Annotated in this window: 100 protein-coding genes and 1 riboswitch (2 of these 101 running past the window's edge); of the genes, 70 read left to right on the top strand and 30 right to left on the bottom strand. The window is 74.4% G+C overall.

All coding sequences use genetic code 11. The features are described from left to right. On the top strand, positions 1 to 836 hold the 3' portion of the coding sequence (locus ACSNOA_RS08955; RefSeq protein ID WP_436657483.1) for a M50 family metallopeptidase. The gene continues 415 nt to the left of window position 1, outside the view; 836 of the gene's 1,251 nt are visible here — the last part of the coding sequence; the start codon falls outside the window, past its left edge; it ends in the stop codon at positions 834 to 836. Positions 837 to 845: 9 nt separating this feature from the next. After that, positions 846 to 2,018 carry a flavodoxin-dependent (E)-4-hydroxy-3-methylbut-2-enyl-diphosphate synthase gene (gene ispG / locus ACSNOA_RS08960; RefSeq protein WP_436657484.1) on the top strand — a complete coding sequence of 391 codons (1,173 nt, stop codon included), beginning with the start codon at positions 846 to 848 and terminating at the stop codon, positions 2,016 to 2,018. A 72-nt stretch (positions 2,019 to 2,090) separates the two neighbouring features. On the opposite strand, the gene ACSNOA_RS08965 is transcribed toward ispG, so the two are convergent. Further along, positions 2,091 to 2,672: a PadR family transcriptional regulator gene (locus tag ACSNOA_RS08965; RefSeq protein WP_436657485.1), complete on the bottom strand. Its 582-nt coding sequence runs from the start codon at positions 2,670 to 2,672 to the stop codon at positions 2,091 to 2,093. Positions 2,673 to 2,793: 121 nt separating this feature from the next. Here ACSNOA_RS08965 and ACSNOA_RS08970 point away from each other — a divergent pair, with 121 nt between their 5' ends. The 3 genes from ACSNOA_RS08970 (at position 2,794) to ACSNOA_RS08980 (ending at position 8,607) form a co-directional block, all read left to right on the top strand. Continuing rightward, positions 2,794 to 4,014, top strand: coding sequence for an MFS transporter (locus tag ACSNOA_RS08970; RefSeq protein ID WP_436657486.1), 1,221 nt, complete (start codon positions 2,794 to 2,796; stop codon positions 4,012 to 4,014). Between the two features lie 57 nt (positions 4,015 to 4,071). Continuing rightward, the gene (locus ACSNOA_RS08975) at positions 4,072 to 4,911 is read left to right on the top strand and encodes a GNAT family N-acetyltransferase (RefSeq protein WP_436657488.1); all 840 of its coding nucleotides are present in this window, start codon (positions 4,072 to 4,074) and stop codon (positions 4,909 to 4,911) included. Between the two features lie 198 nt (positions 4,912 to 5,109). Further along, complete coding sequence (locus ACSNOA_RS08980; protein ID WP_436657489.1) at positions 5,110 to 8,607, top strand: ATP-binding cassette domain-containing protein; 3,498 nt, start codon at positions 5,110 to 5,112, stop codon at positions 8,605 to 8,607. A gap of 107 nt (positions 8,608 to 8,714) precedes the next feature. On the opposite strand, the gene ACSNOA_RS08985 is transcribed toward ACSNOA_RS08980, so the two are convergent. From ACSNOA_RS08985 to ACSNOA_RS09000, 4 genes are all read right to left on the bottom strand, one after another. Beyond that, positions 8,715 to 9,782, bottom strand: a complete 1,068-nt coding sequence (locus tag ACSNOA_RS08985; protein WP_436657490.1) for an NADH:flavin oxidoreductase/NADH oxidase — start codon at positions 9,780 to 9,782, stop codon at positions 8,715 to 8,717. A 90-nt stretch (positions 9,783 to 9,872) separates the two neighbouring features. After that, entirely contained in the window at positions 9,873 to 11,177 is a 1,305-nt protein-coding gene (locus ACSNOA_RS08990; RefSeq protein WP_436658351.1) for a dicarboxylate/amino acid:cation symporter, read from the bottom strand. A gap of 227 nt (positions 11,178 to 11,404) precedes the next feature. Beyond that, a complete protein-coding gene (locus ACSNOA_RS08995; protein WP_436657491.1) occupies positions 11,405 to 12,112 on the bottom strand; it encodes a DUF998 domain-containing protein in 708 nt (235 codons plus the stop codon). Next, entirely contained in the window at positions 12,105 to 13,070 is a 966-nt protein-coding gene (locus ACSNOA_RS09000; RefSeq protein WP_436657492.1) for a glutathione S-transferase family protein, read from the bottom strand. Before ACSNOA_RS09000 ends, ACSNOA_RS08995 begins: the two co-directional genes overlap by 8 nt. A 106-nt stretch (positions 13,071 to 13,176) precedes the next feature. Here ACSNOA_RS09000 and pcaF point away from each other — a divergent pair, with 106 nt between their 5' ends. The 9 genes from pcaF to ACSNOA_RS09045 all read left to right on the top strand — a co-directional run bounded on the left by pcaF (position 13,177) and on the right by ACSNOA_RS09045 (position 27,419). Further along, the gene (pcaF, locus tag ACSNOA_RS09005) at positions 13,177 to 14,382 is read left to right on the top strand and encodes a 3-oxoadipyl-CoA thiolase (protein WP_436657493.1); all 1,206 of its coding nucleotides are present in this window, start codon (positions 13,177 to 13,179) and stop codon (positions 14,380 to 14,382) included. Positions 14,383 to 14,487: 105 nt separating this feature from the next. Further along, positions 14,488 to 15,303: an SAM-dependent methyltransferase gene (locus tag ACSNOA_RS09010; RefSeq protein WP_436657494.1), complete on the top strand. Its 816-nt coding sequence runs from the start codon at positions 14,488 to 14,490 to the stop codon at positions 15,301 to 15,303. Positions 15,304 to 15,308: 5 nt separating this feature from the next. Further along, complete coding sequence (locus ACSNOA_RS09015; RefSeq protein WP_436657495.1) at positions 15,309 to 17,474, top strand: putative bifunctional diguanylate cyclase/phosphodiesterase; 2,166 nt, start codon at positions 15,309 to 15,311, stop codon at positions 17,472 to 17,474. Continuing rightward, on the top strand, positions 17,471 to 17,971 hold the full coding sequence (locus ACSNOA_RS09020) for a DUF456 domain-containing protein (RefSeq protein ID WP_436657497.1): 501 nt from the start codon (positions 17,471 to 17,473) through the stop codon (positions 17,969 to 17,971). The genes ACSNOA_RS09015 and ACSNOA_RS09020 overlap by 4 nt, the downstream gene beginning before the upstream one ends. 318 nt (positions 17,972 to 18,289) lie before the next feature. Beyond that, complete coding sequence (locus ACSNOA_RS09025) at positions 18,290 to 19,882, top strand: amino acid permease (RefSeq protein WP_436657498.1); 1,593 nt, start codon at positions 18,290 to 18,292, stop codon at positions 19,880 to 19,882. Between the two features lie 90 nt (positions 19,883 to 19,972). Further along, positions 19,973 to 21,337: a glutamine synthetase family protein gene (locus tag ACSNOA_RS09030; protein WP_436657499.1), complete on the top strand. Its 1,365-nt coding sequence runs from the start codon at positions 19,973 to 19,975 to the stop codon at positions 21,335 to 21,337. Between the two features lie 102 nt (positions 21,338 to 21,439). After that, on the top strand, positions 21,440 to 22,795 hold the full coding sequence (locus ACSNOA_RS09035; protein WP_436657500.1) for an aldehyde dehydrogenase family protein: 1,356 nt from the start codon (positions 21,440 to 21,442) through the stop codon (positions 22,793 to 22,795). A 4-nt stretch (positions 22,796 to 22,799) separates the two neighbouring features. After that, entirely contained in the window at positions 22,800 to 23,567 is a 768-nt protein-coding gene (locus tag ACSNOA_RS09040; RefSeq protein WP_436657501.1) for a 3-oxoacyl-ACP reductase, read from the top strand. 207 nt (positions 23,568 to 23,774) lie between these two features. Continuing rightward, entirely contained in the window at positions 23,775 to 27,419 is a 3,645-nt protein-coding gene (locus ACSNOA_RS09045; protein WP_436657502.1) for a SpoIIE family protein phosphatase, read from the top strand. An 18-nt stretch (positions 27,420 to 27,437) separates the two neighbouring features. Here ACSNOA_RS09045 and ACSNOA_RS09050 read toward each other — a convergent pair whose 3' ends face one another. Further along, positions 27,438 to 27,752 (bottom strand): STAS domain-containing protein, encoded by a 315-nt coding sequence (locus ACSNOA_RS09050; RefSeq protein WP_436657503.1) that lies wholly within the window; start codon positions 27,750 to 27,752, stop codon positions 27,438 to 27,440. A 91-nt stretch (positions 27,753 to 27,843) separates the two neighbouring features. Here ACSNOA_RS09050 and map point away from each other — a divergent pair, with 91 nt between their 5' ends. Beyond that, positions 27,844 to 28,701, top strand: coding sequence for a type I methionyl aminopeptidase (gene map, locus ACSNOA_RS09055; protein WP_436657504.1), 858 nt, complete (start codon positions 27,844 to 27,846; stop codon positions 28,699 to 28,701). Further along, positions 28,698 to 29,414: a VIT1/CCC1 transporter family protein gene (locus tag ACSNOA_RS09060; protein WP_436657505.1), complete on the top strand. Its 717-nt coding sequence runs from the start codon at positions 28,698 to 28,700 to the stop codon at positions 29,412 to 29,414. Before map ends, ACSNOA_RS09060 begins: the two co-directional genes overlap by 4 nt. 18 nt (positions 29,415 to 29,432) lie before the next feature. Here the strand turns inward: ACSNOA_RS09060 and ACSNOA_RS09065 are convergent, their stop codons facing one another. The 7 genes from ACSNOA_RS09065 to ACSNOA_RS09095 form a co-directional block, all read right to left on the bottom strand. Next, positions 29,433 to 30,170, bottom strand: a complete 738-nt coding sequence (locus tag ACSNOA_RS09065; RefSeq protein ID WP_436657506.1) for a nucleotidyltransferase domain-containing protein — start codon at positions 30,168 to 30,170, stop codon at positions 29,433 to 29,435. Between the two features lie 111 nt (positions 30,171 to 30,281). Continuing rightward, positions 30,282 to 30,782, bottom strand: coding sequence for a nitroreductase/quinone reductase family protein (locus ACSNOA_RS09070; protein WP_436657507.1), 501 nt, complete (start codon positions 30,780 to 30,782; stop codon positions 30,282 to 30,284). A gap of 49 nt (positions 30,783 to 30,831) precedes the next feature. After that, on the bottom strand, positions 30,832 to 33,642 hold the full coding sequence (locus ACSNOA_RS09075; RefSeq protein WP_436657508.1) for an FtsX-like permease family protein: 2,811 nt from the start codon (positions 33,640 to 33,642) through the stop codon (positions 30,832 to 30,834). Continuing rightward, positions 33,639 to 34,373 carry an ABC transporter ATP-binding protein gene (locus ACSNOA_RS09080; protein WP_436657509.1) on the bottom strand — a complete coding sequence of 245 codons (735 nt, stop codon included), beginning with the start codon at positions 34,371 to 34,373 and terminating at the stop codon, positions 33,639 to 33,641. Before ACSNOA_RS09080 ends, ACSNOA_RS09075 begins: the two co-directional genes overlap by 4 nt. After that, entirely contained in the window at positions 34,370 to 34,960 is a 591-nt protein-coding gene (locus ACSNOA_RS09085) for a PadR family transcriptional regulator (RefSeq protein WP_436657510.1), read from the bottom strand. The genes ACSNOA_RS09080 and ACSNOA_RS09085 overlap by 4 nt, the downstream gene beginning before the upstream one ends. 79 nt (positions 34,961 to 35,039) lie before the next feature. After that, complete coding sequence (locus tag ACSNOA_RS09090) at positions 35,040 to 35,489, bottom strand: ferritin-like domain-containing protein (protein WP_436657511.1); 450 nt, start codon at positions 35,487 to 35,489, stop codon at positions 35,040 to 35,042. Beyond that, the gene (locus ACSNOA_RS09095; protein ID WP_436658352.1) at positions 35,486 to 36,010 is read right to left on the bottom strand and encodes a hypothetical protein; all 525 of its coding nucleotides are present in this window, start codon (positions 36,008 to 36,010) and stop codon (positions 35,486 to 35,488) included. Before ACSNOA_RS09095 ends, ACSNOA_RS09090 begins: the two co-directional genes overlap by 4 nt. 160 nt (positions 36,011 to 36,170) lie before the next feature. On the opposite strand from ACSNOA_RS09095, the gene rimP reads away from it, so the two are divergent. From rimP to ACSNOA_RS09185, 18 genes are all read left to right on the top strand, one after another. Next, positions 36,171 to 36,869, top strand: a complete 699-nt coding sequence (gene rimP / locus ACSNOA_RS09100) for a ribosome maturation factor RimP (RefSeq protein WP_436657512.1) — start codon at positions 36,171 to 36,173, stop codon at positions 36,867 to 36,869. Further along, positions 36,866 to 37,909, top strand: a complete 1,044-nt coding sequence (gene nusA / locus ACSNOA_RS09105; protein ID WP_436657513.1) for a transcription termination factor NusA — start codon at positions 36,866 to 36,868, stop codon at positions 37,907 to 37,909. Before rimP ends, nusA begins: the two co-directional genes overlap by 4 nt. A gap of 15 nt (positions 37,910 to 37,924) precedes the next feature. Continuing rightward, positions 37,925 to 38,257 (top strand): YlxR family protein, encoded by a 333-nt coding sequence (locus ACSNOA_RS09110; RefSeq protein WP_436657514.1) that lies wholly within the window; start codon positions 37,925 to 37,927, stop codon positions 38,255 to 38,257. 93 nt (positions 38,258 to 38,350) lie between these two features. Then, positions 38,351 to 41,371 carry a translation initiation factor IF-2 gene (gene infB, locus ACSNOA_RS09115; RefSeq protein ID WP_436657515.1) on the top strand — a complete coding sequence of 1,007 codons (3,021 nt, stop codon included), beginning with the start codon at positions 38,351 to 38,353 and terminating at the stop codon, positions 41,369 to 41,371. Positions 41,372 to 41,462: 91 nt separating this feature from the next. Then, entirely contained in the window at positions 41,463 to 41,756 is a 294-nt protein-coding gene (locus tag ACSNOA_RS09120) for a DUF503 domain-containing protein (protein WP_436657516.1), read from the top strand. Positions 41,757 to 41,918: 162 nt separating this feature from the next. Continuing rightward, the gene (gene rbfA, locus ACSNOA_RS09125) at positions 41,919 to 42,401 is read left to right on the top strand and encodes a 30S ribosome-binding factor RbfA (protein ID WP_436657517.1); all 483 of its coding nucleotides are present in this window, start codon (positions 41,919 to 41,921) and stop codon (positions 42,399 to 42,401) included. Beyond that, on the top strand, positions 42,398 to 43,471 hold the full coding sequence (locus ACSNOA_RS09130) for a DHH family phosphoesterase (protein WP_436657518.1): 1,074 nt from the start codon (positions 42,398 to 42,400) through the stop codon (positions 43,469 to 43,471). Before rbfA ends, ACSNOA_RS09130 begins: the two co-directional genes overlap by 4 nt. Positions 43,472 to 43,579: 108 nt before the next feature. Continuing rightward, positions 43,580 to 43,987, top strand: a complete 408-nt coding sequence (locus tag ACSNOA_RS09135) for a hypothetical protein (protein WP_436657519.1) — start codon at positions 43,580 to 43,582, stop codon at positions 43,985 to 43,987. Beyond that, positions 43,987 to 44,196, top strand: a complete 210-nt coding sequence (locus tag ACSNOA_RS09140; RefSeq protein WP_436658353.1) for a DUF6186 family protein — start codon at positions 43,987 to 43,989, stop codon at positions 44,194 to 44,196. The genes ACSNOA_RS09135 and ACSNOA_RS09140 overlap by 1 nt, the downstream gene beginning before the upstream one ends. A gap of 486 nt (positions 44,197 to 44,682) precedes the next feature. Beyond that, the gene (locus tag ACSNOA_RS09145) at positions 44,683 to 45,210 is read left to right on the top strand and encodes an adenylate kinase (protein ID WP_436657520.1); all 528 of its coding nucleotides are present in this window, start codon (positions 44,683 to 44,685) and stop codon (positions 45,208 to 45,210) included. Positions 45,211 to 45,740: 530 nt separating this feature from the next. Next, entirely contained in the window at positions 45,741 to 47,078 is a 1,338-nt protein-coding gene (locus tag ACSNOA_RS09150) for an MATE family efflux transporter (protein WP_436657521.1), read from the top strand. Positions 47,079 to 47,171: 93 nt separating this feature from the next. Beyond that, positions 47,172 to 48,074: a tRNA pseudouridine(55) synthase TruB gene (gene truB, locus ACSNOA_RS09155; RefSeq protein ID WP_436658354.1), complete on the top strand. Its 903-nt coding sequence runs from the start codon at positions 47,172 to 47,174 to the stop codon at positions 48,072 to 48,074. Positions 48,075 to 48,148: 74 nt separating this feature from the next. Next, positions 48,149 to 49,078 (top strand): bifunctional riboflavin kinase/FAD synthetase, encoded by a 930-nt coding sequence (locus ACSNOA_RS09160; protein WP_436657522.1) that lies wholly within the window; start codon positions 48,149 to 48,151, stop codon positions 49,076 to 49,078. Between the two features lie 237 nt (positions 49,079 to 49,315). Beyond that, entirely contained in the window at positions 49,316 to 49,585 is a 270-nt protein-coding gene (gene rpsO, locus ACSNOA_RS09165; protein ID WP_043962418.1) for a 30S ribosomal protein S15, read from the top strand. A 226-nt stretch (positions 49,586 to 49,811) separates the two neighbouring features. Then, complete coding sequence (locus ACSNOA_RS09170) at positions 49,812 to 52,187, top strand: polyribonucleotide nucleotidyltransferase (protein WP_436657523.1); 2,376 nt, start codon at positions 49,812 to 49,814, stop codon at positions 52,185 to 52,187. A gap of 48 nt (positions 52,188 to 52,235) precedes the next feature. After that, positions 52,236 to 53,699, top strand: coding sequence for a M16 family metallopeptidase (locus ACSNOA_RS09175; protein ID WP_436657524.1), 1,464 nt, complete (start codon positions 52,236 to 52,238; stop codon positions 53,697 to 53,699). A gap of 186 nt (positions 53,700 to 53,885) precedes the next feature. Further along, positions 53,886 to 54,653 carry a 4-hydroxy-tetrahydrodipicolinate reductase gene (dapB, locus tag ACSNOA_RS09180; protein ID WP_436657525.1) on the top strand — a complete coding sequence of 256 codons (768 nt, stop codon included), beginning with the start codon at positions 53,886 to 53,888 and terminating at the stop codon, positions 54,651 to 54,653. A 49-nt stretch (positions 54,654 to 54,702) separates the two neighbouring features. Continuing rightward, positions 54,703 to 55,182 (top strand): GNAT family N-acetyltransferase, encoded by a 480-nt coding sequence (locus tag ACSNOA_RS09185; protein ID WP_436657526.1) that lies wholly within the window; start codon positions 54,703 to 54,705, stop codon positions 55,180 to 55,182. Between the two features lie 143 nt (positions 55,183 to 55,325). Here the strand turns inward: ACSNOA_RS09185 and ACSNOA_RS09190 are convergent, their stop codons facing one another. Beyond that, complete coding sequence (locus ACSNOA_RS09190; RefSeq protein ID WP_436657527.1) at positions 55,326 to 55,931, bottom strand: N-acetyltransferase family protein; 606 nt, start codon at positions 55,929 to 55,931, stop codon at positions 55,326 to 55,328. Positions 55,932 to 55,966: 35 nt separating this feature from the next. Between ACSNOA_RS09190 and ACSNOA_RS09195 the strand changes: the two genes are divergently transcribed. Next, positions 55,967 to 57,241, top strand: a complete 1,275-nt coding sequence (locus tag ACSNOA_RS09195) for a glycosyltransferase 87 family protein (protein WP_436658355.1) — start codon at positions 55,967 to 55,969, stop codon at positions 57,239 to 57,241. Here ACSNOA_RS09195 and ACSNOA_RS09200 read toward each other — a convergent pair. Then, a complete protein-coding gene (locus tag ACSNOA_RS09200; protein WP_436657528.1) occupies positions 57,140 to 57,694 on the bottom strand; it encodes an N-acetyltransferase family protein in 555 nt (184 codons plus the stop codon). The genes ACSNOA_RS09195 and ACSNOA_RS09200 overlap by 102 nt on opposite strands. Before the next feature lie 80 nt (positions 57,695 to 57,774). Here ACSNOA_RS09200 and ACSNOA_RS09205 point away from each other — a divergent pair, with 80 nt between their 5' ends. From ACSNOA_RS09205 to ACSNOA_RS09225, 5 genes are all read left to right on the top strand, one after another. Continuing rightward, positions 57,775 to 59,004: a winged helix-turn-helix domain-containing protein gene (locus ACSNOA_RS09205; RefSeq protein WP_436657529.1), complete on the top strand. Its 1,230-nt coding sequence runs from the start codon at positions 57,775 to 57,777 to the stop codon at positions 59,002 to 59,004. A 4-nt stretch (positions 59,005 to 59,008) separates the two neighbouring features. Beyond that, complete coding sequence (locus ACSNOA_RS09210; RefSeq protein ID WP_436657530.1) at positions 59,009 to 59,623, top strand: DUF2752 domain-containing protein; 615 nt, start codon at positions 59,009 to 59,011, stop codon at positions 59,621 to 59,623. 397 nt (positions 59,624 to 60,020) lie between these two features. Further along, entirely contained in the window at positions 60,021 to 60,764 is a 744-nt protein-coding gene (gene thyX / locus ACSNOA_RS09215) for an FAD-dependent thymidylate synthase (protein WP_436658356.1), read from the top strand. A 46-nt stretch (positions 60,765 to 60,810) separates the two neighbouring features. Then, positions 60,811 to 61,737, top strand: a complete 927-nt coding sequence (gene dapA, locus ACSNOA_RS09220) for a 4-hydroxy-tetrahydrodipicolinate synthase (RefSeq protein WP_436657531.1) — start codon at positions 60,811 to 60,813, stop codon at positions 61,735 to 61,737. Between the two features lie 52 nt (positions 61,738 to 61,789). Continuing rightward, a complete protein-coding gene (locus ACSNOA_RS09225; RefSeq protein WP_436657532.1) occupies positions 61,790 to 63,478 on the top strand; it encodes a ribonuclease J in 1,689 nt (562 codons plus the stop codon). Positions 63,479 to 63,595: 117 nt separating this feature from the next. On the opposite strand, the gene ACSNOA_RS09230 is transcribed toward ACSNOA_RS09225, so the two are convergent. The 3 genes from ACSNOA_RS09230 to ACSNOA_RS09240 all read right to left on the bottom strand — a co-directional run bounded on the left by ACSNOA_RS09230 (position 63,596) and on the right by ACSNOA_RS09240 (position 66,881). Next, entirely contained in the window at positions 63,596 to 64,621 is a 1,026-nt protein-coding gene (locus tag ACSNOA_RS09230) for an LPXTG cell wall anchor domain-containing protein (RefSeq protein ID WP_436657533.1), read from the bottom strand. Between the two features lie 119 nt (positions 64,622 to 64,740). After that, on the bottom strand, positions 64,741 to 66,405 hold the full coding sequence (locus tag ACSNOA_RS09235) for a YbjN domain-containing protein (protein ID WP_436657534.1): 1,665 nt from the start codon (positions 66,403 to 66,405) through the stop codon (positions 64,741 to 64,743). After that, positions 66,402 to 66,881 carry a YbjN domain-containing protein gene (locus tag ACSNOA_RS09240; protein ID WP_436657535.1) on the bottom strand — a complete coding sequence of 160 codons (480 nt, stop codon included), beginning with the start codon at positions 66,879 to 66,881 and terminating at the stop codon, positions 66,402 to 66,404. Before ACSNOA_RS09240 ends, ACSNOA_RS09235 begins: the two co-directional genes overlap by 4 nt. 113 nt (positions 66,882 to 66,994) lie before the next feature. Here ACSNOA_RS09240 and ACSNOA_RS09245 point away from each other — a divergent pair, with 113 nt between their 5' ends. After that, positions 66,995 to 69,445: a DNA translocase FtsK gene (locus ACSNOA_RS09245; protein WP_436657536.1), complete on the top strand. Its 2,451-nt coding sequence runs from the start codon at positions 66,995 to 66,997 to the stop codon at positions 69,443 to 69,445. Between the two features lie 43 nt (positions 69,446 to 69,488). On the opposite strand, the gene ACSNOA_RS09250 is transcribed toward ACSNOA_RS09245, so the two are convergent. Beyond that, complete coding sequence (locus tag ACSNOA_RS09250) at positions 69,489 to 69,803, bottom strand: DMT family transporter (RefSeq protein ID WP_436657537.1); 315 nt, start codon at positions 69,801 to 69,803, stop codon at positions 69,489 to 69,491. A gap of 58 nt (positions 69,804 to 69,861) precedes the next feature. Continuing rightward, positions 69,862 to 69,928, bottom strand: a riboswitch (guanidine-III (ykkC-III) riboswitch). Positions 69,929 to 70,021: 93 nt separating this feature from the next. Between ACSNOA_RS09250 and ACSNOA_RS09255 the strand changes: the two genes are divergently transcribed. The 7 genes from ACSNOA_RS09255 (at position 70,022) to pspM (ending at position 76,486) form a co-directional block, all read left to right on the top strand. Beyond that, the gene (locus ACSNOA_RS09255; protein WP_436658357.1) at positions 70,022 to 70,945 is read left to right on the top strand and encodes an ornithine cyclodeaminase family protein; all 924 of its coding nucleotides are present in this window, start codon (positions 70,022 to 70,024) and stop codon (positions 70,943 to 70,945) included. A gap of 66 nt (positions 70,946 to 71,011) precedes the next feature. After that, positions 71,012 to 72,511: a 30S ribosomal protein S12 methylthiotransferase RimO gene (rimO, locus tag ACSNOA_RS09260; RefSeq protein WP_436657538.1), complete on the top strand. Its 1,500-nt coding sequence runs from the start codon at positions 71,012 to 71,014 to the stop codon at positions 72,509 to 72,511. 77 nt (positions 72,512 to 72,588) lie between these two features. Beyond that, positions 72,589 to 73,182: a CDP-diacylglycerol--glycerol-3-phosphate 3-phosphatidyltransferase gene (gene pgsA / locus ACSNOA_RS09265; RefSeq protein WP_436657539.1), complete on the top strand. Its 594-nt coding sequence runs from the start codon at positions 72,589 to 72,591 to the stop codon at positions 73,180 to 73,182. Between the two features lie 169 nt (positions 73,183 to 73,351). Then, positions 73,352 to 73,936, top strand: coding sequence for a CinA family protein (locus ACSNOA_RS09270; protein WP_436657540.1), 585 nt, complete (start codon positions 73,352 to 73,354; stop codon positions 73,934 to 73,936). Positions 73,937 to 74,158: 222 nt separating this feature from the next. After that, positions 74,159 to 74,605 carry a helix-turn-helix domain-containing protein gene (locus tag ACSNOA_RS09275; RefSeq protein WP_436657541.1) on the top strand — a complete coding sequence of 149 codons (447 nt, stop codon included), beginning with the start codon at positions 74,159 to 74,161 and terminating at the stop codon, positions 74,603 to 74,605. 200 nt (positions 74,606 to 74,805) lie between these two features. Continuing rightward, positions 74,806 to 75,675, top strand: coding sequence for a PspA/IM30 family protein (locus ACSNOA_RS09280; RefSeq protein WP_436657542.1), 870 nt, complete (start codon positions 74,806 to 74,808; stop codon positions 75,673 to 75,675). 25 nt (positions 75,676 to 75,700) lie between these two features. After that, the gene (gene pspM / locus ACSNOA_RS09285; RefSeq protein WP_436657543.1) at positions 75,701 to 76,486 is read left to right on the top strand and encodes a phage shock envelope stress response protein PspM; all 786 of its coding nucleotides are present in this window, start codon (positions 75,701 to 75,703) and stop codon (positions 76,484 to 76,486) included. A gap of 4 nt (positions 76,487 to 76,490) precedes the next feature. On the opposite strand, the gene ACSNOA_RS09290 is transcribed toward pspM, so the two are convergent. After that, positions 76,491 to 80,168: a hypothetical protein gene (locus ACSNOA_RS09290; protein ID WP_436657544.1), complete on the bottom strand. Its 3,678-nt coding sequence runs from the start codon at positions 80,166 to 80,168 to the stop codon at positions 76,491 to 76,493. 214 nt (positions 80,169 to 80,382) lie between these two features. Beyond that, positions 80,383 to 81,189, bottom strand: a complete 807-nt coding sequence (locus tag ACSNOA_RS09295) for a DNA-formamidopyrimidine glycosylase family protein (RefSeq protein WP_436657545.1) — start codon at positions 81,187 to 81,189, stop codon at positions 80,383 to 80,385. A 110-nt stretch (positions 81,190 to 81,299) separates the two neighbouring features. On the opposite strand from ACSNOA_RS09295, the gene ACSNOA_RS09300 reads away from it, so the two are divergent. Beyond that, on the top strand, positions 81,300 to 82,580 hold the full coding sequence (locus ACSNOA_RS09300) for a hypothetical protein (protein ID WP_436657546.1): 1,281 nt from the start codon (positions 81,300 to 81,302) through the stop codon (positions 82,578 to 82,580). A 74-nt stretch (positions 82,581 to 82,654) separates the two neighbouring features. On the opposite strand, the gene ACSNOA_RS09305 is transcribed toward ACSNOA_RS09300, so the two are convergent. From ACSNOA_RS09305 to ACSNOA_RS09315, 3 genes are all read right to left on the bottom strand, one after another. Next, complete coding sequence (locus ACSNOA_RS09305; protein ID WP_436657547.1) at positions 82,655 to 82,897, bottom strand: CPCC family cysteine-rich protein; 243 nt, start codon at positions 82,895 to 82,897, stop codon at positions 82,655 to 82,657. A 70-nt stretch (positions 82,898 to 82,967) separates the two neighbouring features. Next, positions 82,968 to 83,777: an SAM hydrolase/SAM-dependent halogenase family protein gene (locus tag ACSNOA_RS09310; protein ID WP_436657548.1), complete on the bottom strand. Its 810-nt coding sequence runs from the start codon at positions 83,775 to 83,777 to the stop codon at positions 82,968 to 82,970. A gap of 81 nt (positions 83,778 to 83,858) precedes the next feature. Further along, the gene (locus ACSNOA_RS09315; protein ID WP_436657549.1) at positions 83,859 to 84,353 is read right to left on the bottom strand and encodes a GNAT family N-acetyltransferase; all 495 of its coding nucleotides are present in this window, start codon (positions 84,351 to 84,353) and stop codon (positions 83,859 to 83,861) included. Between the two features lie 147 nt (positions 84,354 to 84,500). On the opposite strand from ACSNOA_RS09315, the gene ACSNOA_RS09320 reads away from it, so the two are divergent. Further along, positions 84,501 to 85,139 carry a hypothetical protein gene (locus ACSNOA_RS09320; RefSeq protein ID WP_436657550.1) on the top strand — a complete coding sequence of 213 codons (639 nt, stop codon included), beginning with the start codon at positions 84,501 to 84,503 and terminating at the stop codon, positions 85,137 to 85,139. Between the two features lie 173 nt (positions 85,140 to 85,312). Here the strand turns inward: ACSNOA_RS09320 and ACSNOA_RS09325 are convergent, their stop codons facing one another. Further along, a complete protein-coding gene (locus ACSNOA_RS09325; RefSeq protein WP_436657551.1) occupies positions 85,313 to 89,938 on the bottom strand; it encodes an ATP-dependent helicase in 4,626 nt (1,541 codons plus the stop codon). Positions 89,939 to 90,120: 182 nt separating this feature from the next. Between ACSNOA_RS09325 and ACSNOA_RS09330 the strand changes: the two genes are divergently transcribed. The 10 genes from ACSNOA_RS09330 to ACSNOA_RS09375 all read left to right on the top strand — a co-directional run bounded on the left by ACSNOA_RS09330 (position 90,121) and on the right by ACSNOA_RS09375 (position 101,170). After that, positions 90,121 to 90,519 carry a hypothetical protein gene (locus ACSNOA_RS09330; protein ID WP_436657552.1) on the top strand — a complete coding sequence of 133 codons (399 nt, stop codon included), beginning with the start codon at positions 90,121 to 90,123 and terminating at the stop codon, positions 90,517 to 90,519. A gap of 793 nt (positions 90,520 to 91,312) precedes the next feature. Beyond that, a complete protein-coding gene (locus tag ACSNOA_RS09335; RefSeq protein WP_436657553.1) occupies positions 91,313 to 94,147 on the top strand; it encodes a Na+/H+ antiporter subunit A in 2,835 nt (944 codons plus the stop codon). Positions 94,148 to 94,199: 52 nt separating this feature from the next. Then, positions 94,200 to 94,682, top strand: coding sequence for a Na(+)/H(+) antiporter subunit C (locus tag ACSNOA_RS09340; protein WP_436657554.1), 483 nt, complete (start codon positions 94,200 to 94,202; stop codon positions 94,680 to 94,682). Between the two features lie 28 nt (positions 94,683 to 94,710). Further along, positions 94,711 to 96,216 (top strand): Na+/H+ antiporter subunit D, encoded by a 1,506-nt coding sequence (locus tag ACSNOA_RS09345; RefSeq protein ID WP_436657555.1) that lies wholly within the window; start codon positions 94,711 to 94,713, stop codon positions 96,214 to 96,216. A 32-nt stretch (positions 96,217 to 96,248) separates the two neighbouring features. Further along, a complete protein-coding gene (locus tag ACSNOA_RS09350) occupies positions 96,249 to 96,872 on the top strand; it encodes a Na+/H+ antiporter subunit E (protein WP_436657556.1) in 624 nt (207 codons plus the stop codon). Next, entirely contained in the window at positions 96,869 to 97,132 is a 264-nt protein-coding gene (locus tag ACSNOA_RS09355) for a monovalent cation/H+ antiporter complex subunit F (protein ID WP_436657557.1), read from the top strand. Before ACSNOA_RS09350 ends, ACSNOA_RS09355 begins: the two co-directional genes overlap by 4 nt. Next, entirely contained in the window at positions 97,132 to 97,461 is a 330-nt protein-coding gene (gene mnhG / locus ACSNOA_RS09360) for a monovalent cation/H(+) antiporter subunit G (protein WP_436658358.1), read from the top strand. Before ACSNOA_RS09355 ends, mnhG begins: the two co-directional genes overlap by 1 nt. Before the next feature lie 209 nt (positions 97,462 to 97,670). After that, on the top strand, positions 97,671 to 99,029 hold the full coding sequence (locus ACSNOA_RS09365; RefSeq protein WP_436657558.1) for a hemolysin family protein: 1,359 nt from the start codon (positions 97,671 to 97,673) through the stop codon (positions 99,027 to 99,029). Positions 99,030 to 99,081: 52 nt separating this feature from the next. Then, complete coding sequence (locus ACSNOA_RS09370; protein WP_436657559.1) at positions 99,082 to 100,146, top strand: hemolysin family protein; 1,065 nt, start codon at positions 99,082 to 99,084, stop codon at positions 100,144 to 100,146. A 97-nt stretch (positions 100,147 to 100,243) separates the two neighbouring features. Continuing rightward, the gene (locus ACSNOA_RS09375) at positions 100,244 to 101,170 is read left to right on the top strand and encodes a sporulation protein (protein WP_436657560.1); all 927 of its coding nucleotides are present in this window, start codon (positions 100,244 to 100,246) and stop codon (positions 101,168 to 101,170) included. A gap of 22 nt (positions 101,171 to 101,192) precedes the next feature. Here the strand turns inward: ACSNOA_RS09375 and leuE are convergent, their stop codons facing one another. Continuing rightward, positions 101,193 to 101,861 carry a leucine efflux protein LeuE gene (leuE, locus tag ACSNOA_RS09380; RefSeq protein WP_436657561.1) on the bottom strand — a complete coding sequence of 223 codons (669 nt, stop codon included), beginning with the start codon at positions 101,859 to 101,861 and terminating at the stop codon, positions 101,193 to 101,195. Continuing rightward, entirely contained in the window at positions 101,861 to 103,126 is a 1,266-nt protein-coding gene (locus ACSNOA_RS09385; protein WP_436657562.1) for a bifunctional pyridoxamine 5'-phosphate oxidase family protein/GNAT family N-acetyltransferase, read from the bottom strand. The genes leuE and ACSNOA_RS09385 overlap by 1 nt, the downstream gene beginning before the upstream one ends. Before the next feature lie 35 nt (positions 103,127 to 103,161). Between ACSNOA_RS09385 and ACSNOA_RS09390 the strand changes: the two genes are divergently transcribed. From ACSNOA_RS09390 to rny, 10 genes are all read left to right on the top strand, one after another. Beyond that, the gene (locus tag ACSNOA_RS09390) at positions 103,162 to 104,502 is read left to right on the top strand and encodes an aminotransferase class I/II-fold pyridoxal phosphate-dependent enzyme (RefSeq protein WP_436657563.1); all 1,341 of its coding nucleotides are present in this window, start codon (positions 103,162 to 103,164) and stop codon (positions 104,500 to 104,502) included. A gap of 150 nt (positions 104,503 to 104,652) precedes the next feature. Then, positions 104,653 to 105,357 carry a UdgX family uracil-DNA binding protein gene (locus tag ACSNOA_RS09395; RefSeq protein WP_436657564.1) on the top strand — a complete coding sequence of 235 codons (705 nt, stop codon included), beginning with the start codon at positions 104,653 to 104,655 and terminating at the stop codon, positions 105,355 to 105,357. A 166-nt stretch (positions 105,358 to 105,523) separates the two neighbouring features. Beyond that, a complete protein-coding gene (locus ACSNOA_RS09400) occupies positions 105,524 to 106,867 on the top strand; it encodes an MFS transporter (protein WP_436657565.1) in 1,344 nt (447 codons plus the stop codon). 4 nt (positions 106,868 to 106,871) lie between these two features. Continuing rightward, positions 106,872 to 107,072 carry a DUF3046 domain-containing protein gene (locus tag ACSNOA_RS09405; RefSeq protein ID WP_436657566.1) on the top strand — a complete coding sequence of 67 codons (201 nt, stop codon included), beginning with the start codon at positions 106,872 to 106,874 and terminating at the stop codon, positions 107,070 to 107,072. 184 nt (positions 107,073 to 107,256) lie between these two features. Beyond that, entirely contained in the window at positions 107,257 to 108,303 is a 1,047-nt protein-coding gene (recA, locus tag ACSNOA_RS09410) for a recombinase RecA (RefSeq protein WP_436657567.1), read from the top strand. A gap of 8 nt (positions 108,304 to 108,311) precedes the next feature. Further along, positions 108,312 to 109,007 (top strand): regulatory protein RecX, encoded by a 696-nt coding sequence (locus ACSNOA_RS09415; RefSeq protein ID WP_436657568.1) that lies wholly within the window; start codon positions 108,312 to 108,314, stop codon positions 109,005 to 109,007. A gap of 100 nt (positions 109,008 to 109,107) precedes the next feature. After that, positions 109,108 to 109,863, top strand: coding sequence for a 3-keto-5-aminohexanoate cleavage protein (locus ACSNOA_RS09420; RefSeq protein WP_436657569.1), 756 nt, complete (start codon positions 109,108 to 109,110; stop codon positions 109,861 to 109,863). A gap of 361 nt (positions 109,864 to 110,224) precedes the next feature. After that, positions 110,225 to 110,737, top strand: a complete 513-nt coding sequence (locus ACSNOA_RS09425; protein ID WP_436657570.1) for a hypothetical protein — start codon at positions 110,225 to 110,227, stop codon at positions 110,735 to 110,737. A gap of 1,002 nt (positions 110,738 to 111,739) precedes the next feature. Continuing rightward, positions 111,740 to 111,910 carry a hypothetical protein gene (locus ACSNOA_RS09430; protein ID WP_436657571.1) on the top strand — a complete coding sequence of 57 codons (171 nt, stop codon included), beginning with the start codon at positions 111,740 to 111,742 and terminating at the stop codon, positions 111,908 to 111,910. Continuing rightward, positions 111,907 to 113,673, top strand: coding sequence for a ribonuclease Y (gene rny, locus ACSNOA_RS09435; RefSeq protein WP_436657572.1), 1,767 nt, complete (start codon positions 111,907 to 111,909; stop codon positions 113,671 to 113,673). The genes ACSNOA_RS09430 and rny overlap by 4 nt, the downstream gene beginning before the upstream one ends. A gap of 65 nt (positions 113,674 to 113,738) precedes the next feature. On the opposite strand, the gene ACSNOA_RS09440 is transcribed toward rny, so the two are convergent. The 3 genes from ACSNOA_RS09440 to ACSNOA_RS09450 form a co-directional block, all read right to left on the bottom strand. Beyond that, on the bottom strand, positions 113,739 to 114,611 hold the full coding sequence (locus ACSNOA_RS09440) for an amino acid ABC transporter permease (RefSeq protein WP_436657573.1): 873 nt from the start codon (positions 114,609 to 114,611) through the stop codon (positions 113,739 to 113,741). After that, positions 114,608 to 115,264 (bottom strand): amino acid ABC transporter permease, encoded by a 657-nt coding sequence (locus ACSNOA_RS09445; protein WP_436657574.1) that lies wholly within the window; start codon positions 115,262 to 115,264, stop codon positions 114,608 to 114,610. The genes ACSNOA_RS09440 and ACSNOA_RS09445 overlap by 4 nt, the downstream gene beginning before the upstream one ends. 76 nt (positions 115,265 to 115,340) lie before the next feature. Next, positions 115,341 to 115,343, bottom strand: the final stretch of a protein-coding gene (locus tag ACSNOA_RS09450; RefSeq protein ID WP_436657575.1) for a glutamate ABC transporter substrate-binding protein. It continues 933 nt past the right edge of the window; only the last 3 of its 936 coding nucleotides appear in the window; its start codon lies beyond the right edge, outside the window — the gene reads right to left on this strand; it ends in the stop codon at positions 115,341 to 115,343.

The following is a 115,343-nucleotide window of genomic DNA, read 5'->3' on the forward strand; positions in this document are numbered from 1 at the left end:
AGGAGCCGGCGGTCGTGGCGCTGAGCGACTGCGTGGTGCCGGACAACACCAACCGCGCGTGCCAGCCGGGCGACCCGGCCAGCCCGGCCGCGCAGGCCAACCTGCGCAACGGCGACCGGATCACGTCGCTCAACGGCCAGCCGATCAACAACTACGGCGAGCTGCTCACCGGGCTGCGCAACCTCCCGCCGGGCAGCACCGCGACCATCGGCTACGTCCGCGACGGGCAGCCGGCGCAGACGCGTACGGTGCTCGCGAAGACCGAACGGCCGCCGCTGGACGATCCGGAGGGCGCCGTCACCCCGGTGGCCGCGCTCGGCGTCGGGCTCATCCCGAGCACCCCCACCCGTGTGACGTACGGGCCGATCGGGGCGTTCGGCGGGACCGCCGACTTCACGGGCGAGATGGCGGTGGGCACCTACCACGCGCTGCTGCGGATCCCGTCGAAGGTGCCCGCGCTCTGGACGGCCCTCACGGGCGGCGAGCGGGACGTGGACACCCCGATCAGCGTGGTCGGCGCCAGCCGGCTCGGCGGCGAGTTCGTGGCCAACGACGCCTGGTACGGCTTCTTCCTTCTCTTCGTCTCGCTGAACTTCTTCATCGGCGTGTTCAACCTGCTGCCGCTGCTGCCGGTCGACGGTGGGCACATCGCCATCGCCTGGTTCGAACGCGCCCGGTCCTGGGTCTACGCGCGGCTGCGCCGCCCGGACCCGGGCCGTGTCGACTACTTCAAGCTCATGCCGTTCACGTACGCGGTGATCCTGATCGGTGGCGCGTTCACGCTGCTGACCATCGCCGCGGACGTCGTCAACCCGATCACGCTCTTCTCAAGGTGAGTGTCTGAAGTGACCGCTGTCAGCCTGGGCATGCCGCCCGTACCGCCTCCGCCGCTCGCCCCGCGCCGGGCCAGTCGCCAGATCATGGTCGGCTCCGTCCCGGTCGGTGGCGGCGCGCCGGTGTCGGTGCAGTCGATGACCACCACCCTCACCGCCGACGTCAACGCCACCCTGCAGCAGATCGCCGAGCTCACCGCGAGCGGCTGCCAGATCGTCCGGGTGGCGGTGCCGTCCCAGGACGACGTCGAGGCGCTTCCCGCCATCGCCAAGAAGTCGAAGATCCCGGTGATCGCCGACATCCACTTCCAGCCGAAGTACGTCTTCGCGGCGATCGACGCCGGCTGCGCGGCCGTACGCGTCAACCCGGGCAACATCCGGCAGTTCGACGACAAGGTCAAGGAGATCGCGCGGGCCGCGAGCGACGCGGGGGTGCCGATCCGGATCGGCGTCAACGCCGGCTCGCTCGACAAGCGGCTGCTCAGCAAGTACGGCAAGGCCACCGCCGAGGCGCTGGTCGAGTCGGCGCTCTGGGAGTGCTCGCTGTTCGAGGAGCACGGCTTCCGCGACATCAAGATCTCGGTGAAGCACAACGACCCCGTCGTGATGATCCGGGCGTACCGGCAGCTCGCCGAGCAGTGCGACTACCCGCTGCACCTGGGTGTCACCGAGGCCGGCCCGGCCTTCCAGGGCACCATCAAGTCGGCCGTGGCGTTCGGCGCGCTGCTCGCCGAGGGGATCGGCGACACCATCCGCGTCTCGCTCTCCGCGCCGCCCGTCGAGGAGATCAAGGTCGGCACGGCGATCCTGGAGTCGCTGGGGCTTCGCGAGCGCGGTCTGGAGATCGTCTCCTGCCCGTCCTGCGGTCGTGCCCAGGTCGACGTCTACAAGCTCGCCGAGGAGGTCACGGCCGGCCTGGAGGGGCTGCCCGTGCCGCTGCGGGTCGCCGTCATGGGCTGCGTCGTCAACGGGCCGGGCGAGGCCCGGGAGGCCGACCTGGGTGTCGCCTCCGGCAACGGCAAGGGCCAGATCTTCGTGAAGGGGCAGGTCATCAAGACCGTCCCCGAGGGGCAGATCGTCGAGACGCTGATCGAGGAGGCGCTGCGGCTGGCCGAGGAGATGGGCGCCGAGCTCCCCGAGGAGCTGCGCGGCCTCGTCACCGGGCCCACCGTCACGGTCCACTGAGCGGCCCGACCGACAACGGAAAGGGTGGCCATCCCCGCGGGGATGACCACCCTTTCCGCGTACGGCAGCGCATCACTCGGTCTCGGCGAGGATCGCGTACAGCTTGCGCCGGGTCTCGTCGAGCACCTGGGCGGCGCGTTCGCGCTGGTCGTCGGTGCCCGTCGTCATCACCTGGCGCAGCGCGTGCATGGCCTGCGCGCCGGCGTCGCGGATGTCGTGCCAACTGTTCACGGTCGTCTCGGCGAACTCCGCCCACGGCGGGGTCTGCGCCGCGGCGGCCGCCTCCTCCCGCCCCTGCTCGGTCAGGGTGAACCGCTTGCGCCCGCCGTCGGAGTCGGCGGCGGCGGTGATGACACCCTCGTCCTCGAGCAGTTGCAGGGTCGGGTAGATCGAGCCGGGGCTGGGCCGCCAGGCCCCGCCGGTGCGGGAGTCGATCTCCTGGATCATCTCGTAGCCGTGCATCGGCCGCTCGGTGAGCAGGGCCAGCACGGCGCCGCGCACGTTGGGCCGGCGGCCGCGTCCCCGGCCGCGCCCGCCGCGGCCGTGCCCGGGGCCGTGGCCGGGCGGGAACGGCGGACCGGGGGGTACGGGCGGGAAGCCGAAGCCCCGCATCCGCATCTCGTGCATGGCGTGCATACGCCTGTGGAAACCCATCGGGCTCTCCTATCGTCGGGCTATCGCTGATGCATCAACGATATATCGGAAATGCATCGCCGACAAGACGGTTGGGATCCGATGATGCAAACCGTACGTACGTCTTGCTATGCTGCCCGGCGTGCGCCTGCTTCCCGAACCGGGTCCGGCCCGGACGCTCGCCCTCTCCAGCCTGATCAACACCGTCGGCCGCGGCACCTGGCTGACCGCCAGCGCCCTGTTCCTCACCCGCTCGGTCGGGCTGACCGTGGCCCAGGTGGGCGTCGGCCTCACCGTCACGGCGCTCGTCGGCCTCGTGGCCAGCGCGCCCATGGGCTACCTCGCCGACCGGTACGGGCCGCGCGGCGTGCAGATGGCCGCGTTGCTCGCTTCCGCAGCGTGCACCGCGGCGCTCGTGGCCGTCCGGTCCTTTGCCGCGTTCCTCCTGGTCGGCATGCTGATGGCCGTCGCCGACGCGGCCAGCCGCGGTTCCCGAGGCGCGTTGATCGCCGGTGCCGTCCCGGCCGACCAGCGAGTACGCACGCGGGCGTACCTGCGTGCCGTCACCAACGTCGGGATCTCCGTGGGCGCCGTGGTCGCCGGCGTGGGCCTCGCCGCCGACACCCGGGCCGCGTACGTGGCGCTGATCCTGCTGGACGCGGTCACGTACCTGGTCGCGGCGGCGGTCCTGCTCCGGCTCCCGCCCGTACCGCCGGTCCCCGCGCCGACGCAGGGGCCGCGGCTGATCGCGCTGCGGGACCGGCCTTTCCTGGCCTTCACCGTGCTGGACGGGCTGATGTCGATGCACTTCGGGCTGCTCAACATCGCCCTGCCGCTGTGGATCGCCGGACACACCAGCGCGCCCCACTGGCTGATCTCGGCCTGCATGCTCGTCAACACCGTGATGGTGGTGCTCTTCCAGGTCCGCGCCTCCCGGGGCACGGAGGATCTGGCCGGGGCCGGGCGGGCGGCCCGCCGGGCCGGCGCCGTGATCGCGGTCGCCTGCGCGCTCTTCGCGGCGAGCGGCGGCGTACCCGCCCTGGTCGCCGTTCCGCTGCTGCTCGCCGGCGCGCTGGTGCACGTGGTGGGCGAACTCTGGCACGCCGCCGCCGGCTGGGGCATCTCGTTCGGCCTCGCCCCGGCGCACGCCCAGGGCCAGTACCAGGGCGCGTACGGGATGGGCATGCAGCTCGGGTCGATGGTGGCGCCGGTCGTCGTGACCACGCTGGCGGTCGGTTGGGGCGTACCGGGCTGGTTGCTGCTCGGTGGGCTCTTCCTGCTCCTCGGTGTGCTGGTGCCGCCGGTTGTGCGGTGGGCGGCCGGCACCCGGGCGGAGCGGGCCGCGGAGCCGGTGGCCGCCTGAGGGCCCGGCTCGTCACTCGGCCGGCGGGCCGGGGTCGGGATCTGGCAGGCTGGAAGCGTGCTGACGGTGCCGGTACGGCAACTGGGGGAATCCGAGCGACGAGCGGTCGAGCGGCTGCTCGACCTCGACCCGTACGCGGGCGCGCAGGTGGCCGAGCGGGTCGCCGCGCGGGGGCTCGCCTGGTGGCGGGCCGAGGGCCGGATCCTGGGCTACGGCACCCGGCGCAACCTCGAGTCGATCTGCTGGCTCGGCGGCAACGTCACCCCCGTCCTCGCCACCGAGCCGGCCGTCGCCGCCTTCGCCGACCTGCTCGCCGGCGAGGAGCGGCTCTGCTCGTCGATCGTGGGCCGCGCCGACGCCGTGCTCGGGCTCTGGGACCAGCTCTCCGACGTGTGGGGGCCGGCCCGCGACGTCCGCCCCAACCAGCCGCTGCTCGCCACCGAGGCGCTGCCCGCGGTGCCCGCCGACCCCGAGGTCCGCCGGGTGCGCGGCGGCGAGGTCGACCGGCTGTTTCCGGCGGCGGTGGCCATGTACACCGAGGAGGTCGGCGTCTCGCCGCTGGCCGAGGACGGCGGGCGCAGCTACCGGCGGCGGGTCAGCGAGCTGGTGCGGGCGGGTCGGGCGTACGCGCGGTTCGTCGACGGCCGGGTGGTCTTCAAGGCCGAGCTGGCGGTGGTGACCCGGCGGACCGCGCAGATCCAGGGGGTCTGGGTGGCTCCCGAGTGGCGGGGCCGCGGCATCGCCACGGCGGCCATGGCGGCCGTCGTCCGCGACGCGCTGCTGCGGGTCGCCCCGACGGTCAGTCTCTACGTGAACGACTTCAACCTGCCGGCCCGGCGGGTCTACGAGCGGTGCGGGTTCCGCCCGGTCGGCACGCTCGCCACCGTGCTGTTCTGACCCGCGCCTCCGTCAGATCGACACGACACCGCCGATTCCGGCGGTGTCCGGTCCGGAGGCACCGCCACATCGGGATGACGGTGTCGGTCGGGAGCCGTGCACGCGGCTCCGGTGGGCGGTAAATACGTTGAGCGCGCGCGGCCGGGCGACCAGGCTGGGAAGACCGCCTCCACCGCCCGAGTCCTGGAAGGACCGCCCATGCGCCTGCTCCGAGACCTCTGGGCCACCGCACCCCGCCGGATGATGGCCGTCGTCCTGCTCGTCGTGCTGGGCGCCGGCGGCCAGGCCGCCGCCTCCGCGCTCGCCGGCCCGGTGCTGGTGCAGCGGTCGAGCGGCTGGTTCGTCGCCCTGGCCGTGGCACTGGTCGTGGCGGTCGTGACCGACCTCGTGGTGGGGCTGCTCATGGCGCGCCTCACGGCCGACTGGTCGGCCGACGTGCGCCGGCGCCTCTGCCGGGTCGCTCTCGGGCAGGATCTGCCCACCCTCGAGACCACCCCGGTCGGCGAGCTGCTCGACCGCATCGACAACGACGTCTACCAGGTCGCCGCCGAGCTGCGGCAGACCGGCGTCCGGATCGTGCAGGGCGTCGCCGTCTGCCTGCTCGCGACGGCCAGCGCCCTGGTCGTCTGGTGGCCGGCGGGCGTGGGGATGCTCCTGCTGACCGGGCTGCTCGGCGTCGTCCTGCGCCGGCCCACCGGGCGGATCGCACCGGCACGCATGGCCGAGGAGGAGGCGTGGTCCGACCTCGCGGCGGTCATGGAGGAGGCGGTCCACGGCCAGGACGACGTCCGGACCAGCCTGGCCCGGCCGTACGTGCTGCGCCTCTATGCGCGGCGGGCGGCCGAGGTGATCGCCCGGGCCGGCCGGGTGTTCCGGATGTCGGCCCGGGTCACCGCCATCGCCGCGGGCGGCATCCGCGCCGGGATCGCCGCCGTCGTGCTCGCCGGCGCGTGGGCGCTCGCCACGGGCCGGGTGGACGGCGCCCGGCTGACCGCGATCTGGCTGCTGGCCATCGCGTTCGGCGCCACCGTCGAGCACATGGCCCGCTGGGTGCCGCACCTCCAGTACGCGCTCGGCGCCTGGGCCCGGGTCCAACTGCTCTCCGCCTCCCCGCAGGAGCCGGCCGGCGGGGCGGCGCCGACCGACGGCGACCTCACCGTGCGCGGCCTCACCTTCCGCTACCCGGTCGACGACGACCGCGGCCCGGCGCTGCGGGACGTCCGCCTGACGTTCGCGCGCGGCCGCTCGTACGCGCTGGTCGGCCGTACCGGCTCCGGCAAGTCGACGCTCGCCAAGGTGCTCACCCGGGCCGTCGACGTGCCCCGCGGCACCGTCTTCCTCGGTGACACCGACCTCGTCGACCTGGACGTCGAGGAACTGCGCCGGTGGATCGCCGTGGTGCCGCAGCGCACCGAGATCCTGGCCGGCACGCTCGCCGAGAACGTCGCGCTGTTCGACCCGGGCCTGCTCGGCGACGCCACCCGGGCGCTCGAGGAGCTGGGGCTCGCCGGGTGGATCGCCGAGCTGCCCGACGGCGTGCGCACCCGGCTGGGCGAGGGCGGCCACGTCCTCTCCGCCGGGCAGGAGCAGCTCGTCGCGTTCGCCCGGATCCTCGTCCGCGACCCGCGCGTGGTGATCCTCGACGAGGCCACGGCCCGGCTCGACCCGGTCACCGAGGCCCGCGTACGGCAGGCCACCGAGCGGCTGCTCGCCGACCGCATCGGCATCCTCATCGCGCACCGGCTCTCCTCGGTGCGGCGCTGCGACGAGGTGGTGGTGCTCGCCGACGGGGCGGTGGTCGAGGCCGGACCGCTGCGCGAGTCGGCGCGCTTCGCCGAGCTGCTGGCGACCAGCCACGCGACCGCGTACGCCGGGGCGGGCGGCGCGCGCGGCGGTGTGGACCTGCTGCCCGCGCCGGCCGCCGAGTGGGACCTCGGCGAGCCGGCCGAGCCGGACGCCACGGCGGAGGTGGTGGCGTCGGCGGCCGTGCCGAGGACCGACCCGCCGCCGCTGCCACCGGAGCCACCCGCCCGCACCATGCGGGAGATCCTGCGGCTGGCCGTCAACGACCCGCGTTTCGGGATGGTCTCCGTCGGCCTGTTCGTCGTCATGACGCTGCTCGGCCTGGACGGCTCGGTGCTGCCGTGGCTCTGGGCGGACGTGGTCGACGGCGGCGACCCGTGGCTGCCCGCGCTCGGCATCGCCGCCGCTCTGCTCGTGGTGCTGCCGCTGCCGTACCTCACGAACCTCTGGTTCCCGCAGTGGTGGATCCGCCAGATGCTGCGCATCGACCTGCGCCTCGTTCACGGGCAGACCGGCGCCCGCCGGGTCAGCGGGCACACGCCGGCCGAGGTGGTGGCGCAGGGCGGCGACACCGAGCGGGTGGTGCAGCTCGCCGACAACCTCGTCGACCAGTTCATCTCCATCGCGATCATCGTGGCCATGACGGCGGTGACCGGCAGCGTCGTACCGGCGCTGTTCTTCCTCGGGACGATGGTGGTCTCCGGGCTGGCGGCGACGCTGTTCGGGCCGCGGCTGGAACGCACGGCCGGCGGCACGGTGAAGGCCCGCGCCGCGTTCGCCACGGCGCTGGTCTCCGCGCTCTCCTCCGCGCGTACGGTGAAGCTCGCGGGCGCCACCCGACCGGTGCTGGACCATCTCGCGGCGCTCGACACGGTCCGCAGCGACCGGCAACGCCGGGAGATCTCCATGCAGGTGTGGGCGCGGTCCACGCCGTCGGTGGTCAGCGGGCTGCTGCCGATCGGCGCGTGGGCGCTCTACCTCAACGGAGGGCTCACGGCCGGCGCGGTCCTGGTGGCGGTCTCCACCCTCGGCGCGGCCCGCTGGTTCGCGTGGACCACGGCCTCGCTGGTGTCCCACTACCCGTCCGCCCGAGTGTGGACGCGACGGACGGTGGCCATGAGCGGCGTCGCCAGCTACTCGGCGTCGGTGCCCGGGGTGGACCTCGCGGCCGGGACCGCGCCCGCGCCCGAGCCGCCGCCGCGACACCCGCTGCGCCGGCTGGAGCTGACCGGCTTCGGGGCGCTGCACTCCGACGGGACGCTCGCCGTCCGGGACGTGGACCTGACCGTCGAGCGGGGGCAGCTCGTGCTCGTCGTGGGGCCGGTCGGCTCGGGCAAGTCGTCGCTGCTGCGCGCGCTGGCCGGGATCGTCCACCACACCGGGCGGCTGAGCTGGAACGGGGAGCCGGTCACCGAGCCGGAGCTGTTCCTACGCCCCAACCAGGTGGGCTACGTGGGACAGCTGCCCCGGGTGCTCTCCGGGACGGTGGCGGAGAACATCGCCCTGGGCCACGAGGTCGACGCGGGATCGGCGGTCTCCACGGCGCAGCTCGACCACGACCTGGCGGCCGCCGGTGGTGGGCTGGGGCTGCTCATCGGCCACAAGGGCACGCGCCTCTCCGGCGGGCAGTTGCAGCGCCTGGCGCTGGCCCGGGCGCTCGCTCCGCGTACCGAGCTGCTGGTCGCCGACGACGTGTCGTCCGCGCTGGACGTCACGACCGAGCTGGCGCTCTGGGCGGCGCTGCGGGAGCACGGGGTCACCGTGGTCGGCTCGACGTCCAAGCGGGCGGCGCTCGTGCGCGCCGACCACGTGGTGGTGCTGCTCAACGGGACGGTCGCCGCCCAGGGCCCCTGGCGCGACCTGGAGGACCGCTGGAACCACCTGGCCGGCTGACCGCGCCCCCGGCCGGCCGGCCTTCCGTTGGTTGATCAAGAGGTTTGCGTCGGATCGGGGCGCTCCACTGACGCAAACCTCTTGATCACCGGAAGGGGCGGGCGGGGTCAGGCGGCGCGGAGGTACTGGCTGGGCCAGGTGGGGGTGGCGCCGAGCTTCGCGGCCGCGCGGTGCGGCCAGTACGGGTCGCGCAGCAGCTCCCGGCCCAGCAGCACGAGGTCGGCCTCGCCGTCGGCCACGATCTGCTCGGCGTGCTCCGGCTCCACGATCAACCCGACGGCCCCGGTGGGGACGCCCGCCTCGCGGCGGATCCGCGCGGCCGCCGGCACCTGGTAGCCCGGGCCCAGCGGGATCCGCGCGGAGGGGCTGATGCCGCCCGACGAGCAGTCGACGAGGTCCACGCCGGCGCCGGCCAGCTCCGCGGCGAGCACGACGCTGTCGTCCACCGACCAGCCGCCGTCGACCCAGTCGGTCGTGGAGAGGCGGGCCAGGACCGGAACCTCCTCGCCGACGGCGGCCCGCACGGCGCGGGCGACCTCCAGCGGAAGACGCATGCGCCCGGCCCGGTCACCGCCGTACCCGTCGGTGCGGTGGTTGGTCAGCGGCGACAGGAACTCGTGCAGCAGGTAGCCGTGTGCCGCGTGGATCTCCACGGCCGCGAAGCCGGCGTCCAGCGCCCGGGTGGCGCCGGCCGCGAACGCGTCGACCACGGCCGCGATGCCCGCCGCGTCCAGCTCGGTCGGCGTGCGGTAGGTGGGCGCGAAGGGCTCGCTGCCGGGTCCGACCGGTGTCCACCCGCCCTCGGCGTCCGGCACCCCGCCGTGGCTGTCCGCCCAGGGCCGGTAGGTCGAGGCCTTGAACCCGGCGTGTGCGAGCTGCATGGCCGGCACCGCGCCGTGGGCCGCGAGGAAGGCGGTCACGGGGCGCCACGCGTCCACGTGCGCACCGGACCAGATGCCGGTGTCCTGCGGGCTGATCCGCCCCTCGGGCAGCACGGCGGTCGCCTCGGAGAGCACGAGGCCGACCCCGCCGACCGCGCGGGCGCCCAGGTGCACGAGGTGCCAGTCGGTGGGTAGGCCGTCCGGGCCCGCGGTGTACTGGCACATGGGCGCCATCGCGATCCGGTTCGGCAGGGTCACCGCGCGCAGGGCGAGCGGCGAGAAGAGCGTGCTCATGGCGTCATCCTCTCTGACGTGCGAAGGAGGGCCCGGGGTGCGGGCCCTCCTTCGACTACGTTCCCCGTCCGGTGCCCGACGGCACCCGGATCAGGCCGGCACCGGCGCCAGATCGTCCTTCCGGGCGGGCGCCGGCTCGGCGCCCGGCTCCGGGTCGACGAGGTCCCGCCGGCCGGCCGCGTCGTACGCCGCCCGGTCGAGGGTGCCCTCGCGTGCCGCGACGATCGTCGGCACCAGCGCCTGGCCGGCCACGTTGGTGGCGGTGCGCATCATGTCCAGGATCGGGTCGATGGCCAGCAGCAGGCCGGCGCCGGCCAGCGGCAGGCCCAGCGTGCTGAGGGTCAGCGTGAGCATCACGATCGCGCCGGTCAGGCCGGCGGTGGCGGCCGAGCCGACCACCGAGACGAACGCGATCAGCAGGTAGTCGGTGACACCGAGATGGACGCCGAACACCTGCGCCACGAAGATCGCGGCGAGCGCCGGGTAGATGGCGGCGCAGCCGTCCATCTTCGTGGTGGCGCCGAACGGCACGGCGAACGAGGCGTACTCGCGGGGCACGCCGAGCCGCTCGACGGCGCGCTGGGTCACCGGCATGGTGCCCACCGAGGAGCGGGAGACGAACGCCAGCTCGATGGCGGGCCAGGCGCCGGCGTAGAAGCGCAGCGGGTTGAGCCGGCCCGCGCCCACCAGCAGCAGCGGGTAGACCACCACGAGCACGATGGCGCAGCCGACGTAGACCGCGGTGGTGAACTTGGCGAGCGGGGCGAGCAGGTCCCAGCCGTACGAGGCGATGGCATTGCCGATGAGGCCGAGCGTGCCGATCGGGGCGAGCCGGATCACCCACCAGAGCGCCTTCTGGACGATCTCCAGCACGGAGCGGTTGAGCGCCACGAACGGCTCGGCCTTCTCGCCGACGAGCAGCGCGGCGGCGCCCACGACGAGCGCCAGGAAGACGATCTGGAGGACGTTCCCCTCGACGAAGGCGCCGACCGGGTTGGTCGGCACGATGCCGGTGAGGAAGTCCGTCCAGGAGCCGGTCTTCTTCGGCGCCGCGGCGCCGGTGATGTCGAGGGTGACGCCGCGGCCCGGGTTGGTGAGCAGGCCCAGGCCGATGCCGACACCCACCGCGATCAACGCGGTGATGCCGAACCAGAGCAGGGTCTTGAGCGCCAGCCGGGCGGCGTTGGCCACGCCGCGGAGGCTGACCACGCTGACCACGATGGCGGTGAAGACGAGCGGGGGCACGGCCAGCTTCAGCAACTGGACGAAGAGCCCGCCGACGGTGTCGAGGGTGCTGGTCAGCCAGCTCAGGTCGTTGGCGCGGGCCAGGAAGCCGAGCGCCACGCCGAGGACGAGGCCGAGCAGGATCTGGACGGAGAAGGGAATTCTGCGCAGGGCGACAGGCATGGGGATGAGTCCAAGGGTCTGGTGGGGTCGGGACAGCGTCAGGAGAGAGGCTGCGCCGGACAGATGCCGCTGGCCTGCCGTCGGAGATCGACGTACAGGCGCACGGTCAGGCACCAGATGTTGGTCATCGCCGGACGACGATACGCCCGTGGCATCCGGGGCGGAAGGGGTGCCCACGGTGACGATCCTTACAAACATGGCCGTCGATGCCGCGCCTACCGCCGGCCGGGGCCCGGGTCCTCGCGGCGGGCGAGCTCCCGGTGCGGACGGCGGGCGAGGCTCGCGTCCGGCCGGCAGGCCAGGCCGACCGCCGTCGACGCGGCCAGCCCCCAGAGCACGGCGACGGCGAGCACCACCCGCTCCAGCACCCCGACCAGCGTCCCCCGTCCCACCACCAGCATGGCGAGCCCGACCGCGGCGCAGAGAGGCAGCGCCACGGCCGCGGCGACGGCGGAGAGCCGGCGGAGCCGCACCTCGGCCTCCCGGCTGAGCGCGATGGCCACCATCGCGAAGATCACCGCCGCGGTCGCCGCGATGCTCGCCCCGCCGTGCACCAGGTCGGCAACGGTGGCCCGCTCGAACGGCGGCAGCGGGCACCCGGAGCTGCACGTGACCGCGCCGGAGAGCGCCGTGCCCAGGCCGCCGGCCGCGAGCAGCCCGGCGGCCGCCCGGAGCGCCGGCGGCAGCGCCGCGGCGAGCAGCAGCAGCGCGGCGGCCAGCGCGTACACGCCGAACCGGTACGTCGGGGCGTGCGCGCTGCCGGCGATGCCGGCCTCGCTCACGTACCCCGTGAAGCCCGGGCCCGGACCGGCGAGCACGGCGACGGTCACCGCGACCGCGCCGGCCAGCGTGCAGCCGGCCGCCACCGCGGCCGCGGCGGCGCGGAGCGTGCGGGATGGCGCCGGCCGGTCCCGGTCAGCCACGCCCGTGCGGCGTCGTCCAGCCGGCCGTGTCCGGGCCGAGCGGCACGATCCCGGTCGGGTTGATCTCCCGGTGCGTGGCGTAGTAGTGCCGCTTGATGTGGTCGAAGTCGACCGTCTCGCCGAAGCCGGGCGTCTGGAACAGGTCGCGGGCATACGCCCAGAGCACCGGCATCTCGGTGAGCTTCTGCCGGTTGCACTTGAAGTGCCCGTGGTAGGCGACGTCGAAGCGGACCAGCGTGGTGAACAGCCGTACGTCCGCCTCGGTGATCGCGTCGCCCATCAGGTAGCGGCGCCCGGCGAGCCGCTCGGACAGCGCGTCCAGCCGGGCGAACAGCGCACGGTACGCCTCGTCGTACGCCTCCTGCGAGGTGGCGAAGCCGCAGCGGTAGACGCCGTTGTTGACGTCCCGGTGGATCTCGGCCATCAGCGCGTCCATCTCGGGGCGCAGCTCCACCGGGTAGAGGTCGGGCGCGTCGGGGGCGTGGAACCGTCGCCACTCGGTGGAGAAGTCGAGGGTGAGCTGCGGGTAGTCGTTCGTCACCACGCGGCCGGTCACCGTGTCGACGAGCGCGGGCACCGTCACCCGGCCGGTGTAGTCCGGGTCGGTGGCCAGGTACGCCTCGGAGAGGAACCCGATCCCGAGCACCGGGTCGAACCCGTCCGGGTCGAGGGCGAAGCGCCAGCCCCGCTCGTCGCGGATCGGGTCGACGGTGCCCAGCGAGATGACGTCGTCGAGACCGAGGAGGCTCCGCACGATCCGCGCCCGGTGCGCCCACGGGCAGGCCCGGCACCAGATCAGCCGGTAGCGGCCGGCCTCCAGCGGCCAGCGGCCCTGCTCGTCCGGCCCGCCCCCGGGCGGGGAGGTCGAGTGCGGGGTGACCCGGTCGGTGAACCGGTTGGGTTGGCGGACGAACGCGCCGCCGCCGCTGGTCTCTGCGCTGAACTGGGCCCGGGCCATGCCGTCAACCTATCCGCTCGCGCCGGCCGATATCCTGGCTGCCGGGCGTCCCTCGCGACCCGGCGGGCGCTCCCGCCCCGCCCTTCCCACCCCCGAAGGACTCGCGATGACCGTGGCATACCTGGTGGCCGGTGTCCGCACCCCGATCGGCCGTTACGGCGGCGCGCTGGCCGGCGTCCGTCCCGACGACCTGGCCGCGCACGTGATCCGCGAGCTGGTCGCCCGCCACCCCTCGGTGGACTGGGCCCGGGTGGACGACGTGGTGCTCGGCTGCGCCAACCAGGCCGGTGAGGACAACCGCAACGTGGCCCGGATGGCGGCGCTCCTCGGCGGGCTGCCGGAGGAGGTCCCGGGCAGCACGATCAACCGGCTCTGCGGGTCGGGGCTGGACGCGGTGGCCACGGCGGCCCGCGCGATCGTGGCCGGCGAGGCCGACCTGGTCGTCGCCGGTGGCGTGGAGAGCATGAGCCGGGCGCCGTTCGTTCTGCCGAAGGCGACCTCGGCCTACTCGCGGGCTGCGGAGGTCTACGACACCACCATTGGCTGGCGGCTCGTCAACCCGCTCATGAAGCGGCAGTGGGGCATCGACTCGATGCCGGAGACGGCCGAGAACGTCGCCGCCGAGTTCGGCGTCGACCGGGCCGCGCAGGACGAGTTCGCCCTCCGCTCGCAGCAGCGCGCCGCGAAGGCGCAGGCGGACGGCCGGTTCGCCGAGGAGATCACGCCGGTGACCGTGCCGGCCGGCAAGCGCGAGACCCGGCAGGTGGAGGTGGACGAGCACCCCCGGGAGACCTCGCTGGAGAAGCTCGCGGCGCTGCCCACCCCGTTCCGGGAGGGCGGGACGGTGACGGCCGGAAACTCCTCGGGCGTCAACGACGGCGCGGTCGCCCTGCTGGTCGCGTCCGAGGCCGCGGTCGCCCGGCACGGCCTCACCCCGCTGGCCCGGATCACCGGGGCCGCGGCGGCCGGGGTGCCGCCAAGGATCATGGGCATCGGGCCGGTGCCGGCGACCCGCAAGCTTCTCGACCGGCTCGGCGTCGGCCTCGACGCGGTGGATGTGATCGAGCTGAACGAGGCGTTCGCCGCCCAGTCGGTCGCCGTGCTGCGGGAGCTGGGGCTGCCGGAGGACGCCGAGCACGTCAACCCCAACGGCGGCGCCATCGCGCTCGGCCACCCGCTCGGCGCGAGCGGCGCCCGGCTGGCGCTGACCGCCGCGCTGGAGCTGCGCCGCCGGGGCGGGCGGCGGGCGCTCGCCACCATGTGCATCGGAGTGGGACAGGGGATCTCCCTTCTCATGGAGTCCGCGGCCTAGAGTGTTCTTCACCACACGACCCGCGGGTCGACCGGTGCGCCACCGCGTGCCCGCACGCGCCCCCGCACCGGCTCCGCCCCGCCGCGCGGCGACGAACTGGGGAGCTTGCAGATGCCGGACGGCCTTCCGACCGAGATCGACCTGACCCGGCCGAGCGCGGCCCGGGTGTACGACTACTTCCTGGGCGGGGCGCACAACTTCGAGATCGACCGGCAGCTCGCCGAGCAGATCGCGAGCATGACGCCGAACCTCCCGGCCACCATGCGCTCGGGCCGGGAGTTCCTGCGCCGGGCCGTCCGGGTGCTGCTGGCCGCCGGGATCGACCAGTTCCTCGACATCGGCTCCGGCATCCCCACCGTGGGCAATGTGCACGAGGTGGCGCAGGGCGCCGACCCGCGGTCCCGCGTGGTCTACGTCGACATCGACCCGGTGGCGGTGGCCCACAGCCGCGAGTTGCTCGCCGGCAACGACCGGACCGCCGTCGTCCACGCCGACCTGCGCGAGCCGGAGCGGATCCTCGCCGAGGCGCGGCACCTGCTCGACTTCGACCGGCCCGTGGGCATCCTGCTCGCCGGCGTCGTCCACTTCGTCCCGGACGCCGACAAGCCCGCCGACATCCTGGCCACCCTCCGGGCCGCCGCCGCGCCGGGCAGCCACCTGGTCATCTCCCACTCCACGTTCGAGGACCAGCCGCAGGAGATGCTGGACGCGCAGCGGCTCTCGGCGCGTACCGACACGGCGATCACCCTGCGGTCCCGGGCCGAGATCACCGGGTTCTTCGGCGACTGGACGATCCTGGAGCCGGGCGTCGTGCACATGCCGCTGTGGCGGCCCGACTCGCCGTCCGACGTGGACGAGCACCCGGAGCGGTTCGGCGCCTTCGGTGGCGTGGCCCGCAACGACCGGCCCGCCGCCGGCTGACCGACGTGGCCGCCGTCCGGGAGCCCCCCGGCGACGAGGTGAGCCGGGCGGGCGCGCGCGGGTACGCCGCCGAGTGGGCCCGCGCGGTGCGCCGCCTCGGTTTCGTGCCGCACGACGCCGCTGAGACGCAGCGGCTGCTGCTCGCGCACACCCTGCGGCTCGGCCGGGCGCTGCGCGCCGAGCCGTTCTCCGCCGAGCCGGCCCGTGAGGTGGGGCGGGCGCTGGTGGAGGCGCACCTGACCGATCCCGGGATGCTCGAGTGGGCGGTGCGCGGCCTCGGCGAGGGCTTCCTCGACCGGGTGCTGCCCGACGGGGCGTACCCGAAGGACGCGGCGGAGCGGATCGCCGGGTTGCAGGGCGCGCTGGCCGCCGGTTTCGCCCGTGCGCTGCGGGACCGCACCTTCGCCCAGCAGGAGCGGATCGCCCGGTCGGCGTGGCAGGCCCGGGACGAGGCGGAGCAGGCGCTGCGTGACAGCGAGGCGCGGTTCCGGGCCGTCTTCACGGGCGCCGCCATCGGCATCGGCATCGCCGACACCGACGGGCGGATCATCGACGTGAACCAGTCGTTCGCCGACATGCTCGGGTACTCGGTCGAGGAGTTGCGCCAGGTCAACGTGGGGTCGCTGTTCCACACCGACGACGCCGCCGGCATGTGGGAGCTCTACCAGGGGCTGATCGAGGGCACGCACGACTCGGTCCGGGTCGAGAAGCGCTACCAGCGCAAGGACGGCAGCAGCCTTTGGACCGACCTGGCCGTCTCGCTGATCCGGCACCACGACGGCCGGCCGCGGTTCACCGTCGCGATGATCGAGGACATCACGGACCGGTACGCGTTGCAGCAGCGGCTGCGCTTCCAGGCACTGCACGACCCGCTCACCGGGCTGCCCAACCGGACGCTGTTCTTCGAGACCCTGGGCCGGGTGCTCGGCACCGCCGGGGCCGGCCGGCGGGTGGGCGTCTGCTTCCTCGACCTGGACGGGTTCAAGGCGGTCAACGACAGCCTCGGCCACGACCTCGGCGACCGCCTGCTCGTGGTGATCGCCCGGCGGCTCGCCGACTGCGTCGCCGACCACGGCCACCTCGTGGCCCGGATGGGCGGCGACGAGTTCGTCATCCTCGTCGACGGCGGCGAGGGGCTGGACGAGGCGGTGGCGGTGGCGGAGGCGGCGCTGGCCGCGGTGGCCACCCCCGTGCACGTCGGCGGCCAGCAGCTCACCGTGTCGGCGAGCGTGGGGATCGTGGACTGCCCGGCGGACGAGACCAGCGCCTCCGAGCTCATGAAGGCCGCGGACACCACCCTCTACTGGGCCAAGCGGGAGGGGCGCGGCCGCTGGGCGGTCTACGACCCGGAGCGCAGCGCCCGCGACATCGCCCGCTCGTCGCTGGCCGCCAAGCTGCCGGCGGCACTCGACCGGGGCGAGTTCGTGGTGCACTATCAGCCGATCGTGTCGCTGCTGGAGGGGCGGATGCTCGCCGTCGAGGCGCTGGTCCGCTGGCAGCACCCGGACCTCGGGCTGCTCGGGCCGGACCGGTTCATCGCGCTGGCCGAGGAGACCGGGCTGATCGTCCAGCTCGGTGAGTGGGTGCTCCGGCAGGCGTGCCGCGACGCCGAGCGGTGGCGGCAGCGGTTCCCGGACGCGCAGCTCGTGGTGAGCGTCAACCTGGCCGCCCGGCAGGCCGACGACCCCGCGATCGTCGAGACCGTCTCCGACGCGCTGGCCAGCACCGGCCTCCCGGCGGAGCTGCTCCAGCTGGAGCTGACCGAGAGCGCCGTGATGGGCACGGCCGGGGAGCCGCTGCGCTCGCTGCGCCGGTTGGCGGCGCTCGGCGTACGGCTGGCCATCGACGACTTCGGCACCGGTTACTCCAGCCTCGCGTACCTGCGCCGGCTGCCGATCCACTGCCTGAAGCTCGCCGGCCCGTTCGTCGAGGGCATCCGTGGCGAGGACTCCGAGACGGCCGCCGACCACCGTGACGAGCGCATCGTGGACGCGTTGGTCCGGCTCGCGCACGCGCTCGAGCTGTGGGTGACCGCCGAGGCGGTGGAGACCGGCGTGCAGGCGGAGCGGCTGCGCGCGCTGCGGTGCGACACCGGGCAGGGCCGCTTGTTCGGCGCTCCGGTCCCCGCCGAGGTGATCGCCGACCGGCTGGCCGAACAGGAGGGCGCATGAGCGTGACCGACACCGAGGCGCTGGTGACCGTGGTCGCGGCCCTGGCGATCCTGGCCGGTCTGGCCGGCGTGGTGGTGCCCGGCCTGCCGGCGCTGCCGCTGTGCTGGGGCGGGGTGCTCGTCTGGGCGCTCTTCGGCGGCGCCGGCGCCGGCCGGTGGGCGGTGCTCGCCGCCGCGACGCTGGTCGCCGCGGGCGGCACGGTGGTGAAGTACCTCTGGCCGGGCCGCAACCTGAAGCGCAGCGGCGTACCCACCTCGTCGCTGTTGGCCGGCGGGCTGCTGGGCCTCGTCGGGTTCTTCGTGATCCCGGTGGTCGGGCTGGTGCTCGGCTTCGTGGGCGGTGTGTGGGCGGCCGAGCGGCTGCGGCTCGGCGACGCCCGGCTGGCCTGGCCGGCCACGAAGCGGGCGGTGGGGGCGGCCGGCCTGTCGATGCTGCTGGAGTTCGCGGCCGGCGTCGTGGTCGCCGCGCTCTGGGTGGCCGGGCTGCTGCTCGCCTGACGGTCGCGGCGCGGCGCCCGCGAGGCGTGGGTGAAGCGCCGGCGCGGGGTGCCCTGGGGGTACGGCGGATCGCCGTACGGGTGAGAGAGAGGTGGGCACCCCGCGCCGGCGCGGGCCGGGCTCCTGCCGAGCGCCCGGCGTCGGCCCGTCGCGATCGGGCCTGGCCACCGGCTCAAGGATGCGCGGGCGGGGCGGCGCGGGCAACGGAATTAGCCCGGACGGCGGTGAGATTCCCGCCGGCGACGTATTGACCGCCTTGATCGGCGGGACGAGACTTTTGCCCACTCGTACGGGGGATCCGCCTCGAGGAGGTGTGCAGTGGCCACGACGCCCGCGCCGACCGCCGAGCAACCGATGGACGACGACGCCCGACGGCTCGCCGAACTCGGCTACAAGCAGGAGCTGCGCCGCAAGTGGAGCGGCTTCTCGAACTTCGCGATCTCGTTCTCCATCATCTCGATCCTGGCCGGCTGCTTCACGACGTTCGGCCAGGCGTGGAACAACGGCGGCCCGGTCGCCATCTCCTGGGGCTGGCCGCTGATCTCGCTGTTCATCCTGATCATCGGGTTCTGCCTGTCCGAGCTGGTGTCGGCGTACCCGACGGCCGGCGGCATCTACTGGTGGGCGGCGACCATGGGCCGGCCCGTGCACGGCTGGTTCACCGGCTGGCTCAACCTGATCGGCCTGATCGCGGTGACCGCCTCGGTCGACTACGGCTGCGCCACGTTCCTCAACCTCACGCTGTCGGCGCTCTTCGACGGCTGGGAAGGGACGTTACGCCAGGCGTTCCTCCTCTTCGTGATCATCCTGGCGCTGCACGGGCTCATCAACATCTTCGGGCACCGGATCATCGACGTACTCCAGAACGTATCGGTCTGGTGGCACGTGGCCGGCGCGGCCGTCGTGGTGGCCATCCTGGTCTTCGTCCCCGACGAGCACCAGAGCTTCCAGTTCGTCTTCACCGAGCGGTTCAACAACTCCGGTTTCGCCGACGGCGACACCGGCGGGCTCACGTTCTGGTTCTACGTGCTGCCGCTGGGCTTCCTGCTGACCCAGTACACGATCACCGGCTTCGACGCCTGCGCGCACGTCTCCGAGGAGACCCGCGGGGCGTCGCAGGCGGCCGCGCGGGGCCTGTGGCAGTCGATCTTCTATTCGGCGATCGGCGGCTGGGTGCTGCTGCTCGCGTTCCTGTTCGCGGCCACCGACGTCGAGGCCGTCAACGCGGCGGGCGGTTTCTCCGGCGCGATCTTCGAGTCCGCGCTCACCCCGTTCTTCTTCAAGGCCGTCATCATCATCTCCACGATCGGCCAGTTCTTCTGCGGCATGAGCTGCGTGACGTCGATGAGCCGGATGGCGTACGCGTTCAGCCGGGACCGGGCGGTGCCGGGCTGGCGGCTGTGGTCCCGCGTGGACCGCAACGGGACGCCCGTCCACGCGATCGTGGGCGCCACCCTCGCCGGGCTGGTGCTCACCCTGCCCGCCCTCTACGAGAGCCCCGCCGGCATCCCGGTGGCCTTCTACGCGGTGGTCTCCGTCGCGGTGATCGGGCTGTACCTGTCGTTCATCATCCCCATCGCGCTGCGGCTGCGGATGGGCGACCGGTTCACCCCGGGCCCGTGGACGCTCGGCCGGCGGTACCGGGTCCTCTGCTGGATCGCGGTCGTCGAGATCGCGGTGATCTCGGTCTACTTCGTGCTGCCGATCGTGCCGGCCGGTGTGCCGGGGCACGCGGACTTCAGCTGGTCGGCGGTGAACTACGCGCCGCTGGCCGTGGGCGGGGTCCTGCTCGGGGTGGCCGTCTGGTGGTACGCCTCGGCCCGGAAGTGGTTCACCGGCCCCCGCCGCACCGTGGACGTGCCGGGCCCCCGGGCCTCCTCGGACGGCGCACCGCTCGACGAGCACGCGTGAGCACGGCCGGCCGGGTTTTCCGGCCGGCCCCCGCGGGGCATTGACGGTGATCCGGTTCAGCCAGTAGACCTTGGTGATGGAGGCCCGCACATGAGGAAAGCCCCGCTCACGTTGGAGCAGTTGCGGGTCGCCGTCGCGGACGGCGAGATCGACACGGTCGTGCTGGCGCTTGTCGACATGCAGGGCCGGTTGCAGGGCAAGCGGTTCCACGCCCCGTACTTCCTCGACGAGGTGGTCGCCCACGGCAGCGAGGGGTGCAACTACCTGCTCGCCGTCGACGTGGACATGAACACCGTCGACGGGTACGCGATGTCGAGCTGGGAGCGGGGCTACGGCGACTTCGCGATGAAGCCCGACCTGGCCACGTTGCGCCGGGTGCCCTGGCAGCCGGGCACCGCCCTGCTGCTGGCCGACCTGGAGTGGCTGGACGGCTCCGGCCCGGTGGTCGCCTCGCCGCGGCAGATCCTCCGCCACCAGCTCGACCGGCTGGCCGGGCACGGGCTCGCCGCGTACGCCGGCACCGAGCTGGAGTTCGTGCTGTTCCGCGACTCGTACGAGGACGCCTGGCGGCGGGGTTACCGCGAGCTGACCCCGGCCAACCAGTACAACGTGGACTACTCGCTGCTGGGCACCGCCCGGGTCGAGCCGCTGCTGCGCCGGATCCGCACCGAGATGGCCGGCGCCGGGTTGACCCCGGAGAGCGCGAAGGGCGAGTGCAACCTGGGGCAGCACGAGATCGCCTTCCGCTACGACGAGGCGGTGGCCTGCGCCGACCACCACGTCATCTACAAGAACGGCGCGAAGGAGATCGCCGCCCAGGAGAGCATGTCGATCACCTTCATGGCCAAGCCGAACGCGCGCGAGGGAAACTCGTGCCACATCCACTTCTCCCTGCGCGACGTGGACGGCCGGTCCGCCATGCTCGGTGACGGGCCGGCGCAGCTCAGCGTGACCGGGCGGCAGGTGCTGGCCGGCCTGCTCGCCACGATGCGCGAGTTCAGCCTGCTCTTCGCCCCGAACGTCAACTCCTACAAGCGCTACCAGCCGGGGTCGTTCGCGCCGACCGCGCTGCGCTGGGGCACCGACAACCGCACCTGCGCCCTGCGCGTCGTGGGGCACGGGCCCGGCCTGCGGGTGGAGAACCGGGTGCCCGGAGCGGACGTCAACCCGTACCTCGCGATCGCCGCGCTGGTCGCCGGCGCCGTGCACGGCATCGAACAGGAGCTTGACCTCGACGAGGAGTGCACCGGCAACGCGTACGACGATCCGGCCGCCGAACGCGTTCCCCGCACCCTGCGCGACGCCCTCGCCCTCTGGGAGTCCTCGACCGTCGCGGCGGCGGCGTTCGGCGACGAGGTGGTGGCGCACTACGCCAACCAGGCACGTGTCGAACTGGCCGCCTTCGACGCCGCCGTGACGGACTGGGAGCTGATCCGTGGCTTCGAACGCCTCTGACCCACCCCTGGTCGATCATGGACTTGTGGTGCCCGGGTCGCGGTGGTCTGCGGCTTTCGTGCGGCACCACAACTGCATGATCGACGGAAAGAGGGTGGGCGTGTGACCGACGTGGTGAACCCGGCTACCGGGGAGGTGTTCACCCGGGTTTCGGCCGCGTCGGTCGGGGAGGTGGATGCGGCGGTCGCACGGGCCGTTGACGCCTTCGCGCGGTGGCGGTGGGTGGCGCCGGGGGAGCGGGCACGGCTGCTGCGCCGGTTCGCGGCTCTGGTCGACGCGCACGTCGCCGAGCTGGCGGAGCTGGAGGTGCGCAACAGCGGCCACACCGTCGGCAACGCCCGCTGGGAGGCCGGCAACGTGCGGGACGTGCTCGACTACTACGCGGGCGCGCCCGAACGGCTCACCGGCCGGCAGATCCCGGTGCCGGGCGGGCTGGACGTCACCGTGCACGAGCCGCTCGGCGTGGTGGGCGTGATCGTGCCGTGGAACTTCCCGATGCCGATCGCCGCGTGGGGGTTCGCGCCGGCGCTGGCCGCCGGCAACACGGTGGTGCTGAAGCCGGCCGAGCTGACCCCGCTCACCGCGCTGCGCCTGGCCGAGCTGGGCCGTGAGGCGGGGCTGCCCGACGGCGTGTTCACCGTCCTGCCCGGCGAGGGCAGCGTCGTGGGGGAGCGCCTCGTCGGGCACCCGGCCGTCCGCAAGATCTGTTTCACCGGCTCCACCGAGGTCGGCACCCGGATCATGGCCGCCTGCGCCGCCCAGGTGAAACGGGTCACGCTGGAGCTGGGCGGCAAGTCCGCCAACCTGGTCTTCGCCGACGCCGACCTCGAGAAGGCGGCGGCCACGGCGCCGTACGCGGTCTTCGACAACGCTGGCCAGGACTGCTGCGCCCGCTCCCGGATCCTCGTCCAGCGCCCGGTGTACGACCGTTTCCTGGAACTCCTCGAACCGGCCGTGCGCGCGTTCCGGGTCGAGGACCCGGCCCGGGAGACCGCCGAGATGGGCCCGCTCATCTCGGCGACCCAGCGTGACCGCGTGGCCGGCTACGTCGACGGCGCCCGGGTCGCCTTCACCGGCTCGCGCCCGGACGGCCCCGGCTTCTGGCACGCCCCGACCGTGTTGCTCGCCGACTCGCCCGCCGACCGGCACTGGCGCGAGGAGATCTTCGGCCCGGTCGTCTCGGTGCTTCCGTTCGACGACGAGGCGGACGGCGTCCGCCTCGCCAACGACACCGACTACGGCCTCTCCGGCTCGATCTGGACCCGGGACGTCGGCCGGGCCCTGCGGGTCGCCCGGGCCGTCGAGTCCGGCACCCTGAGCGTCAACTCGCACTCCTCGGTGCGCTACTGGACCCCGTTCGGCGGCATGAAGCGTTCCGGGCTCGGCCGCGAGCTGGGCCCGGACGCGCTGCACGCCTTCACCGATGTCAAGAACGTCTTCATCTCGACGGAGGAGTGAGCAGGTGGAGGGTCGGTTGCGGGACCGGGTGGCCGTGGTCACCGGCGCGGGCAGCGGGATCGGGTTGGCCACCGCACGGCGGTTCGCCGCCGAGGGCGCGAAGGTGGTCTGTGTGGACGTCGACGTGGCGACCGGCGGACGGGCCGCCACGGAGGTCGGCGGAGAGTTCGTGGCCACGGACGTGACCGACGAGACGGCCGTCCGCGAACTGTTCGACGGGGTGGTCGCGCGGCACGGCCGGGTGGACGTGGCGTTCAACAACGCCGGCATCTCCCCGCCGGACGACGACTCGATCCTGGAGACCGGGCTGGACGCCTGGGAGCGGGTGCTGCGGGTGAACACGACGAGCGTCTACCTCTGCTGCAAGCACGTGATCCCGCACATGCGCCGGCAGGGCAAAGGGTCGATCATCAACACCGCCTCGTTCGTGGCGCTCATGGGCGCGGCCACCTCGCAGATCGCGTACACCGCGAGCAAGGGCGGGGTGCTCGCCATGACCCGGGAGCTGGGCGTGCAGTTCGCGCGCGAGGGCATCCGGGTGAACGCGCTCTGCCCCGGCCCCGTGGCCACTCCGCTGCTGCTCGAACTCTTCGCCGCCGACCCGGAGCGCGCCGCCCGCCGGCTGGTGCACGTGCCGATGGGCCGGTTCGGCCGGGCGGAGGAGATCGCGGCGGCCGTGGCGTTCCTGGCCAGCGACGACGCCTCGTTCATGACCGCCGCCCAGTTCGTGGTGGACGGCGGCATCACCGGCGCGTACGTGACCCCACTGTGACCACGGCCACGCCGGAAAGCTCCCGACGGGGGGCCGACCGCGCCGGGCGCTGACCGGGGCCGACGTGCGGTGGCCGCCGGCGGTGGGCCACCGTAAGCAGCGCAGCGCGGGGCACATGCGTTACGTTGCGGGTCCGCCTGGGTACATGGCGGAGCACGACGGATGGAGATCATCCGTTGTGTGGAACGGGCCGGACCGGGAGGCTGCATGAGTTCGGCGCTGGGGGGCGCGGACGCGGAGGAACTCCGGGCTGGCGGCGGGGACCTACCTCCGTCGTTGGCCGCGGCCTTCGCCGCCGGCGGTGAGATGGGTGGGCGCCTGGCCGCGTTCGACTGGTCCGGCACGTCGCTCGGCGCCCCCGACCGCTGGCCGGCCGCCCTCGTGGGTGCCGTCAACTCGATGCTCGCCTCCAGCGCGCAGATCGTCATGTTCTGGGGCGAGGAGCAGCTCGCCTTCTACAACGACGCCTACCGGCCCACCATCGGCAGCAAGCACCCCGACGTGCTCTGCCAGCCCGCCCGCCACCACTGGGCGGAGACGTGGGACGTGCTCGGGCCGCTGCTCGACGGCGTACGCCGGTCGGGGCGCTCCTACCGCGCCGAGGACCACCCGTTCCTGCTCGAACGGCAGGGGTTCCTGGAGCAGACCTGGTTCGACGTCTCGTACGACCCGATCCGCGGCACGGACGGTTCGGTCGCCGGCGTCTTCTGCATCGTGAACGAGACCACGGGGCGTGTGCTCGGCGCGCGCCGGCTGCGGGCGTTGGCCGAACTCGGTGCCGAGCTGGCCGACGTGAGCACCGCCGCCGAGCTGGGCCGAACCGCCGCCGCCGTCCTCGACCGGCACCGGGAGGACGTGCCGTTCGCCCAGATCTGGCTGCGGGACGAGGGGAAGCGGTTCGCCCTGGTCGGCGGCAGCGGGCCGGAGCCGACGACTGCCGGCGTGCCGCCCGAGGTGCTCGACCGCGCGACCGACGGTCCCGCCGTGGTGGACGTGACGGACCTGTTCGACCCGGTGCCGGCCACGCTGGCCGACCGGGCGCTCGCGCTGCCGCTCACCACCGGGAACCAGACCGTCGGTGTGCTGCTCCTGGGCGTGGCCCGGCTGCTGCCGATGACCGACGACTACCGGCACTTCCTGGACCTGCTGGCCGCGCAGCTCTCCAGCGCCGTGGACCGGCAGCGGGCGTACGAGCGGGAGCGCCACCGGGTCGCCGAGCTGGCCGCCCTCGACCGTGCCAAGACCACGTTCTTCGCGAACGTCAGCCACGAGTTCCGTACGCCGCTCACCCTGGTGCTCGGCCCGCTGGAGGACCTGCTCGCCGATCCCGCGCTGCCCCCCGCGTACACGGACCGGCTCACCGTGATGCACCGCAACGCGCTGCGCCTGCTCAAGCTCGTCAACACGGTGCTCGACTTCTCCCGCCTCGAGTCCGGCCGGCTCGCCGCCCACTATCAGCCGACCGACCTCGCCGACTACACCTCCCGCCTGGCCAGCACCTTCCGCTCCGCCGCCGAGCGGGCCGGGCTGCGGCTGGTGGTCGACTGCCCGCCGCTGCCCGCGCCGGTGTTCGTCGATCGGGACATGTGGGAGAAGATCGTCCTCAACCTGGTGGCGAACGCCGTGAAGTTCACCTTCGACGGCGAGATCCGGGTGCGGATCCGGGCGGTGGGCGACGGCGCGCGGCTCGAGGTCTCCGACACCGGCGTGGGCATCGTGCCGGACGAGCTGCCGCACGTCTTCGAGCGGTTCCGCCAGGTGCCGGGGGCGCGCGCCCGCACCCACGAGGGCACCGGCATCGGGCTGGCGCTGGTCCGCGAGCTGGCCGAACTGCACGGCGGCGAGGCGGGGGTGACCAGCCGCGTCGACGAGGGCAGCACGTTCACGGTGACCGTGCCGTTCGGCTCGGCGCACCTGCCGGCCGACCGGGTGGCCGCGGCCGACTCCACCAGGCCCGAGCCGACTCAGGCCCCGCTCTTCGTGGCGGAGGCCGCGCTCTGGACCGGTGGCGCGGAGGCGGTCCGCGGCCCGGCCCTCCCCACCGCCGGGACCGGCCGGATCCTCGTCGTGGACGACAACGCCGACCTGCGCGAACACGTGAGCCGGCTGCTCTCCCCGAGCTGGGAGGTGGTCACGGCCGACGACGGGCTGCAGGCGCTGCGGTTGGCGGTGGCGGGCGAGTTCGACCTGGTGCTCGCCGACGTGATGATGCCCCGGCTGGACGGGTTCGGCCTGGTGAGCGCGCTACGGGCGGACCCCCGCACCCGGTACGTGCCGATCGTGCTGCTCTCCGCGCGCGCCGGCTCGGCCGAGGCGGTGGCCGGCCTGGCGGTGGGCGCCGACGACTACCTCACGAAGCCCTTCTCCGCCCAGGAACTCATCGCCCGGGTACGCGCCAACGTCGAGCTGGGCCAGCTCCGCGGCCAGATCATCCGCCGGCTGCGGGCGCTCGCCGACGCGGCCGTGGCCGTGAACACCGCCCGGTCCACGGCGGACGTGCTCCGCGTCGCCGCCCGGCACGCGCTCAACCTCGTCGGGGCCGCCCGGGTGGTCGTCACCGCGAGCGGCACGCGTGCCGAGGCGGACGCCGGGGGCGCCAGCGCGAGCGACCCGTCGTTCCTCCTTCCGCTCAGCGGCACCGGTGGGGAACCGCTGGGCGAGCTGCGGGTGTGGCGCCTGGAGGGCGACGGCGCGGACACCGACGAGGCCGCGCTCACGGAGCTGGCGCGGCTCGTCGGGGTGCGGCTCGAGAACGCCCAGCTCTACGAGGCGGAGCACCGCATCGCCACGACCCTGCAGCACAGCCTGCTGCCCCGGTCGCTGCCCCAGCTGCCGGGCGCGGTGGTGGCCAGCCGGTATCTGCCGGGCAGCGCCGACGTCGAGGTCGGCGGCGACTGGTACGACGTGATCACGCTCGACGACGACGAGCTGGTGCTGGTCATCGGCGACGTGGTCGGCAAGGGCGTGCAGGCCGCCGCCGCGATGGGGCAGCTGCGCAACGCGCTGCGCGCGTACCTGCTGGAGGGTTTCGATCCGGGTGAGTCGTTGACCCGCCTGAACCGGCTGGTCGCCCTGACCGAGCGCCGATCGTTCGCCACGGTCGTCTGCCTGCTGTTCGACCCGCTGTCGGGGCGGCTGCGCTACGCCAGCGCGGGCCACCCGTCCCCGCTGCTCATCCGGGGTCAGGAGGTGGCGTTCCTGCACGACCGCGCCCAGGGCCCGCCGGTCGGCGCCGTCGCGGACACCGTGTACCGGACCGTGGAGGCGGACCTGCCCACCGGAAGCCGGCTGCTGCTCTACACGGACGGGCTCATCGAAGACCGGCAGCTCGGCATCGACGAGGCGATGGCGCGTCTGCGGGCCGACGCGGCGGCCCCTCGCGAGCACGTGACGGACCTGGTCGACGCCGTGGTGGGACGGGTGACGGGCCGGCCGCGGCGCGACGATGTGGCGGTGCTGGCGCTCGAGGCGGCCGAGCCGCACCGGTTCGCGCTGCGGCTGCCGGCCGACCCCACCCGCCTCAGCGTGCTGCGCAAGCGCCTGGAGGACTTCCTCGTGGCGCACGGCGTCGGCGAGACGGACCTGTTCGACCTCACGGTGGCGATCTCCGAGGCCGCCGCCAACGCGATCGAGCACCCGGTCGCCCCCGCCGAGGCGACGATCGGCGTCGAGGTCACGATCGACGACCGGACGGTGACGGCGACCGTACGCGACAGCGGCCAGTGGCGGGAGTCGACCGGCTCCGGGTTCCGGGGCCGCGGGTTGTCGCTGATCCGGGCGCTCGGGGAGCTCTCGGTCAACCGCACCCCGAAGGGCACGGAGGTGACGCTGCGCCGGCGGTTGGAGGACTGAGCCGGCCGGCGCGGGCGGTCAGTCGGCGCGCAGCCAGGGCTGCTCGCCGAGCCCGGAGATGTCGAGCACGCGGCGGACCTGCCGGGACGGCAGCACGGTGAGCGCGTCCGGGATTCGCTGGGCCAGCCGGACGAGGGCGTGGATCGCGGCGGAGTCGAAGAAGGTGACCGCGCGCAGGTCGAGCGTGACCCGTGCGGCGGGCTCGCGGAGCGCGGTCTGGAACATGGTGTCGGCGGTCGCCATGTCGACCTCGCCGGCCACGACCACACGGAGGTGTTCGCCATCGACCTCCGCGGTGGCGGAGAACACGGGCGGCGCAGCCCCTTGATCCACGCAGACACCATGGCACAACGGGAGAGGTGGGGCAACACCGCCCGCCGGGCCGTGGCGGAACGCTCCCGCGTGGCGGCGATAGGCTGAACCCATGACCGTCCGTGCGCCGTTGACCCCAGGCACGCTCTCGCCGTGGCGGGCGGTGCCCGCCCACATCACCCGTCCCGAGTACGTGGGCAAGAAGGCCCCGACGGAGTGGCGCGGGTCGCACGTGCAGACGCCGGAGACCATCGAGAAGATGCGGGTCGCCGGCCGGCTCGCCGCCCAGGCGACCCAGCTCGCCGGAGAGCACTGCAAGCCCGGCGTCACCACCGACGAGATCGACCGGGTGGTGCACGAGTTCCTCTGCGACCACGGCGCCTACCCGTCGACGCTGGGCTACCGGGGCTTCCCCAAGTCGTGCTGCACCAGCCTCAACGAGGTGATCTGCCACGGCATCCCCGACTCGACGGTCCTCCAGGACGGCGACATCATCAACGTCGACGTGACCGCGTACCTCGACGGGGTGCACGGCGACACGGACGCCACGTTCTGTGTCGGCGAGGTCAGCGAGGAGGCCCGCCTGCTGGTCGAGCGCACCCACGAGGCGATGATGCGGGGCATCCGGGCGGTCGCCCCGGGCCGGCAGATCAACGTGATCGGGCGGGTCATCGAGTCGTACGCCAAGCGCTTCGGCTACGGCGTGGTGCGCGACTTCACCGGGCACGGCATCGGCGAGGCGTTCCACAGCGGGCTCTACGTGCCGCACTACGACAGCCCCCGGCCCACCGACATCATGGAGCCGGGCATGACGTTCACGATCGAGCCGATGATCACCCTCGGCACCTACCAGTACGACATGTGGGACGACGGGTGGACCGTCGTCACCAAGGACCGGAAGTGGACGGCGCAGTTCGAGCACACGATCGTGGTGACCGAGGACGGCCACGAGATCCTGACCCTGCCGTGACCGACAGCCCGGCCGCGCTGCGCGAGGCGCACCACGCCGACGTCTCCGGTGGCTGGCTGCGCCCGGCGGTGTTCGGGGCGATGGACGGCCTGGTCACCAACATCGCCCTGATTGCCGGGGTGGGCGGCGGTGGGGTGTCGCCGCGCAGCATCGTGCTGACGGGCGCCGCGGGCCTGGTGGCCGGCGCCATCTCGATGGGGCTGGGCGAGTACACGAGCGTCCGGTCGGCCAACGAGCAGGTCGCCGCCGAGGTGGCCAAGGAGCGCCGGGAGCTGGAGCGGCATCCCGAGGCGGAGGCCCGGGAGCTGGCCGACGCCTGGGTGGCCCGCGGCCTGCCCCGGGACCTGGCCATGCAGGTGGCCGAGGCGGTGCGGCGCAATCCGGAGGAGGCGCTGCGGATGCACGTCCGGGAGGAGCTGGGTGTCGACCCGGACGACCAGCCGAGCCCGTGGGCGGCGGCGATCTCGTCGTTCCTGTTCTTCTCGGTGGGCGCGCTCGTGCCGCTGATCACCTACCTCCTGGGCTTCACCGCCCTGTGGCTCGCGCTCGGCGTCGGCGGGCTCGGTCTGTTCCTGGCGGGGGCCGTGGTGGCCCGCTTCACCAACCGCCCCTGGTGGTCGAGCGGCCTGCGGCAGCTGCTGCTCGGCGCCGCGGCGGCCGCTGCCACGTACGCGGTGGGCGCCCTGATCGGCGTCCAGGGCGGGCTCGGCTGACCTTCCCCCTCGCCTGGGTCAGCCGTCGAGGAGGTCGTCGACCGTGCCGTCCACGGGCTGGCCGCGAGCCGTCAGCTCCTCGGCCTGCCGGGCCAGCACCGCGCCCACCTCGGTCATGTCCGCGCCGGCCAGCCCCGTCCGCCGGACCGCGTCGCCCGGGTCCCGGAAGTAGGTGCGGCTCAGCAGGCCGTTGACGGTGGCCGCGGCGAGCCGGGCCTCGCCGAGCATGAGCAGGGCCTGGTCGGTCTCGTACCACTCGGCCAGCCGGGCGGCCCGCGCGTGCGCCGCCCGGCCCCGGTACCAGGCCCGTCGGGCCGCGGCGCTGAACTCGGCGGGCCGGGCCCGGGCCAACCGCCCGAGGTGCTCGTCGCGCAGGGTCCGCAGCCAGCCCGTCGGGTCGTACAGCGGACGGGTCGTGACGTAGCGGTCGGCCGTGAGCGGCCACAGCGGGCCGATGAGGCGGGCCTGCCGCAGGTAGTCGTCGGCGCCGGCGACGGTCAGGTCGACGAGCACGCCGTCGACCCGGCGGGTGGCCGTGGGCGGGCCGGTCTCCGGCCGGTAGGTCACCACGAGTAGCCCGAGCTCGCCGTCGCCGCCGCCGTCGTCGTCGCCGTGGGCCAGCGGACCGTGTACGGCGACCGCCAGCACGTCGGCGGGGAAACGTCGCCGGGCCGCCTCGGCGACCCGCTCGGCGACCAGCCACCGGGGGTCGGCCAGGTGCCGGTCGATCTCCGCGTCCTCGCTGCTCGCGCTCACGCCGACCACTCCTGCCGCGCGACGTCCGTGGGCACCCGCGGCTCCACCGCCACCCGGTCGGGGCGTCGCCCCCGCCGTCCGCCGGCGCCGGTCACCGCGCTGCGCACCACCCTAGCCAGACGAGCCGCCGTCACCGGCCGCGCCGCGCCCGACCGGTACCAGCCGGAAAACGCGGATCTCCCGGCCACCGGCCCGTCGCACGTACGTCCGGTACGCCGGCCACTCGGTGACGAGCAGTCGCCAGAGCCGGTCCCGTTCGACGCCGCTGGCGACCTCGGCGCGTACGGGGACGCGGCGACCCTTCACGGCCACCTCCGCGGCCGGATCGGCGAGCAGGTTCATCGACCAGCCGGGCTGGTGGGGCTGCCCCCAGTTCGAGCCGACCACCACGTACGCGTCGCCGTCGCGGACGTACAGCAGCGGGTTGCTGCGCGGCTTGCCGGAACGCCGGCCGGTGGTCGTCAGGATGAGGGACGGGACGAGGCCGAGGGCGACGACCCGGCCCCGGGTCAGCCGGCCGACCGCCCGGTCGGCGGGAACCAGCAGGCGGGCGGCGGCGGCGAACCAGCGGTGGTGGCCGACGCGGCGGGTGAGGGCTCCGAGGACGGGCACGGGCACCAGTCTGCCGGCCGGCGGCCCCGGGCGGCACCCCCGGACCGGCTCAGTCCAGTCGCCGCTCGACGGGCAGACGGGACCGGGTGAACAGCCCGGCGCCGAGCATCGTCACCAGCGGCACCAGCACCAGGACGCCGAGCGCCGACCAGGGGACGACCAGCGGGTACGGGTCCTCGATGGGCCAGCTGGCCGCGTACTGGCGGTTGGTGGAGGACAGCACGAGCGCCGCCGTGCCGAGGCCGGCCACGATGCCGAGCACCGAGCCGAGGCCGGCGATCACCCCGGCCTGACAGAGCGCGAGCAGCCGGCGTACGCCCGGACTGGCGCCGACCGCCGCGAGGGTGGACAGGTCGGCCCGGCCCTCCGCCGCGGCGAGGCCGGTGGCGATCCCGGCCGCGCCGACCGTCACGAGACCGGCCGCGGCGGCGAGCAGGAGCAGCAGCGGCTCCCGCTCGGCCGGCGGCCCGTCCGGTGCCACGTTCAGATAGAAGGAGCCGTAGCCGAACAGGGCGGCGGTGAACCTGCGCTGCTGCCGCTCGTCGGGCGCCGCCGGCGTGGAGACGGCCCAGGAGGCGGTCGACCAGGTCAGCCCGAGCCGGGTGGCGGCCGTGGGGGAGAGCAGGAGCCGGCCGGGGCTCGTGGTGTCCGGCAGCGCGTACGCGGCCAGCAGGCTGACCGACCGGTCCACGGACCGCGGCTCCCCGTCGCCCCGGTCGACCGCGACCGCCACCCGGCCGTCGACCACGTAGCGGGGGTCGGTCACCACCGCGCCTCCGGCCCGCAGCGCGGCGGCGGCCGCCGCCAGGTCGGCGGGCGCCGCGCCGGTGAGGATCGGTAGTGCCCGGCCGTCGTCCACGACGATCTGGACGTACTCCCCGTAGTAGTCGCGGGAGTGGAGCTGGCAGCGCGGGTCGGCGCGCGCCCGTCGCCGGTCCGCGGGGCTCAGCCCGTCGCCGGGCCGCCACGGGCAGGCCCGTTCCGGCGGCAGCACCGGGTTGATCTCGCAGATCGCGGCCGGGCCGCGCACCGGATCGCAGCTCGGGGCGTTCACCGGGGCCACGGCGTCGGCGTGCAGGTGCGTCCGGGCCGCCTCGGCCAGCGCCGCGGGCGGGACGGGCCGCTGGTCCTGCGGCTGGACGACCTCGAGGTTGCCCGCGGGCAGGCTGGGTCGGTAGGACGCGGCGTCCCGCGCCGTGTCACTGGCCAGATAGCTGCCGAGCGCCACGCTGGCCGCGACGGCGGCCATCACCGCGGAGATCGCGGGCGCCGCGGACGCGCGGTTGCGGCTGGCGTCGCGAAGCGCGATCCGGGGCGCCAGCGGCAGCGCCCGGCCGAGCCGCGCGAGCAGGCCGATCAGGGTCGGCGTGCAGAGCACCAGGCCCAGTTCACCGAGGATGACGCCGACGAGGATCACGGTGGGGCCCGCCCGGGCCGCCCCGAACGCGGCGACGGCCGCGCCGCCGGCCGAGAGGGCCAGCCCGAGCGCCAGCCAGCGGCCCCGGTTGCGGGGTGGTGTGCGCCGACCGGCCAGCCCGGCCATCACGTCCTGCCGCGCGGCGGTCCAGGCCGGCGCGAGCGCCGCGAGCACCCCGGCCAGCACCGCGACCCCGGCGATCACCACGAGGGCGACCGGCCAGCAGCGGTAACCGCCGAAGCGGGCCCCGACCACGTACTGCTCGACGAGCGGCCGGCCGGCGAACGCCGCCGCCACACCGAGCGCCAGGCCGGCGACGGCGCCCAGACAGCCCAGCACCACCCCGTCGGCCAGGACCACCCGGCGTAGCTGCGCCGCGTCGCCGCCGGCCACCGCGAGGAGGGCCAGGTCCCGGCGCCGCCGCCGTACGCCGACCGCGAAGGCCGGCCCCACGAGCAGGACGACCTCCAGCAGGCCGAGCCCGCCCACCAGCACGGCGCTGCCCATCTCGTTCACGTCGGCGGCGTTCGCGCCCGGCCAGAGGCTCAGGAGCCGGCTCTCGTCCGGCCCACCCCGGGTAGTCACCACCACGCCGTGTGCGTTGAGCCGGCCCACCAGGGCGGCGTCCACCGGCCCGGGCACGTCGACGAGCCAGTCGGACTCCGTGCCCGCCTCGGCCCCCGGCGCCGCGGCCGGGGGCAGGGCGAGCACCGGGCCCAGGTCGTCCGGGAACTCCACCACGCCGACCAGCCGGTACCGGCGGGAGCCGTCGGCGGCGGTGACCGTGCCGCCGAGCCGGGCGTGGAGGTAGCGCAGGGCGGCCGGGCTCGCCGCGATCTCGTCGGCAGCGGCCGGCGCGCGGCCGCCGCGCAGGCGTACGGTGCTGCGCGCGAGCGGGTCGGTGAGGTCCACCACCCGGCCCCTCATCGTGTCGTTCCCGTCGCCGTTGCGCACCGCGACCGGCACCCACCTCCGCACCTCGGTGGCCCGGCTGCCGGGCCCGAGCAGCGCGGTGACCTCGTCGACGATGGCCGGCCGGCCCGGGCCCACCTGGTCGCCGTCCCGTGCCTCCCAGCTGTCGCCCTCCTCGTTTTGGACGACCGGGAGGTCACCGGTCCAGCGCAGTGCCGCGTCGGCGTCGCCGAGCTGGCGGTCGACCCGCTCCTGCCGGGTCAGCTGCGCCATGTCGTAGCTGACCGCCACGAACGTCAACAGCAGGACCGGCAGGGCGATCATGGCCAGCACGAGCGCGGTCCGGCCGCGGGCCCGGCGCGCCTCCCGCCGGGCGATGCGCAGCGCGGCACGCCACGAGCCGACCAGCGCGGCGTGCCGCCGGCCGCCGGACCCCGGGTCGCGCGGGCGGGGACCGCCCGGGTGGAACGCCGCCGACCGCCGTCGACCCCCGCTGCGGAAGCGCACGGCGCCGCCGGGCCGGATCGTCACCGGCCGGTGCCGCTCAGCAGCTGTTCGACGCTGCCCAGCGGTGCCGTCGAGTCGACAAGCACGCCGTCGCGGAGGAACACCACCCGGTCGGCCCAGCCGGCGTGCCGCGCCTCGTGCGTGACCAGCAGCCCGGCCGCGCCCGCGTCCACCCGGCGGCGCAGCAGGTGCAGCACGGCCTCGCCGGTCTGCGAGTCCAGGGCCCCGGTCGGCTCGTCGGCCAGCACCAGCCGCCGCTCGCCCACCAGCGCCCGGGCGATCGCCACCCGCTGCTGCTGGCCGCCGGAGAGCTGGTCCGGGAAGCGGTCGCCCAGCTCCGGCAGGCCCACCTCGGCGAGCGCGGCCAGGGCCAGCGCGCGGGCCCGGCGGACCCCGGTGCCGTCGAGTTCCAGCGGCAGCGCCACGTTCTCCACGGCGCTCAGGCTGCCCAGCAGGTTGAGGTCCTGGAAGATGTAGCCGATCCGGCGGCGGCGCAGCTGCGCCAGCCCGCGCCGGTCCAGCCCGGCCAGCGGCTGCCCGTCCACGCGTACCTCGCCGGAGGTGGGGCTGTCGAGGCCACCGGCGAGCGCCAGCAGGGTCGACTTGCCCGAGCCCGAGGGGCCCATCACGGCGACCAGCTCGCCCGCCCGGACGGTGAGGCTCACCCCGCGCAGGGCGTGCACGGCGGCCGGGCCGGACCCGTGGGTGCGGTGGACGGCGTGCAGCTCGAGCACCGCGCCGTCCGGTCCACTCACCGCCGCGCCTCCTCGCCGGTCGGTCGCACCGCCTCGGCCGGTGGCGCCGTGCCGTGCGCGCCCGGTGCGGGCGGGCGGTAGCGCACGAGGCTGGTCTCGCAGTGGTCCAGCCAGCGCACCTCCGCCTCCGCCTGGAACACCATGGCATCGAGCACCAGCCGCCACGGCAGGTCCTCCGGGCGGTCGCTCGCGTACTTCAACCGGGTCAACTCCTGCAGCGCCCGCATGGTGGCGGCCCGCTGGGTCTGCACCACCGCCCGCACGTCCACGCCCGGGGTGGTCAGTGCCAGGGCCAGTTTGATCGACAGCTCGTCGCGGGGCCGGTCGCTCCGGCTCACCGGCGTGGCGAACCAGAGGGCCAGGTCGGCCCGGCCGGCGTCGGTGATCTCGTACGGGCGCTGCCCGGCCTCGCTCTCCGGCAGCGGGCGCACCAGCCCGTCCCGCTCCAGGCGGGACAGCGTGGTGTACACCTGCCCGATGTTCAGCGGCCAGGTCGAGCCGGTCGACTCCTCGAACGCGGCGCGCAGCTGGTAGCCGTACATCTGGCCGCGTTCGAGCAGGGCGAGCAGCCCGTGACGGATCGACATGGCCGGAGTATGCATACCAGGTATGCGGGCCGCAAGCGGGGGCGGGCCCCGCGTGATCCGGGCTACCCCGCGGCGTGGCTCAGACGGGACGCCCGGGGAACGCCACCGTGACCGGCGTGAGCCCGGCCGTCTTCCGCCACCGGGTGGCCCGCACGGCGTAGTCGAGCAGCGCGTCCAGGGCCTGGTCGCGGTCGCGACCGGTGGTGGCGGCCAGCGCCGCCCGCCAGTGCGCCGCCGTGCGCTCCTCGACCTCGACCGCCAGCCGCAGCGCGCTCGCGCGGTCGGTGACCGGGTACGGCAGGGCGTACCCCGCCCGATCCGCGGGGACGGTCGCTCCCGCCGTGCTGAGCTGCGTGACGAGGGCGTCACGGCGCCCGCGGTGCGCGGCTTCGGCCTGCCGGGCAGCGGTCCGGGCCGCGCCGGTGAGCCGTACCCCGATGGGACCGTACGCGTAGATGGCCGCGTACTCGGCCGTCAGCGCCGCGGCCAGCGCCTCCTGTGGTGCCGCCGGCGCCGCTCGCTCGATCACTTCAGTGCCTCCAGGTGGGTGGCCCGGGCCGCCGCGATCGACCCGACCAGGGCGGCGCGCTCGGCGGCTGCGGCGGCACACGCCGTGACGGCGGCGGCCCGGCCGGCCTGTTCGCGTTGCCGCAGCTCGGCGAGCGTGGCGTCCGGGTCGGTGGCCGGGGCGCCCGTCGGCGCGGGGCCGGGCGAGGGAAGCGCGACCCCGAGGAGCCGGGCCAGCTCGGTGGCGTGTGCCTGGTGCGCCTCGGCGATGGGGGTGAGCAGGGCGGCCAGCTCCGGGTGGGCAGCGGCGGCGTCCCGGTGACCGGAGGCGAGCGCCAGCGCCTCGTCCAGCAGCGGGCGCAGGGGATCGGGGGCCGGCGGTGGGCCGTCGTCGCCGCCGAGAAGATCACAGCCGGTCAGCGGCGCCGCCGCGGCGCCGAGGGCCAGCAGCCCTCCGGCGCGCAGAAGGCCGCGCCGGGAATGTCCGGCCGCGTCGGTGCGCTGTGCAGTCGTGCGTGTGCCCACCGCACAAGTCAACACCATGGCGTGCGGTACGCGGGCCACCGCCGTCGGTGCGCCGCTCGGCCGGGTGGCCGCCGGGCGCGTTACGCTCTGCGCAGCCACCGGGCGCGTCCGCCCCGGTGGCGTGCCGGCATGGGGCGGGGACGAGCGGGTCGCCGTCGCTCAGGAGAAGGGTGCGCAGATGACGCAGCGTGGCCGTGCCACCAGGTCGACGGGGCGTCCCCGTGGTGGCGAGCGGCCCCGCGGCGGTGAGCGCCCCCGCGGTGGTGGCGACCTCGGCGCCCGGCGCGCCCGGTTGCGGGACGTGATCGAGCCCGTGGTCCGGGAGGCCGGCTACGACCTCGAGGACCTGTCCGTCTCCCGGGCCGGCCGGCGGCACGTGGTGCGGGTGATCGTGGACGCCGACGGCGGGATCAACCTCGACGCCGTCGCCGACGTCTCCCGGGCGGTCTCCGCGGCGCTCGACGCGGCGGAGGAGTCCGGTGGCGACATCGTCGCCGGCGAGTACCAGCTCGAGGTCAGCTCGCCCGGCGTGGACCGGCCTCTCACCCTGCCCCGGCACTGGCGGCGCAACGTGGGCCGGCTGGTCAAGGTGACCGCCCGGAACGCGGCGACCCTGCCCGGGCAGCGCGGCGAGCAGCCCGCGGGCGACCGGCAGCTCACCGGCCGGATCATCGCGGCCGACGACGAGCGCGTGGAGCTGGAGACCGACGCCGGCCGCGCGGAGTGGACCTACGCCGACCTCGGCCCCGGACGGGTGCAGGTCGAGTTCAGCCGCCTCGACGAGATCGAGGACGCGGACGAGTTCGGCGACGCCGGCGAGCCCGGCGAACCAGACGACATCGACGACGAAGATGATGTGGAGGACGAGGAGAGGTGAACATCGACCTCGCGGCGCTGCGCGCACTGGAGCGCGAGCGGGAGATCCCGTTCGACACGATCCTCGCGGCGATCGAGACCGCGCTGTTGACCGCGTACCGGCACACCGAGGGCGCCGAGCCGCACGCGCGTGTGCAGATCGACCGCAAGTCCGGCGCGGCCTCGGTGTACGCGCAGGAACTGGACGACGAGGGCGCCGTGGTGCGGGAGTGGGACGACACCCCCCACGACTTCGGCCGGATCGCCGCCATGACCGCCAAGCAGGTGATCCTGCAGCGGTTGCGGGAGGCCACCGACGAGGCGCACTTCGGCGAGTACGTGGGCCGCGACGGCGACCTGGTGACCGGCGTCGTGCAGGCGCACGAGGCGCGGGCCGAGAAGGGCATCGTCAGTGTCGACCTCGGCAAGCTGGAGGGCGTGCTGCCGCAGTCCGAGCAGGTGCCCGGCGAGCGGTACGTGCACGGCGAGCGCATCCGGTGCGTGGTCGTGCACGTGGCCAAGGGCCTGCGCGGCCCGCAGATCACCCTGTCCCGGTCGCACCCGGCCCTCGTGAAGAAGCTCTTCGCGCTCGAGGTGCCGGAGATCGCCGACGGCACCGTGGAGATCGGCGCCATCGCACGTGAGGCAGGTCACCGCACGAAGATCGCGGTACGGTCGACGACGCCCGGCGTCAACGCCAAGGGCGCCTGCATCGGCCCGATGGGGCAGCGGGTGCGCGCCGTCATGAGCGAGCTGCACGGCGAGAAGATCGACATCATCGACTGGTCGGACGACCCGGCCACGTTCGTGGGCAACGCGTTGTCGCCGGCCAAGGCCCTGCGGGTCGAGGTGGTCGACCTGGCCGGTCGCGCCGCCCGGGTGACCGTCCCGGACTTCCAGCTCTCCCTGGCCATCGGCCGGGAAGGGCAGAATGCCCGGTTGGCGGCGCGTCTGACCGGTTGGCGCATCGACATCCACTCGGACGCCGAGCAGGCGAGCCCGGCCGGCCGGAGCGCGGCTGATCACGTGCCGGAGCCGGGCGGCGCGATCTCCGGCAGCTAGGGGTAGACTTTCTCAGTGGCACGACGCGCGCGGCCGGAGCGCACCTGTGTGGGCTGTCGGCGGCGGGCGCCGGCCGGCGAACTGCTGCGGGTCGTGGCGGTCGGCGACGAGGCTGGCTACAGCCTCCGGCCCGACCCAGCCCGCAGACTGCCGGGTCGGGGCGCGAACATGCACCCGGATCCGGCCTGCTTCGCGCTGGCTGTTCGGCGCCGCGCCTTCGGGCGGGCGCTGCGCGTCACCGCGGTCCTCGACCACGGTGAGCTCGCGGAGCACATCGATGCGTCATCCACGACGTCCGGTCAACCCGACCGGGCGCGGGTCGCTAGCAAGGTAGGACGACCGACATGAGCACACGATGAAGTCCCTGAAATGACCAGGCTTCAAGTGCACGAGTGAGGTCGCTGCGGGTGCTGCCCGCACGACCTCGGAGTGAGGAGTGCAGTGGCAGGTAAGGCCCGCGTACACGAGCTTGCAAAAGAGCTCGGGGTCGAAAGCAAGACCGTTCTCGCCAAGCTCAAGGAGATGGGCGAGTTCGTGAAGTCCGCGTCCAGCACCGTCGAGGCGCCTGTCGCCCGGCGGCTGCGTGGCGCATTCGTCGCGTCCGCCGGTGGTTCGTCGGCTCCGTCCGCCCCGGCGGCGGCCGCCCCGAGCCCGGCAAGCCCGGCACCGACCCCGACCCCCTCTCCGACGCCGACCCCGGGTGCCCCCCGGGTCTCGGCCCGGCCCATGCCGCCCCGGCGGCCGGCCGCTACGCCCGCTGGGCCGAAGCCCAAGGGCCCGGTTCCCGGTCCGCCGCAGCCCGCGGCCCCGGTCGCCAAGCCGGCGAGCGCGCACGACATCGAGGTGGCGGCCGCCGAGGCGCGCGCCGCCGCCCTCAAGGCTGAGCAGGAGGCCGCGGTCAAGGCCGCGCAGGCCGCTCGCCAGCAGCAGCGGGAGAACGTCCGCCGGGAGCCCCCGGCCGAGGGCGGTCCCCGTCCGGGTCCGCGTCCGGGCCCGAACGCGGCGCCGCCGCGTCCGGGCACCCCGGCCGCCGGTCGTCCCGGTGGCCCGACCCCGGGTCCGGGTCCCCGACCGGGTGGTCGTCCGCCGGCGCGCGGTGCCGGTAACAACCCGTTCGGCATCCAGGGCGGCCAGCAGCAGCGGCCGCCGGCCGCCGGTGCCGGCGGTCCTCGGCCGAGCCCGGCCGGCATGCCGCCGCGGCCCAGCCCGGCTTCCATGCCGCCGCGGCCCAGCCCGGCCTCCATGCCGAGCCAGCGTCCCACCACCGGTCGCCCCGGCGGCCCCGGTGGCGGTCGTGGCGGCCCCGGTGGCGGCGCAGGCCGTCCCGGTGGTGGCGGTGGCTTCCGTGGCGGTCCCGGTGGTGGCGGCGGTGGCGGTGGCTACCGCGGCGGCCCCGGTGGTGGCGGCGGTGGCGGTGGCTACCGCGGCGGCCCCGGTGGTGGCGGCGGCGGTGCTCCCGGCGGCGGTTTCCGCCCGGGTGCCCCGGCCGGTGGCGGCGGTCGCCCCGGTGGTGGCGGTCGTGGCCGTGGCGGTGGCGCCGCGGGTGCCTTCGGGCGCCCGGGGGGTCGGCCGACCCGCGGTCGCAAGTCCAAGAAGCAGCGCAGACAGGAGTTCGACAACCTGTCGGCCCCGACCATGTCCTCGGGTGCCCCCCGGGGTCAGGGTCAGGTCGTCCGGCTCTCCCGTGGCGCCTCGCTGTCGGACTTCGCCGACAAGATCAACGCCAACCCGGGTTCACTGGTCCAGGAGATGTTCAACCTGGGCGAGATGGTGACCGCGACCCAGTCCTGCTCCGACGAGACCCTGCTGCTGCTGGGTGAGCACCTCGGCTTCGACGTGCAGATCGTCAGCCCGGAGGACGAGGACCGCGAGCTGCTCGCGCAGTTCAACATCGACCTGGACGCCGAGGTGGCGGAGGACCGTCTGGTCAGCCGGCCGCCGGTGGTGACCGTCATGGGTCACGTCGACCACGGTAAGACCAAGCTGCTCGACGCGATCCGTAAGGCGAACGTGGTGGCCGGTGAGGCGGGTGGCATCACCCAGCACATCGGCGCCTACCAGGTCCACGTCCCGCACGAGGGCGAGGACCGGGCGATCACGTTCATCGACACCCCGGGTCACGAGGCGTTCACCGCCATGCGTGCCCGTGGTGCGCAGGTCACCGACATCGTGATCCTGGTGGTCGCGGCCGACGACGGCGTGATGCCGCAGACGATCGAGGCGCTCAACCACGCCAAGGCGGCGGACGTGCCGATCGTCGTGGCGGTCAACAAGGTCGACAAGCCGGAGGCCAACCCCGACAAGGTCCGCCAGCAGCTGACCGAGTACGGCCTGGTCGCCGAGGAGTACGGCGGCGACACCATGTTCGTCAACGTGGCCGCCAAGCCGGGCATCGGCATCGAGGACCTGCTCGAGGCCGTGCTGCTGACCGCCGACGCGTCGCTGGAGCTGACCGCTCCGATCGACGGGCCGGCGCAGGGTGTGGCCATCGAGGCGCACCTGGACAAGGGCCGCGGTGCGGTGGCGACGGTGCTGGTGCAGAAGGGCACCCTCCGGGCGGGCGACTCGATCGTCGCCGGTGGGGCGCACGGCCGGGTCCGCGCGATGCTCGACGAGAACGGCAACCAGGTCGTCGAGGCCGGGCCGGCACGTCCGGTGATGGTGCTCGGTCTGACCGCGGTGCCGGGCGCGGGCGACACGTTCCTGGCGGCCGAGGACGACCGCACGGTGCGGCAGATCGCCGAGCAGCGGCAGGCACGGCGGCGGGCGGCGTCCTTCGCCAACTCCCGTGGCCGGGCGACCCTCGAGACGCTCATGGAGCAGCTCAAGGAGGGCGAGAAGACCTCGCTCAACCTGGTGCTCAAGGGCGACGTCTCCGGTTCCGTGGAGGCCCTCGAGGACGCGCTGTTCAACCTCGACATCCCCGAGGAGGTCCAGCTCAGGATCATCCACCGGGGCGTCGGTGCGATCACCGAGAGCGACGTCATGCTCGCGAGCGCCTCGACCGAGGCGGTCACGATCATCGGCTTCAACGTCCGGGCCGCCAACAAGGTCCGGGAGATCGCCGACCGCGAGGGCGTGGAGATCCGGTACTACACCGTCATCTACCAGGCCATCGAGGAGATCGACGCCGCCCTCAAGGGGCTGCTCAAGCCGGAGTACGAGGAGGTCGAGCTGGGCACCGCGGAGATCCGCGATGTGTTCCGTTCGTCCAAGATCGGCAACATCGCCGGTTGCATCGTCCGCTCCGGTCTCATCCGCCGCAACGCGAAGGCGCGTCTGCTGCGGGACGGGGCGGTCGTGGCGGACAACCTCACGATCAACTCGCTGAAGCGGTTCAAGGACGACGCCACGGAGGTCCGGGAGGGCTTCGAGTGTGGTCTGACTCTGGGTGGGTTCAACAACGTCCAGGTCGGCGACATCATCGAGACCTTCGAGATGCGGGAGAAGCCGCGCGCCTGATCACGCGCTGAACACACTGGTCGAGGGGTTTACGCCGGAAGGCGTAAACCCCTTGATCATGTGGGGCGGGTTGCGGGTATCGTCCGGGGCGATGTTCACCGGAACCGCGGTCTTCGACCTGCTCCTGCCGGGCGACTCCCGGTCGCTCAAGGCCAAGCGATCCTACGTGCGCCCCATCGTGGCGGCGCTGCGTCGATTCGAGGTGTCCGCCGCCGAGGTGGGCGCGCTCGACCTGCACGGCCGGGTGGAGATCGCCGTGGCGGTGGTGGCCGCCGAGGCGGCACATGTCCGCGAGGTGCTGGACTCGTGCGAGCGCCTGGTCGCCGGCCGGCCGGAGACCGAGCTGCTGTCGGTCCGCCGCCGGCTCTACGGCGAGGACGACTGACCTGCGGCTTGCTCGCCCGCGCGTCCGGTCGGTGACGGCACCGCCGGCTCCGCGCGCCGGGCGAGGCGGCGCGGGTAGTGTTCGAGATGTTGGCCGGTCCGGCCCGGCGGCGTGGTGGGCCGCCGTACCGGCCGGGAGGGGACACCGTGGAGGTGGGCGGAGATGACGGATCCGGCCAAGGTTCGCCGGCACGCGGAGCGCGTACGTGAACTGGTCGCGTCGGTGGTGCGGAGCCAGATCAAGGACCCGCGGCTCGGCATGATCACCATCACCGACGCGCGCATCACGGCGGACCTGCGCGACGCCACGGTCTTCTACACGGTCCTCGGCGACGCGGCGGCCCAGGCAGGCACGGCGGCGGCGCTGGAGAGCGCCAAGGGCATGCTGCGCAGCACGGTGGGCAAGGCGCTCGGGCTGCGCCACTCGCCGACGCTGACCTTCGTCCTCGACGACGTGCAGGACCAGGTCAAGCACATCGACGACCTGCTCGCGGCGGCCCGCACTGCCGACGCCGAGGTGCAGCGTCTCGCGGCCAGCGCCCAGTACGCGGGCGAGGCGCAGCCGTACCGGCTCGACGAGGACACCGACGAGGACACCGACGACACCGAGGACGACACCCCGCCCGCCGGCGGGGACCGGCGGTGAGCGGATCCCGCGGGCCGGTGGCCGCCGTCGTCGACGCGGCACCGGGCGACTCCGGACCGACCGCCGACGACTGGGCGGCCGCCGAATCGGTGCTCCGGGACCTGCCGGCCGACGCGCGGGTGCTGCTGATCTGTCACGTCAACCCGGACGGGGACGCGCTCGGCAGCATGCTCGGCTTCGGGCTCGGCCTGCGCCGCTTCGGCGTACGCCGGATGCAGGCCACGTTTCCGGGGCCGCCCGAGGTGCCCGAGCCGCTCCGCGGCCTGCCGGGGCTCGACCTGCTGGTGCCCGCGAGCGAGGCGTACGCCGATCCCGACCTGGTGATCTGCTTCGACGTGGCGAGCGAGTCACGTCTGGGCGACCTCGTCGACCGGCTGGACACCGCGGGAGTGGCGCTGGTGCTCGACCATCACGCGTCGAACACCCGCTTCGGCGGCGTGAACCTGGTGGATCCGCGCGCCGCCGCCACCTCGGTGGTCGCCGAGCAGTTGCTGGCCCGGCTCGCCGTGCCGCTGGACGCCGCGATCGCCGAGTGCCTGTACGTCGCGCTCACCACCGACACCGGCTCGTTCCGGTTCGAGGCGACCACCCCGGCGGTGCACGAGATGGCCGCCCGGTTGCTGGCCACCGGCATCCGTCCCGGAGACATCTCCCGGCGGGTCTTCGACACCCGGCCGTTCGGGGCGGTCCGGCTGTTCGGCGAAGCCCTCGGCCGGGCCCGGCTCGAGCCGTCCGCGGCCGGTGGCCGGGGTCTGGTCTGGACGTGGGCGGGGCTGGACGACCTGGCCCGGCACGGTCAGCGGCCGTACGTGCTCGAGGCGCTCATCGACTCGGTGCGCTGCACGGCCGAGGCCGACGTCAGCTGCGTGGTGAAGCAGACCGGCCCCGACGAGTGGGCCGTCTCGCTGCGCAGCAAGGGCGGCGTCGACGTGAGCCGGGTGGCGGTCGCCCTCGGGGGCGGCGGCCACCGGTTCGCCGCCGGCTTCACCGGTCGGGGCGCGCCCGAGGAAATAGTCGACCGGATCCGGGGGCAGCTCGACGCCGCGGTGATCCCGACCGCCGGCGGCTGACCGGGCCGGGAGGATCAGGTCGCTCCGGGCGACCGGGCCGCGAGGATCAGGGTCGGCTCCGGGCCTGGCGGCCTTCCCGTGCCCGGCGGGGGCGGGGAGAATCACGGAATGGAGCAGCCCCGTGACCTCACGGTCGAAATGCCCCGCACCTGGGACCGTCCCGCCGTCTCCGTCCCCGTGCTGCTGTGCCTCTCCCTCGTGGGTGGCCGGTTCGCCTCCTTCTCCACCGAGGCCAATCTCTACACTCTCGGCACCGGCGGGGTGCTGATCTGGCTCGGTCTCAGCAACCGGGTCCCGCGCCGGCCCGCGCCGGCCCGGCTCGGTGCCGGAGCGGCCTGGTGGGCGCTGCCGGTGGTGGTGTTCGGGGTCTTCGAGGGCGCCACCTTCGTGCTCGCGGCGGGCGACGAGTTCCCCACCTTCTCGCGGCTGGCGGATCCACTGCTGGAGGACCACCTGGTCCGTTCGGCGGCGTGGTTCGCCTGGCTGGCCGCGTTCTGGGGGCTGGTGCGGCGATGATGCGGGCGCTCGCCATCGGCGGTTTCCTGGCGGCCCTCGCGCTCTTCGGCGTCATCGAGTGGCTGGCCCGTCGCGAGGGTTCCCACGTCCCGACCCTCGGCGAGGTGTGCGCGTACGTCATGCGCTACGAGGTGGGATCGGTGCCGGTGGGCCGGATCGGTCTCTTCGGCTTCTGGTGGTGGCTCGGTTGGCACTTCCTGGCCCGTTGACGTCGCCCACCCGACCGTCCAAATGTCGGGAACCGGGCGCACCATGTGGACCTGAACGATAATTTGGGAAACGGCCGGCGTCACATCGATGGCGCAGGTCGTGGGGGTGGCGCCACACCCGGTGCCGCCTTCCTCCAGGGTCGACCGACCCGGGCTCACGCCGCCCGACCGGCCGCTCCGGTGACCCCGGACCGCCGCGGTGGCGCTTCGCAGGACCGCCCGTGAGGGCCGCCGCCCGTCGGTGGCTCACCCCCTGGAAGGAGCACCACGATGTCGAGCAAGCCCCAGCCGAAGCCCGAGACCACCGACGAGGGTCGCGAGCAGGCCCGCCGCGCGTTGCAGACCTCCATGGACACCCGTCAGTGACCCGTACCCGCCGGCGGTGACGCCGCGGACGCGCCGCGCCGGCAGCGTCACCGCCCCCTCGACCCGTTCCCGCTTGGACGGCGCTTCCCGACGTCCGTGACCGGCCGCTACGGTCGGCGCATGCGCCGGATCCTGGTCGTCGGCAGTGCGGGCGCCGGCAAGACCACGGTCGCCCGGGAGATCGCCCGCCGGCTCGACCTCCCGCTGATCCACCTGGATCGGCACTACTGGCAGCCCGGCTGGGTGGCGCCCGACGAGGTGGCCTGGCGGGACACCGTGGCCCGGCTCGCGGCCCGGCCCGCGTGGGTGATGGACGGCAACTACGCCGGCAGCCTCGACCTCCGCCTGCCCCGGGCCGACCTGCTCGTCTTCTGCGACCTGCCCCGGCTGCTCTGCCTGCGCCGGGTGCTGCAGCGCCGCTGGGCGCACCGCCGGGTCTCCCGCGCCGACCTGCCGGTCGGCTGCCCCGAGCGGATCGACCTCGATTTCCTCCGCTACGTGTGGCGCTATCCGCGCCGGTCCCGGCCCCGCCTGCTCGCCGCCGTCGCGTCGTCCGCACCGGGTATCCCCGTGGTGCGGCTGCGCAGCCGCACCGAGGTGCGCCGCTGGCTCGACACGCTCCCCGCCGGCCGGGCGCACGGCGGCTGATACGGCGGACGCCGGCCGCCCTACCGGGCCGCCGAGTCGGTGCCGACGGGCCGCTCGCCGGTGGCCGGTGGCCGGTGGCCCGGTGGCGGGTGGCCCGGTGGCCGGTGGCGGGTGGCCGGTGGCCGCTGGCCGCTCGCCCGGGACGTGGGCCGCCGTCGGGGCGCGGGCAGCGTGATCGACTCCGTTTCGCCGATGTGGCGGGGTCATCAGGCGTCGGATGCCGCCATCTCGCCGATCCGGTGTCGATCACTGACAATGGCCGCCAACCGCCAACCGCCAACCGCCAACCGCCAACCGTCGGCTGCCAAGCGGGCCACCCGCCACCGGGCCACCGGGCCAGCGGGCCACCGGGCCAGCGGGCCACCGGGCCACCGGCGAGCCAACCGTCAACCGTCAACCGCCAGCCGCCTGCCAACCGCCGCCAACCGCCAGCCGCCAACCGTCGGCCACCAACCGACAACCGCGGCCGCCCGTCGGTAAGTCACCATGCGCCTTGCGATCCTTACCGGACCATGCCAGGATCGGCGGCGATGAGCCAGACCGCCCCCGCCCCCACCCCGGCCGCCGCCCAGGCCGCCTCGCCGCGCCGGATCGCCGCGCTCGCGCTGCCGGCGCTCGTCGTGCTCGCCGCCGAACCGCTCTACGTGCTGGTCGACACCGCCGTGGTCGGGCACCTGGGCCGCGTGCCACTCGCCGCGCTCGCCGTCGGCGGAACGGTCATGACGCTCGCCGCGTGGCTCGGCACCGTCGTGGCGTACGGCACCACGGGCCGCTCGGCCCGCCGGTTCGGCGCGGGGGACCGGGCCGCCGCGGTCGCCGAGGGCGTGCAGTCGTCGTGGCTCGCGTTCGGCGTCGGGCTGCTGCTGGCGGTCGGCATGCAGGTCGGCGGCGGGGCGCTGGCGCGTACCCTCGTCGGCGGCCCGGGCGAGGTGGCCGACGCCGCTGCCCAGTGGCTGCGGATCGCGGCGCTCGGCGCTCCGGGCCTGCTGCTCGCGGCCGCCGGCAACGGCTGGATGCGCGGCGTCCAGGACACCCGCCGTCCGCTGGTGTTCGTGCTCGCGCCCAACCTCCTGTCCGCGCTGCTCTGCCCCCTGCTCGTCTACCCGGCCGGGTTGGGCCTGGCCGGTTCTGCGGTGGCCAACGCGGTCGCGCAGACGCTCGCCGGGGGCCTCTTCGCGGCGGCGCTGATCGCCGAGCGCGTCCCGCTGCGGCCCCGGCCGCGGCTGATCCGGCAGCAACTGGTGCTCAGCCGGGACCTGCTGATCCGCGGTGCGGCCTTCCAGGCCAGCTTCCTGTCCGCGACCGCGGTGGCCGCCCGCTTCGGGGCGGCGGCGGTGGGCGCCCACCAGATCGCCCTCCAGTTGTGGTTCTTCACGGCGCTGGTCCTCGACGCGCTCGCGATCGCCGCCCAGTCCCTGGTCGGCGCCGCCCTCGGGGCCGGCGACGACGCCGGCGCGCGGGCGCTGGCCCGCCGGGTCGCGCTGTTCGGCGGCGCCTGCGGGGTGGCGTTCGCCGTGGTCATCGGTGCCGGCGCGGGCGTGGTGCCGTCGTGGTTCAGCTCCGACCCTCTGGTACGCGAGCAGGCCATGGTGGCCTGGCCGTGGTTCGTGGCCATGCAGCCGCTGGCCGGGGTCGTGTTCGCCCTGGACGGCGTGCTGATCGGCGCGGGCGACGTCCGCTACCTGCGCAACCTCACCGTGGTGGCGGCGCTCGGCGGGTTCCTCCCGGCGATCTGGCTGGCCCACGGGCTCGACCTGGGGCTCGGCGGCATCTGGGCCGGGCTCACCCTCTTCGTGGTGCTCCGGCTGGTCGCGCTGCTGCTGCGGCTGCGTTCGGGTGCGTGGGCGGTGGTCGGCGCGGTCCGGTGAGGCCACTGGCCCGGTGTCTGGTGCCCGGCAGCGGCTCGGCCCCGGGCCGGACGCCCACGCCGGGCCGGCTGCCGCCGGGGGCGGCGACACCGTCTGGCAGGCTTGGCGGTCGTGAGCGCAGACGGTCTGATCGTGGTGGACAAGCCGGGTGGCATGACGTCGCACGACGTGGTGGCGCGGATCCGGCGGCTGGCCCGCACCCGACGGGTGGGGCACGGCGGCACGCTCGACCCGATGGCCACCGGCGTGCTGGTGATCGGGGTGGGCCGGGCCACCCGGCTGCTGACGTACGTGATCGGCGCGGGCAAGAGCTACACGGCCACCATCCGGCTCGGCCAGTCCACGGTCACCGACGACGCCGAGGGTGACGTCGTCCGCACGGCGCCGGCCGGGCAGCTCACGGACGAGGCGATCGGGGCCGCGCTCGCCGCGCTGACCGGCGAGATCGACCAGGTGCCCAGCGCCGTGAGCGCCATCAAGATCAACGGACAGCGGGCGTACAAGCGGGTGCGCGAGGGGGAGAGCGTCGAGCTGCCGGCCCGGCGGGTCACCGTGTCGCGGCTGGACCTGCTCGCCGTCCGGCGCGACGAGCCCGACGTGGTCGACGTGGACGTCGACGTCACCTGCTCCTCCGGCACGTACATCCGGGCCATCGCCCGGGACGCGGGCCTCGCGCTCGGCGTCGGCGGCCACCTGACGGCCCTGCGGCGTACGGCGGTGGGCGGGTTCGCCCTGACCGAGGCCGCGACGCTGGACGAGCTGGAGCGGCGGGCGCCGGAGGTGGTCACGTTGCCGCTCGCCGCGGCGGCGGACCGGTTCTTCCCGCGCCGGGACGCCACCGCCGCGGAGGCCACGCTGCTCTCGCACGGCGGGCCGTTGGATCCGGCGGGGATCGCCGGGCCGTACGCCGTGTTCGATCCGGCCGGCGGCCTGATCGCTATCGTCAGCGAGCGGGAGGGGCGGGCCCGCGCGGAGATCGTGCTCGCACCGGCCTGACGGCACGCCGGCCGGAGCGCCGGCGCGGTCTCGGGGCGGGTTCGCGGAGCGGGCAGAGGCAGGAAGGGAGCGGCATGCAGCGGTGGCGGGGGTACGACGCGGCGCCCGGTGGGTGGGGGCGGTCCGTCCTGACGATCGGTGTCTTCGACGGCGTGCACAAGGGGCACCAGGCGACCATCGGGCACGCCGTGGCGCGGGCCCGGGAGCTGGGCGTGCAGTCGGTGGTGGTCACCTTCGACCCGCACCCGGCCGAGGTCGTCCGCCCGGGATCGCACCCGGCGGTGCTCACCGAGCCGGCCCGCAAGGCCGAGTTGATCGAGGAACTCGGCGTCGACGTGCTCTGCGTGGTGCCGTTCACCCCGGACTTCTCCCGGCTGCCTGCCGAGGCGTTCGTGCACGACGTGCTGGTCGAGCACCTGCACGCGGCGCTGGTCGTGGTGGGGGACAACTTCCGCTTCGGCCACCGGGCGGCCGGTGACGTGGCGCTGCTGGAGCGGCTGGGCCGGACCTTCGGCTTCGGGGTGGAGGGCGCGCCGCTGGTGGCCGAGGACGGCACGGTCTTCTCCTCGACGTACATCCGCTCCTGTGTGGACGCCGGTGACGTCGGCGCGGCGGCGGCGGCGCTGGGCCGGCCGCACCGGGTGGAGGGCGTGGTGGTCCGGGGCGACCAGCGCGGTCGTGAGCTGGGCTTCCCCACGGCCAACCTGCTCTGCCACCGGTACGCGGCGATCCCGGCCGACGGCGTGTACGCGGCCCGCCTGGTCCGGCGGGGTCACCGTGAGCCGCTCCTCGCGGCGGTCTCGGTCGGCACCAACCCGACCTTCTCCGGGCGCGAGCGGCGGGTCGAGGCGTACGTCCTGGACTTCGACGGCGACCTGTACGGCGAGCGGCTGGCGCTCGACTTCGTGGCGCACCTGCGCGGGCAGATCCGGTACGACGCGATCGAACCGCTGATCGCGCAGATGCACCAGGACGTGGAGCGTGCGCGCCGGGCGCTCGGCTGACGGCCGCCCCCGGCGCTGGATGCGCTCCCACGGGGTGTCGCCCGGGCGGCGCGCCCGGGTCGGCCGCCCTTGGCCGGGCCGTACCGGCGACGGCTGGTAGTCTGGCGGGGACGTCGGATGACCGACGTGGGGCCTCGCGTGCCTGCTCGACGCCGCGGGTGCGAGGTGCCGGTCCGGGTCCGGTCCACCGACCGGGACGACGGACATCAGTGATCAACCCATCGAAACAGGGAGAACATGGCGCTCGACCAGGAAGCCAAGGCCAAGATCCGCGCGGAGTACGCGACCGCCGAGGGCGACACCGGTTCGCCGGAGGTGCAGGTCGCGGTCCTCACCAAGCGGATCGCCGAGCTCACCGAGCACCTGAAGGTGCACAAGCACGACCACCACAGCCGCCGCGGGCTGCTGCTGCTGGTCGGCCGTCGCCGTCGGCTGCTCAACTACGTCCAGAAGAAGGACATCAACCGCTACCGGTCGCTCATCGAGCGGCTCGGTCTGCGCCGGTGACGTGACGGGGGAGCGGCCACCGGGCCGCTCCCCCTTCCGGTACCACAGGAAGAGAACAGGGCAGCGCGACCACCCGAGCAGGGAGCCTGGTCAGCGTACCGGTCTCCGGTAGTGGCCCCCGGGTCGTTCGGCACTCCGCCGCATCCCGGGCGCTTCGATCGAAGACCGGCCGTCTGAGCAGCTCCCCGCGTCGCGAGCCCCCGATGCGAAGGAGCACGACTGCACCATGACCGAGACCAGACTCGGCACCGAATCCCGCACCGCCGTGATCGACAACGGGTCGTTCGGCACCCGTGAGATCACCTTCTCCACCGGTCGGCTGGCCCGTCAGGCCGCCGGCTCGGTCGTCGCTCAGCTGGGCGAGACCGTCGTCCTCTCCGCCACCACCGCTAGCAAGCAGCCGCGGGAGTCGTTCGACTTCTTCCCGCTGACCGTGGACGTGGAGGAGCGGATGTACGCCGCGGGCCGGATCCCCGGCTCGTTCTTCCGCCGCGAGGGCCGGCCGAGCGAGGACGCCATCCTCACCTGCCGCCTGATCGACCGGCCGCTGCGCCCGTCGTTCGTCAAGGGCCTGCGCAACGAGGTCCAGGTCGTCGAGACCGTCCTCGCCCTCGACCCGCAGCACCCCTACGACGTGGTGGCCATCAACGCCGCCTCGATGTCGACCAAGCTGTCGGGCCTGCCGTTCTCCGGCCCCATCGGGGCGACCCGGATGGCCCACATCGACGGCCAGTGGGTCGCCTTCCCGACCCACGAGGAGCTGGCCCGGGCCACCTTCGACATGGTCGTGGCCGGCCGGGCGCTGCCCGACGGCGACGTCGCGATCATGATGGTCGAGGCCGAGGCCACCGAGCACACCGTGGCGCTGGTCGCCGGCGGCGCGCCCGCTCCCACCGAGGAGATCGTGGCGAGCGGCCTGGAGGCCGCCAAGCCGGCCATCCGCGAGCTGTGCCGGGCGCAGAGCGAGCTGGCCGACGTGGCCGCCAAGCCGGTCGCCGAGTTCCCGGTCTTCCTTGACTACTCCGACGACGCGTACGACGCCGTGGCCGACCTGGCCCGGGCCGACGTCGCCGAGGCCCTGAAGATCGCCGGCAAGGCCGACCGCGAGGAGGCCCTGGACCGGGTGAAGGCCCGGGTCGCCGAGGAGCTCGGCCCGCGCTTCGAGGGCCGGGAGAAGGAGCTGTCCGCGGCGTTCCGCTCGCTGACCAAGTCCGAGGTCCGCAGCCGCGTGCTGCGCGAGCAGGTCCGCATCGACGGCCGCGGCCCGCGCGACATCCGCCCGCTGACCGCCGAGGTCGGCGTGCTGCCCCGCGTGCACGGCTCGGCCCTCTTCGAGCGCGGCGAGACCCAGATCCTGGGCGTCACGACGCTCAACATGCTCCGCATGGAGCAGGCTCTGGACACGCTCTCCCCGGAGAAGTCCAAGCGCTACATGCACAACTACAACTTCCCGCCGTACTCGACCGGTGAGACCGGCCGGGTCGGCTCGCCGAAGCGGCGCGAGATCGGCCACGGCGCGCTCGCCGAGCGGGCGCTCATCCCGGTGCTGCCGTCGCGCGAGGAGTTCCCGTACGCCATCCGGCAGGTCTCCGAGGCGCTCGGCTCCAACGGCTCCACCTCGATGGGCTCGGTCTGCGCCTCCACGCTGGGCCTGCTCTCGGCCGGTGTGCCGCTGAAGGCGCCGGTCGCGGGCATCGCCATGGGCCTCATCTCCGACGAGGTCGAGGGCAAGACCCAGTACGTGACGCTCACCGACATCCTCGGCGCCGAGGACGCGTTCGGCGACATGGACTTCAAGGTCGCCGGCACGCGGGACTTCGTGACGGCCCTCCAGCTCGACACGAAGCTCGACGGCATTCCGTCGGACGTGCTGGCCGGCGCGCTCCAGCAGGCGCACGAGGCCCGGCAGACGATCCTCGACGTCATGCAGTCGGCGATCGAGGGGCCGGCCGCGATGAGCGACTACGCGCCGCGGGTCACCACCGTGAAGATCCCGGTCGACAAGATCGGCATGGTGATCGGCCCCAAGGGTCAGACCATCAACGCCATCCAGGACGAGACCGGCGCCGAGATCTCCATCGAGGACGACGGCACGATCTACGTCGGCGCGACCAACGGCCCGTCCGCCCAGGCGGCCGTGGACCGGATCAACGGGATCGCCAACCCGACGCTGCCGAAGGTCGGCGAGCGGTTCCTCGGCACCGTGGTGAAGACGGCCGCGTTCGGCGCGTTCATCTCGCTGGTGCCCGGCCGCGACGGTCTGCTGCACATCTCCAAGGTGGGCGACGGCAAGCGGGTCGAGAAGGTCGAGGACTTCCTCAACGTGGGTGACCGCGTCGAGGTGGAGATCGCCGACATCGACCAGCGCGGCAAGATCTACCTGGACAAGGTCCGCCCCGAGGGCGCCGAGGCGCCGGCCGCCGGGGAGGCCGCCGAGGGCGAGCGTCCCGCCGGCCGCGAGCGCGGCGACCGTGGTCCGCGTGACCGCGGTGACCGCGAGCGTGGCGGCCGCGGGCCGGACCGTGGCGAGCGGGGCCCGGGCGGCGAGGGTGGCGAGGGCGGCGGCGAGTCGCGTCCGCGCCGCCGGACCCGGCACAGCTGACCCTTCGCACCACCGCACCTCCACCCCTCGTCGATCTGGGAGCAATACGTGAGTCGGGCCGATCGTGCGCCGTTTCCGCCGGATCGACGGGGGGTGGCGTCTTTCCGGCCCACCGGCTTCGGCGGTGCCGGCCGGGCCTCCGGCATCGGCCGGGCTTCGGGCGCCAGCGGCGCTTCGGGCACCGGCCGGGCTTCCGGGGCCGGCCGGGCGGTGACCCGGACGATCAGCGCGGACCCGCTGGGCGGCACGGTACGACGTACCGTGCTCCCCAGCGGTCTGCGCGTGCTCACCGAGGCGATCCCCGCCATGCGCAGCGTGTCGTTCGGCATCTGGGTGGCGGTTGGCTCCCGCGACGAGACCGGCACCCAGTCCGGGGCGGCCCACTTCCTGGAGCACCTGCTCTTCAAGGGCACCCGCAAGCGCAGCGCGCTGGAGATCTCCTCGGCGATCGAGGCGGTGGGCGGCGAGACCAACGCGTTCACCACCAAGGAGTACACCTGCTACTACGCCCGGGTGCTGGATGAGGATCTGCCCCTGGCCATCGACGTCATGTGTGACCTGGTCGCCGACTCCGTGCTCGAGGCGGCGGACGTGGAGACCGAGCGGGGCGTGATCCTCGAGGAGATCGCCATGCACGACGACGAGCCCGGTGACGAGGTGCACGACCTCTTCTCGCGGGCCGTCTACGGCGACCACCCCCTGGGCCGGCTGATTTCCGGCACCGAGGCGACGGTCACGCCCATGACCCGGCGACAGATCCAGAGCTTCTACCGGCGGCACTACACCGCGCCGCAGATCGTCGTGGCCGCGGCCGGGAACCTCGACCACGCCGCCGTGGTCAAGCTGGTCCGGCAGGCCCTACGCGGCACGCCGCTGGACACCGAGCCCGCCACGCCGGCGCCGCACCGCCCGGCGGCTCCGGCCGTACGCACCCGGCCCGTCGAGACCCTCGTCGAGTCGAAGGAGACGGAGCAGGCCCACGTCATCCTCGGCTGCCCCGGCATCGACCGGACCGACGACCGCCGGTTCGCGCTCGGCGTGCTCAACAACGTGCTCGGCGGCGGGATGTCGAGCCGGCTGTTCCAGGAGATCCGCGAGCAGCGGGGCCTCGCCTACTCGGTCTACTCGTACGCGAGCCAGTACGCCGACACCGGCCTGTTCGCCGTGTACGCGGGCTGCGCCCCCGGCAAGGTGGACGAGGTCCTGGAGCTGACCCGCGTCGAGTTGGCGCGGGTGGCCGCCGACGGGCTCACCGAGGCCGAGGTGGCGCGGGGCAAGGGCATGTCCAAGGGGTCGTTCGTGCTGGGCCTGGAGGACACCGGCTCGCGGATGAGCCGGCTCGCCAAGGGGGAGCTGCTCTTCGGCGACCTGATGCCGGTGGACGAGCTGCTCGCGCGGGTGGACGCGGTGACCGTCGAGGACGTCAACAAGCTGGCCGCCGACCTGCTAGCCCGACCGATGTCCCTCGCGGTGGTCGGCCCGTTCACCAAGACCGACTTCACAACCGCCTGACCCGCCCGCCGGCCCCCCGTCACCCCCACCACGGCGTCGATCATGCAGTTGTGGTGCCTGGCTCGCCCAGGTATATCCCTTTTGTCACCCACCACAACTGCATGATCGACGGGGTGGGTGGTGCGCGCGCGGGGGTGGGGGACGTCTCGCGGCTTGGGGCGTCCTGATTGGGATAGGTTGTGCCCCGTGACTGACGAGCAGGAGACGAATCCGGGCGAGCCGCTGCGGGTCGGCGTCCTCGGCGCCCGTGGCCGGATGGGCGCCGAGGTGTGCAAGGCCGTCGACGCCGCCGCCGACATGGAGCTGGTGGCCACGATCGACCAGGGGGACGGCCTGGACGCGGCCTCCGCCGCCGAGGTGGTCGTGGACTTCACCACCCCGGACGTCGTCATGGACAACCTGCGCTGGTGCATCGAGCGGGGCATCAACGCGGTGGTCGGCACCACCGGCTTCACCGAGCAGCGGCTGGAGCGGGTGCGCGGCTGGCTGGCGGACAAGCCCGGTGTCGGTGTGGTGATCGCCCCGAACTTCGGCGTCGGCGCGGTCCTCATGATGCAGTTCGCCGCGCGGGCGGCCCGGCACTTCGAGTCCGTCGAGATCATCGAGCAGCACCACCCGCGGAAGCTTGACGCGCCGAGCGGCACCGCGACCCACACGGCCCGGCAGATCGCCCGCGCCCGTGCCGAGGCCGGGCTCGGTCCCGTGCCGGACGCCACGAAGGACGAGGTGCCGGGCGCCCGGGGCGCCGAGATCGACGGAATCCGCGTGCACGCCGTACGCGCCACCGGACTGGTCGCGCACCAGGAGGTGCTCTTCGGCACCACGGGCGAGACGCTGACCATCCGGCACGACTCGTACGACCGGGCGTCGTTCATGCCGGGCGTCCTGCTGGCCGCCCGCGCGGTGCGCAACCGCCCCGGCCTCACCGTCGGTCTGGATCCCCTGCTCGACTGAGCGCGAAACCCCGTCGCCGGCGCACCGGGGTGGCCCCTAGTCTGCCCCGGTGATCGACGCTGGACATTCCGACCGGGCCGGACGCCGCGTCACGCTGCGCCCGGTGGACGACGACAACTGGCGGGCGGTGGCCGACGTCGCGCCCCGTGACGACCAGCGGGCCTGGGTGCCCGCGTTGGCGGCCCGCTATCTGCTCCTGAGCGATCGTGGCGACGTGTGGACGTCCCTCGCGGTGTACGCCGACGAGACGGTCGTCGGGCACGTGATGTGGGGCGTCGACGACGACGGGTCGCACTGGATCGGCGGCATGGTGATCGACGCGGGGGAGCAGGGGCGGGGCGTCGGCGCGGCGACCGTGTCGACGCTGGCCGGCTGGCTGGCCGCCCGCGACGGGCACCCGCCGGTGCGGTTGTCGTACCACCCGGATAACACCGCGGCCGCGGCCCTCTACACGCGACTGGGCTTCGGCCCGACGGGCGCGGTGGAGGACGACGAGGTCGTCGCCGAACTCACCCGTCCACCCCGTTGATCATGAGGTGGCCACCATCCCCGTCGCCATCATCTTCGTGGTGTTCCAGCGCTACTTCGTCCGGGACGCCAACGAGGGCGCCGACAGGGGCTGATCCCGCGTCCCCGCCGGTCCCTGCCGGCGGGGACGCGCTCGGGCCCGGCTCAGTCGATCGGCGTGGCCTGCGCGGGCGCGGCGGGCTCGGCGCCCTCCGGGACCGTCACGTGCAGCCGGATCTGGGGGACCAGCATGTCCTCCACGTCGAGCGCGCGGCCGGCGCCGTCCGGCTCCCAGCCCGCGCTCGCGAGGAACGTGCGGGTGGCCTTGTCGCCGTCGAAGGCCCAGGCCACGGCGCGGGTGAAGCCGTCCTCCCGCCACAGGTCCACGCTGGCGGCGAGCAGCCGGCTGCCGTGGCCGCGCCGTCCCCAGCGCGGCTCGACGAGCAGGTCGGTGACCGCCGCGACGTCGCTGCCCAGCCCTTCGGCCGGCTCGTTCGGGGCGAGCGCCTCCGCATCGGCCGGACCGGAGGCGGCGAAGCCCACCAGATACGATTGCTCGGCCTGTTCGACGGCGACCAGCACACGGTGGGCGCCCGAGGGCGGCTCCTGCACCGCGGCGGTCCACCGCCGGGTCAGCCACGCCTCGTCCAGGTTGTCGAGGACGTGCCGGGGCAGGATCCGGCGATAGGCGACCCGCCAGGTCGTGAGCTGGATGCGTGCGATCTCGCCGGCGTCTTCCGGACGCGCCGGGCGGACGTACCCGAGAGCCATGGGACGTGAGCCTACGCAAGGCGAGGGAGGCGACGGTGGCGCAGGGTGCCGGACGGACGATCGCGCAGGTCGTCGGCGTGGTGCTGCTCGCCGTCGCGGTGTCCGCGTTCCTCGCGGTGGCCGCGGTCCGGCACGGCTTCTTCGACCTCCAGGTCTACTACGGCGCGCTCACCTGGTGGGTGCACGACGGCGGCGAGATCTACGACTACCTGCGGCCGTTCACGCAGTACGGCTTCACCTACCCGCCGTTCGCCGCCCTCGTCATGCTCCCGATGGCGTACGTGCCGTGGCTCGTCGCCATCGTGATCAGCGTGACCGCCACGGTCGCCGTGACCGTGGTCCTGTTCTGGTGGCTGGTCGATCCGATCGCCCGCCGGGCGGGCTGGACCCGCTGGTTCGCCCTCGCCGTGGCACTCTGCCTGGCCGCCGCGTTCGAGCCGATGCGCGAGACGGTCAACTTCGGCCAGGTCAACATGCTGCTGCTGTTCCTGGTGGCGGTGGACCTGCTCCGGCTGCTGCCGGCCGGCAACCGCTGGGCGGGCGTGGGCATCGGGCTGGCGACCGCCATCAAGCTGACCCCCGGCATCTTCATCGTCTACCTGCTGGTCACCGGGCGCTGGCGGGCCGCGTTCACCTCGATGGCCGCCGCGGCCGGGGCGACCCTGGTGGCCGCCGCGCTCTTCCCGGACGCCTCCCGGGAGTTCTGGACGGCGGCGCTGTGGAACACCGACCGCGTCGGCGAGCTGGCGTTCGTCTCCAACCAGTCGCTGCGCGGGGTGGTGGCCCGGCTCGACCCCGAGCACCCGAGCACGCTCGCCTGGCTCGTCCTGGTGCTCGGCACGATGGCGCTGTGGGCCTGGCGATCGCGGGCCGCCGCGTCGGCCGGTGACGAGGCGACCGGGCTGGCCCTCACCGGCGCCGTCATGTGTCTCGTGAGCCCGGTGACGTGGGTGCACCACCTGGTGTGGCTGCTGCCGGTGCTGATCCTGCTCGTGGACAACGCCATGGCGGCGCCCGCCCGTGGCCGCCGGCGCCGCCTGCTGCTGGCCGCCGCGCTCGTCGGGTACGGGCTCCTCGTGAGCCGGATCGTCTGGGCGTGGGAGAAGGACTTCACCGGGCTGGACGGCTTCCTCGGCAGCAACACCTACGTGTGGATCAGCCTGGCGCTGCTCGCGTTCCTGCCGGTCCGCCGGACGACGCCGGCCGGGTCAGCCGCCGAGGCGCCCGGCGTACCGCAGCTCGACGAGGTCGACGGGCGGGCGCCCGCCGGAGAGCGGCACCGGGTAGGTGGAGCGTTCCCCGTCCGGTGACAGGCCGGCCCGGGCGCAGAAGCGACGGGCACGCCGGTTCTCCTCGAGCACCCAGAGCCGGTACGCCGACCAGCCCCGCGCAACCAGCCCCGCCCGGGCCGCGGCGAACAGCTCCCGTGCCGTCCCGTCGCCCCAGTGCGCCGGCTCGACGTAGAGGGCGAGGATCTCGCCGCAGGTCGGATCGAGCGTGTCCCGGTCCTGGTCGACCCGGTAGGGCCCGAAGGAGGTGAAGCCGATCACCCCCTCGCCGTCCGTCTCGGCGAGCAGGGTCGTGAACGGGTGCTCCGGATCCGCCGTACCCACGTCGCGTCGGCGCTGCGCCCAGGCGGCCACGTTCAGTCGCCGCAGCACCTCGTCCGGCATGATGCCGGCGTAGCCGGCCTGCCAGCCGTGCACGTGCACCCGGGCGACCGCCTCGGCGTCGTCCGGCTCTTCCGGGCGGATGGTGCGCATCGCACCGTTCTATGCCTCGTCGGGCGGTCCGTCCAGCATCCGCGCCGCGGCGTCGTACGCCTGAGCTAGGGTCGCCGTCGATGGCCGCACCGGAATCGCTCTCTCTCGCCCAGGCGCGCCGGGTGGCGCTCGCCGCCCAGGGTTTCGCCGACCCGGCGCCGGCCGGCGTGCCCACCCGCCGGCACCTGCGCCGGGTCCTCGACCGCGTCGGGCTGATCCAGATGGATTCGGTCAACGTGCTGCAACGGGCCCACTACCTGCCGCTCTACAGCCGGCTCGGGCCCTACCCGACCAGCCTGCTCGACAGCGCCGCCTACCGGCGTCCCCGCGAGCTGTTCGAATACTGGGGGCACGAGGCGTCGCTCGTCCCCGTCGGGCTGCACGCGGCGCTGCGCTGGCGGATGGCCCGCGCGCGCAGCGAGGCCTGGGGCGGCATGCGCCGCATCGCGCAGGAGCAGCCCGAGCTGGTCGCCTGGGTCCGCGACGAGGTGGCCGCCCGGGGGCCGCTCACCGCCGCGGAGATCGAGCACGACGCGCCCCGGGAGACCGGCAACTGGGGTTGGAACTGGTCGGCCGTGAAGCGGGCGCTGGAGTTTCTGTTCTGGGCCGGCGAGGTGAGCGCCGCGGAGCGCACGACCTCCTTCGCCCGCCGCTACGACCTGCCGGAGCGGGTGCTCCCCGCCGCGGCGCTGGACGCGCCCACCCCGACCGACGCCGAGGCGTACCGGACGTTGGTGGCGGTCGCCGCCCGGTCGCTCGGGGTCGCCGCCGAGGCGGAGCTGCGCGACTATTTCCGGCTGCCGCTGGCCGGCGCCCGGCAGGCGATCGCCGAGCTGGCGGAGGCGGGCGAGCTGGTGCCGGTCACCGTGGCGGGCTGGCGGCAGCCGGCCTGGCTGCACGCGCAGGCCCGGCTGCCCCGGTGGGTGCGCGGCAACACCCTGGTCAGCCCGTTCGACCCGCTGATCTGGGAGCGCAACCGCACCGAGCGGCTCTTCGACTTCAGCTACCGCATCGAGATCTACGTGCCCGCGCCCCAGCGGGTGCACGGCTACTACGTGCTGCCGTTCCTGCAGGGTGACCGGTTCACGGCCCGGGTCGACCTCAAGGCCGACCGGAAGGCCGGGGTGCTGCTGGTGCCCGCCGCCTGGGTGGAGCCCGGCGCCGACCCGGGGGAGACGGCCGTGGCGCTCGCCGCCGAGCTCTACCGGCTCGCCGGCTGGCTCGGTTTGGACGCCGTGGCGCCGCCCGCCGCCGGTGACCTGGCCGGCCCGCTGGGCGCCGCGCTGGTGGGCGTGGCCGGTGTACGGTGAGCCCGTGACGAGCGTTGACGGGCCGGCCGTCCCGCCGCAGCCACCCACCCCGTCCGCCGTACCCGCCGCGACGGCCCCCGGTGCGGCGCTGGCGCACGGTGCGGCGCCGCCTCCCGGCTGGCCGGCGGGCGCGCTGCCGGCCGGCACGGTCCCGCCCTATCCGGTGGTCGAGCCGGACCGGCTCACCCGGTTCGTCATGCGGCTCTACGACCGCTCGCCCCGCTGGGCCGTGCCGCTGGCCGCGCTCGGCTGCGTGGCCGCCGGCATCGCCTACACGTTGATCAGCGATCCCACCCGTTCCGCGCCCGACGCCGCGCCCAGCTGTCTGCTCAAGCTCACCACGGGCCTTGACTGCCCGGGCTGCGGAGGCACCCGCGCGCTCTGGTACGTGGTCCACGGCGACCTGCCGGCCGCCGCCCGGCACCACTTCCTGTTCGTCTTCGCGCTGCCGTTCCTCGCGTACCTCTTCGTGGCGTGGGCCGGTCAGCAGGCGTTCGGCTGGCGCCTTCCGGAGCTGCGCATCAGCAGCAAGGTGATCGGCGGGTTCCTGGCCGCCTGGCTGGCCTTCTCGGTGCTGCGCAACCTCCCCTGGGCGCCCTTCACCTCCCTGTACGTGTGATCCCACCGCTCGTCGATCGGCGGGCGGACCAGCGGCGCGACCGGGCGGCCGTCTGCTCGGCGGAACAGGTGGCGGCATCCGAGGGGGGCCGGCTGCCGGCTCACGCGGGTGATGCGAGGGGTGGGGCTCGGCGCCTGTCGAGCTGCCCCAGATACGGGGCGGACCGGCGTCGGAGTGGCGGGCCCGGTGCCCGCGCGGCGCTCCGGTGCCCGCGCCTGGCGCTCCGGTGCCCCATTCCTGGGGCAGCTCGACAGGGCCCGGAGGTAGCTCCCGTCTCCCGCAGCGGGGCCTCGGCCGGGCGGCCAGCGGGACCCGCCCGACGTGATCGAACGCGCACGGGAGCGAGCCGGACTTGGGCTGGCCCGCCCCTCCCACTACAGTCCGAGGAATGCCGGAGATGGTGCAGCCCCAGGTGAAGTTGATCGCGTGGACCCACTTCGAGGCGCCGGACGACGTGCCCTGGTCGACCGACGCCGAGGGGGGCCAGGCGCTCGCCGAGTTCGCCGGTCGTGCCTGCTACCAGTCGTGGCGCAAGCCCAACCCGGCGACCGCCACCAACGCCGGTTACCTCGCGCACATCCTCGAGGTCGGCCACCTCTCGGTGCTCGAGCACGGCTCGGTGACCTTCTACTTCAGCGGGGTGTCCCGCTCGTTCACCCACGAGCTGATCCGGCACCGGCACTTCTCCTACTCCCAGCTCTCCCAGCGGTACGTCCCGGAGCGCGACGCCGCCATGGTCGAGCCCGCGGTGATCGCCGAGGACCCGGAGCTGCACAAGAAGTTCGTCGAGGCCGCCGAGGCGAGCGTCCGGGCGTACACCGAGTTGCTGGAGGGGCTGGAGAAGCGCTTCGCCGACGTGGAGAGCGCCACGCTGCGGCGCAAGCAGGCCCGCCAGGCGGCCCGCGCCGTCCTGCCGAACGCCACCGAGACGCGGATCGTGGTGACCGGCAACTACCGCGCCTGGCGCCACTTCATCGCCATGCGCGCCTCGGAGCAGGCCGACGTGGAGATCCGCGAGGTGGCCGTCGAGTGCCTGCGCCAGCTCCAGAGGGTGGCCCCCAACGTCTTCGCCGACTTCGTGATCACCGCCCTGCCGGACGGCACGGAGGTGGCGACGAGCCCTCACGCCCAGCTCTCCTGAGCCCTTCCCCGGCGGGCGCTCCGGGGTCGTCCGCTAGGTTGGATACATGACGCACGACCACCCTGACACCCCGGCCCGGGCGGTGTCCCGCCCGTTCGGCCGAGTGCTCACGGCCATGGTGACCCCGTTCACCGCCGACGGGTCGCTGGACCTCGACGGCGCCGCGCGACTGGCGAACCACCTGGTCGACGAGCAGGGCAACGACGCGCTCGTGGTCAACGGCACCACCGGCGAGTCGCCGACCACGAGCGACGCGGAGAAGGAACGCCTCATCCGGGCCGTGGTGGAGGCCGTCGGGGACCGGGCCAAGGTGGTGGCCGGGGTGGGCACCAACGACACCCGGCACACCATCGAGCTGGCCGCCGCCGCCGAGAAGGCGGGCGCGCACGGGCTGCTCGTGGTGACCCCGTACTACAACAAGCCGCCGCAGGCGGGGGTGCTGCGCCACTTCACCGCCGTCGCCGACGCCACCGGCCTGCCGGTGATGCTCTACGACATCCCGCACCGCGCCGGGGTGGCGATCGCCACCGAGACCATGGTCCGCCTCGCCGAGCACGGGAGGATCGTCGCGGTCAAGGACGCGAAGGGCGATCTCACCGCTACCAGTTGGGTGACCAGCCGCACCAACCTCGCCTTCTACAGCGGCGACGACTCGCTCACCCTGCCTTCGCTGGGCGTCGGCGCGGTCGGCGTGGTCGGCACCTCCACCCACTTCACCGGCAGGCTCACCAAGCAGATGATCGAGGCGTACGACGCGGGGGACAACGCCACCGCGCTCGCCCTGCACCGCCGGCTCCTGCCCCTGTACACCGGCATCTTCCGTACCCAGGGCGTCATCCTCGTGAAGGCGGGCCTGAAGGCCGTCGGCCTGCCCGCCGGCCCGGTCCGGCCCCCGCTGGTGGACGCCACCGACGACGAGACGGCCCAGCTGCGCGCGGACTGCGCGGCGGCGGGTCTCGAACTGCCCGAATGAACGAACGACACGACGGACGCCCGGTGACGGCGTCCCAGAATGAGGTGAACGCGTGACCGAGGCGCACATCGAGGCGGAACTCCCCCCACCGCTGCCCGAGGGCGGGCTGCGGATCATCCCGCTCGGCGGGCTCGGCGCCATCGGTCGGAACATGACCGTCTTCGAGTACGACGGCAAGCTGCTGGTGATCGACTGCGGGGTGCTCTTCCCCGACGTCGAGCAGCCCGGCGTCGACCTGATCCTCCCGGATTTCGGGCCGATCCTGGACCGGCTCGACGACGTGCAGGCGATCGTGCTCACCCACGGTCACGAGGACCACATCGGCGCGGTGCCGTACCTGCTCGCGCACAAGCCGGACATCCCGCTCGTCGGCTCCCAGTTCACGCTCGCCCTCGTCGAGGCGAAGCTCGCGGAGCGGCGGATCCAGCCCTACACGCTGACCGTGCGGGAGGGCGGCCGGGAGCAGCTCGGCCCGTTCGAGTGCGAGTTCTTCGCGGTGAACCACTCGATCCCGGACGCGCTCGCCGTGGCGGTGCGCACGCCCGCCGGCCTGGTGCTGCACACCGGCGACTTCAAGATGGACCAGCTTCCCCTCGACGGCCGGATCACCGACCTGGCCGGCTTCGCCCGGCTCGGCGCCGAGGGCGTGGACCTGCTGCTGTCCGACTCGACCAACGCCGAGATCCCGGGCTTCGTGACCCCGGAGCGGGAGATCGGCCCCGTCCTGGACTCGATCTTCCAGAAGGCGCGCGGGCGGATCATCGTCGCCTCGTTCGCCTCCCACGTGCACCGGGTGCAGCAGGTCTTCGACTCGGCCGCCGAGCACGGCCGCAAGGTGGCCCTCATCGGCCGGTCGATGGTGCGCAACATGGGCATCGCCCGGGACCTGGGTCTGCTCAACATCCCGCCCGGCCTGGTCGTCGGGCTGGAGGAGGCGACGACCATGCCGCCGGAGCAGATCGTGCTGATGTCCACCGGTTCGCAGGGCGAGCCGATGAGCGCCCTAGGCCGGATGGCCAGCGGCGACCACCGGCACATCACGATCGCCCCCGGTGACACCGTGGTGCTCGCCTCGTCCCTGGTGCCGGGCAACGAGACCTCCGTCTACCGGGTGATCAACCGGCTCGCGAGGGCCGGCGCCGTGGTCGTGCACAAGGACGTCGCGAAGGTCCACGTCTCCGGCCACGCCCCGGCCGGCGAGCTGCTCTACCTGCTCAACGTGGTGCGGCCCAGCAACCTGATGCCCGTGCACGGCGAGTGGCGCCACCTGCGGGCGCACGCCCGGCTCGGCATCGAGTCCGGCGTCGCCTCCGACCGGGTGGTGCTCTGCGAGGACGGCGACGTGGTCGACCTCGTCGAGGGCCGGGCCAGCCTGGTGGGCCACGTGAAGAGCCGGTACGTGTACGTCGACGGGCTCGCCGTCGGTGACGTCAGCGAGTCGCTGCTGACCGAGCGGCGGATCCTCGGCGACGGCGGTTTCATCGCGGCCACCGTGGTGGTGGACTCCGTGACGGGCAAGGTGGTGGCCGGCCCGACCGTCTCCGCCAAGGGCTTCTCCGAGGACCCGGAGGCGTTCAACGGCGTGATCCCGCTGGTCACCGAGGCGCTCAACCGGGCCGCCGCCGACGGCATCAGCGACCCGCACCAGCTCCAGCAGATCGTCCGGCGGACGGTGGGGCGCTGGGTCAACGACGCGTACCGCCGACGGCCGATGATCGTGCCCACGGTCGTCGAGGTCTGATCCGCCGCCGATCCGTGACCGGGCCGGTCGCCGATATCCCCGTGCACGTCGGCGACCGACCCGGAGCCCCACAGGCGCGGTCGGCCGTGACCGCGGCCCGGACGGCCAAGCGCCCGCTCAGTCCCGCGCGAGCCGGCGCCGGACCAGCAGGAGCGCGGCCCCGAAGGCGAGCAGCGCCACACCCGCCAGGGCGTACGCCGTTCCGGCGGCCCCGGTACGGGCCAGCTCCGGCGCCCCCTGGCCCGACGCGGTCGCCGTGGGCGCGCCCGTCGGCCTCGCGGTGCCGGTCGGGGACGGCGTGACGTCGCCCGCCCCGGAGCCCTCGCCGCCGGCCAGCCGGAGGGCGACGGAGGTGTCGCGGTTGGTGTAGCGCTCGGTCGGCGCCAGGTTCAGCCGGACCGTCCGGGTGCCGCCCGTCACCGCCAGCCGCACGGCGAACCGGTCCGCGGCGCCCGCCGGCACCGGCCCGGACCGCAGGATCTCGCATCCGACGCCGTCCATCCGACCGCTGTCCGAGCAACTCGGGCCGATCACCCGGACGCCGTCCGGGGTGGTGACGTTCAGCGCGTACCCGCCGATCGCGAAGGTGCCGGCGTTCGTCACCCGGACCGCCACCGTGGTCTGACCGTCCACCACGGGCGCGGCGGTGGCCCCCAGCCGCAGCGACGTCCGGTCCGGCCAGTTGATGCGGACGTCCACGGTGCGGGTGGTGACGCCCGTGCCGTCCCGGCCGGTGACCGAGCCCCACGCGTCCACGCCGAACACCGGCTCCGCCGTCGAGGACGTCACCGTGAGGCGGTACTCCCGCCGCCCGCCGGGTGCCACCTCGGCGCCGCCGCAGGTCCAGGTCGCCGACGCCCCGGCGGCCGGGCGGCAGTTTCCCCGGTCGGTCAGAGCGACGCCGGGCGGCAGGCGGAGCACGAAGAACCCCGGGGTGGCCGTCTGACCCTCGTTGAACACGGTCACCGTCAGCGGCGCGGAGGGGCGCCACGGGTCACCGTTGAGGAAGACGTGATCGGCGAAGGCCAGGACGGCCCCCGGGGCGTCCGGCGACGCGGCCGGGGCGGGTGCGGCCGTGGACGGCGCGGGGACGAGCAGGGCGAGAAGTGCGCCGGCGGCAGCGGCGCGGGACAGACGGATCATGGTGGCTCCCTGGGTCGGCACGAGCGATGCCGGTGCCACGCCCGAAGCGGGTGCCCGGTTGCGCGAGTGTCGGATGTGTGGCATTCCCGCCTCGCCCGTGCTCCGGGGGCGGGAGCGGGTCAGGGCAGCGCCGCGACGGCGTCGGCGTACGCGACGCCGGTCGTGACGGCCGCGTTCAGCAGCACGGCGAGCTGCGCGGGGGCCACCCCGTGCGCCAGGTCCGTGCTCACGTCGCCGGCCAGCACCAGCTCGCCGCCGAGGTCGTGAACGTACGCCTTGGGCAGCAGCCGGTCTTGGTTCCACGCGTTGCAGAACGCGTACGCCTCGGCGCGCCGGGCGACCGGCAGCCGCCGGGTGGCCAGCGTCCGGGCGTGCAGGATCTCGCCGCGCTCGCCGAGCCGGCGGAACTGGATGACGGCCTCGCCCCACCGGCCCACCACGGTCGCGCCGGCGTCCACGGCGTACCGGTCGCCACGGCGGTCCAGCAGCGCGGTGATCATCGACAGGGTGAGCGGCGCAAGCTCCAGCTCGTCGGGCTCCGGATCCTCCGGTGCGGGGTCGGCGACCTCGTCCCCGGCGCCGTCGTCGGGAGGCAGCGGCACGGGCGCCGCGACCGGACGCTCGGCCAGCCAGGCGGCCATCCGGCCCGACTGGTGCCCCGTGCCGTTGCGGGCGTCGAAGCTGCCGGCCAGCTCGGTGGCGACGGCGAGCAGCACGGCGCCGAGCGTCGCGACGTCGAGGTCGGCGGCCGGGCGGTCCCCGTACGCCGGCCGGTGCACGGTGCGTCCGCCCAGCCCCGCCTCGACGGCGAGCGCGCAGACCAGTGCCCCGGCGGCCGCGAACTCCATGCCGGAGAGGTCGTCGTGCGGGTGGTCGAGCCGGGGCAGGTGCGCGGCGAGGATGTCGAGGCCGCGCGCCGGGTGCCCGGCGAGCGCGCAGAAGCGCAGGTGCGTGGCGAGGTACGGGAAGGCGGCCCGCTCGCGGCGGTGCCGCCGGTACGCCCGCACGTGCGCGGCGCCGGCGCGTTCCGGCTCGCCGAGCCGCAGCCAGGGCAGCAGGGCCGACGTGAGGGCGCGCTCGGGCTGGTCGGTGCAGTCGACGGCGCCGTCGAGCACCTCCCGCAGCTCGGCGAGGGCGGCCGCGGCCTCGCCCCAGCCGGTGAGCACGTCCGCGCGGCGGGCCGGTGCGCAGCCGGGGCACCCGCTCGCGGGCCCGGGCTCGGCGGTCGCCCAGCGGTCGTACCACTCGCGGGCGGTCGGCTCGTCGCCCAGGTGGTCGGCGATGCGGCAGCGCAGCTCGGCCACCGCCTCGGCCGCTTCGCCCGTCCTGCGGGCCAGGTCGTCGACCGCCCGCGCCTGGTCCAGCCCGACCCGCGGCGTGCCCAGCAGCGCCTCGACCGCGTAGCGCTGGTAGCGGGTCAGCAGGTCCGCCTCCGTGTCGGTGAACAGCTCGGGGCGGCGGTCGAGGACGGCGAGGCAGCGCCGCACCGGCTCGACGAGTCGCCACCGCTCGCCGTGCAGCAGAGCCGTCTCGACGAGCGCGAATCGGGCGTCGACGGCGGAGCGGTCGTCGCCGTCCGCGTCCGCCTCGGCCGCGATCCGTTCCAGCTCGACGAGCCGGGCGGGACCGTCGGGCAGGTCCCGGACGTCGGCGAGGGCGGCGACCAGCTCCCGGTTGCGGGCCGGCCCGCGGTTGCGGCCCACGAGGTCGAGGTCACCCAGCCGGCCGTGCCGCCGGCCACCGGTCCCGCCCGGGCCGCCGCCCGGCTCGCCCCGACCGCTCACGAGGCGGCTCCACGGGGAAGCCGGCCCACGGCGGCCGCGAGCTGGCAGCCCGTCGAGATGCCGCAGTCGAGCAGCTGGTCGAGCTGGTGCGCGGTCACCCCGCGCTCCAGGTCGGCGATCACCTCGCCGCAGACGCGGGCCCGGCCGTCGTCGTCGACGTGGACGAAGGCCTTCGGCCAGAGCCGGTCGTGGTTCCACGCGTTGCAGAACTCGTGCAGCGCCGGGACCCGTTCGATGGGAAAGGTCGGCGCCACCATGGTGCGGATCTGGAGCAGCTCGCCGGCCTCGCCCAGCCGCAGGAACCAGACGAGGTTGTCGTCCCAGCGGCCGACCAGGTCGCCGTCGGCCTGGGCGGTCACCGCGTACCCCCGGGCGCCGAGCACGGCGGCGATCAGCTCGCCGGTCAGCGGTCGCAGCCGCCGCGGGTGCCCGGCCAGGGGGCCGTCCGGATCGTCCTCGTATCCCGGCGACGCCATCGGGCATCCCTTCTGAGGCAGATATCACGGCATGCGGCGGAGTCCGTGCTGCGACGCGCGGACACGACCCGGAAAAGCGGCGATCCGCCGGGCCGCGCCGTTACGGTGATGCTATGGCGGGCCGTACCTCTCAGGCGAGCCGGCGGCGCGGCGCGTCGCCGCGCGGTGCGACGAACAGCCGCGCCCGCCAACCGGCGAAGAAGACCACCCGCGCGCCCGTGCGCCGCACCCGGGCCGCGCGTCCGGGCCCGGCCGTCTACGTCGGACGCGCGGTCGGTGCGCTGTGGATGGGACTGGCGCACGGCGTCGGGTGGGCGGTGCGCGCGGCCGGCCGGCAGGCCGCCACGGCCCGCGAGCTGGATCCCGAGCACCGCCGCGACGGCGCGGGCCTGTTGCTGTTCGGTCTCGCGCTGCTCAGCGCCGTGGGGATCTGGTTCTCCGGCGCCGGCCCGGTCGGCGCCCGGCTGGCCGACACGGTGCGGCTCTTCCTCGGCGCGATCTCCGTGGTGATACCGGTGCTGCTGGGCATCGGCGCCTGGCGGCTGATGCGCCAGCCCGTCGAGGCGGACCACCGCGGCCGTGGCCTCGTCGGCTGGGGCTCGATGCTCGTGGCCACCGCGGCGATGCTCCACATCGGGCAGCAGCCGGTCGACCCGGTCCAGCGCGACTACGCGGGTGGCCTCGTCGGTGCGGGCGTCGGCAGCCTGCTGGAGCGGGCCGTCACCGCCTGGGTCGCGATGCCCCTGCTCATCCTGCTGCTCCTCTTCGGGCTGCTGGTGGTCACCGCCACCCCCATCAACAAGATTCCCGAGCGGCTCGGCCTGTTGGCGGGCACGCTGGTGGCCCCGCCGTCCACCGAGGACGAGGAGGAGCCGCCGGCCAAGCCGGTGCGCAAGCGTCCGGCGAAGCGCGTGCCGCCACCGGTCGACCCGGACGCTTTCGAGGACGACCTCGACGGCGTCGACCTGCAGGACACGCTCGTCCTCACCCGCACACCGCCGGCCAGGGTGCCGGCCAGCCGCAAGCCCGTCGAGCCGCCGGAGCACTCGCCGCTGCCCACCCGTGCCGAGCAGCTCGCGCTGACCGGCCTGGCCGGCGACTACACGCTGCCGCCGGCCAACCTGCTGAGCACCGGCGCCGCGCCGAAGTCCCGGAGCAAGGCCAACGACGAGGTGATCGCCGCGCTCACCGGCGTCTTCGAGCAGTTCGACGTGGACGCCGCGGTCACCGGCTTCACCCGGGGCCCCACGGTGACCCGCTACGAGGTCGAGCTGGGGCCGGGGGTCAAGGTCGAGCGGATCACCCAACTCTCCCGCAACATCGCGTACGCCGTGAAGTCGCCGGACGTCCGGATCCTCAGCCCCATCCCGGGCAAGAGCGCGGTCGGTGTGGAGATCCCCAACACCGACCCGGACAACGTGTCGCTCGGCGACGTGCTGCGCTCGCGGGCCGCCACCAGCGACCACCACCCGATGGTGGTGGCCCTCGGCAAGGACATCGAGGGCGGCTTCGTGGTGGCCAACCTGGCCAAGATGCCGCACATCCTCATCGCGGGCGCGACCGGCGCGGGCAAGTCGTCCTGCCTCAACTCGCTGCTGGTGTCGATCCTCACCCGGGCCACCCCGGACGAGGTGCGCCTGCTGCTCATCGACCCGAAGCGCGTCGAGATGACCGGCTACGAGGGCATCCCGCACCTGGTCACGCCCATCGTGACCAACGCGAAGAAGGCGGCCGACTCGCTGGAGTGGGTCGTCCGCGAGATGGACATGCGCTACGACGACCTCGCCGCCAACGGGGTCCGGCACATCGACGACTTCAACCGCAAGGTGCGCAACGGCGAGATCAAGGCGCCGCCGGGCAGCGAGCGGGAGATGCGGCCCTACCCGTACCTGCTGGTGATCGTCGACGAGCTGGCCGACCTCATGATGGTCGCCCCCCGCGACGTGGAGGACTCGATCGTCCGGATCACGCAGCTCGCCCGGGCCGCCGGCATCCACCTGGTCCTCGCCACCCAGCGCCCCTCGGTCGACGTGGTGACCGGCCTCATCAAGGCCAACGTGCCGTCGCGGCTGGCGTTCGCCACCTCGTCGTTGGCCGACTCCCGGGTCATCCTCGACCAGCCGGGCGCGGAGAAACTGCTGGGGCGCGGCGACGGCCTCTTCCTGCCGATGGGCGCCTCGAAGCCGATCCGCATCCAGGGCGCCTGGGTCACCGAGCGCGAGATCGCCGACGTGGTGAAGTTCTGCAAGGACCAGCGTGAGCCGGAGTTCCGCTCGGACGTGCTGACCGTGGCGCAGGAGAGCAAGAAGAAGATCGACGAGGACATCGGCGACGACCTCGACCTGCTCGTGCAGGCGGTGGAGCTGGTGGTCACCTCGCAGTTCGGCTCCACGTCGATGCTCCAGCGGAAGCTGCGGGTGGGCTTCGCCAAGGCTGGCCGGCTCATGGACCTCATGGAGACGCGGGGTGTGGTCGGGCCGTCGGAGGGCTCGAAGGCCCGCGACGTGCTCGTCAAGCCCGACGAGCTGGAGGAGGTCCTCGCCGGGCTGCGCGGCGATGGGTGAGCAGCGTGCTGGACGCGCCGGCGCCGGTGGCGGTCGGCGCGGCTCAGTGGAAGATCTTCAGGCCGGCCACGCCGGCGATCACCAGGAAGAGGCAGGCGATCCGGGGCAGGCTCGTCGACTCGTTCAGCGCGACCATGCCGACGACGGCGGTGCCCACCGCGCCGATGCCGACCCAGACCGCGTACCCGGTGCCGACGGGGATGTCCCGCAGCGCGTACGCGAGGCCGGCCATGCTGAGCACCAGCGTCGCCACGAAGATCACCGAGGGGAGGGGGCGGCTCAACCCGGCGCTGCGGTCGAGGGCCACCGCCCACGCCGTCTCGAGCAGTCCGGAGAACACCAGCACGATCCAGGCCATCGCGTCACCTCTGCGGGAGCGCCCGGACCACGGGCCGGGACGAGTCGGGTCTGCACGTGTCGGGGCGTCTTCGCCTGACCGGGTACGCCCGCCGCTCGTCCGGGGTGGCCGGCAGCGGCCACCGGAGCCGACGGTAGCACCGCGTCCGGTGGCGCAGCGGGTGAGTCGAGCCACCGGCAATTGACCTGAACCTCACTTCAACTTGCAGTATGGCGACCATGACCCTGCTCTTCTCCGACCCCGAGGTGTCCGCCGCGCTGGACGCCGCCACCACGGTCGACGCCATGCGCGCCGCGCTGCTGGCCGCGTACGAGGGGCGGCTCGTCGCCCCGCCGCGGGCCTCGGCGTCGCTGGGCGGGGGCCGGATGGTGCTGACGGCCGGCCACCTCACGGGGGAGTGGTACGGGTACCGCTCGTACGACACGTTCGGTCACCCCGAGGCGCAGCAGCTGGTCGTCCTGCACGACGGGCGGACCGGCGCGGTGCGGGCCGTGGCGGTCGGCGAGGAGCTGGGCTCCCGGCGTACCGGCGGCCTCGGTGGGGTGGCGGTGGACGCCCTGGCCCGGCCGGACGCCGCGACGCTCGGCGTGATCGGCTCCGGCCGGCAGGCGTGGACGCAGGTGTGGGCCGCCGCCGCCGTGCGACCGCTGCGCGAGGTGACCGTGCACAGCCGTTCGGCGGCCCGGCGGGAGGCGTTCGCCGCCCGGGTTCGTGCCGAACTCGACGTGCCCGCCCGGGCGGTGGCCGACCCGGCCGCCGCGGTGGCCGGCCGCGACGTGGTGGTGCTCGCCACCACGAGCCCCACCCCGGTGCTCGACGCCGCCCACCTCAGCCCCGGCACGCACGTGAACACGGTCGGCTTCAAGCAGCGCGACCGCGCCGAGTTCGGGCCGGACCTGCTCACGGTCGCCGACGTGCTGGCCACCGACTCGCCGGCGCAGGCGGGCGCGTACGCCCCACCGATGCTCGCCGCCGAGCCCCCGTACGCCGATCGGCTGCGGGACCTCGGCGCGGTGCTCGCGGGCGTCGAGGCCGGCCGCACCGCGCCGGAGCAGATCTCGGTCTTCTGCTCGGTGGGTCTCGCGGGCACCGAGGTCTTCCTGCTCGACCGCCTGGTCCGGGTCGGCGCCGCGACGGTGTGAACCGGCGCCCGCCGCTGTCGGCGGCCCGCCGTGCACGGGCGGCCCCGCGCGGCCCGGTACCCTCGGATGGTGTCTGCCACCTCCCCTAACGACTCCGAGGGCCGCCGCGTCGCCCTGCTGACCCTGGGCTGTGCCCGCAACGAGGTCGACTCGGAGGAGCTGGCCGCCCGGCTGCACGCCGACGGCTGGCAGGTCACCACCGACGGCGAGGGCGCCGACGTGGTGGTCGTCAACACCTGCGGCTTCGTGGAGAAGGCCAAGCAGGACTCGATCCAGACCCTGCTCGCCGCCGCCGACACCGGCGCCAAGGTGGTGGCGGCCGGCTGCATGGCCGAGCGGTACGGCCGTGAGCTGGCCGACAGCCTCCCCGAGGCGCAGGCCGTGCTGAGCTTCGACGACTACCCGGACATCGCGGCCCGGCTGGACGCGGTGCTCGCCGGTGAGCACGTCACCGCGCACACCCCACGGGACCGGCGCGAGCTGCTCCCGCTCACCCCGGTCAAGCGCCGCGAGGCGGCGGTGTCGCTCCCCGGCCACGGCACCCCGACCCGCGCTGCCGTCGAGACCGACGCGCACACCCCGGCGCACCTGCGCCAGGTGCTCCGCCACCGGCTCGAGACCGGCCCGGTCGCCTCGCTCAAGCTGGCCAGCGGCTGCGACCGGCGCTGCGCGTTCTGCGCCATCCCCGCGTTCCGCGGGGCGTTCGTCTCGCGTACGCCGGACGAGCTGCTCGCCGAGGCGGAGTGGCTCGCCAAGACCGGCGTCCGTGAGCTGGTGCTGGTGAGCGAGAACTCCACGTCGTACGGCAAGGACCTGGGCGACCCGCGGGCGTTGGAGAAGCTGCTGCCGCAGCTGGCCGGCATCGACGGCATCGTCCGGGTGCGGGTGAGCTACCTCCAGCCGGCCGAGACCCGGCCCGGTCTCGTCGAGGCGATCGCCACCACCCCGGGCGTGGCCCCGTACTTCGACCTGTCGTTCCAGCACTCCAGTGAGCCGGTGCTGCGCCGGATGCGCCGCTTCGGCTCGACCGACCGGTTCCTCGAGCTGCTGGCCAACGCCCGGGCGTTGGCGCCCGAGGCGGGCGCGCGGAGCAACTTCATCGTCGGGTTCCCCGGCGAGACCCGGGCCGACGTCAGCGAGCTGGTCCGGTTCCTGACCGAGGCGCGGCTCGACGCGATCGGCATGTTCGACTACAGCGACGAGGACGGCACCGAGGCCGCCGGGCTGCCCGGCAAGGTGTCCGCGGCGACGATCAAGCGCCGGTACGACCGGCTGAGCGCGCTCGCCGACGAGCTGTGCACCCAGCGGGCCGAGGAGCGGCTCGGTTCGACGGTCGAGGTGCTGGTCGACTCGGTGGCCGACGGGGTCGTGGAGGGCCGGGCAGCGCACCAGGCGCCCGAGGTGGACGGCTCGACGACGCTGGTCGCCCCGGAGGGCGGCGGCGTCGACCTGGCCGCGCTGCGACCGGGTGACCTCGTGCGCGCCACGGTGACCGGCACCGAAGGGGTGGACCTGCTCGCCGTTCCGGATGAGATGATCTCGGCGGCGCCCGGCGCGGCACGGTGACGGCGGGCCCGGACGGAGCGGGGAGGCCACGTGGTGCGACACCGGAGACGCCACGGCGGGCCGAGCCGGGCAGCGCGGTGACCGGGGCCACCGAGTCCACGCCGGCCCGGGTGGTCCGGCGGGTGCCGCTGCTCAACGCCGCGAACGCCCTGACCGCGTTGCGGCTGGTGCTGGTGCCGGTGTTCGGGGCCACGGTGGTGGTCTCCGCGATGACCCACGCCGGCTGGCGGATGGCGGCCTGCCTGATCTTCGCGTTCGCGTCGGCGACGGATCTCGTCGACGGTTGGATCGCCCGCCGCTTCGGGCTGGTGACCTCGGTCGGCAAGGTGGCCGACCCGATCGCCGACAAGGCGCTCACCGGCGCCGCCCTGCTGTTGCTGTCGTGGTACGACCGGTTGCCGTGGTGGGTGACCGTGGTCATCCTCGTCCGGGAGTTGGGCATCACGGCCCTGCGGTTCTGGGTGATCCGGCACGGTGTGATCGCGGCCAGCCGGGGCGGCAAGATCAAGACGGCGTTGCAGATCCTCGCCATCGCCTGGTACCTCTGGCCGATGCCGGCCGTCCTCGCCCCGGTCGGTCCCTGGATCATGGGGGCCGCCGTCGTGGTGACGGTGGTCACGGGCTTCGACTACGTGGCCCAGGCCCTCCGCCTCCGCCGCCCCAAGCGCTGACCCGGAAGGCCCCCGCGATCCTCCGCGATCTTGCAGTTCGTGCCCCCCTTCTGTCCGGATTGCGGGCATGCGTCCGCGCGGAAAGTGCAAGATCGCGGGGAGGCCGGGGGCGGGGAAGGGCCAGCGGGTCGGGATGGTTGCGGGAGTGGTGGCGGGGAAGGATGGGGGCATGGAGAGCGACGCGAACGGGGAACGGCCGGTCGGCAGCCCGGCTGCCGGAGTGGTGCACAGCCTGTCCCAGCGGCACGAGACGCTGGCGACCGTCGAGTCGCTCACCGGCGGGCTGCTCTCCGCGGCCATCGTGGAGATCGCCGGGGTGAGTGGCGTCTACCGGGGCGGCCTCGTGGTCTACGCCACCGAGCTGAAGGCCGAGCTGGCCGGGGTGCCGTCCGAGCTGCTCGCCGAGCGCGGCCCGGTCGACCCCGACGTCGCCGCGGCACTCGCCGAGGGCGGCCGCCGGCGCTGCGGCGCCGACTGGGGTCTGGCCACCACCGGCGTGGCCGGCCCGGAACCACAGGACGGCAAGCCGGTCGGCCTCGTCTACGTGGCAGCGGCCGGCCCGGGCGGCACCACGGTGCGACAGCTCGACCTCGACGGCGGGCGCGACCACGTCCGCTCGGCGGCCGTGATCGAGGCGTTGCGGCTGCTCGCCGAGCGGATCCACGACGCCGACGCCGCCGACGAGGCCGCGAACGACGGGTCGGCCCGCCGTGACGCGGGCGACACGGCCGAGGCCGGCGCGGGCCAGCGTTGATCCGGCCAGGACCGAGTGGCGTGCGGGCGCGACGCGGACCGACGTCGCGCCGGCCCCCGGCACGGCGCCGGCCGGCGCGCGGATCCGAGGGGCGGGGCGGGATGTCGCCCGGGCCGGTAGCGGGTACGGTTGCGGGAAGGCTCCGACGGTCGGGGCCGGCGCGCTCCGCCGCGCCGGACCGGACGGCCGCCGGAAGAGGTACGGCCCGGAGGGGGAGGTGCGATGGTCCTGCTACGCCGAGTGATCGGTGACGCACTGCGGGCGCGCCGGCAGGGGCAGCACCGCACCCTGCGCGAGGTCTCCACCGCAGCCAACGTGAGCCTCGGCTACCTGTCCGAGATCGAGCGCGGCCAGAAGGAGCCGTCGAGCGAGCTGCTGGCCGCGATCTGTGACGCGCTCGGCGCCCGCCTCTCGGAGCTGCTGCGCGAGGTCAGCGACACGGTGGCGCTCGCCGAGCAGATGCCCAACGTGCTGGTCCCGGTGCAGGACGAGGCGGCCCCGGTGCCGGCGGCGCCGGCGACCAAGGCCACCAACCGGGCGGTCCGCCAGGTCAGCTCCGACGGCACGGTCGCCGTGTCGGTCCGCCAGGATTCGCCGCTCAAGGCCACGCTGCGCAGCACCCGGGTCCGCCCCACCGAGCGCGACCGCGACGTCGTCTGCGCCGCCTGACATCCTCCCGCGTCCGCTCCATGGCCCACCTCGCCCGGCCCGCGTAGGGTTGATCGCAGACGGTGTCGGCCGCCCGCTCAGCGGGTAAGGGTGCCGGTCTGGCGCCCGGCTGGGACGATGGAAGGGCTGCCGCGCCGGTGGCCCGTCGTCCCGCCCGGCGCGTGCAGGCGGAGCGACGCTACTGAGGGGATACCGCGGAGATGGCGAACCCGTTCGTCAAGGGGTGGAAGTACCTGATGGCGCTCTTCGGCGCCCGGATCGACGAGCGTGCCGATCCCAAGGTCCAGATCCAGCAGGCCATCGAGGAGGCGCAGCGCCAGCACCAGCAGCTCGTGCAGCAGGCCGCCGCGGTGATCGGCAACCAGCGCCAGCTCGAGATGAAGCTCTCCCGGCAGATGTCCGAGGTCGAGCGTCTCCAGGGCAACGCCCGGCAGGCGCTGGTCCTGGCCGACCGGGCCCGGGCCCGGGGCGACGAGGCCGAGGCGGGGCGGTACGAGCAGTCCGCTCAGACCCTGGCCACCCAGCTGGTCTCCGCCGAGCAGGCCACGGAGGACCTGAAGACCCTGCACGACCAGGCGCTCGGCGCCGCCGCGCAGGCCCGCAAGGCGGTGGAGAACAACTCGATGATCCTCCAGCAGCGTCTCGCCGAGCGCACCCGGCTGCTCAGCCAGCTCGAGCAGGCGAAGATGCAGGAGACGGTGGCCCGCTCGCTCGAGTCGATGTCGGCGCTCACCGCGCCCGGCACCACCCCGTCGCTGGACGAGGTCCGGGACCGGATCGAGCGCCGCTACGCCAACGCGATGGGCCGCGCGGAACTCGCCGGTAACTCGGCCGAGGGGCGCATGCTGGAAATCCAGAAGGCGACGCTCGACTCGGCCGGCTCGGCCCGGTTGGAGCAGATCCGGTCGAGCATGGCCGGCGAGCAGCTGGGCGCGCAGCAGCGGCAGGGCGTGGAGCAGTCGCAGCCGGCGGCGCCCGCCGCCGACCCGGCCGCCTCGGCCCGCCTCGACGAGATCCGGGCGAGCATGGCCCGCGAGCGGGGCACCGGGGACACCACGGCCGCCGGCTGAGCGCGGCCGCCACGAGGAGGTCAGGGTGGCAGACGAGCGTACGCGGTACTTCCGGCGCCTGTCCCGGCTGCGCCGGTCCGCCCGGCGGTGGAGCGTGCTGGCCGGCGGGCTCGGCGGCGCGGCGGCCGTCCTGACCCCGTACGCCGGGCTCGGGCTGCCCGACGCGGGCTGGGCCGGCGCCGCGGGCAGCGCCCTGGCGCTCGCCGCATGGCGCTGGATCGACCTGCGGGCGCTGGCCGCCCAGCCGGCGCCACCGGCACTCGACCCGGCCGAGGCGGCCGCCCGGTCCCGGGCGCGTCTCGTCGCCGCCGTCGAGCGGCTCCCCGCCGGTTCCGGGGTGCTGGCCGAGGTGCGCCGGGTCCGCTCGCGGGTGGCGTTGCGCGGCACCAGCGCCGCCGAGCCGTGGGCCCGGCTGGACCGGGCGGCGCTCACGCTCGCGGGCATGGCGCAGCGGCTCACGGGGCTCGCCGAGCCGGCCGTGCAGGAGGCCGCCGCGGCCGACCGGTCGCTGCGGGACCTCGCGCATCGGGTGGCGAGTGTGGAACGGGCGCTGCGGCTGGCGCCCGTCGACGCCCGCGCGCCGCTGGCCGACACCCACCGGGTGCTCGCCGAGCAACTGGAGAGCGGCGTGGCCGCGTACGAGCGGCTCGTGGTGGCGGCGGCCGGCTACGTTGCGGAGGACGCCCGACCGGACGCCCCGCACCCGGCCGCGTCCCGGCTCACCGAGGCCACCGACCTGCTGCACGGCGTCGCCGCGGCGCTCGCCGAGCTGCGCGGCGCCAACGACCCGCTGCGCGCACCGACCCGCTGACCCGTCACGGCGGGGTGGTGACCGACACCGGCGGTGTGAACGGCGAGCTGCCGACGACGTTGAACGCGCGGATCCGGTAGTGGTAGGTGACGCCGCGGGCCAGACCCGTGTTGGTGAAGCCCCGGCCCGTGACGGTGAATGTGGCCACCTCCCGGCCGAACGCCGGGTCGAGGGCCCGCTGGACGATGAACCCGGCGCCCGGCCCGGCCGCCGTCCCGGCCGACCAGCCCAGGATCACTGTCGCGGTGTCCGGCCCGGGTGCGCTGGCCGTGCCGCTCACCGCCGTCGGTGTGACCGGGGCGGGCGGGGTCGTCACCGTGGCGACGGTGGACCACGGCGACGCGGCGCCCAGGTAGGTGGTGCGCACCCGGTAGTAGTACGTGGTGTCCGGGGCGACCGCCGTGTCCAGGTGGTTGTCGCCGACCCCGATCGCCGTGGTGCCCGGGCCGCTCGTGAAGGTCGGGTTCGTGGCCCGCTGCACGTCGATGCCGGTGGCGAAGGAGCGGTTCGACCAGCGGAGCCCGACCCGCAGCGGCGCGGCCGGCGGGATCGCGGCGGCGAGCCCGGCGGGGGCGGTGAGCTGCACCGACGCGGGCACGCTGTTGGACCAGGCCGAGCAGCTCACCGCGTTCTCGGCGCGGATCCGATAGTGGTACGTGACGCCCGGCGTCACCGTGGCGTCGGTGTACCGGGTGGCGGTGGCCGCCACGGTGATCGCCGTGAGGCCGGTGGCGAAGGTGGCGTCCGTGGCCCGCTGCAGCAGATGACTGGTGGCCGGCGGGCGGCCTCCGTTGCCGGTCCAGGCGAGCGTGATGGCCGGCAGCGCGGTGGCCGAGCCCGGCGCCGGGGTGGCGGTGAGCCCCGTGGGCGCCTTGGGGGAGACCCGCAGCACCAGCGGCCGGCTCATGCCGAGGTCGCGGTGGCCGGCCTGTTGGCTGTGCCAGCGGTACTCCCAGCCGAGGTTCACGAGCTGGTTCACGACGAGCGCGGGGCGCCCGTCGATCGGGCTGAGCGGCGTGGACCCGGTGCGGGTGCCAGCCGGGCGGGTCGGGTCGAGCAGCCGGACGCTGTCGCCGATCTTGAAGGGCAGGATCGGGGCCACCGGGCGCAGCGCCACGACCACATCCTCTCGCGGGTTGACCCGGACGACCTCCTTCCAGCCCAGCTCGCCCCCGTCGGGTGCCCGGATCGTGCCGTCCCAGCCGACCCGGTTGACCACCTGGACGTCGCAGCCGTCCAGGCGCACCGCCTCGGTCTGCCGGCTGTCACCCACGATGCGCCAGATCTGGGTGCCGTCGGCGGGGGCGCCGATCGGCACCGCGGGGTCCGCCGCGAACAGGGTCTCGGTGGCCGGGTCGGTGGGCCCCAGCGGCAGCGTGGCGGGGGAGAGCGGTCCGGCGTACGGGTGGGCCACGCCGAGCCGGCCGGCCAACCGGCCGTACGCGGGCTCGAACACCTGCCGTACCGCCTTCACGGCGATCGGCACGGTGACCGGCACCGCGCCGCCGGCCGGGGTGAACGTCACGGTGGTGGCGTGCACCGGCACCACGGTCTCGGCGGGCGTACGGGTGCCGATCGCGGCGTCGTACGCCGGCTGCGGCACGATCGGCGGGCGCTGGCCGGCCGCGTACGCCCGGGGCAGCCGTTCGCGGAGCCGGGCCACGTCGTACGGCGGTGCCGGGGTGCCGGTCACCCGGAACTGGAGGAGCGTGCGGGTGTTCGGGCCGTACCCGGGGCGGGTGGGCGGTGACCCTCCCTCGGCCGTGCGGTCCGGCGCGTCCGTGTGGTGGTCGTAGCGGGGGTCGAAGCCGGGCAGCGGGGCGGGGCAGTCGTTGTAGAGGATCAGCGTGCCGCCCGGCGGCACCGTCGAGAAGTCCACGACCACGTCGGCCCGCTCGCCGGGCGCGAGCAGCAGGGCGCGCCCGTCGACGTTGAGCACGGTCGGGTCCCGCCGGTCGTAGCGGAAACCGACCGGGCGGTTGCGGATGACCACCGGGGCGGGCAGCAGCCCGCCGTCGTTGCCGATCTGGAGGATCTCCGGCCCCGCGGCGCGCGGGTCCGGCACGCCGCCGTCACGCCCGTCGGCCGGCCAGTCCGCCGGCCGGCCCGGCGCCCGCACCGCCGGCACCATGGGCACCTCGCCGGCGTCGGCGTCGAGCAGGTTGCCCTCGTCGTCCCACATCGGCCCGTCCGAGCGGGCCCGGTAGAGCTGGAGGTTGAGGCTGCGGTCGAGGCAGGCGTTCAGGATCCGGAACCGGTACGCGCGGGGCTGCACCTCCAGGTAGGGGTACGCGATCCCGTTGACGAGCGGGGTGTCGCCGAACGCCTCGGGGACCGCGCTCGGGTGGGGCACACCCGGGGTGAGCGGGGGCTCCTCGGCGGCTGCCACCGGGTCGTGGTGCGGGTTCGGGACCGGGCCCGGCCCGGGGTGCGGCAGCGTCCCGTTCGGCCCGGCGCCGGCCCGGCGGTCGTCGAGATCCGGGCCCGCCTCGGCCGTACGCGACCAGGGCCCGTAGTCCCAGCGGCCGGTCGGGTTGATCCCGCCGGCCCGGTACGGGTTCTGCCGGGGCTGGTAGACGTGCGGGTGCCAGAGGCTGCCCCGGGATCCCCAGCGGTCCCGGTCCCACGTGGGGTCCTCGCCGGCGAGCTGGGTGTCGTCGGGCACGAACGTCTTGTCCTCGATGACCAGCGGCAGCTGCTCCTCGGGCAGCACCCCGTCGGCCACGAGCTGGTCCTCGACCGGGTCGGTGAGCAGGTAGAGCGCGACCTGCCCGGAGTAGACGGTCAACCGGGACAGGCCGAGCGTGTTGTCGTGGAACCACATGAGCCGGCCACTCTGCTCGTTGGGGTAGTAGAGGGTGGTGGCGCCGGCGCCGGGCGGTGGCATGTCGGGGACGTGGGTGAGCCCCACTCCCGTCGGGTACGGGGTGATCTCGCCGGCCGGGGTGATCCACTGCCACGGGTTGCCGGCGCTGGTCCAGCCCGTCTGCGCGCCCGCGAGGTGCAGCACCGCGCGGTTCTGCGGGTACGGCGCGGGGCCGTCCAGAGGCCCGAGGCCGGCGCCCTCGACGGTCTCGTCGACGGGCAGGAAGAGTTCGCCGGCACGGCCGGTGGGGAGCTGGTTGATGAACTTGATCCGCACGGGCCGGCCGCGCCGGGCCCGGATGAGCGGGCCGAGGTGCCAGGGCCGCCCGGGCGGCGCCACCGTGTTGTGCCCGGACGGGTCGGTGCCGAGGTTGAGCTGGCGGTAGCCGCGCAGCCGGGTGGCCGGCAGGTCGCGGTGCAGCCGCTGGGCGTACTGCTGCAGGCCGATCTCGTAGTAGTCGCAGCCCGGGTACGTGATGGTGTCCGGCACCGCGACCGGCAGGTACCCGCCCAGCTCGGTGCGGCCGAGCGGGCCCGGACCGGGCAGCGGGTCGACGAACTTGCGCAGCCCGGTGCCGGGCAGCACCCGGCCGTCGTCGGCGCAGACCGGCCGGGGGCTGCGGGCGAAGTTCGGCACGGGGCCGAAGCAGCGTGGAACGGCGGCCGGATCGAGGGTGGCCGGTGCGGGGGCGGGGGCCTCCTCGGCGACCCGGGCGGCGGGCACGACCGCCGTCCCGTCCGCCCCGGCGGTGCGGCCGCTGCCGCCGCGCCCTGCGCGGTCGGTCCAGGTGGCCCGGAGTCTGCGGAACATCGCCATGGCTCTCCCCGGGGTCGGGGCACGACCGCCGCCACCCCGGCGTGGCGGCCCGGTCGGGCCGGCTCTGCTGACGATCGGTGAGCGTCCAACCGCAGCATGCGACGCCGATGCCGGAGTTAGGAATTACCCAATCGTCCGTATCTGGGCGGCGTCGGGCCGATCCGTGGTGTCGCGTCGGCCCGCGCGGCTGTCCGGGCCGGCCCGCGCCGGGCGGTCAGCCCGCGGGACGTTCCGGCTGGCAGACCGGGCACCAGTAGGTGACCCGCTCGCCCAGCTCCTCCTTGCGCACGGGGGTGCCGCAGCGGCGGCAGGGCTGGGCCCGCCGGCCGTACACGTAGGTGGTCTGCCCGCGGTGCAGCGACCCGGTGCTGCTCTGCGCCCAGCGCCCCCGGTTGGCGGCCAGCAACCGCTGCGCGAGGGCCACGAGGCCCGGCAGGTCGGGTACGGCGCGCACCGGCGTCCACGGGGACACGCCACGCAGGAACAACACCTCGCACTTGTAGAGATTGCCGATGCCGGCCAGGTGGCGCTGGTCGAGCAGCGCCTCGCCGATCGTGTCGTCCGGGTGGGCCGCGAGCCGGCGTACCGCCTCGTCCGCATCCCAGTCCGCGCTGAGCAGGTCGGGGCCGAGATGGCCGACGAGCGTCTCCTCCTCGGCGGTGGGCACCAGCGCCAGCTCGTGCAGGTGGTAGCCGACCGCCACCGCGCCCGAGCTGCGCAGCACGGCCCGGATCAGGTGGGCGGGCCGGGCGGCCCAGCGTTCCCCCGGCGCGTACGCCCGCCACGCGCCGTCCATGCGCAGGTGGGAGTGGAGGGTCCAGCGGCCGCCCCCGGCGTCGGTCGGGGCCTCCAGGCGGAGCAGCAGGTGCTTACCGCGCGCGGCCGACTCGCGCACCGTCCAGCCCGCCAGGTCGGCGGTGGCGAGCTGTGGCACCCGGAACTCGCTCGCGGTCAGTGTCGCGCCCGCCAGCGCGCGGTGCAGGACGCGGGCGGTGTTCCAGACGGTGTCGCCTTCGGGCATCCTCCCATCCTCCCTCGCTCGAGTCGGATTCGCGTGTGTCGCTATTTGTAGTCCCGTTCCGCTTGATCTCGCGACATGGGCACCATCAGGGAGTTCTGAGGAGAATGCCCATGAAACATCTTCATCGTCGTATCCGTCCCGTCCTCCTCGCCCTGGTCGTCGCCCTCATCGCAGCACTCCTCCCCGCCGCCGGTCCCTCCCCGGCCGCCGCGACCCGCGTCACCACCATCAGCCTCGTCCCGGCCGGTTCCCGCACCGCCGCTCCCGCGGCGACCGACCGGTGGAGCCTCGACCTGGCCACCGTCGACGGTGACGACGTCAACGTCCGGTCCTCCACGGCCGGGCTCCGCCTACGTGACGCCCGCCCAGGGGCCGCCCGGGCGCCGCACAGCCCCCGTGGCGCCGCCGCCGAGGGGATGCTCCTCACCGCGCCGCGCGTCCTGTCCCACCCGGCCACCCGGGTGCGCGCCGACGTCTCCGCCCGGGTCGTGGCCGGCTCCACCGTCGAGACGCAGGTGCGGGGCTGGCGCGCCAGCGGCTGGACCGAGTGGCGCGCCGCCACCCGGGGCGCCGTCTTCGACCAGCCGGTCACCCGGGTGCAGGCCCGCGTGGTGCTCACCGCCCGGAACGACCGGGCCGTCGCCACGGTCCGCGGCGTACGGCTCACCGCCGACTCGCTGGCCGCCGTCACGGCCGCCACACCGGGGCTCACCTACCGGGTCTTCGCCACCCGGATCGGGCTGGTCGGCGAGGTGACCGCCAACGGGCGGACGATCCAGCCACGGGACCACTTCGTGGCGCTGCCCTCCCGGCGCGGGCTCTCACCGCTCAACAGCGGGGACTACACCGTACGGGTGTGCACCACCAGCGGCGGTCGCTGCGCGTACGCCCCGGTGTGGGACGTCGGACCGTGGAACACCCGGGACGACTACTGGAACCCCAGCCCGGTCCGGGAGAACTGGAAGGACCTGCCGCAGGGCCGGCCCGAGGCGCAGGCCGCCTACCAGAACGGGTACAACGGCGGGCGCGACCAGTTCGGCCGTACCGTCCTCAACCCGGCCGGCATCGACCTCGCCGACGGGACCTTCTGGGACGGGCTGCTGCTCACCACGAACGCGTGGGTCGACGTGGCGTACCTGTGGACCGGGTCCGGCCCGCGCGGCGTCGTCGGCGACGGACCGCTCAACATCCGCACCGGCGCGAGCACCACGTACCCGGTCCGCGGGCTGGCCGCGCGCTTCGCCAACGTGCCGATCCAGTGCTACGTGACGGGCCAGACGGTCGCCGGCCCCTACCGCACCACCAACCGGTGGAACCGCCTGACCACCGGCCAGTACGTCAGCCACGCGTACATCTCGGCGGTGTACGGCGGCACGGTGCCGCTCTGCTGACGTCCGCCGGGCCTCCGGTCCGGCGCGGGCCCGGGTCCTCCGGTCCGGGGCCCGCCCCGGGCCGGAGGTCGGTGTCAGGGACGTTCCTCGGGGCGGGGCGGGCGGACCATGCCCTGGTAGCGCTCGTGGCTGGCGCCGTAGATCGCGAAGTTGAGCCGGGCGTGGGACAGGCTCAGGTCGCCGTTGGGGCCGCCGTGCACGACGTCGGCGTCGTCGTCGGACTGGCCGTCGTCCGTCCAGAAACAGACCGGGCAGGTCCCCCCACCCGTGCGTGACGCGCAGCAGGGACAGGCCATGGCAACCCAGTACTCACCCACCCGGGCAGCATTCCACAGCCGTGGATCGATCGCTCCTCCGCGCCCGCCCGATGGGACCGCGCCGGGACGGTCAGCCGCCGGCCGCGCTCATCCGCACCGAGTCGCCGGCCGTCACGGCGAGCAGGTCCACGGCCCGGCCGCCGTTGACGGCCACCGCGATCCGGCCGGCCGAGTCGGCGAACACCACGAGGCCGCCGGGCGGGGCGTCGCCGAACGTCCGTCCGCGCCGCGCCTCCCGTCCCGCGTCGCCGTTCGCCGTGAGCCGGACCGTCGCCGGCAGGCGTTCCAGCAGGTCAGCCGTGGCGGCGAGCTGCACGTTGCCGAAGTGGTCCACGGTGAGCACCTCCGCCGTGATGCCGTCCCCGTCCGTCGTCACGACCGGCTCCGGCAGCCGTACCAGTCCCGCCGGGTCGAACGCGGGCCCCGCCTCGGCCAGCGGTGCGCCCAACGCCAACCGGGCGGCGACCGGCGCGAACACGTCCCGCCCGTGGAACGTGTGCGACACCCGCGAGGCGAGCCAGGACGGGTTGGTCAGTTCGACCGCGGTCAGCACGCCGCCCAACGCGTGCGCGGCCTCGGGCAGCAGCCCGTTGTCCGGTCCCACGAGCAACCCGCCCGGGGTGTCCAGGGCCACGCCCCGGCGGGCCGTGCCGACGCCCGGGTCGACCACCGCCACGTGCACCCCGACCGGCAGGTACGGCAGCGTCTGGGCAAGCACGGCCGCACCGCGCCGCACGTCGGCGGGCGGGACCAGGTGGGTCACGTCGATCACCCGGGCGGCCGGCGCGATGCGGGCGATCACCCCGTGACAGGCGGCCACGAAGCCGTCGGAGAGGCCGTAGTCGGTGGTCAGCGAGATCCAGAGCGTCGTGGCGGGCATGCCTCGCAGGCTAACCGCCGGCGCCGGGGCCCGGCGCGGAATCGGGCACCCGGTGCGCCGCCACCGTCGTCGGGCGTCCGGTCAGACCGCGGCGGTGCGCAACTCCAGGATCAGCTCGTCGTGCAGCGGAATGCCGTCCTCGCCGACGAGAGGGATCCCCGGCTTGAGGCGCCGTGCCCGGTCCACGGCGCCCGCGTCGACCGCGACCAGACGCAGGCCGCGCCGCTGGTAGAAGCGCAGCGCCCGCAGGTTGTCGTTCGTGGTGACGAGCCAGAGCCGGGGTAGGCCCACCTCGCGGGCGTGCGCCGTGGCGGCGTCCAGCAGCGAGCCGCCCACCCCGCCGCCGGGTACGGCCGCGACCAGGCTCACCACCTCCAGCCCCGTGGCGTCGGTGCGGTGGACGAGCGCGCCGGTCACGGCGCCGGCACCGTCCACGGCCACCAGCGTCGGCAGCGTACGCAGGTCGTAGCGGGTGTCGTGCACGATCACGTACGGCCCGCCCCACTCCCGGTCGTGCAGCGCGTCGACCGACGCCCGGTCGCCCGGCGCCGCGGCCCGTACGGTGATCCCACCCATGTCGCCCTCCCCACCGGACCTCCGGCCGCCGGGATGCTACCGGCGCGGCCCCTCCGTGGCGCGGAATTTCTCGGTGCCGGATATGGGACACCGACCCTGGCCGGCCGGCCCCTGCCGCCGGCCGGCGCCGTTGGGCACACTGCCCTCGTGACAGCTCGGAGCCTCCCCGCCGTAGCGGTGCTCACCGTCGCCGTCGCCCTCACCGGGTGCGGGGGTGACGGGGGCGAGCGTCCGCGGCTCGCCACCTCGCCGCCGGGCAGCCCGTCCCCGGTGGTCACACCGACCGCCGCCGATTCGCCGACCGCCGCCGACTCGCCGACCGCCGCCGAGGCGCCGGGCGGCGGCCGCTCCGTTCCGGCGTTCCCACGCGGCGGCCCCACCGGCCGGCCCGACCAGCCGGCCGGTGACGCCCCGGCCGTGCAGGAGCCCACCGAACGCCGGCCCGCCAGCCTGCCGCCCGTGGTGCTGCCCAGCCGCCCGGCCGGCGCTCCCGGTGCCCGGCAGGTGATCGACGCGTTCCGCGCCGCGAAGCTCCCGGTGCCCCACCCGCGGGACCGGTCCGTCGACTGCGGGCCGGACGGGCTCGGCCTCGGCTGCGCGGAGATCGTGGCCACCGACGCCGTGACCGTGTACGTCTTCCCCGACGAGACGAGTGCCAGCGACATCGCCGAGACCTGGAGCGGGCAGTCGTACCGGCGGGGCGCCGTGGTGCTCAACTACCTGGAGGCGCGGACGCCGGCCGCGGACCGCCCGCGCTACGAGCGGGCCCTCGCCGCGTTGGGCTGACGCGGCGGGGCGGCTCTCGTCACCGGCTCGGGTGGGCCCGTCGTCGCCGGGAGATCCGCGCCGGCCGTTTCGACTCGCCCAGCCGCCGTGTGTCGGCCGGGTCGGCTCATCGTCGCCGCCGGCCACGTGCCGGTGGGTCGGCGTCGAGGCGGCGCGGCGGGGTCGGCGGCGGGTCAGCCGCGCAGGCGCAGACCACGAGGCGTGGCGCGGAAGCCGGCCGCGGTCAGCGCGTCCCGCAGCGGCGAGGCGTGCACGGCCTCGCCGTCGGCACGCTCCACCGAGATGGCGCCCAGCGCGCCGGAGTGGACGGCGTCGGCGAGCGCCTTGCCGGCCGCGGCGAGCACCTCCGCGTCGTCGGTGAACGAGAGCAGCGTGCGCCCGCCACGCTCCACGTACAGCACGAGGTCACCGGCGACCAGCACGACGAGGGCGCCCGCCTTGCGGCCCGCCCGGTGGCCGGTCGCCGGGGTGTCGCCGTCACCCGAGTCGACGGCCCGCTCCGGCCACGGCAGCGCGGCGCCGTACGGGTTGGCCGGGTCGGTGGCCGCGAGCACCAGCGTCGGGCCGCCGCGCTGCCGGGCCCCGTCGGCCGGCTCGGCCAGCGCCCGGATGCGCTCCACCGCCCCGGGCACCGCGAACTGCGCCGCGCCCAGCCCTTCGACGAAGTAGCCCCGCCGGGCCGCCCCGCGCTCCTCCAGCGCGGAGAGCACCGGGTAGACCGCCGCGAAGCCGCCGGTCACCTGCTCGGCCACCACCGCGCCGCGGGTGAGCACGCCGTGCCGTTCCAGCAGCACGTCGGCGAGGGCGGCGGCCCGGCGGGTCGGGTCGGTGTCCCGCTCCGGCAGGCGGGACCAGCGCCCCGCCACGGTCGGCGGGCCGCCGCGGGTGGGCAGCGCCACCCGGCCGGGGCGGCGGTAGCGGGTCCGTGGTGCGGAGGGCCGGGACCGGTGCGCCCCGCCCGCGCCCAGCACCGCGCGCAGCGGGGCGAGCGTGTCGTTGGTGAGGTGACCGGCCCACACCAGATCCCAGACGGCGGCGGTCAGCGCCGCGTCGTCGGTCGAGCCGACCCGGTCGGCGAGCGAACGGAAGAAGAGCGCCTGACCGTCGGCGAGCGCGTCGAGCACGGCCTCGTGCAACGGGGTGAGCGCGAGCGCCTCGTCCGGCGGGGGCAGCAGCAGCGGCGCGGCGTCCGCGTACGCGAGGGTGACCCAGCCGTCCCCGCCGGAGATCGCGCCGGCGCCGGCCCAGACCACCTCGCCGCTGGCGCACAGCTCGTCGAGCTGGGCGGGGGAGTAGTCGGCGACCCGGCCCGGCAGCACCAGCCGCTCCAGCGCGGACGCCGGCACCGCCACCCCCTGCAACTGCTCGACGGCCGCGGCCAGCGCCTCCACGCCCCGGGCCGACGAGCCGACCTGCTGCCAGCGGGGCAGGAAGGCGGCCAGCGCGCGCGGCGGCACGGGCTCGATCTCCCGGCGCAGCGCGGCGAGCGAACGGCGCCGCAGCAGACGCAGCACCTCGGCGTCGCACCACTGGGTGCCGACCGACTCGGGCGTGAACTCGCCGGACACCACCCGGCCGGTCGCGGCGAGCCGGCGCAGCGCCTGGTCCACGACGAAGACGCCGAGGCCGAACCGCGCCGCGCAGGTCGCCGCCGCGAACGGGCCGTGCGTGCGGGCGTACCGGGCCACGAGGTCGCCGAGCGGGTCGGCCACCGGCGCGAGGTACGCCTCGGCGACACCGACCGGCAGGGCCACGCCCAGCGCGTCGCGCAGTCGCGCCGCGTCCTCGACGCCGACCCAGCGCTCCGCGCCGGCCACCCGGACGCGCAGCACCCGGCGGGCCGCCTCCAGCTCGGTGAGCCAGTCGGACGGCACCCCCCGCTCCGCCAGCTCGTCGGCGGTGAGGTCGCCGACCACCCGCAGCAGCTCCACGACGTCCTCCGCGTCGCGGGGGCGACGCTGCTCGGTCAGCCAGCGCAGCTGCCGCTCGGTCTCGTCGAGCACCGCCGGGTCGAGCAGCTCCCGGAGATCGACCCGGCCCAGCAGCTCGCCGAGGAGCGCGGAGTCCAACGCCAGGGCCGCGGCCCGCCGCTCGGCGAGCGGGGCGTCGCCCTCGTAGAGGAACGCCCCCACGTAGCCGAAGAGCAGCGACCGGGCGAACGGCGACGGCTGGGTGGTCTCCACCTCGACGAGGCGGACCCGACGGGCGGCCAGGTCGCGCATCAGCTCGGCCAGCGCCGGCTGGTCGAAGACGTCCTGGAGGCACTCACGGGCCGCCTCCAGGGTCACGGGGAAGTCGGCGTACTCCCGGGCGACGTCGAGCAGCTGCGCGGCGCGCTGGCGCTGCTGCCACAGCGGCTGGCGGCGACGCGGGTCACGGCGGGGCAGCAGCAGCGACCGGGCCGCGCACTCGCGGAACCGGGCGGCGAAGAGCGCGGACGTGCCGACCGACTCCTCCACGAGCTGGGCGATCTCGTCGGGCTCGAAGGCGACCACGTCGGCGCCGGGCGGCTCGTCGGCGGTGTCCGGCAGGCGTACGACGATGCCGTCGTCGGACGGCATCACCTGCGCGTCCACCCCGTAGCGCTCGGCGAGCCGGCGCCCGATGGCGAGCGCCCAGGGCCCGTTGACCCGGGCGCCCAGCACGCTGTGCACGGCGAGCCGCCAGTCGCCCAGCTCGTCGCGGAACCGCTCGACCACGATCGTGCGGTCGTCCGGCAGGGAGCGCGTCGCGGTGCGCTGCTCCCGCAGGTACGCCATCAGGTTGCCGGCCGCCCAGTCGTCCAGCCCGCCGGCGCGCAGGGCGTCGATCGCCGCCTCGTCGCTCTGCCGCAGCAGGGCGCGGACCCGCGCGCCGATGGCCCGGCCCAGCTCCACCGGGCGGCCCAGCGTGTCGCCCTTCCAGAACGGCATCCGGGCGGCCTGCCCCGGCGCCGGCGACACGAGCACCCGGTCCGGGGTGATCTCCTCGATGCGCCAGGACGAGGAGCCGAGCAGGAAGACGTCGCCGACCCGCGACTCGTACACCATCTCCTCGTCGAGCTCGCCGACCCGGGCGGCGCGCTCGGCGCCGGCCAGGAACACGCCGAAGAGCCCGCGGTCGGGGATGGTGCCGCCGCTGGTGACGGCGAGGCGCTGCGCCCCGGGCCGGCCGGTCAGCACGTCGGTGGCCCGGTCCCAGACCAGCCGGGGCCGCAGCTCGGCGAAGGCGGTCGACGGGTAGCGCCCGGAGAGCATGTCGAGCACGGCGTGCAGCGCCGAGTCGGGCAGCTCGGCGAAGGGCGCCGCCCGGCGGACCACGACGGCGAGGTCGCCCACCCGCCACGGCTCCAGCGCCACCATGGCGACGACCTGCTGGGCCAGCACGTCGAGCGGGTTGCGCGGAAAGTGCAGCTCCTCGATCGCGCCCTCGCCCATCCGTTCCGCCACGACGGCGCAGGACAGCAGGTCACCGCGGTGCTTCGGGAAGACCACCCCGCGGGAGACCGCGCCCACCTGGTGCCCGGCGCGGCCCACACGCTGCAACCCGGCGGCCACGCTGGGCGGCGCCTCGATCTGCACGACGAGGTCGACCGCGCCCATGTCGATGCCGAGCTCCAGGCTGGAGGTGGCCACGACGGCGGGCAGCTGCCCCGACTTGAGCGCCTCCTCGATGTGCTTGCGCTCCTCCCGGGAGACGCTGCCGTGGTGCGCCCGCGCGATCACCGGCGGCGCGCCGGCGGCCGCCCCCGACTGCGCCATGACCTCGGCGGGCTGGCGCGGCGCGCGCAGCGGGCCGACCGGGCCGCCGTATGAACCCGCGCCGCCCGCCCCGGGCGTGCCGTTGCCGCCGGTCAGCTCCTCCGCGGCGAGTTCGTTGAGCCGGGCGCACAGGCGCTCGGCGCTGCGCCGCGAGTTGGTGAAGACGATGGTCGAGCGGTGGGCCCGGATCAGGGCGTGGACGCGCTCCTCCACGGCCGGCCAGATCGACGCGCGGCGCGGCCCCGGCCCGCCGAGGGCGTCCGCGGCCGGCTCCTCCTGCTCGTCGAGGCGCGTCATGTCCTCGACGGGGACCTGGACGCTGACCTCGATGGTCTTGGCGGTCACCGGCTGGACCACGTCGACCGGCCGGGCGCCGCCGAGGAACCGGGCGCAACCGTCGATCGGCCGGACCGTCGCGGAGAGACCGATCCGTTGCGCGGGAGCCGGCAGCAGCTCGTCGAGGCGCTCCAGGGAGAGGGCGAGGTGGGCGCCGCGCTTGCTGCCGGCGACCGCGTGCACCTCGTCGACGATCACCGTCTCGACGCCGCGCAGCGAGTCACGGGCCGCGGAGGTGAGCAGCAGGAAGAGCGACTCGGGCGTCGTGATGAGGATGTCCGGTGGGGTGCGGGCGAAGGCGCGCCGCTCGTCGGCCGGGGTGTCGCCCGTACGCATGCCGACGGTGATCTCCGGCGGGGCGACGCCGAGCCGGGTGGCGGCCTGGCGGATGCCGGCGAGCGGGGCGCGCAGGTTGCGCTCGACGTCAACCGCGAGCGCCTTGAGCGGGCTCACGTAGAGCACCCGGCAGCGCTGCCGGGCGTCGGCCGGAACGGGCTCGCGGGCCAGCCGGTCCAGTGACCACAGGAAGGCGGCGAGCGTCTTGCCGGAGCCCGTCGGCGCCACCACCAGGGCGTTCCGACCGGCGGCCACCGCACGCCACGCGCCCGTCTGGGCGGGGGTGGGCGCCGCAAAGGCGGCCGAGAACCACTCCCGGGTGGCCGGGCTGAACCCGGCCAGCACATCGGTGCCGTCCGCTTCGGGACCGGCCGTCAACTCCGCCACCCATCCATCCTGCCGCGCCCGTCCGACAAACCCGGAACCGGCAGCGGCGAATTATGTCCGGCTCGGAGGTTCCCATGCGCTATTGCACCGCTTGCGGCATTAAGTCTCACTTAACTGCTTGCTTGTACGGCACAACATAAAGTAACTTCACTCGCGACAAGGATCGGGGTGGAGGGGACCGGATGGCCGTCGAGCAGCGGAACGTCGAGCCCGGCACCGACGTGCTCATCCGCAAGGTCGACAGTCACCTCGCCGCCGTCCGCGTCGGTCTGCACGGCCCGGACCTCGAGCTCGCCGAGCGGCTCGCCCGCTGCCTGCGCGAGCTGGTCGTCTCCACGGCTCACGCCAGCGCCGCCGACCGGGGTCAGGTGCGCGCCGCCGTGCACTACTTCGTGCTGCGGCGCGAGAGCCGGGGGCGGCTGCTGTCCGTCCGCTCCCTGGCCGCCGCCGAACGCGTGGTGCACCGGGTCGCCCGTCAGCTCGGCCGCGCCGACCTGCTGGTCGAGTCGGCGCCGGCCCACCCGGACCGCGCCCCTTCCGGCGTGCGCGCCGCCGACGCGAGCCCCACGGTCGCCCGCTGACCCTGCGCCGCCGATGCGCCCCCATGGTCGCCCGCCGAGCGGAGGGTTGATCCACTCCGTTTCGGCGAAGTGGCGGGGTTGTGCGGCGTGGGATAGCGCCACATCGGCGATCTGGTGTCGATCATGTGCCCTCGTGTCGATCATGGGCCGAGGACGCTTCGCCTCTCCCGCCGCGACGCGCTGGCCGCCGGTTGGTCGTCGCCGGCTGGCCCGCCGCCCACGGCGTCCGTGCCGGGGGATGATCCACTCCGTTTCGGCGAAGTGGCGGGGTTGTGCGGCGTGGGATACCGCCATATCGGCGATCTCGTGTCGATCACGGCCGTAGCTCGCGCCGTCCGCCGTCCGCCGCCCGCCGGCCCAGCGCTTGATCGACTCCGTTTCGGCGAAGTGGCGGGGTTGTGCGGCGTGGGATACCGCCACATCGGCGATCTCGTGTCGATCACGGCCGAAGCTCGCGTCGCCCGTCGCCCGTCGCCCGTCGCCCGTCGCCCGTCGCCCGTCGCCCGCCGCCCGCCGCCCGCCGCCCGCGGCCCGCGCCCCGTCAGCCCGCCGTCGGTCAGCCGTAACCCGCCGGGCCGCCCGCTGCCCGCCATCCATCGCGCGTCGCCCGCGAGCCGTCACACGCCGCCCGTCGCCCGTCAGCTGTCGCTCGCCGTCACCGCACACGGACGGACCGCCTACAGCGGGCGATTTCCGGAAAGTCCGCACGGCGCTCGTGGAACTGGCGTCTCATCGCAGCTAGGCGCCGGCCCGCGGGAGGCGCCCACCGCTGCCACCGAGACCGGGAGTGCGGGTGCTCGTACTGCTGATCCTTCACCTCGTGGCGGCTCTCCTCGCGCCGCTGTTCGTCCGGTGGTGGGGTCCCCGCGCGTGCTACCCGCTGGCTCTCGCCCCGGCGGCCGCGTTCGCCTGGGCGCTCGCGCAGACCCCGGCGGTACGCCACGGCGGGGCGGTGGTGGAGACGTACCCGTGGATCCGGCAGCTCGGGCTCGACCTCGCGTTCCGGCTGGGCACGCTGTCGTGGCTCATGACCCTGCTGGTCGGCGCCGTGGGCGCGCTCGTGCTGGTCTACTGCGCCCGGTACTTCGAGCCGGGCTCGCTCGGGCTGGCGCGGTTCACCGCCGTCCTGGTCGGGTTCGCGGGGGCGATGCTCTGTGTCGTCCTCGCCGACGACCTGCTGCTGCTCTACGTGGGCTGGGAGCTGACGACGGTCTTCTCCTACCTGCTGATCGGCCACAGCACCGAGCGGCGGTCCAGCCGGTGGGCGGCCGCCCAGGCGCTGACCGTCACCACGTTGGGCGGGCTCGCCATGCTGGTCGGCTTCATCCTGATCGGCGAGCACGCCGGCACCTACCGGTGGTCGGAGATCGCCGCTCGGCCGCTGCCCGCCGGGGGCTACCTGGTGGCCGCCGTGCTGCTCATCCTGGCCGGCGCCCTGTCCAAGTCTGCCGTGCTGCCGTTCAGCTCGTGGCTGCCCGTGGCGATGGCGGCGCCCACGCCGGTCAGCGCGTACCTGCACGCGGCGGCCATGGTGAAGGCCGGTGTCTACCTCGTCGGCCTGCTCGCGCCGGTGCTCGCCACGGTCGGGCCGTGGCGGCCCGTGGTGCTCGTCGCCGGGCTGGCCACCATGATCGTCGGCGGGTGGGCGGCGTTGCGGCAGACCGACCTGAAGCTGCTGCTGGCGTACGGGACGGTGAGCCAGCTCGGCCTGCTCGTGGTGCTGACCGGGGCGGGTACGCCGGACGCTGCGCTGGCCGGCGTGGCCATGCTGCTGGCGCACGCGCTGTTCAAGGCCGCGCTCTTCCTGGTCGTCGGGGTGATCGACCACGGCGCCGGCACTCGGGACCTCCGCGACCTCTCGGGGCTGCGACACGGCGCCACCCCGCTGGTCGTCGTGGCGGTGCTGGCCGCCGCGTCGATGGCCGGGGTGCCGCCGCTGGTCGGCTTCGTGGCCAAGGAGGCGGTCTTCGCGGCCTTCACCGACCGGCCGGTGGTCCTCGCCGGGCTGGTCGCCGGGACCGTGCTCACGGTGGCGTACAGCGCCCGGTTCGTGTGGGGGGCCTTCGCCGACCGGCCGGACGTCGAGCCGGCCCGCCTCGGTCGCGTCGCCGCGCCCCTGTTCGTCCCGCCGGCGCTGCTCGCCGCGGCCGGGCTGGTGGCCGGCCCGCTCGCCGGTGGCCTGGACGGCGTGCTCCGCCCGTACGCCGAACTGTTCGGCGCCGTCGACGCGCACCTGGCGCTCTGGCCCGGGCCGACTCCGGCGCTCGGCCTCTCCGCCCTGGTGCTCGTCGCCGGCGGGGCGCTGTTCGCGCTGCGCGGCCCGATCGCCCCGGTGCTGGCCCGGCTGCGCGCGCCGGTCGGCGGCAACCGGGGGTACGAGTGGGTCGTCGGGCGCTTCGACCGGTTCGCCGTCGAGGTCACGGGGGCCACCCAGCGGGGGTCCCTCCCGCAGTACCTCGGGACCATCCTCGTCGTGCTGGCGCTGCTGCCCGGCGGCGCCATGCTCGCGGCACGCCCCTGGGCGGAACGGATCGCCCCCTGGGACGACCCGTTGCAGGTGGTCGTCGCCGCGGTGCTCGCCGTGGCGGCGGTGCTCGCCGTGGGCGCCCGGCGCCGCCTGACCGCGATGCTGCTGGTGGGGGTGACCGGCTACGGCTCGGCCATGCTGTTCGTGCTCTACGGCGCGCCGGACCTCGCGCTCACCCAGTTCCTCGTGGAGACCGCGACCATCGCGGTCTTCGTGCTGGTGCTGCGCCGGCTTCCGGGGAGGTTCTCGGCCCGGCCGCTGCGCCGCGCGCGCTGGCTGCGACGGGGGATCGGGGCGGCGGTCGGCGTGGCGACCGCCGGTCTCGCGCTGGTCGCCGCCGGAGCTCGCCGGGCGCCCACCATCTCGGACGCCTTCCCGGCCCTCGCCGTCGCCGAGGGGCACGGCCGGAACGTGATCAACGTGACCCTCGTTGACATCCGGGCCTGGGACACGATGGGGGAGATGGCGGTGCTCGTGGTGGCCGCCACCGGTGTGGCCAGCCTGGTTTTCCGGCGCTCCCGCACCGGACCCCGGCCCCGTCGGCCCGAGCGGAGCACCCGGGCGCCGCACCCCGGCCGGCCGGTGTGGCTGCGCGGTGGCGCGCGGCTGCACGAGCGGCGGCGCTCGATCGTGCTGGAGGTCGTCACCCGGCTGATCTTCCACACCGTGGTGCTCTTCTCCCTGTTCCTGCTGTTCTCGGGGCACAACGCGCCCGGGGGCGGCTTCTCCGGTGGGCTGGTGGCGAGCCTCGCGCTGGTCGTCCGGTACCTGGCCGGCGGCCGGTACGAGCTGGCGGAGGCGGCCCCGGTCGGGGCGGGCACGGTGCTGGGGGCCGGGCTGGCCATCTCGGTCGGTACGGGCGCCGTCGCGCTGCTGGCCGGCGGGTCGGTGCTCGAGAGCGCCAAGATCGACCTGTACCTGCCGGGGGTCGGAGACTTCTACCTCGTCACGTCTCTCTTCTTCGACATCGGCGTGTACCTCGTGGTGGTCGGGCTCATGCTGGACATCCTGCGCAGCCTGGGCGCCGAGGTGGACCGGCACATCGAGGCGGACGGCTCCGACGAGCGTGGCGCGGCGGTCGAGCGCGGTGGGATGCCGTGAGCGCGAGGAGTGAGCTTGCGAGCCCCGCAGTCGCGAACGGAAGGCGGGCACGGTGAGCGCGAGCGGCACGGGTTCGAGCCTCGTGCTGGTGCTCGCCGTGGGGGTGCTCGTCGGTTGCGGCGTGACCCTGCTGCTGGAGCGGAGCCTCACCCGGATCCTGCTCGGCGTCATCCTGCTCGGCAACGGGGTCAACCTGCTCATCCTGCTGGGCGGCCGGTCCGGCGGCGCCCCGATCGTCGGCACCGGCCCGGTGGACCGCATGAGCGACGCGCTGCCGCAGGCCATGGTGCTGACCTCGATCGTGATCACGTTCGGGCTGACCGCGTTCCTGCTCGCGGTCGCCTACCGCAGCTGGTACCTGACCGGCGACGACGAGGTGCCGGACGACCTGGAGGACCGGCAGATCGTGCGCCGGGCCGAGCGCGACGAGGGGACCGCCACGGACCGCGGCGGCGAGGGCCCGAACGGCGACCCCGAGCAGGTGGACCCGGAGCCGGCGCGGCGGCGGTTGCGGCGCGCGGACGGCGACCGATGAGGGCGTACGCGAGCGGCCGGGTGGCCGGGTGAACCGGCTCCTGCCGCTGCCGGTGGTGGTGCCGCTGCTCGGCGCGGCACTCACCCTCGTGCTGGGCCGGTGGCCGCGCCTGCAACGCGGCGTCAGCGTGGGCGGGTTGGCCATGACGCTGCTGGTGGCCGCCGTGCTGCTGGTGCACGCGTACCGGTACGGGCCGGTTGTGCTGGCGGTCGGAGGCTGGCCGGCGCCGGTCGGCATCGTGCTGGTGGCCGACCAGCTCGCCGCGCTGATGCTGGTGGTCTCCGCGGCGGTCACGCTCTGCGTGCTGCTCTACTCCATCGGCCAGGGCCAGGCGGACATCGGCGAGAACGCGCCGATCAGCATCTACCACCCGACGTACCTTGTGCTGACCGCCGGCGTGACCAACGCGTTCCTCGCGGGGGACCTGTTCAACCTGTTCGTCGGCTTCGAGATCCTGCTGGCCGCGAGCTTCGTGCTGATCACCCTGGGCGGCACCGAGGTACGGATCCGCACCGGGTCGACGTACGTGGTGGTCAGCATCCTCTCCTCGATGATCTTCCTGGCCGCCCTGGGGCTCGTGTACGCGGCCACCGGAACGCTCAACCTGGCCCAGCTCGCCGGGCGCCTGGACGCGCTGCCCGACGGCGTACGGCTCGCGTTGCAGCTGATGCTCCTGCTCGCCTTCGGCGTCAAGGCGGCGGTCTTCCCGCTCTCGGCCTGGCTGCCGGACAGCTACCCGACCGCGCCGGCTCCCGTCACCGCCGTCTTCGCGGGCCTTCTCACGAAGGTGGGCGTCTACGCGATCATCCGCACCGAGACGCTGCTGTTCCCCGGCGGGCAGGTCGACGTGCTGCTCCTGGTGGTGGCGGGACTCACCATGCTGATCGGCATTCTGGGCGCGGTGGCCCAGTCGGACATGAAGCGGGTGTTCTCGTTCACCCTGGTCAGCCACATCGGCTACATGATCTTCGGGGTGGGTCTGAGCAGCCTGGCCGGGCTCTCCGGCGCGATCTTCTACGTGGTGCACCACATCACCATCCAGACCACGCTCTTCCTGGTCGCCGGCCTCGTCGAGGTGCGCGCCGGCAGCACCGACCTGCGCCGGCTCGGCGGGCTGGCCCGGATCGCGCCGCTGCTCGGCGTCCTGTTCTTCGTACCGGCCATGAACCTTGCCGGCGTGCCGCCGTTCTCCGGCTTCCTCGGCAAGCTCGGCCTGCTCCAGGCGGGCGTGGCGGCCGGCGGTGCGCTGCCCGCCGCCCTGGTCGCGGCGGGGGCGGCGACCAGCCTGCTCACCCTCTACGTGGCGTCCCGGGTGTGGAACATCGCCTTCTGGCGGGCGCCCCAACTGGCCACCGCCGAGCCTGCCGTCCGGCTGCCCGCGCTGATGGTGGGCGCCACGGTCGCGCTGGTCGCGCTCGGCGTCGTGCTGACCGTCGGGGCCGGGCCGCTCTTCGACGTGACGGCCGACGCGGCCGCGGACCTGCGGGATCGCACCCCGTACGTCCGGGCCGTCCTGCCGGGCGGCGCGCCGTGACGGGCGACCCCGGCGAGGCGCCGGTGGGGCGCATGCGCGTACGGGTCGGGCGCTGGCGCGACCAGGCCGTGGCGCTGGGCTGGCTCGTGCTGATCTGGAACCTGCTCTGGGGCAAGTTTTCCTGGGGCAACCTGCTGGCCGGGCTGCTGGTGGGCGCCGCGGTGCTGGTCTTCTTCCCGCTGCCACCGGTCACCTTCGGCGGCCGGCTGCGCCCCTGGGCGCTGCTGGTGCTCGCCGGCCGGTTCGCGGTCGAGCTGGTCCTGGCGAGCGCGCACGTGGCCCGGATCGCCGTCCAGGCCGGCTACGTCCCGCGCAGCGCGGTCATCGCGGTCCCGCTGCGCGTACACACCGATTTGAACCTGGCGCTCACGGCCGAGATGGTCTCGCTCGTCCCCGGCACGCTGATCATCGAGATCGACCGCGAGGCCGGTGTCCTCTACCTGCACGTGTTGGACGTACGCGGGCCGCAGGACCTGGCCGACAACCGGGCGCGGGTCCTCGACATCGAGGGCCGCATCGTGCGGGCCATCGGCTCGTCCTTCGAACTGCGCCGGCTGGAGCCCGCCTCCGCGGCTGGCTCCGCCGGCGATCCAGGACCCCCGGGTGGCCCCGGTCCCGGCGACCCGACCGATCCCCACAAGGAGAACCGTCCGTGAACACGTTCCTCGTCGTCGTCCTCACCGCGCTGTTCTCGGTGACCACGTTGCTCGTGCTGGTCCGCCTCTACCGCGGCCCGTCGCTGCTGGACCGGGTGGTGGCCGCGGACATGCTGCTCGCCACGATGGTGGGCGCGGTGGCCGCCGAGGCGGCGGTCAACCGGCACGCCAGCACGCTGCCGGTGCTCGTGGTGCTCTCGCTGCTGGGCTTCGTGGGCTCGGTCTCGCTGGTGCGGTTCGCCGTACGGGAGGAGGCGTGATCGCGACGGTCGCCGACTGGTTGGGCGCCGTCTGCCTCGTGGCCGGCGCTCTGCTGGCCCTGGCCGCGGGGATCGGCGTCCTGCGTTTCCCGGACGTGCTCGACCGGATGCACGCGGCCACGAAGCCGCAGGTGCTGGGGGTGCTGCTGCTCCTGGCGGGGTTGGCGCTGCGGCTGCGCACCCCCCGCGACCTGGGCATGGTGGCGCTGGTGGCGGTGTTCCAGCTGGCCACCGCGCCGGTGGCCGCGCAGATGATCGCGCGGGCGGCGTACCGGTCCGGGCGGGTCGACCGGCGCCTCCTCGACGTCGACGAGCTGGCCGACGGCTGACGCGCCTCCTCTCTGCGGTCGGGCACCGGGCGACCGGCTGGTGAACCGGACAACCGGGGGGCTTCGGCCCACCTTCAGCGGGCGTACAGTCAGCGCCGATAAAATGGCCGCATGATCGACTCTTCTGCCCAGGAGGGCAGCAGTAGCCAGCCGGGTCGTGCCCGGCATCCGATGGCCCCGACGCGTCCGCAGGGAGCCCTGAGCCTCCCGTGTTGATCGTCCTGGGCCTAGCCCTGATCATCGTTCTGACCGCTCTCACCGGCTACTTCGTGGCCCAGGAGTTCGGCTTCGTCGCCGTGGACCGGGGCAAGCTGCGCCAGCTCGCCGATGACGGCGACCAGGCCGCGGCCCGCGCGCTCGAGGTGACCGGCCGGCTCTCCTTCATGCTCTCGGGCGCGCAGCTCGGCATCACCGTCACCGCCCTGCTGGTCGGTTACGCCGCCGAGCCGTACCTCGGCGCCGGCCTGGCCGACCTGTTCGGCGTGGCGGGGATCTCCGAGACGCTCAGCGTCACGCTCTCCGTGGTGCTGGCCCTCGTCATCGCCACCGTCGTGCAGATGGTCCTCGGCGAACTCGCCCCGAAGAACCTGGCCATCGCCCGCGCCGAACCCGTCAGCCGCGCGCTGGCCGGCTCCACCCTCGTCTACCTGAAGGTGGCCGGCCCGGTGGTCCGGCTCTTCGACCGCGCCGCCGTACGGCTGCTGCGCCGGGTCGGCATCGAGCCGATCGAGGAGCTGCCCAGCGGCGCCACCCCGGAGGACCTCGAGCAGATCATCGCCGAGTCCCGCCAGGAGGGGCACCTCGACGTGGAGATGTCCACGCTGCTCGACCGAGGGTTGGACTTTCGCGAGCTGACCGCCGGCGAGGCCATGGTGCCGCGGGTGGACGTGCACACCGTACGCGCCCACGAACCGGTGAGCCGGGTGGTCGAGCTGCTGGACACCGGCCACTCCCGCTTTCCCGTCCGAGGCGCCGAGGGCGTCGACGATCTCGTCGGTGTGGTGGGCATCGCGGACGTGCTCCGGGTGCCGCCGCAGGAGCGGGGCAGCACACCGGTGAGCGCGGTGGCCGTACCGCCGCTGCTGGTGCCCGAGACGCTGCCGCTGCCGACGGTGCTGGACCGGTTGCGGTCCGGGCACCGGCAGCTCGCGTGCGTGGTCGACGAGTACGGCGGCTTCGCCGGGGTGATCACCCTGGAGGACATCGCCGAGGAGCTGGTGGGCCCGATCCGCGACGAGGACGACCCGCCGGAGCGGGCACCCGCCCGGCAGGCCGACGGCTCGTGGGTGGTGCCCGCCCGCTGGCGCATCGACGAGGTGGCCGACAGCACCGGGATCTCGCTGCCCGAGGCGCCCGAGTACGACACCCTCTCCGGCCTCGTCATGCGGGAGCTGGGCCGGGTGCCGGAGGTCGGCGACCGGCTGGAGATCAGTCTGCCGGCCGACGGCGAGGACGGCGAGATCGAGCCGCGCGCGCTGGTCGAGGTGCTCGCCGTCGACCGGCACGTGGCCGACTCGGTACGGCTGCGGGTGACGGAGCCGGGCCAGCGACCGGAGGTTTCGGCGTGAGCGCGAGGAGTGAGCTTGCGAGCCCCGCAGTCGGGAACGAAGGGCGGCTCCGATGACGCCGGGGGTCGCACTCTTCACCTCGGTGGTGCTGCTCGCGCTGAACGGCTTCTTCGTGGCCGCCGAGTTCGCCCTGGTGGCGAGCAAGCGGTACCGCCTGGAGCAGGCGGCGGCCGGCGGCGGGCGGGCTGCCCGGGCCGCGCTGGACGGCGTCCGCGAGTTGTCGCTGATGCTGGCCGGCGCGCAGCTCGGCATCACCCTCTGCACGCTGGGCCTCGGCGCGCTCGCCGAGCCCGCCATCGAGCACCTGGCGAGCCCGGTCCTGCACGCGGTGGGGTTGCCGGACGCCGCGAGCCACGCGGTGGCGCTGGTCTTCGCCCTGGCGTTGGTGACGTTCCTGCACCTGGTGATCGGGGAGATGGCGCCCAAGTCCTGGGCGATCATCGACGCGGAGCGCTCGGCCATGCTGCTGGCCCTGCCGTTCCGGGCGTTCGCCCGGGTGGCCCGGCCGGTGCTCTCCGCGCTCAACGCGCTGGCCAACGCGATCCTGCGGCTGGTCCGGGTCAACCCGCAGGACCAGCTCGCCCAGGTGCACGGGCCGGACGAGCTGCGGATGCTGCTGGAGCAGTCCCGCGAGCACGGGCTCCTCGGCGCCGAGCAGCACCAGTTGCTGACCAGCATGCTGGAGTTGCAGGGCACGACGGTGGCGCAGGTCATGGAGCCGTTCTCGACGATGGTGACGGTCCGCCGGGACGACTCGGCCGAGCGGATCGAGCAGGTCAGCCGGGACAGCGGCCGGTCCCGCCTCGCGGTGCTGGACGCGGCCGGCGACGTCTGCGGCCTCGTCCACGTCCGGGAGGCGGTGCGTGCCGTCACCACGGGCCAGCCGGCCACGGCCGGTGACCTGATGAGCGGGGCCTTCACGCTTCCGGCGGCCGCGTCGGTGACGGAGGCGGTGGCCGCCATGCGGACCCGCCAGTCGCAGCTCGCCCTTGTGCGCAACGGTGGCGGCCCGGCCCGGCCCATCGGTTTCGTGGCGCTGGAGGACCTGCTGGAGGAGGTCATCGGCGAGTTCGACGACGAGACCGACCCGGTGCCGCGCGGCCGCCGGCTGCGCTGAGGGCCGGCGCTTTCGGCGAACCCCGGCCGGTTCGGGGCGCTCTCCGCCACAGTGGGGATGGAGGTGGGCGCTCGGCGTCGGCGGTGAGGGAGGTCCGGTGCGCGTCACGGGGGTGTCACCGGAGTCCGGCTGGACCGGCCTGACCGTGCGGACCGCCCTCACCAACCCGAGCACCCGGCCGGGCCTGTCGTTGCCCGGCCGGGTGACGGTGACCGCCGGGCCGGTGGACGTGCCGGTGCTGCACGTCCGGCTCGGCCTGGTGACCACGGCCGAGCCGGACGACCCGTCCGCGCCGCGGCGGCTGGTCCAGTTCCACGAGGCGTCGCTGACGGGCGCGTTCGTGTTGCGGGCGGGGCGGGGCCGGACCATGCCGTTCCAGTTTCCCGTGCCGTGGGAGACCCCGGTGACGATCTTCGGCGGGGTGCCGCTGCTCAGCCTGCGGATGGCGCTGCGCACCGAGGTGGCCATCGAGCCGCGGCTGGACCAGGGGGCCATGGTGCCGGTGTTCGTGCACCCGCTCCCGACCCAGGCGCACGTGCTCGCGGCGCTGGACACCCTGGGTTTCACCATGCGCCAGGCGGGGCTCGTCGACGCCCGGCTGCCCGGGGTCGAGCAGACCCTGCCGCTGCACCAGCGGCTCGGGTACTGGGCCGCGCCGCTCTACGCCGGCCCCATGACCGAACTCGAGCTGATCTTCGTGGCGAACTCGGCCGGTCTCGAGGTGATCCTCTGGCTGGACCGCCGCCTGGCCCTGGCCGGCGTGACCCACCAGAGCATCAGCCGGTTCCGGGTCTGGCACCAGGGGGCGGACCGCCGGGACTGGGTGTCCACGGTGGACGGATGGCTGCGGCACGCCATCAACCGGCACGCCGCGACGGCCGCGCACAGCGACTGGTCCGCGCAGGTCACCGAGTCGGCGCACGTCAGCCGCCCACCCGACGACCCGGTGCCGCCCGGGTTCGGGCTGGGCGGCACCGCGGGCGGCGGCGCGGGCGTCGGCGGTGGCGGCGGCGACGGTACGTGAGCGCGGGCCGGACCTCCGCCCCCTACATGCTCGCGGTGGCGAGCTTGACGCTGAAGCCGAGGAACAGGGCGGCCACGCCGGTGGTGGCGCCCGCCGCGAGTCGGCGGCGCTGGCGGAACTGCGCGGCCAGGAAGGTGCCCGTGAAGATCAGCACGGTCAGGTACAGCGCGCTGGTGAGATGCGCGATGAGCCCGAGCAGCAGGAAGGACAGCGCCGGCCAGTGGTAGGCCGGGTCGACGAACTGGATGAAGAACGAGATGAAGAAGAGGATCGCCTTCGGGTTGAGCAGACTGATCACCAGCGCCTTGCGGAACGGGCTGCGCATCGCCGCCGGCTCGGCCGTGTCGATGAGGCGCGGCGCGGTCGGGTCGTTGCGGTCGCGCCAGCGCCGCCAGGCGCCGCGCAGCATGGTGATGCCCACGTAACCGAGGTACGCCGCGCCCGCGTACTTCACCACGAGGAAGAGCGGAGGGTACGCCTTGAGCAGCGACGCCACCCCGGCCGCGGAGAGGAACATGAGCACCCCGTCACCGAGGAAGACGCCACCGGCGGCCCGGTAGCCCGCGCCCACGCCCCGCTTGGCGGCGGTGGACAGCACGAAGAGCGAGTTCGGCCCGGGCAGCAGGATGATCGCCACGGTGCCCAGCACGTACGTTCCGATGTCGGTGACCCCCAGCACGCCGGACATCATCACGCCACCGGTGCCGTCCGGCGAAGCCTTTCCCGGAGGCTGGCCTGTGCGTTCGGCCACTCGTCGACGGTCATCGCGTACTGCACGGTGTCCCGCCACGACCCGTCCGACCGTTGCCGGTGCCTGCGCAGGACGCCTTCGCGGGTCGCGCCGAGCCGTTCGATGGCGCGCTGGGAGCGTTCGTTGCGGATGTCGGTGTGCCACACGACCCGCACGGCGCCCAGCTCGTCGAAGGCGCGGGTGAGCAGCAGCAGCTTGGCCTCGGTGTTGATCCCGGTCCGCCACCAGGGCCGGCCGAGGAAGGTGTGGCCGATCGCCACCGACCGCCGTTGCGGGTCCACCTCGTAGTACGACGTACTGCCGACGACCGCGCCGGTCACGGCGCAACGCTGCGCCCACGGCACCCGCTCGCCCCGGTCGTGGGCGGCGACGGCTTCCCGGACGACGGCGGCCGTCCCCGCGGCGTCGGCCGGCAGCGGCGTCCCCAGGTGTCGCCAGACCTCCGGGTCGGCGGTGGCGGCGTGCAGCTCCTCGGCGTGCGCGAGGTCGAGCGGTTCCAGCACGACGTGCTCGCCCCGGAGGGTCGCCGGCTCCAGCCACGGCGAGCGCGCCGCCCGCAGGTACGCGGGGACCGGTGCGGTCACGCCCTCGTCCGGCTCGGGACGGCCCGGGGTCAGCCGCAGCGGCACCACCCCGGCCCAGTGCGGCAGGGCGAGGTCGGCCTCGTCGTCGCTGACGCCCCCGCGGCGCGCCCGCAGCGAGACCTCGCGCAGCGGCAGCGCCAGCACGGCCGTCTCGGCCAGTTCCCGGCGGCTCGGCGGGCGGCTGTCGGCGCTGCGTCCCGCGCCGACCTTCTCCACGAGGGCGGTGAGCACGGCGGTCTTCTCCCGCTCGTCGGTGACGAGGCGGGCCGTGCCGTGCGCCACGACCGACCGGTAGTTGGCGCTGTGGTGGAACTGCGAGCGGCCGTAGACGAGCCCGTCGAGCAGCGTCACCGCCACGCAGACCGGCAGCCCGTCGCCGCGGGCGGCGAGCAGCGGGCGGCTGCCGGTGGAGCCGTGCAGGTAGAGCGTGTCGCCGACGCGGACGTGCAGGGTCGGCAGCACGCGCGGCTCGCCGTCCTGGGTGAACCCGAGCGCGCAGTGGTACGCCTCGTCGAGCACCGCGTGGACGGCCGCGCTGTCGTAGCTCATCCGGTCCCGGGAGCGGGTCGCCGTCGTGCGGGCGGTCGGAGGGTACGGGGTGGGGTCGGTCTCCGGGGTCATGAGTCCGCCTTTTGTTCTAGTACAATGCTTGATTTGTGTCAGCACGCTATCAGGTCACCGGCAGCACGGCCGTCGAGATTTCGGCCAGCATCGAGTCGGGAATCCGCACCGCCGCCCTGCCCCCCGGAGCCGCGCTGCCGCCCGTACGGGCGCTCGCGGCCGACCTCGCCGTCAGCCCGGCCACGGTGGCCCGGGCGTACCGCGAGCTGCGTGAACGGGGGCTGGTCGCCACCGCGGGCCGGCACGGCACGCGGGTCCGTCCCCGCCCGCCCGTGGCCGCCCGCCGCTCGGCGTTGCGCCCGCCGCCCGTGTCCGGCCTGCGCGACCTCTCCGCCGGCGAGCCGGACGCGCGCCTGCTGCCATCACTCGGGCCCCACCTGGCCGCCCTCGCCGCCGACGCCGGCCCGCCGATCGGTTACACCGGCGGCGGGGTGCTCCCCGAGCTCGCCGAGGCGGCCCGCGCGCGGCTCGCCGCCGACGGCGTACCGGCCGCGGAGCTGACCCTCACCGGTGGCGCGCTGGACGGCATCGAGCGGCTGCTCGGCGCCCACCTGCGCCCCGGCGACGCCGTCGCGGTCGAGGACCCGGGCTGGGCCAACCTGCTCGATCTGGTCGCCGCGCTGGGGCTGCGCCCGATCGGCGTACCGGTCGACGACGAGGGGCCGATGGTGGCCGGGGTAGCCGCGGCGCTCGCCGCCGGCGCGCGGGCGCTGGTCGTGACGAGCCGGGCACAGAACCCGACCGGCGCCGCCGTGTCTGCCGCCCGCGCGTCCGCGCTGCGTGACCTCCTCGCCGGCTCACCCGACCTCCTGCTCATCGAGGACGACCACGCGGCCGAGCTGGCCCGCGTACCGCTGCACCCGCTGGCCGGGGCCACCGCGAGCTGGGCCTTCCTCCGCTCGGCCAGCAAGCCCTTCGGTCCGGACCTGCGGCTCGCCGTCCTCGTGGGGGACGAGACCACCGTGGCCCGGGTGGCCGGGCGCGCCCGCGTCGGAGCCGGCTGGGTGTCCACCGTGCTGCAACGCCTGGTGCTCGGGCTCTGGCGGGATCCGGCCGTCGCCGCGCTCGTCGACCGCGCGGCGGCAAGCTACGACCGGCGCCGCGAGGGCCTCCTCGCCGCCCTGACCGAGCGGGGCCTGCGCGCGTACGGGCGCACCGGCATCAACGTGTGGGTGCCCGTGCCGGACGAGACGAGCGCCGTCACCGCGCTGCGCGACGCGGGCTGGTCGGTGGCGCCCGGCGCGCTCTACCGCATCGCCGCCGAGCCGGGCCTCCGCATCACCGTGAGCCCCCTGGACGACGCCGACATCACCCCCCTGGCCGACGCCCTGGCCGAAGCCGCCCACCCACCGTCCCCGCGCGGCTTCACGGCCTGACCGCTCCCGCCCCTCCCCGCGATCTTGCAGTTCGTGCCCCGAAGTTGTCCGTGATGCCCCGTTGCTCCGGGCCAGAAGTGCAAGATCGCGGGGGTGTGGCCGGCGTCCTGCTCCCGGCGTCGTCGCGCGAACGGGTATATAACAGTCGGCATGGCCGAGCAGTCCGAGAGCGCCCCCGGCGCCCAGCGGTTCATCCCACCCGAGGCCGACACCCTCGACGCGCTGCGGGCCGCGGCCTCCGGCTGCCAGGGCTGCGAGCTCTACCGCGACGCCTCGCAGACCGTCTTCGGCCGTGGCGACGAGAGCGCGCGGGTGGTCTTCGTGGGCGAGCAGCCCGGCGACATGGAGGACCAGAAGGGGCTGCCGTTCGTGGGGCCCGCCGGCCGGCTGCTCCGCAAGGCGGTCGACGACTCCGGCCTCGACCCGGGGCACATCTACCTCACCAACGCCGTCAAGCACTTCCGGTTCGAGCTGCGGGGCAAGCGGCGCATCCACCAGACGCCCGACCGGGTCCACATCACCGCCTGCCGCCCCTGGCTGGTCGCCGAGTTCGCCCGGCTGCACCCGGAGATCGTCGTGGTGCTCGGCGCCACGGCGGCCAAGGCGCTGCTCGGCCCGGCCTTCCGGGTCACCCGGCAACGTGGCGAGCTGCTGCCCTGGCCGGCGTCGGCGCAGCACCCGGAGGACTTCCGACAGGTGCCCGTGGACAGCGCCGGGAAGCGGGCCGACACCCCGCCGGCCCAGCTGCTCGCCACCATCCACCCGTCGGCCGTCCTGCGGGCCGACGACCAGGACAAGGCGTACGAGGGGCTGGTCGCCGACCTGACCGTGGCCGCCCGCGCCCTCGCCGGCTGACCCGGACGGCGGCCCGTCGGCCGCCCACCTGGCTCGCGGCGGGTCGGGGGCGTGGCGGCCCGGTCCGGGTCGCCCGCTTCGGCCCTCGGCGAAACCGGGTGCCGCGCCGCGCCGGGGTTGCGCGAGGATGGCGACGTCACCACCCCTCGTTCCCAGGAGCCGCCCGATGGCCACGGACCTGAGCGCACCGGTCGCCGTACCCGACGTCGCGCCGATCCAGCGGCGGACCCTGCGCCTGCTCTTCGGCACCCAGATCGTGGGTGGCATCGGCGTCACCATCGGCATCGCGGTCGGGGCGCTGCTCGCCGCCCGGATCGCCGGCACCGCGCTGGCCGGCCTCGCGCAGAGCGCCGCCGTGGTGGGCGGGGCGCTGCTCGCGGTGCCCGTCACCCGGGTCATGAACGGGCACGGCCGCCGGCCGGGGCTGGCCATCGCGTACCTGGCCGGCGCGGTCGGCGCCGTGCTGGTCGTGCTCGCCACGGTGACCCGCTTCGTGCCGCTGCTCTTCCTCGGCATGCTGTTCTTCGGCGGGGGTACGGCAGCCAACCTCCAGGCGCGCTACGCCGCCGTGGACCTCGCCGAGCCGGCCCGTCGGGGCCGCCAGCTCTCGTTCATCGTCTGGGCCACCACCATCGGCGCGGTGGCCGCGCCGAACTTCGCGGCGCTGGCCGACCACACCACCACCGACTGGGGTCTGCCGCCGCTGGCCGGTCCGTTCGCGTTCAGCGCCGTCGCGTTCGTGCTCGCCGCGGGCGTACTCCTGGCCCTGCTGCGGCCGGACCCGCTGCTCACCGCGCGCCGGCTGGCGGCGGCTCCCGCCCGTGTGGAGGCCGCCGCCGGGCCCGAGGTCACCCCGCCGGCCGAGGCCGTCACCCCGCCGTCGTCGACCGCCCGGCGCGGCTCCGGGATGCGGGCGGCGTGGCAGGTGGTACGCGGCCGTCCCGCCGCCCGGCTCGGCATCGCCGCCGTGGCGGTGGGCCACACGGTCATGGTGGCGGTCATGTCGATGACGCCGGTCCGGCTCGGCGAGTCCCACGGCGACGCCGACGTGCTGCGGGTGGTGGGCGTCGTGCTGAGCCTGCACATCGCCGGCATGTACGCGCTCTCCCCGCTGGTGGGCTGGCTCACCGACCGGCTGGGCCGCCGGGCGGTCGTCCTGACCGGCGTCGCCCTGCTGCTCGCCGCGTGCGCGGTCGCCGGCACCGCGGGGCACCACACGCCCCGGCTCTCGACCGGGTTGGTCCTGCTCGGGCTGGGCTGGTCCGGCACCATGGTGGCGGGTTCGACGATGCTGTCCGAGTCGGTGCCGGCCGCCGTACGCCCCAGCGTGCAGGGCTTCTCCGACCTGATGATGGGTCTGGCCGGCGCCGCGGCCGCAGCGGTCAGTGGGTTTGTCATGCGGGCCGCCGGTTATCCCGTCCTCACCCTGCTCGCCGCGGTCGCGACCGTGCCTCTCGTGGCGCTAGCGTTGCGTCCGGTGCCGGCGGGGGCACCGGACGAGGAGGACTGATCACGTGCGGCTGACCGACTTCTGGACGCGGCTGGAGGAGGCGTTCGGTCCCGGCTACGCGGCCAGCATCGCCGCCGACCAGGTGCTTCCCCAGCTCGGCGGACGGACCATCGAGCAGGCGCTCGCCGCGGGTGAGGAGACGCACGTCGTGTGGCGTGCGGTCTGCGCGGCCTATCCCGACCGGGTGCCCGCGCGACTACGCTGAGCAGGGATTTCCACCTGTCCGCGTGTCGCTTGTCGAGTCGTACACCTGTTCGGCTATTGTCCACAGCGGGGTGCTCGTCCACAGCTCGCGGCCCGTCGGCTGGTTTTCTGTCGGACCCAGCGCCTAGCGTGTCCGCGTGACGCGAAGCTCAGCAAAGACGCCGGCGAAGGCAGGGGTGGCAACGATGGTGGCAGCGCCTGACCGGGAGAAGGCACTCGACCTTGCTCTCGCTCAGATCGACAAGCAGTTCGGCAAGGGCTCGGTGATGCGTCTGGGTGAGCGTCCGGTCATCCAGACCGCGGTGATCCCGACCGGGTCCATCGCGCTCGACGTGGCGCTCGGCGTGGGCGGTCTGCCGCGCGGCCGGGTCGTCGAGATCTACGGTCCCGAGTCCAGCGGTAAGACCACGGTCGCCCTGCACGCGGTGGCCAACGCCCAGCGGGCGGGCGGCATCGCCGGCTTCATCGACGCCGAGCACGCCCTCGACCCGGAGTACGCGAAGGCCCTCGGTGTCGACACCGACGCGCTGCTCGTGTCCCAGCCCGACACCGGTGAGCAGGCGCTCGAGATCGCCGACATGCTGGTCCGCTCCGGCGCGCTCGACATCATCGTGATCGACTCGGTGGCCGCGCTCGTGCCGCGTGCCGAGATCGAGGGCGAGATGGGCGACAGCCACGTCGGCCTCCAGGCCCGGCTCATGAGCCAGGCGCTGCGGAAGATCACCGGCGTGCTCAACAACACCGGCACCACGGCGATCTTCATCAACCAGCTGCGCGAGAAGATCGGCGTGATGTTCGGCAGCCCGGAGACCACCACCGGTGGCCGGGCGCTGAAGTTCTACGCCTCGGTCCGGCTCGACGTCCGCCGGATCGAGAGCCTCAAGGACGGCACCGACGTGGTCGGTAACCGCACCCGGGTCAAGGTCGTGAAGAACAAGGTGGCCGCGCCGTTCAAGCAGGCTGAGTTCGACATCATGTACGGCAAGGGCATCTCCCGCGAGGGCTCGCTCATCGACGTGGGCGTCGAGCAGGCGATCATCCGCAAGTCCGGCGCCTGGTACACGTACGACGGCGACCAGCTCGGCCAGGGCAAGGAGAAGGCCCGCGAGTTCCTCCGGGAGAACCCGGACGTGGCCGCCGAGATCGAGAAGAAGATCCTGGAGAAGCTCGGCGTCGGGGTCGGCGCGGGCGACGCGGCCGGTGGCCCGGAGCTGCCGCCCGTCGACTTCTGATCTGACCCGTGGCAGGACGACGGGCCCGGACGGGGCGCGGCTGGGACGCCAGCCCGCCCCGCTCGGGCGACGCCACCACGCCCCGCCCTCGCCGGGGCCGTCGGGCACGCGACGAGCAAGCCGATCCGGAGACGCCGCCCGCCCCGCCCCGGGACGAGGCCGAGGTGGCCCGGGAGATCTGCCTGCGGCAGCTCGCCGTACGGCCGCGCACCCGGGCCGAGCTGGCCGGGGCCCTCACGAAGCGTGGCATCTCCGAGGAGGTCGCGGCGCAGGTCCTCGACCGCTACGACGAGGTCGGCATCATCGACGACGCCGCCTTCGCCCGGGCCTGGGTGAGCAGCCGGCACATGGGCCGGGGGCTGGCCCGCCGGGCGCTCGCCAACGAGCTGCGGCAGCGCGGCGTCGACGGTGACGTCGCGAGCGAGGCGCTCGGCGAGCTCAGCGAGGAGACCGAGGCGGAGACCGCCCGGGCGCTGGTCGACCGCAAACTGCGTACGGCCCGGGGCGAGCCCGACGCCGTCTTCCGGCGGCTCGTGGGGATGCTGGCCCGCAAGGGCTATCCACCCGGGGTGGCGATCCGGGCCGTGAAGGACGCGCTCGCCGCCCAGAGCGCCGAGGCCGCGGAGTTCGCCGAGCAGATCGACGCCGACGCGCTCGCCGACGCCGAGGGTGAGCTGGAGCGGGACGGCCGGGGGACGCATTGACCGGCCCGACGGGCGCGGCGCGGCTGCCGTGGCACTGCGGCCGTGCGCCGTCGGCGTCGGGCCGGTCCTTCCGAGGTGGCCGGTCCTTCCGGGGTGGCCCGTGCTGAAGGCGTGCCTCAACGGTGGCCGTCGCCGCGACGAGCACCCCGCCGTGCCGATCACCTCGGCCGAGCTGGCGGCCGACGCGGCCCGCTGCGCCGCGCTCGGCGTCGCCGCCGTGCACGTCCACCCGCGCGACGCGACGGGCGTCGAGTCCCTGCGTCCCGAGGTGATCGCCGAGGCGCTGACCGCGATCCGGGCCGCCCGGCCCGGGCTGCCCGTCGGGGTGAGCACCGGCGCCTGGATCGAGCCGGACCCGGCCGCGCGGGTGGCCGCCGTCCGGGCCTGGCCGGTACTGCCCGACTTCGCCTCCGTCAACGCCCACGAGGAGGGCGCGGACGTGGTCGCCGCCGCCCTGCACGAGCGGGGCGTGCTGGTCGAGGCCGGCCTCTGGACGCCCGCCGCGGTCGACGCGTACCGGCGGTGGCCGATCCCGGCCGGGCGGATCCTGGTCGAGTGCATGGCCGAGGACCCGACCGTGGCGCTGGCCGACGCGGCCCGGATGCTCACCCTGCTCGACGCCCCGGCACGCGACGCACCGGCGGTGCGGCAGCACGCCGACATCCCGGCCCGCGACGCACCGGCGGTGCTGCTGCATGCCGAGGGGCCGGCCACCTGGGCGGTGCTCGCCGAGGCCGTACGCCGTGGCCTGTCGACCCGGATCGGCCTGGAGGACACGCTCCACCTGCCCGACGGCACCCTCGCGCCCGACAACGCGGCGCTCGTCACCGGGGCGCTGGGGGCCGGCGCCCGCTGAACGGGGCCGTGCTCGTGGCCATGCTCGTGTCCGTGGCCCGCCGCGCGCTCTGCTCAGGCTCGCGGCAGCGGCGCATCGGGGGCTGTCGGCGGCAGTTCAAGCCGAGCCGTGCCCAGCCGCGCGGCTCAAGCTGCCGGCCGGCCCACCGCACTCAAGATCCCGACAACATCAGGGATGTTGTGGCCTCCGGCGTCCAGGAGGGGACAACATCCGGGAAGTTGCGCGGCTCAAGCCCGCCCGCAGGCCGGGCATCCGCTCGACGTCAGGGATGTTGTGGGTCTGCGGTGTCGGGAGGCGCCCCTACGGGTTTCGTCAAGGAAAGCGGACTGCCTTGTGATGCGGTGACGGGCAGTATGGCGGCGTGCCGGATCTGCTGTGGGATGACGTCAGGAACTTCTTCGACCCGGATCTGATGGGTTCACTGCCGGACGTGATTGTTCCTGATACGTCCATAAGGGACTGGCAGGCGATTCTGGATGCCATCAGCGCGAGCGGCTGGAGGTTCCAGTACTCCGAAGGCAGGACGGTGCTGCCGGTGCCTCGGGCGGAGGCCGTGTTCGCTCGCCCGGCTGATGCCGAGTGTGCAGAGCTGCGGGTCTGGCCGACTGCCGACATGCTGGCGATCTTCCGGTTCTATGCGGTGGAGGAGATCGATTTCGATGTTGATCTGCGGGAGATTCAGGGGCAGGAGCGGTTGGATGTCTTCTGCGACTTTCTGCGGCTGATCGGGCGGCGGTTGGGCAAGCCGGTGCTGATGGATTCCGAGGGCGGCAACCACGTCCATCCAGTGCTCGGGTTCGATGTCGAGACCGATCAGGTGGTCCTGCTGGCAGATCCGACGGTCAACGCGCCCGCTGCTGACTGCGGTTCGTAGAGGGTGCCGTCGCCGTGCATCGCGACCAGGGACATCCGAGATCCGGAGGCGATCGCGCGGGTCGCCCTTCGCGCGGTTGATCGACTCGGCTTCCAGGAAGTCGCGGTGTCCGGGTTGCCGCGACGGCGCGACTTCACGGAACCGGAGTGGATCACTTCCCGAAACGGGCCGGCCCCGACCAGCCGGCTCGGCAAGTCCACACGCTCGGCAAGCCCACCGGCTCGGCAGCCGGGCGTCGGGGTGGTGGTCGCCGGTTGGGGAAGATCCGCTCCGTTTCGCCGAAACGGCGGGGTCCCGGTGCCTGCGTTACCGCCATCTCGGCGAGCTGGTGTGGATCATGGGAGTCCGCCGAGCCGTCTCGGACCGGTTCGCCGTGCTCCGGCGCGCCGTCGGCCGTTCGCCGCCGGATTCGGCTTCACCGATCGTCGGTGTGGACCCCGTCGGTGTGGACCCCGTCATAGCGCCGGAATGCGGCGGACCGCCCCGGCGGGTGAGGGCGGAGGGCCACCGGCCCGGGATGAGCAGCGGCGACGGCCGTCCGGCACCCCGCCGACCGTGAGGTTTGTCCCCTCCTGTCCGGCGTCGGATCAGCACTGGGTGACTCGCCAACTTCGCTCCGTTCGGGGGGTTTGATCATGAGTTCTTGACCAGACCGCCCTTGGCGACCTAGCCTCGCCATACAGGCTCACATTGCCCGACCAGCGCAGGCTAAGCGCACAACATAGATCGCGTAACAGAACAGCATCACTTTGGCTGGTTGACCAGCCACTGGCACCAGCTCCGGACAGGCCGGTCCGGAGCCGGCGCGACAACTGCACCCGGCCGCCGACGATGTCATGGGCATCGCCGGCGGGAGAGGGCTACCCACGGCCAGCCGCTCCGGTCGGGCGTCCAGAGCCGCAGGAGCGTGCCTCCGGCACGGTGACTGCGGCGCCGACGTTCAGGGGAGGCGGCCATGGCGGGGCGGCACAGGTTGACCGGCGGTCCGCACGGGGTCGCGGCATGAACGGCGTGGGCATCGCGATCCTCGCCTCGACAGGCGGGCAGGTGGGTGCCGCCTCGACGGGCGGGCAGGTGGGTGCCGCCTCGACCGGCGGGCAGGTCGGTTCCGCCTCGACGGGCGGGCAGGTCGGTTCCGCCTCGACCGGCTATCCGCGCGGGGTCGCGAGATGAGCGGCTTCGACATCGCGATCCTCGTGGCCGTGCTGCTCCTGGCCGTCGTGGTCGTCGGCGCCGTGCTGCTGGGCGTACGCACCCTGCGCGGCATCGGCGCGGCACGAGCCACGGTCGACCCGGCCTTCATGGCCGAGAAGGACCGCCAGGAGCAGTCGCTTGCAGCGCTGCGCAGCGCGGCCGACGAGGCGAACAGCACCGCCGACGTGGCGAAGTCCGCGGCGGCGGCGGCGCGCGCCGAGGCGGCGGCCGCGAAGGCGGAGGCGAAGGCCGCCCGGGCCGAGGCGCGGCGGGTGCTCGACGACGCCCGGGCCGAGGCCGACACCGTCCTGGAACGGGCTCACAAGCAGGCCGAGGCCGACGCCGAGCAGTTGCGCGCGGCGGCCCGGCGGGGCGGCGAACGCGAGGTGGCGGTGCTCGCGGCGACCACCCGCGAGCAGGCGGCCGAGGTGGAGCGGCGGGCCGCCCGGATGGACGAGCGGGAGCGGCTGCACACCGAGGAGGTGGAGCGGCTCGCCGAGCGCGAGCGGCAGCTCACGGCGGCCAGCGCCGCCCTCGCCGACCGGGAGACCGCGCTGGCCCGGCGGGAGGCGGAACTGGCCGAGGCGGAGGAGCTGCGCCGGCGGGAGCTGGAGCGGGTGGCGGGTCTCACGGCCGAGGCGGCCCGGGCTGAGCTGATCGAGGCGATCGAGTCCCAGGCGAAGCGGGAGGCGGCGCTGCTGGTCCGCGACATCGAGGCCGACGCCCGCGGCACCGCCGAGCAGCGTGCCCGGCACATCGTCGTGGACGCCATCCAGCGGGTGGCCAGCGAGCAGACCGCGGAGAGCGTGGTCAGCGTCCTGCACCTGCCCGGTGATGAGATGAAGGGGCGGATCATCGGCCGGGAGGGGCGCAACATCCGCGCCTTCGAGTCGGTGACCGGCGTCAACCTGATCATCGACGACACCCCCGAGGCGGTGTTGCTCTCCTGCTTCGACCCGGTCCGCCGGGAGGTCGGGCGGCTCACCCTGGAGAAGCTGGTCCTGGACGGCCGGATCCACCCGCACCGGATCGAGGAGGTCTACGACCTGGCCCGGCAGGAGGTCGAGCAGCTCTGCCGCCGGGCGGCCGAGGACGCGCTCGTCGAGGTCGGCATCACCGAGATCCACCCCGAGCTGGTGACGCTGCTCGGCCGGTTGCGCTACCGGACGTCGTACGGGCAGAACGTCCTCAAGCACCTGGTCGAGACCGCCCACATCGCCGGCATCATGGCGGCCGAGCTGCGCCTGGACGTGCCCACGATCAAGCGGTCGGCGTTCCTGCACGACATCGGCAAGGCGCTCACCCACGAGGTGGAGGGCAGCCACGCCATCATCGGCGCCGACCTGGCCCGCAAGTACGGCGAGAGCGAGGACGTGGTGCACGCCATCGAGGCGCACCACAACGAGGTGCCGCCGCAGACCATCGAGGCCGTGCTCACCCAGGCCTCCGACGCCTGCTCCGGCGGGCGGCCGGGCGCGCGGCGGGAGAGCCTCGAGGCGTACGTCAAGCGGCTGGAGCGGATCGAGGAGATCGCGGCCAGCAAGCTGGGCGTGGAGAAGGTCTTCGCCATGCAGGCGGGCCGCGAGATCCGGGTGATGGTGAAGCCGGACGACGTGGACGACATCGGCGCCGCGGTGCTGGCCCGGGACGTGGCCAAGCAGATCGAGGAGGAGCTCACCTACCCGGGGCAGATCCGGGTGACGGTGGTGCGGGAGTCGCGGGTCACCGAGATCGCCCGCTGAGACGGCTCACGAACAAACGGAAGGGGCGGGTGGCCACGGCCACCCGCCCCTTCCGCTGCCCGGGATCAGAGCGTGGTCCGCCCGGCTTCCCCAGCCATCTCGGCCGGGATCGGCTTGGCGGAGGTACGGGCGCGACCCATCCGCTTCTGCAGCCACCAGGCGAGGACCGACAGCAGCCCGCAGGTGGCGATGTAGATCGCGGCCACGAGCACGTACGCGGGCACGTACGGCAGCCCGAACGGCAGCCGGCCGCCGATCTGCTTGCCCACGAACAGCAGCTCGGGGTAGGTGATGATGAAGCCGAGCGCGGTGTCCTTCAGCAGGACGACGAGCTGGCTCACGATGGCCGGCAGCATCGAGCGGACGGCCTGCGGCAGCAGGATCAGCCGCAGCACCTGGTTCTTGCGCATGCCGATGGCGTACGCGCCCTCGGACTGGCCGTACGGGACGGCGTTGATGCCGGCGCGGAAGATCTCCGCGAGCACCGAGCCGTTGTAGAGCGTCAGCCCGATGACGAGCGCCCAGAGCTTGTCGATCGACCAGCCGTACTGCAGTGGGACGTAGTAGCCGAAGAAGATGAGGATCAGCAGCGGGATGGCCCGGAACAGCTCGACCACGAAGGTGGCCGGCGCCCGGAGGATCCACTTGTCGCTGAGCCGGGCGCTCGCGAAGACCGCGCCGAAGAGCAGGGCGAGGACGGCCGCGATGCCGGCGGCCTTGAGCGTGGCCCAGTAGCCGGCGAGCAGTTCGCGCTGCACCGAGGCGTACTGGAACTGCTCCCACTTGCGGCTTTCGAACTGCCCGGTGTCGGCGAACTTGTAACCGACGAAGGCGATCAGCGCGATGATGCCGACCGTCGAGAGGACGCCGAGGGTCAGGTTGCGCCGCTTGGCCTTCGGGCCGGGCAGGTCGTAGAGGATCGAGAGCTGGCTGCTCATCGCGCCACCGCCCACTTACGCTCGAGGAACCGCTGCAACGCCACCAGCGGCAGGATCAGGATCAGGAAGCCGATGGTGATCCAGAGCAGGACGGCGAACTGCGGTTCGCCGCGCTCGGACATGTACGCCGGGATGGCGCCCGCCTCCAGCACCGAGAAGCCGGCGGCGATCGTGGTGTTCTTCAGCATGGCGATGAACACGCTCATCATCGGCGGGACCATGGCCCGCAGCGCCTGCGGGAGCACGATCAGGGTGAGCACCTGGCCGAAGGTCATGCCCAGCGCCCGGGCCGCCTCCGCCTGGCCGGCGGCCACGGTGTTCACGCCGGAGCGGACGACCTCGCAGATGAACGCCGAGGTGTAGACGACCAGCGCGATGCAGGCGCTCGGGAAGTAGTCGATGTTGACGTCCAGCTTCGGCACCGCGAACACGAGGAACGCGAAGACCAGGGTCAACGGGGTGTTGCGGACCAGGTTGACGTAGGTGGCGCCGAAGGCGCGCAGCGCCGGCACGGGGGAGACCCGCATCGCGCCGAGCAGCGTGCCGAGGACGAGACTGCCGACGCCGGCGATCAGGAACAGTTTGACGGTGTTGGTGAACCCGTCCCGGAACAGGTCCGCGTTGTCCGTCAGTACGCGGAAGAACTCGCCCATGCCTCGCTCTCAGTCCTCGGGCAGGCGCCGGGCGGGGGAGCCCCGCCCGGCGCCGCGTCAGTGCCGAAACTGTCCGTCA

The sequence above is a fragment of the Micromonospora sp. URMC 103 genome (genome assembly GCF_051386435.1).
GTDB lineage: Bacteria > Actinomycetota > Actinomycetes > Mycobacteriales > Micromonosporaceae > Micromonospora.

Bases quoted from the DNA above. Each gene is read 5' to 3' on its own strand.
- ACSNOA_RS08965 (WP_436657485.1), bottom strand. From the start codon at position 2,672: ATGGGTTTCCACAGGCGTATGCACGCCATGCACGAGATGCGGATGCGG.
- ACSNOA_RS08980 (WP_436657489.1), top strand. From the start codon at position 5,110: ATGCGCCTGCTCCGAGACCTCTGGGCCACCGCACCCCGCCGGATGATG.
- ACSNOA_RS08985 (WP_436657490.1), bottom strand. From the start codon at position 9,782: ATGAGCACGCTCTTCTCGCCGCTCGCCCTGCGCGCGGTGACCCTGCCG.
- ACSNOA_RS09000 (WP_436657492.1), bottom strand. From the start codon at position 13,070: ATGGCCCGGGCCCAGTTCAGCGCAGAGACCAGCGGCGGCGGCGCGTTC.
- pcaF (WP_436657493.1), top strand. From the start codon at position 13,177: ATGACCGTGGCATACCTGGTGGCCGGTGTCCGCACCCCGATCGGCCGT.
- ACSNOA_RS09020 (WP_436657497.1), top strand. From the start codon at position 17,471: ATGAGCGTGACCGACACCGAGGCGCTGGTGACCGTGGTCGCGGCCCTG.
- ACSNOA_RS09030 (WP_436657499.1), top strand. From the start codon at position 19,973: ATGAGGAAAGCCCCGCTCACGTTGGAGCAGTTGCGGGTCGCCGTCGCG.
- ACSNOA_RS09045 (WP_436657502.1), top strand. From the start codon at position 23,775: ATGAGTTCGGCGCTGGGGGGCGCGGACGCGGAGGAACTCCGGGCTGGC.
- map (WP_436657504.1), top strand. From the start codon at position 27,844: ATGACCGTCCGTGCGCCGTTGACCCCAGGCACGCTCTCGCCGTGGCGG.
- ACSNOA_RS09085 (WP_436657510.1), bottom strand. From the start codon at position 34,960: ATGTCGATCCGTCACGGGCTGCTCGCCCTGCTCGAACGCGGCCAGATG.
- ACSNOA_RS09095 (WP_436658352.1), bottom strand. From the start codon at position 36,010: ATGGTGTTGACTTGTGCGGTGGGCACACGCACGACTGCACAGCGCACC.
- rimP (WP_436657512.1), top strand. From the start codon at position 36,171: ATGACGCAGCGTGGCCGTGCCACCAGGTCGACGGGGCGTCCCCGTGGT.
- ACSNOA_RS09120 (WP_436657516.1), top strand. From the start codon at position 41,463: ATGTTCACCGGAACCGCGGTCTTCGACCTGCTCCTGCCGGGCGACTCC.
- rbfA (WP_436657517.1), top strand. From the start codon at position 41,919: ATGACGGATCCGGCCAAGGTTCGCCGGCACGCGGAGCGCGTACGTGAA.
- ACSNOA_RS09135 (WP_436657519.1), top strand. From the start codon at position 43,580: ATGGAGCAGCCCCGTGACCTCACGGTCGAAATGCCCCGCACCTGGGAC.
- ACSNOA_RS09140 (WP_436658353.1), top strand. From the start codon at position 43,987: ATGCGGGCGCTCGCCATCGGCGGTTTCCTGGCGGCCCTCGCGCTCTTC.
- ACSNOA_RS09145 (WP_436657520.1), top strand. From the start codon at position 44,683: ATGCGCCGGATCCTGGTCGTCGGCAGTGCGGGCGCCGGCAAGACCACG.
- ACSNOA_RS09150 (WP_436657521.1), top strand. From the start codon at position 45,741: ATGAGCCAGACCGCCCCCGCCCCCACCCCGGCCGCCGCCCAGGCCGCC.
- ACSNOA_RS09160 (WP_436657522.1), top strand. From the start codon at position 48,149: ATGCAGCGGTGGCGGGGGTACGACGCGGCGCCCGGTGGGTGGGGGCGG.
- rpsO (WP_043962418.1), top strand. From the start codon at position 49,316: ATGGCGCTCGACCAGGAAGCCAAGGCCAAGATCCGCGCGGAGTACGCG.
- ACSNOA_RS09170 (WP_436657523.1), top strand. From the start codon at position 49,812: ATGACCGAGACCAGACTCGGCACCGAATCCCGCACCGCCGTGATCGAC.
- ACSNOA_RS09190 (WP_436657527.1), bottom strand. From the start codon at position 55,931: ATGGCTCTCGGGTACGTCCGCCCGGCGCGTCCGGAAGACGCCGGCGAG.
- ACSNOA_RS09200 (WP_436657528.1), bottom strand. From the start codon at position 57,694: ATGCGCACCATCCGCCCGGAAGAGCCGGACGACGCCGAGGCGGTCGCC.
- ACSNOA_RS09205 (WP_436657529.1), top strand. From the start codon at position 57,775: ATGGCCGCACCGGAATCGCTCTCTCTCGCCCAGGCGCGCCGGGTGGCG.
- thyX (WP_436658356.1), top strand. From the start codon at position 60,021: ATGGTGCAGCCCCAGGTGAAGTTGATCGCGTGGACCCACTTCGAGGCG.
- dapA (WP_436657531.1), top strand. From the start codon at position 60,811: ATGACGCACGACCACCCTGACACCCCGGCCCGGGCGGTGTCCCGCCCG.
- ACSNOA_RS09230 (WP_436657533.1), bottom strand. From the start codon at position 64,621: ATGATCCGTCTGTCCCGCGCCGCTGCCGCCGGCGCACTTCTCGCCCTG.
- ACSNOA_RS09240 (WP_436657535.1), bottom strand. From the start codon at position 66,881: ATGGCGTCGCCGGGATACGAGGACGATCCGGACGGCCCCCTGGCCGGG.
- ACSNOA_RS09245 (WP_436657536.1), top strand. From the start codon at position 66,995: ATGGCGGGCCGTACCTCTCAGGCGAGCCGGCGGCGCGGCGCGTCGCCG.
- ACSNOA_RS09250 (WP_436657537.1), bottom strand. From the start codon at position 69,803: ATGGCCTGGATCGTGCTGGTGTTCTCCGGACTGCTCGAGACGGCGTGG.
- ACSNOA_RS09255 (WP_436658357.1), top strand. From the start codon at position 70,022: ATGACCCTGCTCTTCTCCGACCCCGAGGTGTCCGCCGCGCTGGACGCC.
- rimO (WP_436657538.1), top strand. From the start codon at position 71,012: ATGGTGTCTGCCACCTCCCCTAACGACTCCGAGGGCCGCCGCGTCGCC.
- ACSNOA_RS09270 (WP_436657540.1), top strand. From the start codon at position 73,352: ATGGAGAGCGACGCGAACGGGGAACGGCCGGTCGGCAGCCCGGCTGCC.
- ACSNOA_RS09275 (WP_436657541.1), top strand. From the start codon at position 74,159: ATGGTCCTGCTACGCCGAGTGATCGGTGACGCACTGCGGGCGCGCCGG.
- ACSNOA_RS09280 (WP_436657542.1), top strand. From the start codon at position 74,806: ATGGCGAACCCGTTCGTCAAGGGGTGGAAGTACCTGATGGCGCTCTTC.
- ACSNOA_RS09290 (WP_436657544.1), bottom strand. From the start codon at position 80,168: ATGGCGATGTTCCGCAGACTCCGGGCCACCTGGACCGACCGCGCAGGG.
- ACSNOA_RS09295 (WP_436657545.1), bottom strand. From the start codon at position 81,189: ATGCCCGAAGGCGACACCGTCTGGAACACCGCCCGCGTCCTGCACCGC.
- ACSNOA_RS09300 (WP_436657546.1), top strand. From the start codon at position 81,300: ATGAAACATCTTCATCGTCGTATCCGTCCCGTCCTCCTCGCCCTGGTC.
- ACSNOA_RS09310 (WP_436657548.1), bottom strand. From the start codon at position 83,777: ATGCCCGCCACGACGCTCTGGATCTCGCTGACCACCGACTACGGCCTC.
- ACSNOA_RS09315 (WP_436657549.1), bottom strand. From the start codon at position 84,353: ATGGGTGGGATCACCGTACGGGCCGCGGCGCCGGGCGACCGGGCGTCG.
- ACSNOA_RS09330 (WP_436657552.1), top strand. From the start codon at position 90,121: ATGGCCGTCGAGCAGCGGAACGTCGAGCCCGGCACCGACGTGCTCATC.
- ACSNOA_RS09350 (WP_436657556.1), top strand. From the start codon at position 96,249: ATGCGCGTACGGGTCGGGCGCTGGCGCGACCAGGCCGTGGCGCTGGGC.
- ACSNOA_RS09370 (WP_436657559.1), top strand. From the start codon at position 99,082: ATGACGCCGGGGGTCGCACTCTTCACCTCGGTGGTGCTGCTCGCGCTG.
- leuE (WP_436657561.1), bottom strand. From the start codon at position 101,861: ATGATGTCCGGCGTGCTGGGGGTCACCGACATCGGAACGTACGTGCTG.
- ACSNOA_RS09385 (WP_436657562.1), bottom strand. From the start codon at position 103,126: ATGACCCCGGAGACCGACCCCACCCCGTACCCTCCGACCGCCCGCACG.
- ACSNOA_RS09395 (WP_436657564.1), top strand. From the start codon at position 104,653: ATGGCCGAGCAGTCCGAGAGCGCCCCCGGCGCCCAGCGGTTCATCCCA.
- ACSNOA_RS09400 (WP_436657565.1), top strand. From the start codon at position 105,524: ATGGCCACGGACCTGAGCGCACCGGTCGCCGTACCCGACGTCGCGCCG.
- recA (WP_436657567.1), top strand. From the start codon at position 107,257: ATGGTGGCAGCGCCTGACCGGGAGAAGGCACTCGACCTTGCTCTCGCT.
- ACSNOA_RS09430 (WP_436657571.1), top strand. From the start codon at position 111,740: ATGAACGGCGTGGGCATCGCGATCCTCGCCTCGACAGGCGGGCAGGTG.
- rny (WP_436657572.1), top strand. From the start codon at position 111,907: ATGAGCGGCTTCGACATCGCGATCCTCGTGGCCGTGCTGCTCCTGGCC.
- ACSNOA_RS09440 (WP_436657573.1), bottom strand. From the start codon at position 114,611: ATGAGCAGCCAGCTCTCGATCCTCTACGACCTGCCCGGCCCGAAGGCC.
- ACSNOA_RS09445 (WP_436657574.1), bottom strand. From the start codon at position 115,264: ATGGGCGAGTTCTTCCGCGTACTGACGGACAACGCGGACCTGTTCCGG.